This is a genomic window from Amycolatopsis sp. CA-161197 (assembly GCF_050942255.1).
Lineage (GTDB): Bacteria > Actinomycetota > Actinomycetes > Mycobacteriales > Pseudonocardiaceae > Amycolatopsis.
The window spans coordinates 3985212-4096773 of sequence record NZ_CP192059.1 but is presented as its reverse complement, the minus strand read 5'-3'; the positions used below and the strand labels follow the sequence as shown (position 1 = coordinate 4096773).

The 111562-nt window shown below is 71.7% G+C and carries 109 protein-coding genes and 1 pseudogene (2 of these 110 only partly in view); 53 read left to right on the top strand and 57 right to left on the bottom strand.

Features of this window, described 5'->3' with window-relative positions:
• The 3 genes in view from ctaD to ACQPXB_RS19595 are tightly spaced (each overlapping or abutting the next) and all read right to left on the bottom strand, a layout consistent with a single transcriptional unit that may run on beyond the window.
• Nucleotides 1-513, bottom strand: the start of a protein-coding gene (gene ctaD, locus ACQPXB_RS19605) for an aa3-type cytochrome oxidase subunit I (RefSeq protein WP_432854201.1). 1203 nt of this gene lie to the left of the window's left edge; the window shows 513 of its 1716 coding nt (coding positions 1-513); the start codon lies at nt 511-513; its stop codon lies off the left edge, out of view.
• Nucleotides 510-1175 carry a hydrogen peroxide-dependent heme synthase gene (gene hemQ, locus ACQPXB_RS19600; protein ID WP_432854198.1) on the bottom strand — a complete coding sequence of 222 codons (666 nt, stop codon included), beginning with the start codon at nt 1173-1175 and terminating at the stop codon, nt 510-512. Before hemQ ends, ctaD begins: the two co-directional genes overlap by 4 nt.
• The gene (locus tag ACQPXB_RS19595; RefSeq protein WP_386955306.1) at nt 1172-1312 is read right to left on the bottom strand and encodes a hypothetical protein; all 141 of its coding nucleotides are present in this window, start codon (nt 1310-1312) and stop codon (nt 1172-1174) included. The genes hemQ and ACQPXB_RS19595 overlap by 4 nt, the downstream gene beginning before the upstream one ends.
• 211 nt (nt 1313-1523) lie before the next feature.
• Between ACQPXB_RS19595 and ACQPXB_RS19590 the strand changes: the two genes are divergently transcribed.
• Nucleotides 1524-1814, top strand: coding sequence for an amphi-Trp domain-containing protein (locus ACQPXB_RS19590; RefSeq protein WP_432854195.1), 291 nt, complete (start codon nt 1524-1526; stop codon nt 1812-1814).
• A gap of 192 nt (nt 1815-2006) precedes the next feature.
• A complete protein-coding gene (locus ACQPXB_RS19585; protein WP_366581655.1) occupies nt 2007-2261 on the top strand; it encodes a hypothetical protein in 255 nt (84 codons plus the stop codon).
• Nucleotides 2262-2297: 36 nt separating this feature from the next.
• On the opposite strand, the gene ACQPXB_RS19580 is transcribed toward ACQPXB_RS19585, so the two are convergent.
• A complete protein-coding gene (locus tag ACQPXB_RS19580) occupies nt 2298-3236 on the bottom strand; it encodes an amidohydrolase family protein (protein WP_432854192.1) in 939 nt (312 codons plus the stop codon).
• A 62-nt stretch (nt 3237-3298) separates the two neighbouring features.
• On the opposite strand from ACQPXB_RS19580, the gene ACQPXB_RS19575 reads away from it, so the two are divergent.
• The gene (locus ACQPXB_RS19575) at nt 3299-3781 is read left to right on the top strand and encodes a MarR family winged helix-turn-helix transcriptional regulator (RefSeq protein ID WP_432854189.1); all 483 of its coding nucleotides are present in this window, start codon (nt 3299-3301) and stop codon (nt 3779-3781) included.
• Nucleotides 3782-3821: 40 nt separating this feature from the next.
• Nucleotides 3822-4525: pseudogene (locus ACQPXB_RS19570) on the top strand (methyltransferase domain-containing protein).
• A gap of 1 nt (nt 4526) precedes the next feature.
• Here the strand turns inward: ACQPXB_RS19570 and wzt are convergent.
• Nucleotides 4527-5270 carry a galactan export ABC transporter ATP-binding subunit Wzt/RfbE gene (gene wzt, locus ACQPXB_RS19565; protein WP_432854186.1) on the bottom strand — a complete coding sequence of 248 codons (744 nt, stop codon included), beginning with the start codon at nt 5268-5270 and terminating at the stop codon, nt 4527-4529.
• Between the two features lie 95 nt (nt 5271-5365).
• On the opposite strand from wzt, the gene ACQPXB_RS19560 reads away from it, so the two are divergent.
• From ACQPXB_RS19560 to ACQPXB_RS19545, 4 genes are all read left to right on the top strand, one after another.
• Nucleotides 5366-6016 (top strand): TetR/AcrR family transcriptional regulator, encoded by a 651-nt coding sequence (locus ACQPXB_RS19560; RefSeq protein ID WP_432854183.1) that lies wholly within the window; start codon nt 5366-5368, stop codon nt 6014-6016.
• Complete coding sequence (locus ACQPXB_RS19555; protein ID WP_432854180.1) at nt 6009-7016, top strand: nucleotide kinase domain-containing protein; 1008 nt, start codon at nt 6009-6011, stop codon at nt 7014-7016. The genes ACQPXB_RS19560 and ACQPXB_RS19555 overlap by 8 nt, the downstream gene beginning before the upstream one ends.
• Nucleotides 7017-7026: 10 nt before the next feature.
• Nucleotides 7027-7554: a GNAT family N-acetyltransferase gene (locus ACQPXB_RS19550; RefSeq protein ID WP_432854177.1), complete on the top strand. Its 528-nt coding sequence runs from the start codon at nt 7027-7029 to the stop codon at nt 7552-7554.
• Nucleotides 7555-7694: 140 nt separating this feature from the next.
• A complete protein-coding gene (locus tag ACQPXB_RS19545) occupies nt 7695-8528 on the top strand; it encodes an alpha/beta fold hydrolase (protein ID WP_432854174.1) in 834 nt (277 codons plus the stop codon).
• A 2-nt stretch (nt 8529-8530) separates the two neighbouring features.
• On the opposite strand, the gene ACQPXB_RS19540 is transcribed toward ACQPXB_RS19545, so the two are convergent.
• From ACQPXB_RS19540 to ACQPXB_RS19530, 3 genes are all read right to left on the bottom strand, one after another.
• On the bottom strand, nt 8531-8968 hold the full coding sequence (locus tag ACQPXB_RS19540; protein ID WP_432854171.1) for a DUF417 family protein: 438 nt from the start codon (nt 8966-8968) through the stop codon (nt 8531-8533).
• 16 nt (nt 8969-8984) lie between these two features.
• A complete protein-coding gene (locus ACQPXB_RS19535; RefSeq protein ID WP_432854168.1) occupies nt 8985-11159 on the bottom strand; it encodes an alpha/beta fold hydrolase in 2175 nt (724 codons plus the stop codon).
• Nucleotides 11160-11631: 472 nt separating this feature from the next.
• A complete protein-coding gene (locus ACQPXB_RS19530; RefSeq protein WP_432854165.1) occupies nt 11632-12639 on the bottom strand; it encodes a GlxA family transcriptional regulator in 1008 nt (335 codons plus the stop codon).
• A gap of 175 nt (nt 12640-12814) precedes the next feature.
• On the opposite strand from ACQPXB_RS19530, the gene ACQPXB_RS19525 reads away from it, so the two are divergent.
• The 5 genes from ACQPXB_RS19525 (at nt 12815) to ACQPXB_RS19505 (ending at nt 16945) form a co-directional block, all read left to right on the top strand.
• Nucleotides 12815-13549, top strand: coding sequence for an alpha/beta fold hydrolase (locus ACQPXB_RS19525; protein ID WP_432854162.1), 735 nt, complete (start codon nt 12815-12817; stop codon nt 13547-13549).
• 117 nt (nt 13550-13666) lie between these two features.
• Nucleotides 13667-14305 carry an HD domain-containing protein gene (locus ACQPXB_RS19520; protein WP_432854159.1) on the top strand — a complete coding sequence of 213 codons (639 nt, stop codon included), beginning with the start codon at nt 13667-13669 and terminating at the stop codon, nt 14303-14305.
• Between the two features lie 13 nt (nt 14306-14318).
• On the top strand, nt 14319-15533 hold the full coding sequence (locus ACQPXB_RS19515; protein WP_366578640.1) for an MFS transporter: 1215 nt from the start codon (nt 14319-14321) through the stop codon (nt 15531-15533).
• Between the two features lie 24 nt (nt 15534-15557).
• The gene (locus ACQPXB_RS19510) at nt 15558-16469 is read left to right on the top strand and encodes an NADP-dependent oxidoreductase (RefSeq protein WP_432854156.1); all 912 of its coding nucleotides are present in this window, start codon (nt 15558-15560) and stop codon (nt 16467-16469) included.
• Nucleotides 16466-16945 (top strand): cupin domain-containing protein, encoded by a 480-nt coding sequence (locus ACQPXB_RS19505; protein WP_432854153.1) that lies wholly within the window; start codon nt 16466-16468, stop codon nt 16943-16945. The genes ACQPXB_RS19510 and ACQPXB_RS19505 overlap by 4 nt, the downstream gene beginning before the upstream one ends.
• Before the next feature lie 51 nt (nt 16946-16996).
• On the opposite strand, the gene ACQPXB_RS19500 is transcribed toward ACQPXB_RS19505, so the two are convergent.
• A complete protein-coding gene (locus ACQPXB_RS19500) occupies nt 16997-17689 on the bottom strand; it encodes a TetR/AcrR family transcriptional regulator (protein WP_432854150.1) in 693 nt (230 codons plus the stop codon).
• Between the two features lie 121 nt (nt 17690-17810).
• On the opposite strand from ACQPXB_RS19500, the gene ACQPXB_RS19495 reads away from it, so the two are divergent.
• A complete protein-coding gene (locus ACQPXB_RS19495; RefSeq protein ID WP_432854147.1) occupies nt 17811-19178 on the top strand; it encodes an MFS transporter in 1368 nt (455 codons plus the stop codon).
• Nucleotides 19179-19181: 3 nt separating this feature from the next.
• Here ACQPXB_RS19495 and ACQPXB_RS19490 read toward each other — a convergent pair whose 3' ends face one another.
• Nucleotides 19182-20195: a helix-turn-helix domain-containing protein gene (locus ACQPXB_RS19490; RefSeq protein ID WP_432854144.1), complete on the bottom strand. Its 1014-nt coding sequence runs from the start codon at nt 20193-20195 to the stop codon at nt 19182-19184.
• A 181-nt stretch (nt 20196-20376) separates the two neighbouring features.
• On the opposite strand from ACQPXB_RS19490, the gene ACQPXB_RS19485 reads away from it, so the two are divergent.
• From ACQPXB_RS19485 to ACQPXB_RS19430, 12 genes are all read left to right on the top strand, one after another.
• Nucleotides 20377-21534 carry an LLM class flavin-dependent oxidoreductase gene (locus ACQPXB_RS19485; RefSeq protein WP_432854141.1) on the top strand — a complete coding sequence of 386 codons (1158 nt, stop codon included), beginning with the start codon at nt 20377-20379 and terminating at the stop codon, nt 21532-21534.
• A 162-nt stretch (nt 21535-21696) separates the two neighbouring features.
• Nucleotides 21697-22665 carry a GNAT family N-acetyltransferase gene (locus tag ACQPXB_RS19480; RefSeq protein ID WP_432854138.1) on the top strand — a complete coding sequence of 323 codons (969 nt, stop codon included), beginning with the start codon at nt 21697-21699 and terminating at the stop codon, nt 22663-22665.
• Nucleotides 22666-22756: 91 nt separating this feature from the next.
• Entirely contained in the window at nt 22757-23302 is a 546-nt protein-coding gene (locus tag ACQPXB_RS19475) for a hypothetical protein (RefSeq protein WP_432854135.1), read from the top strand.
• 235 nt (nt 23303-23537) lie between these two features.
• Nucleotides 23538-23966: an MmcQ/YjbR family DNA-binding protein gene (locus ACQPXB_RS19470; RefSeq protein ID WP_432854132.1), complete on the top strand. Its 429-nt coding sequence runs from the start codon at nt 23538-23540 to the stop codon at nt 23964-23966.
• 123 nt (nt 23967-24089) lie between these two features.
• The gene (locus tag ACQPXB_RS19465) at nt 24090-25109 is read left to right on the top strand and encodes a LacI family DNA-binding transcriptional regulator (RefSeq protein WP_386955335.1); all 1020 of its coding nucleotides are present in this window, start codon (nt 24090-24092) and stop codon (nt 25107-25109) included.
• Nucleotides 25110-25169: 60 nt separating this feature from the next.
• The gene (gene araB, locus ACQPXB_RS19460; RefSeq protein WP_432856699.1) at nt 25170-26843 is read left to right on the top strand and encodes a ribulokinase; all 1674 of its coding nucleotides are present in this window, start codon (nt 25170-25172) and stop codon (nt 26841-26843) included.
• Nucleotide 26844: 1 nt separating this feature from the next.
• Nucleotides 26845-27522, top strand: coding sequence for an L-ribulose-5-phosphate 4-epimerase (locus ACQPXB_RS19455; RefSeq protein WP_366578621.1), 678 nt, complete (start codon nt 26845-26847; stop codon nt 27520-27522).
• Nucleotides 27523-27552: 30 nt separating this feature from the next.
• Nucleotides 27553-29058: an L-arabinose isomerase gene (araA, locus tag ACQPXB_RS19450; protein WP_432854128.1), complete on the top strand. Its 1506-nt coding sequence runs from the start codon at nt 27553-27555 to the stop codon at nt 29056-29058.
• 14 nt (nt 29059-29072) lie between these two features.
• Nucleotides 29073-30173, top strand: a complete 1101-nt coding sequence (gene chvE, locus ACQPXB_RS19445) for a multiple monosaccharide ABC transporter substrate-binding protein (RefSeq protein WP_366578618.1) — start codon at nt 29073-29075, stop codon at nt 30171-30173.
• A complete protein-coding gene (gene mmsA / locus ACQPXB_RS19440) occupies nt 30170-31690 on the top strand; it encodes a multiple monosaccharide ABC transporter ATP-binding protein (RefSeq protein ID WP_366578616.1) in 1521 nt (506 codons plus the stop codon). The genes chvE and mmsA overlap by 4 nt, the downstream gene beginning before the upstream one ends.
• Nucleotides 31687-32910: a multiple monosaccharide ABC transporter permease gene (gene mmsB, locus ACQPXB_RS19435; protein WP_366578614.1), complete on the top strand. Its 1224-nt coding sequence runs from the start codon at nt 31687-31689 to the stop codon at nt 32908-32910. The genes mmsA and mmsB overlap by 4 nt, the downstream gene beginning before the upstream one ends.
• A 168-nt stretch (nt 32911-33078) precedes the next feature.
• The gene (locus tag ACQPXB_RS19430; RefSeq protein ID WP_432854124.1) at nt 33079-33552 is read left to right on the top strand and encodes a hypothetical protein; all 474 of its coding nucleotides are present in this window, start codon (nt 33079-33081) and stop codon (nt 33550-33552) included.
• Between the two features lie 6 nt (nt 33553-33558).
• On the opposite strand, the gene ACQPXB_RS19425 is transcribed toward ACQPXB_RS19430, so the two are convergent.
• The 3 genes from ACQPXB_RS19425 to ACQPXB_RS19415 all read right to left on the bottom strand — a co-directional run bounded on the left by ACQPXB_RS19425 (nt 33559) and on the right by ACQPXB_RS19415 (nt 36140).
• Nucleotides 33559-35247, bottom strand: coding sequence for a phospholipid carrier-dependent glycosyltransferase (locus tag ACQPXB_RS19425; RefSeq protein WP_432854121.1), 1689 nt, complete (start codon nt 35245-35247; stop codon nt 33559-33561).
• Between the two features lie 95 nt (nt 35248-35342).
• Nucleotides 35343-35873: a hypothetical protein gene (locus ACQPXB_RS19420; RefSeq protein ID WP_432854118.1), complete on the bottom strand. Its 531-nt coding sequence runs from the start codon at nt 35871-35873 to the stop codon at nt 35343-35345.
• 105 nt (nt 35874-35978) lie between these two features.
• Entirely contained in the window at nt 35979-36140 is a 162-nt protein-coding gene (locus ACQPXB_RS19415) for a hypothetical protein (RefSeq protein ID WP_366578608.1), read from the bottom strand.
• Nucleotides 36141-36410: 270 nt separating this feature from the next.
• Between ACQPXB_RS19415 and ACQPXB_RS19410 the strand changes: the two genes are divergently transcribed.
• Complete coding sequence (locus ACQPXB_RS19410) at nt 36411-37634, top strand: GNAT family N-acetyltransferase (protein WP_432854114.1); 1224 nt, start codon at nt 36411-36413, stop codon at nt 37632-37634.
• Nucleotides 37635-37806: 172 nt separating this feature from the next.
• Here the strand turns inward: ACQPXB_RS19410 and ACQPXB_RS19405 are convergent, their stop codons facing one another.
• Together ACQPXB_RS19405 and ACQPXB_RS19400 are read right to left on the bottom strand one after the other, a co-directional pair.
• Nucleotides 37807-38130, bottom strand: coding sequence for a hypothetical protein (locus ACQPXB_RS19405; protein WP_432854111.1), 324 nt, complete (start codon nt 38128-38130; stop codon nt 37807-37809).
• Nucleotides 38131-38217: 87 nt separating this feature from the next.
• Complete coding sequence (locus tag ACQPXB_RS19400) at nt 38218-39129, bottom strand: universal stress protein (RefSeq protein ID WP_432854108.1); 912 nt, start codon at nt 39127-39129, stop codon at nt 38218-38220.
• A gap of 325 nt (nt 39130-39454) precedes the next feature.
• Here ACQPXB_RS19400 and ACQPXB_RS19395 point away from each other — a divergent pair, with 325 nt between their 5' ends.
• Together ACQPXB_RS19395 and ACQPXB_RS19390 are read left to right on the top strand one after the other, a co-directional pair.
• On the top strand, nt 39455-40558 hold the full coding sequence (locus tag ACQPXB_RS19395) for a Rieske 2Fe-2S domain-containing protein (RefSeq protein WP_432854105.1): 1104 nt from the start codon (nt 39455-39457) through the stop codon (nt 40556-40558).
• Nucleotides 40555-41520, top strand: a complete 966-nt coding sequence (locus ACQPXB_RS19390) for a PDR/VanB family oxidoreductase (RefSeq protein WP_432854102.1) — start codon at nt 40555-40557, stop codon at nt 41518-41520. The genes ACQPXB_RS19395 and ACQPXB_RS19390 overlap by 4 nt, the downstream gene beginning before the upstream one ends.
• A gap of 5 nt (nt 41521-41525) precedes the next feature.
• Here ACQPXB_RS19390 and ACQPXB_RS19385 read toward each other — a convergent pair whose 3' ends face one another.
• A complete protein-coding gene (locus tag ACQPXB_RS19385; protein ID WP_432854099.1) occupies nt 41526-42626 on the bottom strand; it encodes an NADH:flavin oxidoreductase in 1101 nt (366 codons plus the stop codon).
• Nucleotides 42627-42720: 94 nt separating this feature from the next.
• On the opposite strand from ACQPXB_RS19385, the gene ACQPXB_RS19380 reads away from it, so the two are divergent.
• The gene (locus tag ACQPXB_RS19380) at nt 42721-43080 is read left to right on the top strand and encodes a MerR family transcriptional regulator (RefSeq protein WP_432854096.1); all 360 of its coding nucleotides are present in this window, start codon (nt 42721-42723) and stop codon (nt 43078-43080) included.
• 10 nt (nt 43081-43090) lie between these two features.
• On the opposite strand, the gene ACQPXB_RS19375 is transcribed toward ACQPXB_RS19380, so the two are convergent.
• The 3 genes from ACQPXB_RS19375 to ACQPXB_RS19365 form a co-directional block, all read right to left on the bottom strand.
• Complete coding sequence (locus tag ACQPXB_RS19375; protein WP_432854093.1) at nt 43091-44056, bottom strand: hypothetical protein; 966 nt, start codon at nt 44054-44056, stop codon at nt 43091-43093.
• A gap of 85 nt (nt 44057-44141) precedes the next feature.
• Nucleotides 44142-44582 carry a hypothetical protein gene (locus tag ACQPXB_RS19370; RefSeq protein ID WP_432854090.1) on the bottom strand — a complete coding sequence of 147 codons (441 nt, stop codon included), beginning with the start codon at nt 44580-44582 and terminating at the stop codon, nt 44142-44144.
• Between the two features lie 71 nt (nt 44583-44653).
• Nucleotides 44654-44974 (bottom strand): hypothetical protein, encoded by a 321-nt coding sequence (locus ACQPXB_RS19365; RefSeq protein WP_366578591.1) that lies wholly within the window; start codon nt 44972-44974, stop codon nt 44654-44656.
• Between the two features lie 252 nt (nt 44975-45226).
• Between ACQPXB_RS19365 and ACQPXB_RS19360 the strand changes: the two genes are divergently transcribed.
• Entirely contained in the window at nt 45227-46525 is a 1299-nt protein-coding gene (locus tag ACQPXB_RS19360; protein WP_432854087.1) for a hypothetical protein, read from the top strand.
• A 74-nt stretch (nt 46526-46599) separates the two neighbouring features.
• Here the strand turns inward: ACQPXB_RS19360 and ACQPXB_RS19355 are convergent, their stop codons facing one another.
• The 3 genes from ACQPXB_RS19355 to ACQPXB_RS19345 form a co-directional block, all read right to left on the bottom strand.
• Nucleotides 46600-48825: a GH92 family glycosyl hydrolase gene (locus tag ACQPXB_RS19355; protein WP_432854084.1), complete on the bottom strand. Its 2226-nt coding sequence runs from the start codon at nt 48823-48825 to the stop codon at nt 46600-46602.
• 213 nt (nt 48826-49038) lie between these two features.
• Complete coding sequence (locus ACQPXB_RS19350) at nt 49039-49938, bottom strand: LLM class flavin-dependent oxidoreductase (RefSeq protein ID WP_432854081.1); 900 nt, start codon at nt 49936-49938, stop codon at nt 49039-49041.
• 179 nt (nt 49939-50117) lie between these two features.
• Nucleotides 50118-51641 (bottom strand): aldehyde dehydrogenase family protein, encoded by a 1524-nt coding sequence (locus tag ACQPXB_RS19345; protein ID WP_432854078.1) that lies wholly within the window; start codon nt 51639-51641, stop codon nt 50118-50120.
• Nucleotides 51642-51804: 163 nt separating this feature from the next.
• Here ACQPXB_RS19345 and ACQPXB_RS19340 point away from each other — a divergent pair, with 163 nt between their 5' ends.
• On the top strand, nt 51805-53169 hold the full coding sequence (locus tag ACQPXB_RS19340) for an amidohydrolase family protein (RefSeq protein ID WP_432854075.1): 1365 nt from the start codon (nt 51805-51807) through the stop codon (nt 53167-53169).
• A 211-nt stretch (nt 53170-53380) separates the two neighbouring features.
• On the opposite strand, the gene ACQPXB_RS19335 is transcribed toward ACQPXB_RS19340, so the two are convergent.
• The 4 genes from ACQPXB_RS19335 to ACQPXB_RS19320 are packed head-to-tail and all read right to left on the bottom strand — an operon-like array spanning nt 53381 to nt 58043.
• Nucleotides 53381-54388 carry a LacI family DNA-binding transcriptional regulator gene (locus tag ACQPXB_RS19335; protein ID WP_432854072.1) on the bottom strand — a complete coding sequence of 336 codons (1008 nt, stop codon included), beginning with the start codon at nt 54386-54388 and terminating at the stop codon, nt 53381-53383.
• A 25-nt stretch (nt 54389-54413) separates the two neighbouring features.
• On the bottom strand, nt 54414-55847 hold the full coding sequence (locus ACQPXB_RS19330) for an NAD-dependent succinate-semialdehyde dehydrogenase (RefSeq protein WP_432854069.1): 1434 nt from the start codon (nt 55845-55847) through the stop codon (nt 54414-54416).
• A gap of 11 nt (nt 55848-55858) precedes the next feature.
• Entirely contained in the window at nt 55859-57103 is a 1245-nt protein-coding gene (locus tag ACQPXB_RS19325; RefSeq protein ID WP_366578577.1) for a M24 family metallopeptidase, read from the bottom strand.
• Nucleotides 57096-58043 carry an NAD(P)-dependent oxidoreductase gene (locus ACQPXB_RS19320; protein WP_432854064.1) on the bottom strand — a complete coding sequence of 316 codons (948 nt, stop codon included), beginning with the start codon at nt 58041-58043 and terminating at the stop codon, nt 57096-57098. Before ACQPXB_RS19320 ends, ACQPXB_RS19325 begins: the two co-directional genes overlap by 8 nt.
• A 159-nt stretch (nt 58044-58202) precedes the next feature.
• On the opposite strand from ACQPXB_RS19320, the gene ACQPXB_RS19315 reads away from it, so the two are divergent.
• Both ACQPXB_RS19315 and ACQPXB_RS19310 read left to right on the top strand, forming a co-directional pair.
• The gene (locus ACQPXB_RS19315; RefSeq protein ID WP_432854061.1) at nt 58203-59114 is read left to right on the top strand and encodes an ABC transporter substrate-binding protein; all 912 of its coding nucleotides are present in this window, start codon (nt 58203-58205) and stop codon (nt 59112-59114) included.
• A gap of 181 nt (nt 59115-59295) precedes the next feature.
• The gene (locus ACQPXB_RS19310) at nt 59296-60552 is read left to right on the top strand and encodes an MFS transporter (protein ID WP_432854058.1); all 1257 of its coding nucleotides are present in this window, start codon (nt 59296-59298) and stop codon (nt 60550-60552) included.
• Nucleotides 60553-60608: 56 nt separating this feature from the next.
• On the opposite strand, the gene ACQPXB_RS19305 is transcribed toward ACQPXB_RS19310, so the two are convergent.
• From ACQPXB_RS19305 to ACQPXB_RS19270, 8 genes are read right to left on the bottom strand one after another with little or no spacing between them, the layout of a single operon-like run.
• Nucleotides 60609-61220 (bottom strand): hypothetical protein, encoded by a 612-nt coding sequence (locus ACQPXB_RS19305; RefSeq protein WP_366578569.1) that lies wholly within the window; start codon nt 61218-61220, stop codon nt 60609-60611.
• Between the two features lie 28 nt (nt 61221-61248).
• Entirely contained in the window at nt 61249-62157 is a 909-nt protein-coding gene (locus ACQPXB_RS19300; RefSeq protein ID WP_386955380.1) for an LLM class flavin-dependent oxidoreductase, read from the bottom strand.
• Entirely contained in the window at nt 62154-63053 is a 900-nt protein-coding gene (locus tag ACQPXB_RS19295; protein WP_432854053.1) for an alpha/beta hydrolase fold domain-containing protein, read from the bottom strand. Before ACQPXB_RS19295 ends, ACQPXB_RS19300 begins: the two co-directional genes overlap by 4 nt.
• On the bottom strand, nt 63050-64177 hold the full coding sequence (locus tag ACQPXB_RS19290) for an NAD(P)-dependent alcohol dehydrogenase (RefSeq protein WP_432854050.1): 1128 nt from the start codon (nt 64175-64177) through the stop codon (nt 63050-63052). The genes ACQPXB_RS19295 and ACQPXB_RS19290 overlap by 4 nt, the downstream gene beginning before the upstream one ends.
• Nucleotides 64177-64725 carry a YceI family protein gene (locus ACQPXB_RS19285; protein WP_366578562.1) on the bottom strand — a complete coding sequence of 183 codons (549 nt, stop codon included), beginning with the start codon at nt 64723-64725 and terminating at the stop codon, nt 64177-64179. The genes ACQPXB_RS19290 and ACQPXB_RS19285 overlap by 1 nt, the downstream gene beginning before the upstream one ends.
• A 37-nt stretch (nt 64726-64762) precedes the next feature.
• Nucleotides 64763-65695 (bottom strand): hypothetical protein, encoded by a 933-nt coding sequence (locus ACQPXB_RS19280; RefSeq protein WP_432854047.1) that lies wholly within the window; start codon nt 65693-65695, stop codon nt 64763-64765.
• A gap of 25 nt (nt 65696-65720) precedes the next feature.
• The gene (locus tag ACQPXB_RS19275; RefSeq protein WP_386955386.1) at nt 65721-66347 is read right to left on the bottom strand and encodes an isochorismatase family protein; all 627 of its coding nucleotides are present in this window, start codon (nt 66345-66347) and stop codon (nt 65721-65723) included.
• A gap of 54 nt (nt 66348-66401) precedes the next feature.
• Nucleotides 66402-67433 (bottom strand): hypothetical protein, encoded by a 1032-nt coding sequence (locus ACQPXB_RS19270; RefSeq protein WP_432854044.1) that lies wholly within the window; start codon nt 67431-67433, stop codon nt 66402-66404.
• A 284-nt stretch (nt 67434-67717) separates the two neighbouring features.
• Here ACQPXB_RS19270 and ACQPXB_RS19265 point away from each other — a divergent pair, with 284 nt between their 5' ends.
• On the top strand, nt 67718-67972 hold the full coding sequence (locus ACQPXB_RS19265) for a hypothetical protein (protein WP_432854041.1): 255 nt from the start codon (nt 67718-67720) through the stop codon (nt 67970-67972).
• Nucleotides 67973-68169: 197 nt separating this feature from the next.
• Here the strand turns inward: ACQPXB_RS19265 and ACQPXB_RS19260 are convergent, their stop codons facing one another.
• From ACQPXB_RS19260 to ACQPXB_RS19245, 4 genes are read right to left on the bottom strand one after another with little or no spacing between them, the layout of a single operon-like run.
• Nucleotides 68170-69684 carry a hypothetical protein gene (locus ACQPXB_RS19260; RefSeq protein ID WP_432854038.1) on the bottom strand — a complete coding sequence of 505 codons (1515 nt, stop codon included), beginning with the start codon at nt 69682-69684 and terminating at the stop codon, nt 68170-68172.
• 19 nt (nt 69685-69703) lie between these two features.
• Nucleotides 69704-70159, bottom strand: coding sequence for a hypothetical protein (locus tag ACQPXB_RS19255; protein WP_432854035.1), 456 nt, complete (start codon nt 70157-70159; stop codon nt 69704-69706).
• Nucleotides 70160-70198: 39 nt separating this feature from the next.
• A complete protein-coding gene (locus ACQPXB_RS19250) occupies nt 70199-72961 on the bottom strand; it encodes a helix-turn-helix transcriptional regulator (RefSeq protein WP_432854032.1) in 2763 nt (920 codons plus the stop codon).
• On the bottom strand, nt 72952-73170 hold the full coding sequence (locus tag ACQPXB_RS19245; RefSeq protein ID WP_432854029.1) for a hypothetical protein: 219 nt from the start codon (nt 73168-73170) through the stop codon (nt 72952-72954). Before ACQPXB_RS19245 ends, ACQPXB_RS19250 begins: the two co-directional genes overlap by 10 nt.
• A 471-nt stretch (nt 73171-73641) precedes the next feature.
• Here ACQPXB_RS19245 and ACQPXB_RS19240 point away from each other — a divergent pair, with 471 nt between their 5' ends.
• Nucleotides 73642-74544, top strand: coding sequence for a cupin domain-containing protein (locus ACQPXB_RS19240; RefSeq protein WP_386955398.1), 903 nt, complete (start codon nt 73642-73644; stop codon nt 74542-74544).
• Nucleotides 74545-74686: 142 nt separating this feature from the next.
• Nucleotides 74687-75865: an alpha/beta hydrolase family protein gene (locus tag ACQPXB_RS19235; protein WP_432854026.1), complete on the top strand. Its 1179-nt coding sequence runs from the start codon at nt 74687-74689 to the stop codon at nt 75863-75865.
• A gap of 45 nt (nt 75866-75910) precedes the next feature.
• Here ACQPXB_RS19235 and ACQPXB_RS19230 read toward each other — a convergent pair whose 3' ends face one another.
• From ACQPXB_RS19230 to ACQPXB_RS19200, 7 genes are read right to left on the bottom strand one after another with little or no spacing between them, the layout of a single operon-like run.
• Nucleotides 75911-76420, bottom strand: a complete 510-nt coding sequence (locus tag ACQPXB_RS19230; protein WP_386955401.1) for an ester cyclase — start codon at nt 76418-76420, stop codon at nt 75911-75913.
• Between the two features lie 22 nt (nt 76421-76442).
• Nucleotides 76443-76997: a YceI family protein gene (locus ACQPXB_RS19225; RefSeq protein WP_432854022.1), complete on the bottom strand. Its 555-nt coding sequence runs from the start codon at nt 76995-76997 to the stop codon at nt 76443-76445.
• Entirely contained in the window at nt 76994-78079 is a 1086-nt protein-coding gene (locus ACQPXB_RS19220; protein ID WP_432854020.1) for an LLM class flavin-dependent oxidoreductase, read from the bottom strand. The genes ACQPXB_RS19225 and ACQPXB_RS19220 overlap by 4 nt, the downstream gene beginning before the upstream one ends.
• A 38-nt stretch (nt 78080-78117) precedes the next feature.
• On the bottom strand, nt 78118-78948 hold the full coding sequence (locus ACQPXB_RS19215) for an ABC transporter ATP-binding protein (protein ID WP_386955404.1): 831 nt from the start codon (nt 78946-78948) through the stop codon (nt 78118-78120).
• A 28-nt stretch (nt 78949-78976) separates the two neighbouring features.
• Complete coding sequence (locus tag ACQPXB_RS19210) at nt 78977-79825, bottom strand: ABC transporter permease (RefSeq protein ID WP_432854016.1); 849 nt, start codon at nt 79823-79825, stop codon at nt 78977-78979.
• Nucleotides 79822-80640: an ABC transporter permease gene (locus tag ACQPXB_RS19205; RefSeq protein ID WP_386955408.1), complete on the bottom strand. Its 819-nt coding sequence runs from the start codon at nt 80638-80640 to the stop codon at nt 79822-79824. Before ACQPXB_RS19205 ends, ACQPXB_RS19210 begins: the two co-directional genes overlap by 4 nt.
• A gap of 22 nt (nt 80641-80662) precedes the next feature.
• Nucleotides 80663-81691, bottom strand: a complete 1029-nt coding sequence (locus ACQPXB_RS19200; RefSeq protein WP_432854011.1) for an ABC transporter substrate-binding protein — start codon at nt 81689-81691, stop codon at nt 80663-80665.
• A gap of 133 nt (nt 81692-81824) precedes the next feature.
• On the opposite strand from ACQPXB_RS19200, the gene ACQPXB_RS19195 reads away from it, so the two are divergent.
• Nucleotides 81825-82394 carry a flavin reductase family protein gene (locus tag ACQPXB_RS19195; RefSeq protein ID WP_432854008.1) on the top strand — a complete coding sequence of 190 codons (570 nt, stop codon included), beginning with the start codon at nt 81825-81827 and terminating at the stop codon, nt 82392-82394.
• 2 nt (nt 82395-82396) lie between these two features.
• Here ACQPXB_RS19195 and ACQPXB_RS19190 read toward each other — a convergent pair whose 3' ends face one another.
• Nucleotides 82397-83119 carry a Crp/Fnr family transcriptional regulator gene (locus ACQPXB_RS19190; RefSeq protein ID WP_432854005.1) on the bottom strand — a complete coding sequence of 241 codons (723 nt, stop codon included), beginning with the start codon at nt 83117-83119 and terminating at the stop codon, nt 82397-82399.
• A 94-nt stretch (nt 83120-83213) separates the two neighbouring features.
• Nucleotides 83214-84608: an FAD-dependent oxidoreductase gene (locus tag ACQPXB_RS19185; RefSeq protein ID WP_432854002.1), complete on the bottom strand. Its 1395-nt coding sequence runs from the start codon at nt 84606-84608 to the stop codon at nt 83214-83216.
• A gap of 182 nt (nt 84609-84790) precedes the next feature.
• On the opposite strand from ACQPXB_RS19185, the gene ACQPXB_RS19180 reads away from it, so the two are divergent.
• From ACQPXB_RS19180 to ACQPXB_RS19155, 6 genes are all read left to right on the top strand, one after another.
• A complete protein-coding gene (locus ACQPXB_RS19180) occupies nt 84791-85255 on the top strand; it encodes a MarR family winged helix-turn-helix transcriptional regulator (protein WP_366578521.1) in 465 nt (154 codons plus the stop codon).
• A gap of 620 nt (nt 85256-85875) precedes the next feature.
• Nucleotides 85876-87729, top strand: coding sequence for a ricin-type beta-trefoil lectin domain protein (locus ACQPXB_RS19175; protein ID WP_432853999.1), 1854 nt, complete (start codon nt 85876-85878; stop codon nt 87727-87729).
• 180 nt (nt 87730-87909) lie between these two features.
• Complete coding sequence (locus ACQPXB_RS19170; protein ID WP_432853996.1) at nt 87910-88437, top strand: SigE family RNA polymerase sigma factor; 528 nt, start codon at nt 87910-87912, stop codon at nt 88435-88437.
• Complete coding sequence (locus tag ACQPXB_RS19165) at nt 88434-88874, top strand: hypothetical protein (RefSeq protein ID WP_432853993.1); 441 nt, start codon at nt 88434-88436, stop codon at nt 88872-88874. Before ACQPXB_RS19170 ends, ACQPXB_RS19165 begins: the two co-directional genes overlap by 4 nt.
• Nucleotides 88875-89243: 369 nt before the next feature.
• Nucleotides 89244-90419 (top strand): hypothetical protein, encoded by a 1176-nt coding sequence (locus ACQPXB_RS19160; protein ID WP_432853990.1) that lies wholly within the window; start codon nt 89244-89246, stop codon nt 90417-90419.
• A gap of 191 nt (nt 90420-90610) precedes the next feature.
• On the top strand, nt 90611-91855 hold the full coding sequence (locus ACQPXB_RS19155) for a cytochrome P450 (protein ID WP_432853987.1): 1245 nt from the start codon (nt 90611-90613) through the stop codon (nt 91853-91855).
• A 3-nt stretch (nt 91856-91858) separates the two neighbouring features.
• On the opposite strand, the gene ACQPXB_RS19150 is transcribed toward ACQPXB_RS19155, so the two are convergent.
• The 3 genes from ACQPXB_RS19150 to ACQPXB_RS19140 all read right to left on the bottom strand — a co-directional run bounded on the left by ACQPXB_RS19150 (nt 91859) and on the right by ACQPXB_RS19140 (nt 95971).
• Complete coding sequence (locus tag ACQPXB_RS19150; RefSeq protein WP_432853984.1) at nt 91859-93514, bottom strand: MDR family MFS transporter; 1656 nt, start codon at nt 93512-93514, stop codon at nt 91859-91861.
• 18 nt (nt 93515-93532) lie between these two features.
• Nucleotides 93533-94540, bottom strand: coding sequence for an NADPH:quinone reductase (locus tag ACQPXB_RS19145; protein ID WP_432853981.1), 1008 nt, complete (start codon nt 94538-94540; stop codon nt 93533-93535).
• Between the two features lie 417 nt (nt 94541-94957).
• Nucleotides 94958-95971: a sigma-70 family RNA polymerase sigma factor gene (locus tag ACQPXB_RS19140; RefSeq protein WP_432853978.1), complete on the bottom strand. Its 1014-nt coding sequence runs from the start codon at nt 95969-95971 to the stop codon at nt 94958-94960.
• A gap of 133 nt (nt 95972-96104) precedes the next feature.
• On the opposite strand from ACQPXB_RS19140, the gene ACQPXB_RS19135 reads away from it, so the two are divergent.
• Nucleotides 96105-96671 carry a dihydrofolate reductase family protein gene (locus tag ACQPXB_RS19135; protein ID WP_432853975.1) on the top strand — a complete coding sequence of 189 codons (567 nt, stop codon included), beginning with the start codon at nt 96105-96107 and terminating at the stop codon, nt 96669-96671.
• A gap of 64 nt (nt 96672-96735) precedes the next feature.
• A complete protein-coding gene (locus ACQPXB_RS19130) occupies nt 96736-97098 on the top strand; it encodes a VOC family protein (RefSeq protein ID WP_432853972.1) in 363 nt (120 codons plus the stop codon).
• 54 nt (nt 97099-97152) lie between these two features.
• Here ACQPXB_RS19130 and cynS read toward each other — a convergent pair whose 3' ends face one another.
• Nucleotides 97153-97599, bottom strand: a complete 447-nt coding sequence (cynS, locus tag ACQPXB_RS19125; RefSeq protein WP_366578502.1) for a cyanase — start codon at nt 97597-97599, stop codon at nt 97153-97155.
• Between the two features lie 91 nt (nt 97600-97690).
• Nucleotides 97691-98608 (bottom strand): LysR substrate-binding domain-containing protein, encoded by a 918-nt coding sequence (locus ACQPXB_RS19120; RefSeq protein WP_432853968.1) that lies wholly within the window; start codon nt 98606-98608, stop codon nt 97691-97693.
• Nucleotides 98609-98687: 79 nt separating this feature from the next.
• Between ACQPXB_RS19120 and ACQPXB_RS19115 the strand changes: the two genes are divergently transcribed.
• Nucleotides 98688-99530 (top strand): SDR family oxidoreductase, encoded by an 843-nt coding sequence (locus tag ACQPXB_RS19115; protein ID WP_366578498.1) that lies wholly within the window; start codon nt 98688-98690, stop codon nt 99528-99530.
• A 60-nt stretch (nt 99531-99590) separates the two neighbouring features.
• Here ACQPXB_RS19115 and ACQPXB_RS19110 read toward each other — a convergent pair whose 3' ends face one another.
• The 5 genes from ACQPXB_RS19110 to ACQPXB_RS19090 form a co-directional block, all read right to left on the bottom strand.
• The gene (locus ACQPXB_RS19110) at nt 99591-100952 is read right to left on the bottom strand and encodes an MFS transporter (protein WP_432853965.1); all 1362 of its coding nucleotides are present in this window, start codon (nt 100950-100952) and stop codon (nt 99591-99593) included.
• A 51-nt stretch (nt 100953-101003) separates the two neighbouring features.
• Nucleotides 101004-102494, bottom strand: coding sequence for a carboxylesterase/lipase family protein (locus ACQPXB_RS19105; protein ID WP_432853962.1), 1491 nt, complete (start codon nt 102492-102494; stop codon nt 101004-101006).
• A 91-nt stretch (nt 102495-102585) separates the two neighbouring features.
• On the bottom strand, nt 102586-103035 hold the full coding sequence (locus ACQPXB_RS19100; RefSeq protein WP_432853959.1) for an SRPBCC family protein: 450 nt from the start codon (nt 103033-103035) through the stop codon (nt 102586-102588).
• Complete coding sequence (locus tag ACQPXB_RS19095) at nt 103032-103382, bottom strand: ArsR/SmtB family transcription factor (RefSeq protein WP_366578493.1); 351 nt, start codon at nt 103380-103382, stop codon at nt 103032-103034. The genes ACQPXB_RS19100 and ACQPXB_RS19095 overlap by 4 nt, the downstream gene beginning before the upstream one ends.
• Complete coding sequence (locus ACQPXB_RS19090) at nt 103379-103831, bottom strand: SRPBCC domain-containing protein (protein WP_432853955.1); 453 nt, start codon at nt 103829-103831, stop codon at nt 103379-103381. Before ACQPXB_RS19090 ends, ACQPXB_RS19095 begins: the two co-directional genes overlap by 4 nt.
• A gap of 100 nt (nt 103832-103931) precedes the next feature.
• Between ACQPXB_RS19090 and ACQPXB_RS19085 the strand changes: the two genes are divergently transcribed.
• From ACQPXB_RS19085 to ACQPXB_RS19060, 6 genes are all read left to right on the top strand, one after another.
• Nucleotides 103932-105149 (top strand): PP2C family protein-serine/threonine phosphatase, encoded by a 1218-nt coding sequence (locus tag ACQPXB_RS19085; RefSeq protein ID WP_366578489.1) that lies wholly within the window; start codon nt 103932-103934, stop codon nt 105147-105149.
• Nucleotides 105150-105251: 102 nt separating this feature from the next.
• Nucleotides 105252-105536, top strand: coding sequence for a hypothetical protein (locus tag ACQPXB_RS19080; RefSeq protein WP_366578487.1), 285 nt, complete (start codon nt 105252-105254; stop codon nt 105534-105536).
• A gap of 142 nt (nt 105537-105678) precedes the next feature.
• On the top strand, nt 105679-106392 hold the full coding sequence (locus ACQPXB_RS19075) for a flavodoxin family protein (protein ID WP_366578485.1): 714 nt from the start codon (nt 105679-105681) through the stop codon (nt 106390-106392).
• Nucleotides 106393-106402: 10 nt separating this feature from the next.
• Entirely contained in the window at nt 106403-108145 is a 1743-nt protein-coding gene (locus ACQPXB_RS19070) for a thiamine pyrophosphate-dependent enzyme (RefSeq protein ID WP_432853950.1), read from the top strand.
• 348 nt (nt 108146-108493) lie between these two features.
• The gene (locus ACQPXB_RS19065; RefSeq protein WP_432856696.1) at nt 108494-110284 is read left to right on the top strand and encodes a hypothetical protein; all 1791 of its coding nucleotides are present in this window, start codon (nt 108494-108496) and stop codon (nt 110282-110284) included.
• Nucleotides 110285-110343: 59 nt separating this feature from the next.
• Nucleotides 110344-111562, top strand: partial view of a hypothetical protein gene (locus ACQPXB_RS19060; RefSeq protein WP_432853947.1) — the 5' portion only. Its footprint extends 512 nt past the window's final position; 1219 of the gene's 1731 nt are visible here — the first part of the coding sequence; its start codon is at nt 110344-110346; the stop codon falls past the right edge of the window.

Sequence of the window (111562 nt, the reverse complement as noted above, 5' to 3'; positions counted from 1 at the left end):
ATCGGCACCGACGCCCGGCGAGTGGATCGCGTCCGACAGCGGCGTGTACGCGAACCAGCCGAAGTCGGCCGCGCCGCCGGGGGTCAGGAATCCGGAAAGGACGATCAGGCTCCCGAAAAGGAAAAGCCAGTAGGAGAACGCATTCAGCCGGGGGAACGCGACATCGGGGGAACCGATCTGCAGCGGCAGCACGAAGTTCGCGAATCCGAACACGACCGGGGTCGCGTACAGCAGCAACATCACCGTGCCGTGCATGGTGAACAGCTGGTTGTACTGCTCCTGCGACAGGAACTGCAGCCCCGGCCGCGCGAGCTCGGAGCGCATCAGCATCGCCATCGCGCCGCCGATGAGGAAAAACGCCATCGACGTGACGAGGTACATGATGCCGAGCTGCTTGTGGTCCGTCGTGCGCAGCAGCCGGACGACCAGCGAACCGCGGGGCGCGTCCCGGCGCGGATGAGCGCGGACCGCCACGGGAACCGGGGTCACGCGCGCGGGTGAATCAGTGCTCAAGACAGGCTCCTGACCAGATCGTGGACCGACACGCGCTGCCCGGTGAAGAACGGCGTGTCGAGCCGGACGTGCATGCGCGCCTCGGTCGCGCGGAACTCGCGCATCAGATCGACGATCCGGTCGAGGCGATCCGCCTCCAGCGCGAGGATCCACTCGTAGTCGCCGAGACCGAAGGCGGCGAGGGTGTTCGACAGGACGTCGGGGTAGTCGTGCGCCGCGGCGCCGTGGTCGGCGAGCATCCGGCGCCGTTCCGCCGCGGGCAGCAGGTACCACTCGTACGAGCGCACGAACGGGTACACACAAGCGAACCGCGCCGGCGCCTTCCACTCCAAGTAGGCCGGCAGGTGGCCGGGGTTGAACTCCGCGTCGCGGTGCAGCCCGGCCGAGCTCCACACCGGCCGGGACGCGGCGCCCCACGTGGTCCGGCGCAGCGCGAGATAGGCCTCCTGGAGGGCCTCGGGTGACGCGGCGTGCCACCAGATCATCCAGTCGGCGTCCGCGCGCATCCCGGTGAGCAGGTAAACCCCGCGGACGGTGGCGCCGCCGGCGAGCGCCTGCTCCACCTCCTGCGCGACCGCTGCCTGGTCGCGCCCCGATGCCGCCGGGCCGGCCGCGAAGACCGACCACATCGTGTAGGCCTGCTGGGCTTCGCGGCCGGTCATCGCGGCAGGACGGTGAACGCGACCGTCAACACGAAGACCAGCGCCCCCATCACCACCAGCGCCAAGGCGAACGGCCGCGGGCCGACGCCGGGCGGCCCGGCCACCTCGCGGCTCGGCTCCGGAATGCACTCGTCCATCACCACTCCTTTACGCACGCCTGACCGCCCGGATGGATAGTACGCTGATAATTAGTGCACTAATCAACGGAGCGAGACGTACCTCACGACGCTTTTTCGCCACTGAGCGTGAGGGGACGACCGCGGTGCGCCTTCATGCGTGGCAGGTGATGCGCGAGCGACGGGCGGCTGGTGCTGTTCGCGGCAACGGCAGCGAGCGAAGGAGCCAGCCATGTCCGACGTCGAGGTCAAGCGCGAGGAGAAGCTTTCGCGCGAGGACGCCGCCGAGCGGCTCGCCGCGCTCGCCGCCGCGCTGGCGGCCGGGGGCAAGGTGGAGCTCGCGCTCGGCGCCAGCACCGTGAAGGTGAATGTGCCCGACGAGGTGGAAATCGAGGTGGAGATCGAGATCGACGGCCGTGAGGTGGAGCTGGAAGTGGAGCTGAAGTGGTCGACCGGGAAACCGGCCCGCGCGGTGGCCACGCGGCGCACCGGCCGGCGATCCGCCGCCGCGGCCGCGAAATGACGCCGCCCGCGAAATGACTCCGGCGCCTGCGCGACACCGGTGCCGGTGGCGGGCAGCCGTACCCGCCCGATACCGGCCAGCCGGTACGGACGTTACCGGCTGGCCGGTATCGACGTATTCCCGGCAGCACCGGGCCCGCAACGGCCGCTGGCGGCAATGTGCACGGGCGGCGCCGCTGCGACGCTGGGTTTCATGAAATTCACTGAGCGGTCCGCCGGGCGCTCCGAACCCGAGGACCTCACCACGGTGACCGGGCACACCGGCACGTCGTACCTCTGCCCGGACCTGTCCGCGGTCGACCAGCACATCACCTTGCTCTACCAGGAAATCGAGCGCACTCCGCCGGCGAGCCGGCGCGAGGTCGAGCAGGCCGTGTGGGCCGACATCGACCTCCTGCTCGACCGTCGCAAGTGGCTCGAGGTGACCACCCTCACCGCCGCGGGCTGACCTGACCGGCGGACCCGCCTCCGTCGTCCCGCCGGATCAGCAGGCCAGGCGCGGGAAGAGAACCTCCGCGTTGCCGCGGTCGATCGCGTCGCCCTCGCCCTCCGCGAAGCGCGGGTACTGCTCCAGGTACCGGTTGTAGTACGCGCCGGCCTGTTCCGGCGCGAACGGCCAGTCGCTGCCGTAGAGGACGTGCCCCGGTTCGGCGAACTCCAGCAGCGCGGGCAGCGCGCTCGGGCTGGCCGAGAGGGCCGTGTCGAAGTAGAAGCGCTTGAGCTCGCGGATCACGTCGTCGGCGTCGCGTGTGGTGTCCACGACGGTCGACGTCAGCCCGGAGAACCGGTAGGCCGCGTACGGCAGGAACCCGCCGCCGTGAGAGAGGATCACGCGGACGTCCGGGAAGCGCCCGAGCGTGCCCGTGAGCACCAGGTCGAGCGCGGCTCGCGTGGTGTCGAAGACGTAGTCCGCCAACGGCGCCGGTGTGCCGGCCAGCAGCGGCATCGGCGGCTGTGCCGGGTGGACGAAGACGACGGCGCGCCGCCGGTCCAGTTCTTCCCACAGTGGCGCGAAACCGGGGTCGCCGAGGTAGCAACCCTCCACATTGGACATCAGGATGACGCCGTCGGCGCGCAGCGTGTCCAGGGCGTGGACGGCCTCCGCGACGGCCCCGTCGACGTCGGGCAGCGGGACGCCGGCGAAGTGACCGAAGCAGTCCGGCCGGTCCTTGACGAGCTCGGCGCAGTACTCGTTCACCGCGCGCGACAGCGTGCGCGCCTCGGCGTCGTCACCGAAGTGCGTGCCGGGCGCCGTGACGGACAGCACGCCTGTGGCGATGCCCTGGCGGTCCATCATCGCGACGGCGTCGCCGGCGCTCCAGCCGGGGATCGCCCAGCCGCCGGAGTCGAGACCGCGTTCGGCGAGCGCCTCGGCCCAGAGCGGCGGGACGACGTGCTGGTGGACGTCGATGCGGGCGGTCATGGCTGTCACCTCTGTTAGCTCTGTTAGCTTGCTAAGTATATTTATTTAGTAAGCTAACAACCATGACGCCGAAGGACAAGCGTGTGATCGACGACGTGGAGGCCCTGGCCCAGGCCGCCGACCGGCTGTTCTACGCCATGCGCCGCTCCCGCACGGCCATCGGCGACCGCGCCGCCGGCGGCCTGTCGATGGCCCAGCTCGCCCTGCTCGACCCCCTGGCCGACGCCGCCAACACCGCCGGGCTGCCCGTCAGCCGCCTCGCGGCGGGCGCCGAGGTCAGCGTCCCCACCGCGACCCGCATGCTCCAGCAGCTCGAGGCGAAGGGCCTGATCACCCGCCACCGAGCCCCGGACGACGAGCGGAAGGTCCTCATCCGCCTCACCGCCGACGGCGCGAACCGCCTCCTGGCCCTGCGCACCGAGCTGCGCGCCCGGCAGTTCGAGGCGCTGTCGCGGTATTCGCCACGGGAGCGGCGCGAACTGACCGCTCAGCTGCAGGGACTGGCCGACGTCATCGGCGGGAGCCTGGCCGGCCCGCCGCGTTAGGTCGGTTGGGTGACGATCACGAGCTGGGTTGGATGGGCGCATGCCTGCGCACGTCACCAACGACTACGACGGTTTCGCCGAGGCTTACACGGCCGAGAACGAGACCAACCTCATCAACGCCTACTACGCGCGGCCCGCGATCCTGGACCTGGCCGGGGACGTGGCCGGCCGGCGGATCCTCGACGCGGGCTGCGGGGCCGGCCCCGTCTCCGCCGCGCTGCGCGAACGCGGCGCCGAGGTGAGGGGCTTCGACGCCAGCGCCAAGATGGTCGAACTCGCGCGGCAGCGGCTCGGCGCCTCAGCGGACCTGCGGTCGGCGACCTGAGCCGGCCCCTGCCGTATCCCGACGCGGAGTTCGACGACGCCGTCGTGTCGCTGGTGCTGCACTACCTCAAGGACTGGTCCGCTCCCCTGGCCGAGCTGCGGCGCGTCCTGAAACCCGGCGGCCGCCTGATCCTGGCCGTCAACCACCCGATCATCTTCAAGCTGCTCCACCCCGAGTCGAGCTACTTCGGGCTCACCGAGTGGTCGGAGGAGTACGACTTCGCCGGGAAGAAGGCCACGCTCACGTACTGGCACCGGCCCCTGCATGCCATGACCGACGCCTTCACCGCCGCCGGCTTCCGCACGGCCGTGATCAGCGAGCCGTACCCGGCGCCCGGCGCGCGCGAGCGGTTCCCCGAGGAATTCGGGGACCGGCACGCGTTCCTCTGTTTCCTGTTCTTCGTCCTCGAGGCCTGTTGACTCACGCGCCGCGTGTCTTGTATTCGGCGAGAACTTCGTCGAGCGAGCCGTGCGCGCGGATGCGGCCCTCGTCCAGCCAGAGGGCGGTGGTGCACAGCTCGCGCAGCAGGTCGTCGGCGTGGGACGCGAACACCAGCGCGCCGGACCGGCGGGCGAGGTCGACGAGGCGGCCGCGGGCTTTTTCCAGGAACGCCGCGTCGATGGCACCGAGGCCCTCGTCGAGGATGAGGATCTCGGGGTCGATGGTGGTCACCACGCCGAGCGCGAGCCGGACACGCATGCCGGCGGAGTAGGTGCGCAGCGGCAGGTGGAGGTAGTCGCCGAGCTCGGTGAACTCCGCGATGTCGTCGAGCCGGCGCTCCATCTGCCGGCGGCTCATGCCGAGGAAGAGGCCGCGGATCAGGATGTTCTCGCGGCCGGAGACCTCGGGATCCAGGCCCACCCCGAGGTCGAACACCGGCGCGATCCGCCCGACGACACGTGTGCTGCCGCGGGTCGGCTCGTAGATGCCCGAGAGCAATCGCAGGAGCGTCGACTTGCCGGCGCCGTTGTGCCCCACCAGGCCGACGCGGTCACCGTCGCCCAGGGACAGCGTGATGTCCCGCAGCGCCTCGATGACCGGGACGTTCGCAGCGGTGGCGATCTTGCCGCCGACCTTGCCGAGCACCTGCTTCTTCAGCGAGCGCGTCTTGGCGTCGAAGATCGGGAAGTCGACGGAGGCACCCGTCACCTCGATGCTCACCATGCCGCCGCACCTCCTCGTCTCGAATGCGAATGGAAGTTATCATTCTCATCCGGGCGCCGGCCGGGTGCCCCGAGGTGCGGGGTAACGTGCGGCCGGTGAGTCAGCGATCCGTCGAGCCGGGGTTCCGCCCGCCCCAGCAGGCGCGCAGCCGGGAGTCCCTGCAGAAGGTGCTGGCCGCGGCCGAGCAGGTGCTCGCCGACGGGGGCATCGAGGAGTTCACCGTCGGTGCGGTTGCCGATCGGGCGGGGCTGTCGGTCGGCGCGATCTACCGCCGGTTCGCGGGCAAGGACCAGCTGCTGTACGCGGTGAAGGACGACCTGCTCGGCCGGCTGGAAACCACCGTCGTCGAGGCGCTTCGCTCGCCGGCGCCCGGGCTTCGCGGGGCCGTCGCCGCGTTCACCGAGGCGCTGGCGCAGACGTTCACCCGCCACGGCCGGGTCTTCCCCGAGTTGCTCGACGCCCAGCGTGCCGAGGGCCGCGACCGCGGGCTCCAGGCGATGGCCGCGATCCAGGGGACGTTCGTCGACGCCGCCGAAGCCTGTCTCGGCGAGGTCCGCCGCCCGGACGGCGCGCTCGCCCTCCGGATGGCGGCGCGGACGATCATCGGGTCGTGCGTGCACCGCGCCGCGTCCGGCCGGTTCTGGCCGGACGACCTGACGTGGCGCGCGTGGGCGGCCGAAACGGCCGAGATGGCGCTGGCGTACCTGACGTCGCCGGGAAATCCGGAGCCCGGCCGCGGTGAGTGAGTCCATTCCGGACATCACCGTCGCGGGCCGGAGGCTGCGGCCGAGCCCGGTTTTCGACACGTACTGGCGTTTCGCCGCCGCGCGCCAGGAGGCGTACTTCGCGCGGCTGCGCGACAACGGGACTGCGCCGAGTGATCCGATCCTCGCCCGCCACCGGTTCACGAACTGCTACCGCGCGGCGGACCGGGTGAGCCAGTTCGCCATCCACGACGTGGGTTACGGCGGCCCGCAAAAGCCGCGCGACGTGGTCTTCCGGATGCTGCTGTTCAAGTTCTTCAACAAGATCGACACCTGGCGCCTGCTGGAGGCCGAGCTCGGCACCGTCACGTGGGCGTCGTGGCAGCCGGCGGCGGCCCGCGCGGTCCTCGACGCGGCCCGGCACGCGCTGTACTCCCCTGCCTACATCATCCCGCCACCCCGGCTGGGCGGCACCCGCAAGCACCACGACCACCTGCTGCTCGCCGAGACGATGATCCACGACGGCCTCGCCGAGAAGCTCCAGGACGCCCACGGCCTGGCGAACGTGTTCGCGCTGCTGCGCGCCTACCCGGGGCTCGGCGACTTCCTGGCGTTCCAGTTCTCGATCGACCTCAACTACACGGCCGTGCTGGACTTCTCGGAAAACGACTTCGTCGTCGCCGGCCCGGGCGCGCGCGACGGCATCCGCAAGTGCTTCGGCCCCGCCGCCCACGGCATCGAGGACGCGGTGATCGCGTACATGTCCGACACGCAAGAAGCCCACTTCGCTCGGCTCGGCCTGCGCTTCGCGTCCCTGGGCGGCCGCCGCCTGCACCGCGTCGACTGCCAGAACCTGTTCTGCGAAGTCGACAAATACGCCCGCGTCGCGCACCCGGCCGTCCCCGGCATCTCCGGACGGACCCGCATCAAGCAGCAGTACCACCGCAACGGCGACCCGATGCCGGCTCCGTGGTTCCCGCCGAAGTGGGGCATCACCGAAGCCGTCCGAGCGCAAGCCGCAGCTGTCGTGGTCCCGCGATAGGTTGCGCTTCATGACCTCCTGGCCCCCCGCCCCGATCAGGACGGCGCGGCTCGTGCTCCGCCAGTCCGAGGCGCGCGACCGCGCGGCCGTGATCGAACTGCTCGCCTCACCCGAGGTCGGGACCTACCTCGGCGGCCCGCAATCGCGCGACGAGCTCGAACGCACCGCGCCCGAGGTGCCCGGGCGGCGCTTCGGTTTCTTCGTGGTCGAACTCGACGGGGAGACGATCGGCATGATCACGCTCGACCGGCGCGACGCGGCGCGTCCGGGCCGGTTCCGGCCCGGCGCCGAGACGACCGAGATCGGCTACCTGTTCCTGCCGCGCGCGTGGGGATTCGGGTACGCCGAAGAGGCGTGCACGGCGGTGCTCGGCTGGTTCGCAGGAGCCGGCGAACCGGTGGTGCTCTGCACCCGGACCGCCAACGAGCGCTCGATGCGGCTCGCGGCGAAGCTGGGGTTCACCGAGGTCGAGAAGTTCGAAGAGTTCGGCGCCGAGCAGTGGTTCGGCGTCTGGCATCCGACCGCCGAGGTCGATTGAGTCCCCCTTGTCAAGGGACAGTCCTTACCCGAAAGCCTCCAGCTGGGCCCTGGGCCGCGGCGTAACGTGATCATGGCCGGACGCCGTTTGGGCCACAGTGGACAGACGGTATCTACCGCCGACAAGGGGAGTTCTCAACCATGAACCGCACAGAACCGCACCATCCCGAGAATCCGGGCGCCACGGGATCCCCGGCGAGACTGACCCGGCGGTCCTTCGCGGGCATCGCTGCGCTGGGCGCCGCCGGGGTCGCGCTCGCCGTGCCGGGTTCGGCGGGCGCGGTCACGCGGCCCGTGGCGCGGCGGTCCGTCGTGCTCGTCCACGGCGCGTACGCCGACGGGTCGTGCTGGGCGGAGGTGATCCCGCGGCTGCAAGCCGCCGGGATCACGGTCACGTCGGTGCAGAATCCGTTGACCTCGCTCGACGACGACGTGGCCGCGACGCGGCGTGAGCTCGACCTGCAGAGCGGCCGGACCGTCCTCGTGGGCCACTCCTACGGCGGTTCGGTGATCAGCCAGGCCGGTGACCACCCCGCCGTCGACTCGCTCGTCTACCTGTCCGCGCAGGCGCCGAGGGCCGGCGAGGACTACCCCGCGCTCACCGCGCGGTTCCCGGCCGCGCCGGCCAGTGCGGGCCTGGTGTACCAGAACGGTTTCGGCCACCTGACCGAAGACGCGTTCCTCAACGACTTCGCCAACGGCGTCCCCACCGCCCAGGCGCGGGTCCTCTACGCCGTCCAGGGCCGCGTCGCGCAGGATCTCTTCGCGACCAAAACCACCGTCGCCGCCTGGGAAACCAAGCCGAGCAGCTACGTGATCACCACGGCCGACCGCACGACGTCACCCGAGCTCCAGCGCTTCGTGGCCGCCCGGATGAAGGCGCGCACGACGGTGGTCGACTCGGGCCACCTGTCGTTCATCACGCATCCCGACGTCGTCACCCGAGTCATCCTCGAGGCCGTGCACCGGGCCTGAACCTACGAATGGTCGGCGGCGCTCAGCGAGTCCGCGGCGGTCAGAAGGGAGGCGCCGAGCAGCACCCCGTCCTTCAGGAGGGCCTCGCCGAGCACGGACAGCTGCGACATCCGGTGCCCCTCGCGCCACGCTTCCGGTGTGGTGACGAGGAAACTGAGCGTGCCGACCATCATCGCCGCGGCCCCGAGACTGCCGGCGGCGAACGCACGGGGCACGAGCGGCTTCGCCGCGATCAGGGAACCCAGCACGATCTGCGTGGTCCCGATGACCCGGCCGAGGTTGCGGGCGCCCCACTTCTTCCGCGGCCACGCGGTGAGCGGGCTCGCGGTGACGAGGGGCTCCGCGTTCTCGATCTCGTAGTCCTGGAACTTCAGCACCCCGACCCACACGAAGCACGTCGTCAGCCCGTACCGCATCACCGGCAGCGCGGCGGCGGCCAAGGCGCCGGCACACTCGTCACCGCACGGCCTGGACCGCGCTCGCGATGAGCCGCAGCACGTCGTCGGGGTGGGAGACCATCGCGACGTGGTTCGTCGCGACCTCGACGGTCGTGGCCTTCATGCGCGCGGCGAACTGCCGCTGAGCGTCGGGCGGGATCGCCTGGTCGCCCTCGGCCACCAGGAACCACGCCGGGTGCGACTTCCACGCCGGGGCACCCATCACCTCTTCGAGGGCCGAGAATGCGAGCGGCTGCTGCACGGCGAACATGACCCGTGCCTTCACCGGGTCGACGTCGGCGGCGAAGTGGTTCACGAAGTCGTCCTCGGGCAGCCACGCGAAGCCCTGCTTGTCGACGTCGAGGTGCGCCAGCGCCGGGCTCACGGGGCCCTTTTCCAGCAGCTTGCCGATCGTCTCGCCCTCGTCGAGGCCGAACCCGGCCACGTAGACCAGGCCGACGACGTTCGGCGCGTCGGTCCCCAGCGCGGTGATGATCTGACCGCCGTACGAGTGTCCGGCGACGATCGTCGGGCCGTCCTGGCGGGCCAGCACCTGGCGCAGCCGCGCGACGTCGCCGGCCAGCGACGCCTCCGCGAACTGCGGCGCGGTGACCCGGAAGCCGTCGGCCTGCAGGCGCTCGATCACCGCGCTCCAGCTGGAACCGTCGGCCCACGCGCCGTGGACGAGAACGATGTTCGGACGTTGAGCCATGCCGGTTCCTCCCGGGGCAGCCGTTTCAGGGCCCTTGGAGACTGGCGCGGCGGGCGCCATCGCCTCATCACCCCCGGCTAGTGAACCCTCGCGCGGGCCGAGCCACGCGGCCACCACGTGGGCCACGACCACCGCCACGATCACCAGCGGCATCACGGCCAGCCCGTCGGACGAAAGCAGCAGCGTGGCGAGCAGGACGGATGTCAGCGGCAGGCGCAGCATGACCACGCACATCGCGCCGATCCCCATCGCCACCCCGGCGACGAGCGGCAGCCCCGGCAGGTGCGACAGCGCGATGCCGCCCGCGGCGCCGAGGAACATCGCCGGGAAGATCGGGCCGCCGCGGAATGCCGACAGCGTCACGCCGTACGCGAGTCCCTTGCAGGCCAGCAGGAGCAGCAGCATCGGAACCGAGTACGCCGCGCTGGTCTCCAGCAGCGTCGGCAGCGCCGTCTCGCCGGAGAACAGGACGTCCGACAGGCTGCCGCCCGCGGCGGTGTAGGCGATCGCGAGCCCCGCGACCACGAGGCCCGCCACGGGGGTCAGCAGCAGGACGTGGTTCTCCACGCGCGAGTGCAGCAGCAGCGACAGCCGGCGAATGCCCGTGCCCAGCACCGCCGCGGCCGCGCCGATGCCGAGCGCCCAGCCGAACTGCGCGAGGTCGGGGTGGGTGAACGGCGGCAGCTCGGGCAACGCCAGCGACGCCGCGCCCAGGCCGGTCAGCGAGTCGAGGCCGATGAAGAGCAACGTGCCGATCCCGGCGGCCAGCAGACCGGGCAGCAGCACCAGCCCCATGGTCGCACCGGCCAGCCCGGACGCCTCCATCAGCAGGAACGCGCCCAGGATTGGCGACCCGAGCAGCGCGCTGATCGCCGCGAAGCTCCCCGTCGCCGCCACCACGGCACCGACCTGCTTCGGCGCATGCGGGCGGGCGAGCCGCACCGCGCACACCCCGAGCCCGGCACCGAGGGCGATCAGCGGCGCTTCGGGCCCGAGCACCGCCCCCAGCCCGAGCGTCGCCAACGCGGCCAGCAGCACGCCCGGCAGCTGTATCGGCGTCGGCTGCTGGCCGGGCGTGAACCCGTAGACGGGCGGATGGCCGCCCCCACCGGGCAGGTACCGCACCGCGACCGCGACCAGCACCCCGCACAGCACCAACGGCGGCACCGGCCACCACCACGGCGGCCCCCCGAACCCGAGCGCGCGCGGCAGATCGGTGTACACCCAGCTCTGGAGGGCGCCGACCAGCTGGAGGAAGAAGTACGCCGCCGCGGAGATGGGCACCCCGATGATCGCGGCGAGCACCAGCAGACGCAGGTAGGCGGGTGAGCGAAGCCGCGCCGCAGCGCCCGGCTGAGCGGGTTGGCTCGGCTGACCGGGTTGGGTCGGCGGCCCCGGCTGCACCTGCCCGCGCGGCTGATCCGCCCGGCCCGTCCCGTCCGAGGTACCGCCGGCCGACGCAGGCGTAGCCGTGTCCGCCATGCTCCGCCCTCCTCCGCCGTCGGCCCCGCCACGCCGGCACGCCACTCGCACCGACGTAGGCGGACGACGCAACGGTGCTCGCCGCGGGTCCGCGAAACATCGCCCGTCCCAGGTGAGCCGGATCGGCCTCGCCGCGGCGAACCCCGGTCACGCCGCAGACAGTGCGAGCCGCGTGGCAGTCGCGACCAGCCTGACGAACGACAGAAACCTCGCCGGACACGGCGGACCTGCACTGCGACCCGCAACTCAGCAAGCCGAGCCGGCAACGCCAGACGTCCTGCCGCGGGCGGCCAAACCTCACCCACGCAGGTCAGGCTTGAGGTGTTCACTCAGCGACACGCACGCCGAGCGCCCGAGCGGCGAACGCCGGGCGTTCGCCACAAGCCGGCCCGCGTCGCCGCGAGCCTGGGTCGGCCCGGCGAACGACGGCCGCGACGTCGAGCTGCCAACCGACCCTGACGGCCGCGAAGAACTACCCCGCGTTGGCCCGCCGAGCCGTGCTGAACCGGCGTTGGTAAGCCGCCGGGCTGATGGACAGCTTCCGCGCGAACACGCGCCGCAGAGCTTCGTAGCTGGGGAAGCCGGCCAGGGTCGCGGCCTGGGTGGCGTTGTGGCCTTGGTCGAGCAGGGCCCGGGCCAGGTCGAAGCGGATGTTCTCCACGTAGCGGGCCGGGGTGGTGTCCAGTTCGTCGTGGAAGAGGCGGGTGAGCTGGCGGGTGCTGACGTTCAGGTGCTTGGCGAGGTCGCCCAGCGAGTGCCGGGCGCCGGGGTTGGCCGTGACCAGGTCGGTGATGGTGCGCAGGGCCGGGGAGCGCGGCGGCGGGCCCTGCAGCGGCGCCGAGAACTGCGACTGCCCGCCCGAGCGCTGCAGGTACACGACCAGCGACCGGGCGACGTCGCGGGTCAGGTCGGGGCCGTGGTCCTCCTCGACGAGGGCCAGGGCCAGGTCGATGCCGGCGGTGACGCCGGCGGAGGTGTAGGTGGTGCCGTCGCGGACGTAGATGGCGTCGGGCTCCACGCGGCACGTCGGGCAGCGGGAGGCGAGCTCGTGGGTGACCTTCCAGTGCGTGGTCGCGCGCTTGCCGTCGAGCAGGCCTGCGGCGGCGAGGACGAACGCGCCCGTGCAGATCGAGGCGACGCGGCGGGCGCCGTCGACCGGAACGCGGGCGGCTTCGGCCAGGTCGCACGGCACGGGTGTGCTCGGGAAGAGGTCCGAGCCGGCCACGAGGTAGGTGTCCGGCGCGGGCTCGGAGCGCACGGAGCCCTCGACCGCGACCTTGAACCCGAGGTTCGACACCACGTCCTCGCCCGTCGGCGACACGAGCACGATCCGGTAGTGGGCACCGAACCGGTTGGCCTCCTTGAACACCTCCGCCGGGCCCGCGACGTCCAGCAGCGTCACCCCGTCGAAGACCAGGATCGCCACGACGCGCTCAGGCGAACCCGGCCGGGCGGTCGTGGAGGCGGGAGACGGGCGCACAGGGCATTGGTAGCACACCGTCACCACAAAAGTGAGCCGAACGAGTTTCGTTACACTACTTGACCGTAACGGAACTGCTCGCTACGTTCCCTACGTCACAGGCCCGACCGAGAAGCAGGTCCGGCACGGGCCGCGAGCCCTCTGGCAACGAAGCCACAGGAAGGTGAATCGAACCATGGTGGAGACGTACGTTCTGGTTCCGGGCGCGTGGCACGGCGCGTGGGCGTGGCGGCCGGTCGCCCAGCGGCTGCGCGCCGCGGGGCACAACGTGGTCGCCCTGACGCTGCCGGGCCTCGCGGACGGCGACGATCCCCGGCGTTTCACGCTCGAGGACACAGTGGACTTCGTCGTGACTTTCCTCGAAGCGCACGACCTGACCGACGTCACGCTGGTCGCCCACAGCTGGGGCGGTTACCCCGTTTTCGGTGCGGCCCACCGGGTTCCGCACCGGGTGCGCCGCCTCGTTTTCCACAGCGCGTTCGTGCCGGAGCAGGGCGTGGCCCTCGTGGACGACGTCCCGCCGGGGCACGCGGCGCTCTTCCGGCAGCTCGCGCAGGAGTCGGGCAACCATTCCGTGGTCCTGCCCTACCCCGTGTTTCAGAGCGCCTTCGCCCAGGACACACCCGAACCGACGCAGAAGCTGATCTACGAACTGCTCGTCCCCCAGCCGATGAGCTACTTCGAACAGCCCCTGCACGCCCCCGCGCTGTCGACGCTCGGCCTGCCGATCAGCTACCTGGCCGGCGAATGCGACCTGGCGATGCCCCCGGGCGATTACGCGTGGTGCCCGCGGTTCCCCGCCCGGCTCGGCGTCGAGCCGATCACCGTTCCGGGTGACCACGAGGCGTTTCTGACCCGGCCCGACGCCTTCGTCTCGGCACTCCTGCATTCACACACCGTCGACGGCTGAACCGCGCGTCCCGATCTGAGTGGTTCCTGGCCGGACAAAGGCGGCACCGCGGGCGCCTCGATCGGCACCATGGAGAAGGACAGAATCCGTCGAGAAAAGAACGGAAGCGCAGCAGTCATGTCAGAGATCATCGCGGGTGTGGAGATCCCGGAGACGGAAGCGGTCGCCGAGGCGTCGCGCCTCATCCAGGAAACGACCAACCCGCTCATCTACCACCACTCCCGCCGGGTTTACTTCTTCAGCCAGTTCCACGCGCAGCGGCTCGGCGTGAAACCCGATCCGGAACTGCTCTACCTGGCCGCGATGTTCCACGACACCGGGCTCATCACGCCGTTCTCCGACGTGGAGCAGCGCTTCGAGGTCGACGGCGCCGACCACGGGCGCAAGTTCCTGCTGGACCGGGGTTTCTCGCACGAGGCCGCGGACACCGTGTGGACGGCCATCGCCCTGCACACCACGCCGGGAATCCCCGGGCGCATGGGCCCGGAAATCGCCACGACCCACCTCGGTGTGCTCACCGACGTGCTCGGTTTCGGCTTCGACGGTCTGGACCTCGCCCAGGTCGAGGAAATCCTCGCCTTCCACCCGCGCGGCGATTTCAAGAACGATTTCCTGCGCACCTTCGTCGACGCGCTGAAGCACCGCCCGGAAACCACCAACGGAACGGTGAACTCCGACATCCTGGAGCACTTCATCCCCGATTTCCGCCGCACGACCACGGTCGAGCGCATCACCGGCTCGCCCTGGTCAAGCTGACCCGGACGTCGAGATGGACGACCGACACAGCCTGAGCCGGGGGGCTTCCTTCGCTCTGCTCGTCTTCGCCAACGTGCTCCTCATGGCGTCGACGAGCGCGCCCTCGCCGATCTACCCGGTGTACCTGCAGCGGTGGGGCTTTTCGGTGACGATCCTGACGGTCGTGTTCGCCGTGTACGTCGCCGGCCTGGTCGGCGCGCTGTTGACGGTCGGTTCACTGAGTGACCACGTCGGGCGCCGGCCGGTGCTGGTCGCGTCGCTCCTCGTGGCCGCGGCCGGCACGGCGATCTTCTGGGCGGCCGGCGGGGTCGGCGCGCTCGTGACCGCCCGGATCGTGCAGGGCCTCGCCACCGGGATGGCGACGGGCGCGCTGGCCGCCGGGCTGGTCGAGCTCTCCCCCGCCGATCGCCCGCACCGCGGCCCGATGATGACCGCGGTGGGGACGAGTTTCGGGCTCGCCGCCGGCGGTGGGCTGACGGGCCTGCTCGTGCAGGCCGGCCCGCACCCCGACGCGGTGGTCTTCCCGGTGCTCACCGTGGCGTTCATGGTCGTCGCCGCGCTGGTGTTCGCCATCCCCGAGACCGCCGGCCGGCGCCCCGGAGTGCTGGCGTCGCTGCGCCCGCGCGTCCGCGTGCCGCGCGAGACGCGCCCGGCGTTCCTCGGCGCGGTGCCCGCCATCGTCGCGGGGTGGGCGTTGACCGGGTTGTTCCTGGCGCTCGCCCCTTCGCTGGTGACCGACGTCCTGCACGTGCGGTTCGGCGCCGCGGGCGGCCTCGCCATCGCGGTGCTGTTCCTTGCCAACAGCGCGGGCGGGTTGTGGGCGGCGCGGCACTCGGCCCGGATCGCGACGCTGATGGGCGCGGTCGGACTGGTCGTGGGCTCGGCGGTGCTGGCCGGCGCGCTGGGCTTCGGCTCCGCGGCCGGCTTCCTCGTCGGGTCGGTGATCGCCGGGCTGGGCGTCGGCCTGACGTTCACCGGAACCCTGCGCGGGATCAGCGCGGCCACCACCACGAAGACACGCTCGGAAGTGTTTTCCGCCGCGTATGTCGTGAGCTACGCGGCGCTGAGCCTCCCGTCGCTCGCGGCCGGGCTGTTGGAGCCGTACTGGGGGCTGGAGACGACGGGCTACGCGTACCTCGCGTTCGTCGGGGTGCTGTCCGTGAGCGCCGCCGTGCAGTCCTCTTCGTCCCGGCGGGTCGCCCAACTCGTCGCATCCCAACACCACTGAGTGATTGTCCGGAAAGGACCCGACATGCAAGCCATCACCGCACAGGACCAGAACGCGGGCATCGCCGGCCTCAAGCTCGCCGAGGTGCCCCACCCGCACGCCGCCGAGAACGACGTCATCGTGCGCGTCCACGCCGCCGGCTTCACCCCGGGCGAGCTCGACTGGCCCGGCACCTGGACCGACCGCGCCGGGCGCGACCGCACGCCGAGCGTGCCCGGGCACGAGCTGTCCGGCGTCGTCGCCGAGCTCGGGTACGGCACCACCGGCCTGAGCGTCGGGCAGCGCGTGTTCGGCCTCACCGACTGGCTGCGCGACGGCGCCCTGGCCGAGTACACCGCCGTCGAGGCCCGCAACCTCGCGCCGCTCGCCGCGGACATCGACCACACCGTGGCCGCGGCGCTGCCGATCTCGGGGCTCACGGCGTGGCAGGCGCTGTTCGACCACGCTTCGCTGTCCGCCGGCCAGACCGTGCTGATCCACGGCGCCGCCGGCGGTGTCGGGTCCATCGCCGTGCAGCTCGCCCACGAGGCGGGCGCCCAGGTGATCGGCACCGGCCGCCCCGCCGACCGCGACTTCGTGCTCGGCCTCGGCGCGCACTCCTTTGTGGACACCGCCTCCTTCGAGTCGGCCGGCCCGGCCGACGTCATCCTCGACGTCATCGGCGGCGAGGTCCTCGAGCGCTCGACGAAGCTGCTGCGCCCCGGCGGCACCGTCGTCACCATCGCCGCCCCGCCCGAGGTCCAGCCGGCCGACGGGCGCGCCGTCTTCTTCGTGGTGGAACCGGACCGCCTGCGCCTGGCGGACCTCGCCCAGCGCGTCCGCGACGGACGGCTCAAGCCGATCGTCAGCACCGTACGCCCGCTCGCCGAGACGGCGGACGCCTTCGCCCGCCGCCAGCGGACTCCGGGCAAGACGATCATCCAGGTGGCGAAGTGATCCGCCCGCGGGTCGCCGGCGGCCTCCTGCTCACCGCGGTGGCGGTCGCCGGCTGCTCGTCCGCCACGCAGTCCCCGCCGGCCGCTCCTGTTTCGGCTCCGGCTTCTGTTTCGGCTCCGGTCTCGGCTTCCGGTCATCCGGCCGAGACCCTCACCCCGCTCCTCGCCCAGGCCCTCCCGAACATCCCGGGGAAGACGTTCACCTCGTCGATCGTCACCTTCCCCCCGTCCGCCAGCGCGGCCCCGCACCGCCACGGCGACGCCTTCGTCTACGCCTACGTACTCGAAGGCACCATCCGCAGCCAGCTCGAAGGCCAGCCCGCCCGCACCTACCACCAGGGCGACAACTGGACCGAACAGCCCGGCGCGCACCACGTGTCCACGGACAACGTCAGCGCGACCGAACCGGCGAAACTGCTGGTGGTGTTCGTGGCGACGACCGGAGAACAGCTGAAAGTCGACGACCCGCACGGCTGACCGCTGTGAACCCGGTCCGGCTCGACAACCTCACCGCTTCGCGACCAGTGATCAAGAAGTGGTGAGGTTGTCCAGCATCAGCGACAGCGTGAACTCGAACCGCTCGTGACCCGAGCCCGACGTCAGCTCGGCCGCGTGCCGGCGGGTGTGCGGGAACCGCTCGGCCGGCAGCGCGCCCAGCCGCTCGACCAGATCCTCCCGGCTGAGCACCCAGGCGTCGTCCGGGTTCTTCTGGCGTTGGTGGACCAGTGAGCGTTCCCAGGCGTACGCGGTGACGTACAGCGTGAGTGAGTCCAGGGCCCACGCGGCGGTCTGTGCGGGGACGCCGCCGGCGAGCAGGAGGCCCAGGATGCCCTCGCTGACGCGCAGGGTCTCCGGATGGGTGGGGACGAGGGCGAGCGCCGCGCGGGACACGCCGGGGTACTGGAGGTAGCGGTCGCGCAGCTGGGCGTAGACGTCGTGGATCTGCTGCCGCCACCGCGCGGGGTCCGGCTCGGGCAGCGAGATCTCCGAGCAGAGCCGGCCGATGAGCAGGTCGTCGAGGTCGGTTTTCGTGGTGATGTGGGCGTAGAGCGACGACGGCCCGGTGCCCAGCACGGCCGTGACGCGGCGGATGGTCAGCGCGTCGTAGCCCTCGGTGGCGACGACCTGCAGGGCCGCGTCCGTGATCCGCTCGGCGGTGATGGGCGGTTTGCGGGAAGCGGCAGACGCGGAGCGCTGAGCACGGCGGGAAGCGGCGGGCATGAGCACCACCCTACCTTGACACGAACTTAGTTCGTCATTTAGAACTTTGTTCGTGACTACCGAACTTAGTTCGTCAGCCGGGTCGGCAACGGCCTCGCTACCCCTCCGCCGAGCCTGGCTGGTGCTGGTCGTCGTGGTCGTCGCGGAGCTGATGGATCTCGTCGACACGAGCGTCGCCAACCTGGCCGGGCCGTCGATCCGCGCCGATCTCGGCGGCGGGCCGATGACGCTGCAGTGGGTGCTCTCGGCCTACACCGCGGCGTTCGCGCTCGGCCTGATCACCTCGGGCCGCCTCGGTGACCTGCTCGGCCGCCGCCGGCTGTTCCTGCTGGGCATGGCCGGCTTCACCGTCGCGTCGCTGGCCTGTGGATTCGCGCCCGGTGCCGGGTTCCTCATCGCCGCCCGGGTGGTCCAGGGTCTGTTCGGCTCGGTGATGATCCCGCAGGGCCTGGCGCTGGTGAAGATCGTCTTCCCGCCCGAGCACCTGCGCAAGGCGCTCATGCCGTTCGGCCCGATCATGGGCCTGGCCACCGTCGCCGGCCCTGTGCTGGCCGGCTGGCTGCTGCACCTGGACCTGTTCGGCGGTGAGTGGCGCTCGATCTTCCCGGTCAACGTCCCGTTCGGCGTTCTCGCCGACGCGCTCGCCTGGTGGGTCCTCCCCCGCCACAGCGGCGAAGACCGCACCGCGCGCCTGGACGTGCGTGGCGTCGGCCTGCTCACCGCCGGTTCGGCGCTGCTGATCGTGCCGCTCATCCAGGGCCGTGACCTCGGCTGGCCCGCGTGGACCTACGTGATGATCGCCGCCGGCCTGGTGGCCTTCGGGCTGTTCGTGGTGTCCGAACGCCGCAGCGCGCACCCGGTCATCGCGCCGTCGTTGTTCCGCAGGCGCAGCTTCGTGGTGGGCCTGGTGATCGTCGGCGGGTTCTACGCCGCGCTGAGCGCGTTCGTCCTGGTGCTCAACCTGCTGCTGCAGTCCGGCTTGGGCTGGTCACCGTTGCGGACCGGTTTCGCGCTGATCCCGTGGGCCGTCGGCACCGCGGTCGCCACACTGCTGTCGGGCGCCGTGCTCGCCGCGAAGCTCGGGCGAGCGAACCTCCACGCGGGACTGGCCATCGCGATCGTCGGCCTGCTCGGTCTCCGGTGGTCGATCGCCCACTGGGGCGCGGGCATCACCGGGTGGCAGCTGGCCCCGGCACTGCTCGTGACCGGACTCGGTTCCGGGCTGCTGTTCGTGCCGCTGTTCGACTTCGTCCTCGGCGACGCGACCACCGAAGAGGTCGGCACCGGCGCCGGAGTGCTCAACGCGGCCCAGCAGTTCGCCGGCGCCCTCGGCGTCGCCGCGCTCGGCACCGTGTTCTTCGCCCGCGTCGGGCCGCCGTCGGCCGCGTCGTACCTGTCTGCCGCCGAGCTGGTGTTCGGCCTCTGCGCCGGTGTCTACGTGCTGGTGCTGCTGCTGGTCCGGTTCCTGCCGAAGCACGCGCAGCAGTGAAGCTCAGTCGCCCAGGCCGTAGCGGCGGATGCGCTTGTACAAGGTGCCGCGCGCCATCCCGAGCCGGTGCGCCGCCGCGGTCTTGTTGCCGCGGCAGGCGACGAGGACCTCACGGATGATCTCGGCTTCCGCGTTCTGGAGCGGATTTTCGTGCTCCGACACCGAAACCGCGCTGAAAATCAGGACACAGCCGTCCTCGAAGCGGCCCGGGGTGACGGGGCGGACGGTGGCGACGCGGCCGTCGCCCAGCGGCAGGTGCGTGGCCGAGGGGCCGGCTTCGCGGAGCATCGCCCACAGCGTCGCACGGTCGGGCAGGGTCACGGCGGGACCGCCGTCGCTGATCATGATCTCGCCGTCGAGCGTGATCACGGTGGTGCCGGGCAGGGAGCGGAACGTCATGTGCGCGTCGACGAGCCGGCGCTGCCGGGGCGTGGCCGCGTCCCGCAACGCCGAACGCAGGCGCTCGGCGAACGCGACGACGGCGGCCATCACGAAGCGGTTGGTGTGCTCGGCGCGGCAGCACACGTTGACCGAACCGAGCAGCAGCCGCGTGGTCGGGTCGACGATCGGCGCGGTCGCGCACGTGTAGGGGTGCCAGGCCTGCTTGTAGTGCTCGGCCCCGACCACCATCGACGCGGACCGCACCGCCATCGACAGCCCGACCCCGCAGGTGCCGACGCCGTCCTCGACGTAGCGGTGCCCGGGCTCGACCTCCACCTGCTGCAGGTCGCGCCGCAACGCGGGATCGGACTCCCAGCGCCAGGTCAGCGTGCCGCGCGGGTCGACCAGCGCGACCGACGCGGCGTCGCCCACGAGCAGATCGGCCGTGCCGGGGATGACGCGGCTGCCGACCGCGACGAGCAGGGTTTCGGGGTCGAACTCGGCGGGCGCGAGGTCGAGCCGCTCGGGATCGACGCCCGACTGCCGCGACCGGACCCACGACTCCTCGATCTCCGGGCGCGCCGCCCCGCGGCGATCGGCCTCGAGGAACTGCTGCCAGACGTCCGAGGCGGGCACGGGCGGCTCCTCTCCTGGCTTCGTCGCCGGGAAACCCGAGTGTGCAGCACCGGTGGAGCGCGCTGCCAGCCCCCGAACGGGCGGGGTGTTCATCTTTTGAACGGTTCCGCCGCGAGCCCGGTGTGGCGCGCCGCGCCGGCGTTACCGTCGATCACCCGGCCGGCGAAGTCAAGGAGGACTCATGCGTTTCGGCGTCTTCATGGCCCCGTTCCACGCCTCACCGATCAAGAGCCCGGTGGCGGCTTTGGCTCGCGACATCGAGACGATCAAGCTGCTCGACCGGCTGGGCTACGACGAGGCGTGGATCGGCGAGCACCACTCCTGCGGCGTCGAGCTCATCGCGAGCCCGGAGATCTTCATCGCCCACGTCGCGGCGCAGACGAAGACGATCAAGCTCGGCACTGGCGTGCTCTCGCTGCCCTACCACAACCCGTTGTGGGTGGCCGACCGCGCGATCCTGCTCGACCACCTCACGCGCGGCCGGTTCATGCTCGGCCTCGGCCCGGGCTCGCTGCCGACCGACGCGTCCATGATCGGGCTCGACCCCCTCAGCCAGCGCGGCGCGCTGGAGGAGGACACCGACGCGCTGATGCAGCTGCTCAACGGCGCCGAACCCGTCACGGTCAAGACCGAGCGCTACCAGCTGCGCGACGCGCTGTGCCAGCTGCGGCCCTTCACCCAGGGCGGGCTGGAGGTCGGCGTCGCCGCGATCGCGTCGCCGTCGGGGCCGCGCATCGCCGGCAAGCACGGCCTCAGCCTCCTGTCGATCGGCGCGACCCTGACCGGCGACCTCGACCTGCTGGCCCAGCACTGGGACGTCGCCGAGGAACGCGCCACGCAGTTCGGCACCACGATGAACCGCGACGGCTGGCGGCTCGTCGGGCCGATGCACCTGGCCGAGACGAAGGAACAGGCCTACGCCGAGGTCGAGCACGGCCTCGACGACTGGTGCAACTACCTGCAGCACGTCGCCGCCGTCCCCCACTTCGAACCCGGCGGCGCGACCTTCACCGAGCGCGTCGACTGGATCAACGCCAGCGGCATCGGCGTGATCGGCACCCCGGACGACGCGATCCGCCAGATCGGCACCCTCGAAGCGCAGTCGAAGGGCGGCTTCGGCTCGTACCTGATGATGGCGCACGAGTGGGCGACGCCGGCCGCCACGGCGCGGCACTACGAGCTGTTCGCCGAAGCCGTCGCCCCGCACTTCCAGCAGCGCCTCGACCGCCTCGCCGCGACCGAGGCGCAGGCGAAGAAGCTGCGAGCCGAGCTGCACAGCCGGCAGGGCCAGGCCCTGGAGGAGGCGAAGGCCCGGCACGAGGCGGAGAAGTCGGCTTGATCTCGGGCGCGGGCCCGGCGGCACCGGTTCTGGCTTGGGTGCCGCCGCGGGCCTTTCCCTTGCGTCAGGCCGGCATCGCGCGTGCAGGACGTGCGGCCGGCCGCGATCGTTTTGCCGAAAACGAAGCGACAGCCCACCCACGGGGTGAATAGCTTCGGGCGCATGGACACCACGTCTCTCACCTGGCGGCCGCTCACCCGCGACGACGCCCAGGCGGCGGCCGATCTGCTCAACGCGATGGAGACCGTCGACCGGATCGGCGAGAACTACACCGCGCAGGACACCCTCCAGGAGCTGGTCGACCCGTACGCGGATCTGGCGCGCGCGAGCCTCGCGGCCTTCGACCGCGACGTGATGGTCGGGTACATGAAGATCCGCTACAAGCGGCACGCGGCAGAGGTCCACCGCGTGTTCCTCGACGGCGGCGTGCACCCGGACCACCGGCGCCGCGGAATCGGCGCCGCGCTCGTCGAAGCCGGGGTGGCGGCGGCGAAAACGCTGCACGCGCTGCACCACCCGGCGCTGCCGCTCGCGATCGACGTCCACAAGTCCGGCCACATCGACGGCCTGGCCGAAGTCCTGGCCCCGCGGGGCTTCGCACCCGTCCGGTACTTCCAGCGCATGGAGCGCCCGCTCGGTACCGCGCTCCCCGAACCGGCGATCCCCGGCGGGCTGCGGATCGAACCGTGGTCCGAGGACAGCGACGAGGACTTCCGCGTGACCCGCAACAAGGCGTACGCGGACCACTGGAACCCGGCTCCGTCGCCCGCGGACAACTGGCGGAACAAGATCGCCAACCACACCCTGCGGCCCGAGGCCAGTTTCCTGCTCCGCGACCCGGCGAACGGCACCGCGGCGGGCATGCTCGTGGCCAACCACTGGGAAGCCGACGCGGCGGTCACCGGCGTCCGCGGCGTGCATTTCTTGGCCATCGGGACGATCCCCGCGTACCGCAACCGGGGCGTCGCCACCGCGCTGCTCGGACACGCGCTGCGGGCGGCCGCCGAGCACGGCTTCGATCGGGCCGACGCGGACGTGGACTCGGCGAGCCCCGAGGGCGTGTCCGGGATCTTCGCGAGAGCGGGGTTCACGGCCAAGCGGCCCTACGTCCGCTGGGCGCTCGAGATCTGACGCGCGGGGCAAGCTCACCTCCCGCAGATGAGGCCGTCCGCGACCCGCCCCCAGATGCTCGCCTTGAGGGACGCAGAACGGAGGCAGACTCATGACGATCGGACCCATCCAGCTCGTCGTACTGGGATTTCCGGACCCGGACTTCCACGGCGCGGTCATCGCGGAGCTCGAACGGCTGAGGGAGAGCGGCACCGTCAACGTGGTCGACGCGCTGGCCGTGCACAAGGATTCCGACGGCGGGATCGAGGTCGCCCACCTGAGCAACATCAGTGACGAAGAAGCCGTCGAGCTCGGCAGCAAGGTCGGCGCGCTGATCGGGCTCGGGATCGACGGCGAGGAAGGCATGGAGGCCGGCGCCCTCGCGGGTGCCGAGGAGGCCGCAGAAGGCATCGACGTGTTCTCCGACGAAGACGCCTGGGACGTGTTGTCGGAGATCCCGGACGGCTCGGCCGCCGCCCTCGTGCTGCTGGAACACCGCTGGGCCATCCCCTTGCGCGACGCCATCGCCGAGGCGGGCGGGTTCCGCATCTCCGACGGCTTCATCAGCCCGCTCGACCTCGTCGCCATCGGCCTGGTCAGCGCGGAGGAAGCGAAGCAGCTGCATTCCTTCGAAACAGCCACCCCCAGCCGCACCTGAGACAGGAGGCAGACCATGTTCGGATCCCGCAGGATCGCCCGCCGCACCTCGCGGCGCACCGCCCGGCGCGTTTCGCGGCGCCGGCGCTGAACCCAGCGGGCCGCGTCGACCCGGAGTGCCCGCACGGGCTCGACCCCGGCCGAGCTCGACGGCCGTCACGGCGGTGTCCGAAGTGGACACCGCCCGGAGTGCCGCGATCGTCGCGTCGGCGCGACCCGGCCCCTACACTCGACCGATGCCGGACAACGACCGTCCCGCGTGCGTCGAGGACGTGCACGAGCTCGCGCTCGCGATGCCGCACGTCAAGATCTGGCCGGGCTCGGAAGGCAAGCCCGTGTACCAGGTCGGCGGCAAGTCGTTCGTCTTCTTCCGCAACCCGCGCTCGGACGCCTTCGACCCGGACACGGGTGAGCGCTACCCCGAGGTGATCGTCTTCTGGGTCCCGTCGGACGCCGACAAAGAAGCGCTCGTGCAGGACGAGGCCACGCCGTTTTTCACCACCCCGCACTTCCGCGGCCACCTTTCGGTGCTGGCGCGGGCGTGCCGCCTCGGCGAACTCAGCCGGGGCGAGCTGGCGGAGGTGGTGCAGGAGGCGTGGCTCTCGCGCGCCTCCGCGCGCCGCGCGGCCGCATGGCTCGCCGAACACCCACCCCCGGCCGGGTGATCACCGGAGGCCGGGGAGACCCAGTCGTGACCCAGCCGAGTCTTGACCGGGTGACTGTTATCGCTAACACTATGCGCCGGAAAGAGTGACGCGGACCACCCGGACGAGGAAGGCGGTGACGAAGTGTCAGCAGGAGCGGCCGGCGACCGGCAGGCGAGCCTCACGGACGTGGCCGGCCTCGCGGGTGTCTCCCACATGACCGTCTCCCGGGTCATCAACGGCACGGGCCCGGTCCGCCCCGAGACCCGGGCGCGGGTCATGGCCGCGGTGGAGGAGCTGGGTTACCGGCCCAACTCCGCGGCCCGCGCGCTCGTCACGGGCCGGTCCGGCACGCTCGGCGTCGTCGCGCTCGAGTCCAATCTGTACGGACCCGCGAGCACCCTGCACGGCATCGAGAACGCCGCCCGGGAAGCCGGTTACGCCATCACGATCTCGAGCGTGAGCCGCCCGGGCCGGTCGTCCATCGCGGACGCGGTGGAGATCCTGCGCCGCCAGGCGGTGGAGGGGATCGTCGTGATCGCCCCGCACGTCACGGCGGGGCAAGCGCTGGCGGGGGTGCCCTCGGCGGTCCCGGTCGTCGCCGTCGGCGGCGGCGAAGGCGCGCCGGTTCCGGTGATCTCCGTGGACCAGTACGACGGGGCCCGCCGCGCCACCGAGCACCTGCTCGCGCTCGGGCACCGCACGGTGTGGCACATCGCCGGGCCGGAGGACTGGCTGGAGGCGCTCGAACGCGAACGCGGCTGGCGCGAGACGCTGGAGCGCCACGGCGCCGAGGTGCCACCCGTCGTCCGCGGCGACTGGAGCCCGGCTTCGGGCTACGCCGCAGGGCGGGCGCTGGCCAAGAAAGTGCCCGGCGGGCTGGACGCGGTGTTCGCCGCCAACGACCAGATGGCGCTGGGGCTGCTGCGCGCGTTCACCGAGGCCGGCATCGGCGTGCCGGCGGACGTGCACGTGGCCGGCTTCGACGACGTCCCCGAGGCGGCGTACTTCACGCCGCCACTGACCACGGTGCGCCAGGACTTCATCGAAGTCGGCCGGCGCACGTTCGGGCTGCTGACCGAGCGGATGGGCGGCGGCGACCAGCACGTGCGCCACCTGGTCGAGCCCGAGCTGATCGTCCGGGAGAGCACCGGACCACGCTGAGCGCGGTCCCCACCGAAGGAGAACCCCGTGTCCCCGCACTCTCCGAATGTTAGCGCTAACATCCACGAGCCTCTCGTGGTCGGCGTCGACTTCGGCACGCTCTCGGGCCGCGCCGTCGTGGTGCGGGTCTCCGACGGCGCCGAGCTGGGCACCGCCGTGCACGAGTACCCGCACGGCGTCGTCGACCGGACGCTGCCCGCGACCGGCGAGCCGTTGCCGCCGGACTGGGCGTTGCAGGTCCCCTCGGACTACGTCGAGGTGCTGCGCACCGCCGTTCCCGCCGCCCTGCGCGACGCCGGCGCCGACCCCGCCGACGTCGTGGGCCTCGGCACCGACTTCACCGCGTGCACGGTGGTTCCGACCACTGTGGACGGAACGCCGCTGTGCGAGCTGCCGGAGTTCGAGCGCGAGCCACACGCGTACGTGAAGCTGTGGCGCCACCACGCCGCCCAGCCGCAGGCCGACCGGATCACCGAGCTCGCACGGGCCCGCGACGAGAAGTGGCTGCCCCGCTACGGCGGACGGATCTCGTCGGAATGGGAGTTCGCCAAGGCGCTGCAGGTGTGCGAGGAGGCGCCGGCCGTCTACGCGGCGACGGCGCACTGGGTCGAGCTGGCCGACTGGATCGTCTGGCGGCTGACCGGCCACTACGTCCGCAACGCCTGCACCGCCGGGTACAAGGGCATCCTGCAGGACGGCGAGTACCCGAGTGCCGATTTCCTGCGCGAGCTGAACCCCGGCTTCGCGGACTTCGTAACTGACAAGCTCGACCGGCCGCTCGGGCGCCTCGGCGACCGTGCCGGCTCGCTCACGGCCGAAGCGGCCGCGTGGACCGGGCTGCCGGAAGGCATCGCCGTCGCGGTCGGCAACGTCGACGCGCACGTGACCGCGCCCGCCGCGCAGGCCGTCGAACCCGGCCGGATGGTCGCGATCATGGGCACCTCGACGTGTCACGTGCTCAACGCCGAGGAGCTGCGCGAGGTCCCCGGCATGTGCGGGGTCGTCGACGGCGGGATCGTGCCCGGGCTGTGGGGGTACGAGGCCGGGCAGAGCGGGGTCGGCGACATCTTCGCCTGGTTCGCCGAGCACGGCGTGCCGCCCGGCTACCACGAGGACGCGCGACGAGCGGGCGTCTCGCTCCACGAGCACCTCACGACCTTGGCCGCCGGCCAGGAAATCGGCGCCCACGGGCTGGTCGCGCTCGACTGGCACAGCGGCAACCGCTCCGTGCTGGTGGACCACGAGCTGTCCGGCGTCGTCGTCGGCCAGACGCTGGCCACCCGCGCCGAGGACACCTACCGGGCGCTGCTGGAGGCCACCGCGTTCGGCACCCGCACCATCGTCGAAGCCTTCCGGGACTCGGGGGTGCCGGTCACCGAGCTGGTCGTGGCGGGCGGACTCGTCCGCAACGCCTTCCTGATGCAGCTCTACGCCGACGTGGTGAACCTGCCCCTGTCGGTGATCGGGTCCGCGCAGGGACCGGCGCTCGGCTCGGCCCTCCACGCCGCGGTGGCGGCCGGCGCCCACCCGGACATCGCCGCGGCTGCCCGCGCGATGGGCTCGGTCCACCGGGACGTGTACCGGCCGGTGCCGGCCCACGTCCGCGCCTACGACGAGCTCTACGCCGACTACCGCGAGCTGCACGACCACTTCGGCCGCGGCGGCAGCGACGTGCTGCACCGCCTCGCGGCCCGTCGCCACGCCGCCGCCCCCGGCCGGAAAGGACAGTCCTGACATGTCGCTGACCGACGAACTGCTCGGCACCGTCGCCGAACTGCGCCAGACGGTGGCCGATCTGCACGGCGAGCTGACCCGCAACGAGCTGGTCGCGTGGACCGCGGGCAACGTCTCGGCGCGGGTGCCCGGGCGCGAGCTGATGGTGATCAAGCCGTCCGGGGTGTCCTACGACGAGCTGTCCGCCGACACCATGGTCGTCACCGACCTGCACGGGCGGCTGCGCGACGGCGATCTCGCGCCCTCGTCCGACACGGCCGCCCACGCCTACGTGTACCGGCACCTGCCCGAGGTCGGCGGGGTCGTGCACACGCACTCCACGTATGCCACGGCGTGGGCCGCGCGCGGCGAGCCGATCCCGTGCGTGCTCACGATGATCGCCGACGAGTTCGGCGGGGAGATCCCGGTCGGGCCGTTCGCGCTGATCGGCGACGACTCCATCGGCCGCGGCATCGTCGAGACGCTGCGGGCCAGCCGCTCCCCCGCCGTGCTCATGCGCAACCACGGCCCGTTCACCGTCGGGCGCACCGCCCGCGACGCGGTGAAGGCGGCGGTGCTGGTGGAGGACGTGGCCCGGACCGTCCACAAGGCCTTCGAGCTCGGCGCGCCCGCGCCGCTGCCGCCCGAGGACGTCGACCGCCTCTACGCGCGCTACCAGAACGTCTACGGCCAGCGCTGAGCCCGGCCGGCGCACCCGACGAGGAGAGAAATGGCTTCGCAGAACAAACCCCAGGTCTGGTTCCTCACCGGGAGCCAGGCGCTCTACGGCGAGGACACGCTGGCGCAGGTCGCCGGGCAGTCGCTGGAGATCCAGCGGCTGCTGGCCTCGACCGGACGGCTTTCGGCCGAGCTGGTCGGGAAACCGGTGCTGACCGAGGCCGCCGCGATCCGCCGGCTGCTGCTCGAAGCCAACGCCGACACTTCCTGCGTCGGGGTGATCGCGTGGATGCACACCTTCTCGCCGGCGAAGATGTGGATCGGCGGGCTCGACGCGTTGCGCAAACCGTTGCTGCACCTGCACACCCAGCTCAACGAAGCCCTGCCGTGGCAGTCCATCGACATGGACTTCATGAACCTCAACCAGGCCGCGCACGGCGACCGGGAGTTCGGCCACGTGCTGACCCGCCTTTCCGTGCCGCGCAAGACCGTTGCCGGGCACGCGGGCGACCCGGTGGTCGTGGCGCGGATCGACGCGTGGGCGCGGGCCGCGATCGGCGCGGACCACCTGCGGGAGCTGCGGCTGGCGCGCTTCGGGGACAACATGCGCGACGTCGCCGTGACCGAAGGCGACAAGGTCGAGGCCGAGCTGCGCTTCGGCGTCTCGGTCAACACCTACGGCGTGAACGACCTCGTGGAGCTCGTCGACCGCGCGTCCGAAAAGGACACCGGCGAGCTGGTCGCCGAGTACGCGTCGGCCTACGACCTGGCGCCGGAGCTCGCCGAATCCGGCGCCCGCCACGAGTCCCTGCGGTACGCGGCGAAAGTCGAGCTGGGGCTGCGGCGGTTCCTCGCCGAGGGCGGTTTCGGCGCGTTCACCACGAACTTCGAGGACCTCGGCGGCCTGCGGCAGCTGCCGGGGCTGGCCGTGCAGCGGCTGATGGCCGACGGCTACGGCTTCGGCGGCGAAGGCGACTGGAAGACCTCGGCCCTGCTCGCCGCGGTGAAGGCGATGGGGGCCGGCACCGGCCTCGGCACGTCGTTCATGGAGGACTACACCTACCACTTCGGGCCGGGCGAGCCGAAGATCCTCGGCGCGCACATGCTCGAGGTCTGCCCGAGCATCGCCGCCGCCCGCCCGTCGTGCGAGATCCACCCGCTCGGCATCGGCGGCCGCGAGGACCCGGTGCGGCTCGTGTTCGACGCCGCCCCCGGCCCCGGTGTGGTGCTCGGCCTGGCCGACCTCGGCGACCGGTTCCGCCTGGTGGCCAACGAGATCGAGGTCGTCCCGCCCGACGAGCCGCTGCCCAGCCTGCCGGTCGCGCGCGCGGTCTGGCGGCCGGCGCCGTCGCTCGCCACGTCGGCCGAGTCGTGGATCACCGCGGGCGCGCCGCACCACACCGTGCTGACCCAGGCGGTGCCGGTCGAGACGCTGCGCGACTTCGCCGACCTGCTCGGCGTCGAGCTCCTCACCATCGACGCCGGCACCACCACCTCCGGGTTCGCCGACCGGATCCGCTGGAACCAGGCCTACCACCGGCTCGCCCAGGGCTTCTGAAAGGAGCACGAACAATGAAGTTCATCCGAGGAATCCGAGGGGTCACCGTCGCGGCGCTGGCTTTGACGCTGGCCGCCTGCGGTTCGAGCGTGAAGACGGCCGACCAGCAGCCGGCCGCCGGCTCGTCGGCGGGGGCGCTGATCGGCGTCACCATGCCGACGAAGTCGTCGGAACGCTGGATCCACGACGGCGACAACATCAAGGCAGCGCTGGAGAAGCTCGGCTACAAGGTCGACCTGCAGTACGCCGAGAACGACATCCCCACGCAGGTCAACCAGATCGAGAACCAGATCACCAAGGGCGCCAAGCTGCTGGTGATCGCCTCCATCGACGGCACCGCGATCACCACCCAGCTGCAGGAGGCGGCCGACCACAAGATCCCGGTGATCGCCTACGACCGCCTGCTGCTCAACAGCCCCAACGTGGACTACTACGCGACCTTCGACAACTACAAGGTCGGCGTGGAGCAGGCCACCTCGCTGGTGAAGGGCCTCGGCACCGGTCCCGGCCCGTTCAACATCGAGCTGTTCGGCGGCTCGCCCGACGACAACAACTCGACGTACTTCTTCAACGGCGCCATGTCCGTGCTCAAGCCGCTCATGGACAGTGGCAAGCTCGTGGTGAAGAGCGGCCAGACGACGTTCGCGCCGACCGCGATCCTGCGCTGGGACCCGGCCACCGCGCAGCGGCGCATGGAGGACCTGCTCACCAAGACCTACGGCGGCGGCGCGAAGGTCGACGGCGTGCTCTCGCCGTACGACGGCCTGTCCATCGGCATCCTCTCGGCGCTCAAGAGCAACGGCTACGGCACCGCCGGCCAGCCCTACCCGGTGGTCACCGGCCAGGACGCCGAGGTCGCGTCGGTCAAGTCGATCATCGCCGGCGAGCAGTACTCGACGGTGTTCAAGGACACCCGCAAGCTCGCCGACGTCACGGTGAAGATGGCCGACACCGTGCTCAAGGGCGGCAAGGCGGAGGTCAACAACACCACCGACTACAACAACGGCAAGAAGGTCGTGCCCTCGTACTTGCTGCAGCCCGTGGTCGTGGACAAGACCAACTACCAGAAGGAGCTGCTGGACTCCGGCTACTACACCGCGGGTCAGCTGAAATGACGGAACTGCTCGGCATGCGCGGGATCACGAAGACCTTCCCCGGGGTCACCGCGCTCGCCGACGTCACCCTTTCCGTGCGCCGCGGGGAGATCCACGCGATCTGCGGGGAGAACGGCGCCGGGAAGTCGACCCTGATGAAGGTGCTCTCCGGGGTGCACCCGCACGGCAGCTACGACGGCGAGATCCGGTTCGACGGCGAGGCGTGCGAGTTCGGCTCCGTGCGGGACAGCGAACGCCGCGGCATCGTGATCATCCACCAGGAGCTGGCGTTGTGCGGGCAGCTCTCGATCGCGGAGAACATCTTCCTCGGCAACGAGCGGGCGCGGCGCGGGTTCATCGACTGGAACCGCACCAACCACGAGGCCGGCGAGCTGCTGCGGCGCGTCGGCCTCGCGGAGAACCCGGTCACGCCGGTGCGCGACCTCGGCGTGGGCAAGCAGCAGCTCGTGGAGATCGCGAAGGCGCTGTCGAAGCAGGTGAAGCTGCTCATCCTCGACGAGCCGACCGCCGCGCTGAACGACGACGACTCCGCGCACCTGCTCGACCTGCTGCGCGGGCTGCGCGCCGACGGCGTGACGTCGGTGATCATCTCCCACAAGCTCGGCGAGGTGATCGCGATCGCCGACACCGTCACGATCCTGCGCGACGGCCGGACGATCGAGACCCTCGACGCGGCCGGGCTCACCGAGGAGCGGCTGATCACCGGCATGGTCGGGCGGGACCTGGAGCACCGCTTCCCGCCGCGCGAGCCGGACATCGGCGACGAGGTGCTGCGGATCGAGGACTGGACCGTGCACAGCCCGACCCAGCCGGGCCGGGTCGTGGTCGACGGCGCCAACCTCACGCTGCGGCGCGGGGAGGTGGTCGGCCTGGCCGGGCTGATGGGCGCGGGCCGGACCGAGCTGGCGATGAGCGTGTTCGGCCATTCCTACGGCACGGGCATCTCGGGCCGGCTGATCAAGGACGGCGTGCCGATCGACGTCCGCTCGGTCCGCGACGCGGTGCGCCACGGCATCGCCTACGCCACCGAGGACCGCAAGCGCTACGGGCTCAACCTGATCGAGGACGTGCAGCGCAACGTCTCGGCCGCGGGCCTGGGCAAGCTGGCGCGCCGCGGCTGGGTCGACGAGCACGCCGAGCACGACACCGCCGCACGGTTCCGCCGGGACCTGCGGATCAAGGCGCCGACCGTGCGCAGCGTGACGGGGAAGCTCTCGGGCGGCAACCAGCAGAAAGTCGTGCTGGCCAAGTGGATCTTCACCGACCCGGACGTCCTGATCCTCGACGAGCCGACCCGCGGCATCGACGTCGGCGCGAAGTTCGAGATCTACTCGATCATCAACTCCCTTGCCGCGCAAGGGAAGGCCGTGCTGGTCATCAGTTCCGAGCTGCCGGAGCTGATCGGCCTGTGCGACCGGATCTACGCGCTGTCCGCGGGCCGGGTGACCGGCGAGGTCGCCCGCGAGGACGCCACCCAGGAGCTGCTGATGCAGTACATGACGAAGGAACGCCCATGACCACAACGGACACGGCCCGGCCCGCCGCGCCCCCGGCCGCCACCCCGGGCAGGCGGATCTCGATCAACCCGCGCCAGAGCGGGATCTACGTCGCCTTCGCCCTCATCGTGGTGCTGTTCGAGGTGCTCACCGGCGGCGCGCTGCTCGAGCCGCAGAACATCTCGAACATCATCGTGCAGAACTCCTACGTGCTGATCCTCGCGATCGGCATGATCCTGGTGATCATCTCCGGCCACATCGATCTCTCGGCCGGGTCGGTGGTCGCGATGACCGGCGCCGTCTCGGCGGTGCTCATGGTCAACCTGCACGTGCCGTGGCCGCTCGCGGTGCTGATCACCCTGGTGACGGGCGCGGTGATCGGCGCGTGGCAGGGGTACTGGGTCGCCTACTTCGGCATCCCGGCCTTCATCGTGACGCTGGCGGGCATGCTGGCGTTCCGCGCGCTGACGCTGACCGTGCTGGGCAACCAGGGCATCGGCCCCTTCCCCGACGCGATCCGCACGCTGTCCAACGGCTTCACCGACGGCTACCTCGGCAACATCGGCCTCGGCCCGCTCGGCGGCGCCGACCTGGTCAGCCTCATCGTCGGCGTGCTCACCGTCGCCGCGATCGCGATCACCCAGCAGCGCAAGCGCTCCGCGCGGCTCGGGTACGGGCAGGAGGTGGACCCGTACCCGGTGTTCGTCGCGAAGGTGGCCGGCGCCGCGATCCTGGTGCTCGCCGTGGTGGTACAGCTCGCGCGGTTCAAGAACCTGCCGTGGGTGCTGATCCTGCTGGCCGTGCTGGTGGTCGGCTACTCGCTCGTCGCCGGGCGTTCGGTGTTCGGCCGCCACATCTACGCGGTCGGCGGCAACCTCCAGGCCGCGACGCTGTCGGGCGTCAAGGTCAAGTCGGTGGCGTTCTGGATCTTCGTGAACATGGGCGTGCTGGCCGCGCTCGCGGGGATCATCTTCGCCGGCCGACTGAACCAGGCCGGTCCCACGGCCGGCGTGAACTTCGAGCTCGACGCGATCGCCGCCGCGTTCATCGGCGGCGCCGCCGTGCAGGGCGGCGTGGGCAAGGTCGTCGGCGCGATCACCGGCGGGCTCATCATGGCCGTGATCAACAACGGCATGTCGCTGATCGGCGCCCCGAGCGAGCGCGTGATGCTGGTCAAGGGCGTGGTCCTGCTCGCGGCCGTCGCGTACGACATCTGGACGAAACGCCGGGGTACCGCTTAGGGGCCGACGTGCGTCCACTGTGGAGTGCTGGACGCGGCGGGAGCTGGACGGGTGCGCGGGTGCGGCAGCCAGGCGGGGTGTCCGCCTGGCTGCCGGATCACGATTCGAACCTTGACACCCCACGGCCGCGATGTTGGATCCCGTGTCGTGCCTCGAAGAAAGCTCGTCATGGCGACGGCGGCTGCGCTCGTGCTCGGTGGTGCGGCGGTCGCCGTGACAGCCGGGCTGGTGACCGGCGGAGACCCGGCGCCGATGACTCCGGCAGCGCCCGCCGCGGGTTCGGCTCCAGTCGCGTCGAAACCCGTTTCCCCGCCGCCCCAGCCCCTTTCGCCCGCGGTGACCGCGTCCGGTGAGCCGGCGCACGCCGACCCCGTGGATGTCCACAATGCACACGGGTCCGGGGCAATTCAGTCGCCGAAGCACACCAGCGGCAATTCCGGCAGCTCCCGGAGCGACGCCGACGTCTACAAACAACCGATCAACGCTCGTCCTTCGGGCCAGGTGCCCGGTCTCGGCCCCGTACTCGGGACGAAAACGGGCAACACCGGTCCCGCGGACGAACCGGTCACCACGCCCTCGGCACTCCCCAACCCGGCCGCGACGCCGCCCACGTTCACACCGTCGGTGCAGCCCGGGCCGTGACCGGGTCTACGGCCGGCGGAAGATGGTGATCGAGTGGCCGACCTCGTCGATCGGGGTGCTGGTGGCCAGCAGGGCCTTCAGGTGGGCGTCGGCCTTGGCGATGGAGGAGTCGGAGACCGCGAGGAGGCCGTGGACCTGATCGGGCGGCACGCGGAGGGGGTCGGCGGCGGCGATGCCGTAGAACGCCGGGACGCCGCTGCCCTTGTAGATCAGCCAGACGGGCTCGCCGGGGTAGGTCGTGTGGAGGCGGTCGGCGAGGCGGCCGAGGTCCTGGCCCCAGTCGACGTTCGAGTCGTGCAGACGCAGGTGGGTCTGGGCCGGGCCGCCGAAGGCCTCGTTGGAGTAGGGCAGGTAGTACGGGAAGGTCAGCAGTGAGCTGACGGCCGTGAAGACGACCAGCGCCGCCGCCATGAGGTGGGCCCAGCGGCGGCGCAGGAGGACGACGCCGGCGGCCGCGACGGCGAGGAACATCGGGAGGAACACCGTGTACCGGACACCGAAGTCGCGGCTGCCGGTCATCGCGGCGGCCAGCAGCACGGCGGACGGGACGAGCAGGTACGGCGCGGCGGGGCGCAGCCGGGGAATCGCGAGCAGCACCACGATCCCGGCCAGCCAGAGCGCCAGCGTGCCGAGCGGGGTCTTCACCAGGATCGCAGCCGGGAGGTAGTACCAGAGGGCGCCGAAGTAGAGGCGGCCGAAGAGGAAGCCGCTCCACACCTGGTCTTCGAAGCCGAACTGGAGGTGCATGCCGTCGCGGTACGGCGCGGGCACCGGCAGCCAGTCGGCGAGGGCGCGCAGGCCGTGCAGCGTCGGCAGGCCCGGCGGTGCCTGCCAGCGCAACCGCGGATCGACGGCGAGGTAGGCAGCCCAGACGACGGCGACGGCGATCACCCCCGTGCCGACGACCGTCGCGACGAGCTCGGCCGCTGTCCGTTTCGGGCCAAAACCGGAGCCGCGACGGAACTGCCACACCGACAGCGCCGCCAGGAACAGCACCACCGGAACCGCGGGCAGGGCGCTCATCTTCGTGGCGATCGCCGCGCCCAGCGCGAGTCCCGCCAGCGGGAGGTACCGCAGGGGCCGGTGCCGGGCCCGCCACACCAGCCAGGCCGACGTCAGCAGGAACCCGGCCATCGGCACGTCGAGCGTGGCCAGGGAGCCGTACGCGATGACGTCGGGTGAGAAGGTGTACAACGCGAGCGCCATGAGCCCGCCGACCGGGCCGGCCAGGTCGCGCGCGAACGCGAAGACGACCAGCCCGAACAGCAGCGTCAGCACGATCATCGGCAGGCGGGCCAGGAGCATCAGGTGGCCGGGGTCCTGGCCCGACTCGTACAGCACGCGCCGGCCGAGCTGCGTTTCGTCACCGGCGAACGCGGGGTCGAGGTGCACGTCGGCGAAGGCCAGGCCGGACGCGATGATCAGCTTGCCCAGCGGCGGGTGCTCCGGGTTGTACCGCAGGCTGTGCTGGTCGAGGTAGACGACGGCCGCGCCGACGTACACCGGCTCGTCGATCGTCGGGGTCTGCTCGACGGCCGTGGTGACCATCGCGAACGCCATCTGCCCGAGCAGCGCGAACCCGACGAGCGCGAAGGCCCACCGCCGCAGCCACCCGAACCGGCCCGCCGGGGCCGGACCCGGGTCCGCCGGGGTCGCCTCGCCCGCGCTCGACAGCTGGCTCGTAGGCGGCGACAACCCGGGGTTCCTTCCACGCGAGAGAACACGTCCGAGCCCATGCTACGCAGCGTCCGGCGAGCGGACCTCCTGCTCAGCCCTCGACGGAGCCGGGCCTAGTCCTCCTCCGCCGCGGTCCGGCCGGGTGACAACGCGATCGCCGTGACGGCACCCTCGAGCCAGCCCACACCGACGCCGATGCCGACGACCGCCCAGACCGAGAGCCGGGGGTGGCCCGCGAGCAGCAGCGGCACCGTGGCCAAGGCGACGGCCTCGCCGGTGAGGGACGCGATCAGGGAGACGTTGGTGCCCGCGCCCAGGCGGTCCGCGGTGGCGCCGGCCAGGCGCAGCACGACGTAGCCGGACAGCAGGATCGCGACGTCCTGCCACGCGTTCGCCCGGGAGCCCGCGACCGCGACACCGGCCAGGCCGCCCAGGAGACCCAACAACACCGTCGCGCCCGCGAGCGCCGCGGGCCGCACCGACGGCAGGCCGGACACCGCCTGCGCGACGATCCCCCCGGCGAGCGCGGCCACCCCGGCGGCGATCAGCAGGAACAGCCACCACGGCACCAGCGGATCGCTGAGGATCCCCGCCGTCACCCCCACCATCACGCCGACGACCTCGACCTTGGGACGGTCCGCCATGCCCGCTCCCCCGTTCCCGCTCGACCTCCGGACGGGTCGGAGGTTAAGGGGCCGGCGGCGGGACCGGTCCCGCCGCCGGAACCGTCCCGTGTGGACCGGCGCCGGTCAGCGGCTGCCGACGGTCCTGCGCTTGACGAACCCGATCACCGCCGTCGCCACGAACAGCACCGCGCCGACGACCACCAGCCAGAACAAGCCCTTGATCACGACCCCCAAGACCACGCACACGAGCCAGACCACCAGCAGAATCCCCAGCAACGCGATCATCGAAGCTCCTCCTGTCGATCACCACCTCCCCGGCGGGAGGCACGTCGGACTACCCGCGGCTCGCGGGGTACAAACGCCGGTGCCCCGAGCGAGATCCGCGGCCCTCGCCGAGCTCGGCGGAGATCGAGACGTCGGCATCGACGGGCGTACGGTCCGGCTGCTCATCCGGGCTCCGGTGCCCCCGGACGGTGCCGGTAATTCGGTTGACCCGGCCTTCCGACGCCGATGCACTGTGGCGCGACAGCCACGACTCCCGGGGAGACCGCCACGGTGGACACGCACGCAGTGGAGATCCGCACCACGACCGAGCAGGACTTCGACGTCTTCGTCGACACCGTCCACACCGCGTTCGCGCGGTTCCCGGAAACGCCCGCCGACGGTGGCGGCGGGTTGTGGTGGTCGGCGCTCGAGATGGACCGCGGGGTGCTGGCCCTGGCGGACGGGCGGCCGGTCGGGACCGCGGCGGCCTACTCGTTCGAGCTCACGCTGCCGGGTGAGGTCGTGGTGCCGGCGGCGGGGATCACGTCCGTCGGGGTGCTGCCTTCGCATCGGCGCCGGGGCGTGCTGAGCGCGATGATGCGCCACCAGCTGGCCGAGCTGCGGGCGCGCGGGGAGTTCCTGTCCGTGCTGCTCGCGTCGGAGGCCACGATCTACGGCCGCTTCGGCTACGGGCCGGCGACCTACACCGGGCAGCTGACGGTGGCACGCCACCAGGCCGCGCTCGCCGCGCCGCGCGCCCAGGCGCCGGCCGACACCGGCTCGGTCGAGGTGCTGAAGCGCGACGAGTGCGGCGACCTGCTGGAAGACGTCTACGACCGCTACCGCCGCGCGCAGCCCGGTGCGTTGTCCCGGCCGCACCGGTGGTGGGCGTTGCGCGCGGGCCAGCCGCCGATCACCGCGGCGCCGCGGTACATCGCCGTGCACCGGGACGCCGACGGGACCCCGGACGGCTACGCCAGCTATTCGCTCGGCGAGCCCGGCACGCTGGCCGTCGACGAAACCATCGCCACCGACGACGCCGTCTTCACCGCCCTGGCCCGCTTCGTGCTCGGCCACGACCTGGTGAAGAGCGTGGTGTTCAAGCACGTCCCGCCTTGGCACCCGCTGCGCTGGCAGCTCGCGGACTTCCGCGCCGGCGAGGCCCGCGACGACGACTGGCTGTGGGTGCGGCTGCTGGACGTCCCGCGCGCCCTGACCGCCCGCGGCTGGTTCACCGACGGCGAGCTCGTCCTCGACGTCACCGACCCCTTCCTCGCCGAACGCGCCCGCCACCTCCTCACCGTCCGCGACGGCAAAGCCGAGTGCGTCCCCACGGACCGCACCCCCGACCTGTCCCTCGACATCCGCGACCTCGGCTCCCTCTACCTCGGCGGCACCACCCCCAGCACCCTCGTCCGCGCCGGCCACATCCACGCGCACCACCCCGAAGCCGCGGCCGTCGCCGACGCGCTTTTCCGGGGCGACCGAGAGCCGCACTGCCTGCACTGGTTCTGACGCCGCTCAGCGGTCCGGGCGGTTCGGAGGCGACGCTAGTTCCCAGGTTCGCGATCCGGGTCCTCACCGAGCACCCGGGCCGCGTCCTCGCACAGCCGCCGCCCGGCGATTTGGTCGGCCCTGTGCGGCAGCCCGAGCCGCTCGGTGACGAGACCGGCAATCCCCCGCCACGTCACCTCGTCGAGGCCACGCCGGCGCCGGATCTGCTCGGCAAGCGCGAGAGCGTGACGTTCTCGGTGACGCCCTGGTACAGCGCTGATTGCTGGGTCAGCGCGACCGCTGTCGGCCGGCCGATGCGGATGGCACTGGGCAGCCGCGGGGCGCGCTTGAGGAAGGTGATCGCGCCGCCGCTGTGCTCGGGCGTGAAACCCAGTGGTGCCAGCATTTCGCGCGGTTCGGCGTGCGGGTCGAACGCGGCGTCGGTCGCGCGGTTGGGCACCGCGTGGAGCATGGCGTCGCGAATCGCCCGCGGATCGGCCGTCTCCACAGTGGACACTCCAGGGCCGGGACCGCGACGGCGGTGCGACGGACAGCGAAGCGCGTCGATCGTAGCGACGACGCCGGGCCGGCTCCGGAGAATCCGTCAGTCCTGCGAATCCGCCGGACGGTTCCCGCGCACCACCAGCACCGGGCACAGCGCGTAGGAGATCAGGCTCTGGCTGGTGGACCCGAGCGCCAGGCCGGCGAGCCCGCCGCGGCCGCGGCTGCCGACGACCAGCAGCTGCGCCTGGTCGGCGAAGTCGAGCAGCCCGTCGGCCGGCTTCTCCTTCACGGCCAGGCGCTCGACCTGCACGTCGGGGTACTTCGCCTGCCACCCGGCGAGGCGCTGGGCGAGCAGTTCCCGCTCGTGGGCCTCGATGGCGTCGGCGTCGGCGGACGAGCCGGACTCCTCGAACACCGACGCCAGGAAGCCTTCCTTCCAGCAGTGCACGGCGAGGAGCGGAGTCCGGCGCCACGACGCTTCCTCGAAGGCGACGCCGATCGCTTCCTCCCCGACCGGCGTGGCGTCCACGCCGACCACGACCGGGCCGTCGACCGGCGGCGCCTCCTCGGCGACGTGGGGCCGCACGAACGCGACCGGGCACTCGGCGTGCGAAGCGAGCGAGACCGACACCGAGCCCAGCACGAACCGGCCGAGCCGGTGCAGCCCCGTCGAGCCGAGGATCAGCATCCCGGCCGACGCGGACTCGGCACGCAGCGCCGACGCCGGCTGTTCCGGCCGCAGCACGGCCTCGACGACCAGCTCCGGCGCCACCTCGGCGACGGCGGCCTGCGCCCGGCTGAGCACGCGCTCACCGCGTTCGCCGACGACGCGCTGCGCGTCCTCATACGTCGGCGCGCGGTGCGGGTACGTCACCGGAATCTCGTCCACGGCGTGCACCAGCCGCAGCCCGAGGCGGCGCTCGCGGGCCATCCGCGCGGCCCAGCGCGCCGCCATCAGCGACGAGTCGCTCTCGTCGACCCCGACGACCAGATCGGTGGACGCGCTTGCCATGGGTTCCCCGCCTTCGTCGGTCTGCCGGCACCCCGGACTGTAACCGCAGCGGACCCCCACGCGAGACGGCCAACAGACCCCCGTCCGGGTGACTTTCGTCCGGCTGCACCCCGCGCTGCGGCCGGCCGCCGAGTCGATCTGCATACGGACGACTACGCGGATCAGCCGACGACCGCCCCAGCACTCGCCTCCAGCAGAATGCTTGACACCGGCCGTCGGCAGATGCGATTTTCATCAGTATGCTGACGATTCTCGTGGCGGCAGCGAGACGCATTGGCAGCACTCGATCTTCCGCAGCACCCGATGCCCAGCGAAGGGACTTTCGATGACGAAGCCCGCCCGCCTCGACGATCCGGACCGCCCGTCCTTCCCCCTCGACGCCTGGTACGCGGCCGGCTGGGACCACGAGATCGGCCGGACGCTGCGGCCCCTCCGCGTCGCCGACCAGCCGGTGGTCCTGTTCCGCCGGCTCGACGGCACCCCGGTCGCGCTGGCCGACGCGTGCTGGCACCGGCTGGTGCCGCTGTCCACCGGCCGCCTCGAAGGCGACGAGGTCGCGTGCGGCTACCACGGCATCCGTTACGACGGCGACGGCCGCGCGACGTTCATGCCGGCCCAGCAGACGATCAACCCGAGCGCTTGCGTGCGCTCCTACCCGACCGTCGAACGCCACCGGTTCGTCTGGATCTGGCCTGGGGACCCGGCGAAGGCCGATCCGGCGTTGATCCCGGACCTGCACTGGAACCTCGACCCGGAGTGGGCCGGCGACGGCGGCGTGATCCACCTGGCCGCCGACTACCGGCTGGTCGTCGACAACCTCATGGACCTCACCCACGAGGCCTTAGTGCACACGAGTTCCCTGCACCAGGAGGAAATCAACCACGAGCGGCTCGACGTGGCCCACGAAGGCCGGACCGTGACGGCCACCAAGTGGATGCTGGGCGTCTCGGCGCCGAACTTCTGGGCCGCGCAGCTGAACCGCGTCTTCCCCGGCTGGACGGGGCTCGTCGACCGCTGGCAGATCATCCGGTTCGAGGCGCCGTGCACCATCACGATCGACGTCGGCGTCGCCAAGGCCGGCACCGGCGCCCCCGAAGGCGACCGCAGCCAGGGCGTCGCGAACCGGATCATCAACACCGTCACGCCGGAAACCCGCACCCGCAGCAACTACTTCTGGGCCAATGCCCGCGACTACCACCTGTGCGACCAGCAGGTGACGACGCTGCTGCGCGAGGGCGTCGCGCGGGTGTTCAGCGAGGACGAAGCGATGATCGAGGCGCAGCAGCAGGCCCTCACGGAGAACCCCGGGCACGACTTCGCCAACCTCAACATCGACGCGGGCGGCATGTGGGCGCGCCACGCGATCGACGCGCTGATCGACGCCGAGACCACCGGCCGGCCGGCGCCTTCCGTTGCGGGAAGCCGATGACCGCGCCGCGCCGGCTGACCGCCACGGTCGTCGCGGCCACCGAGGCCGCCGAGGGCGTCCGTTCGCTCCGGCTCCAACTGGGCAAGCGCGTACACGCCGCGCCGGGCAGCCACGTCGACGTCGTGGTCCATCTCAACGGCCGCGACGAAACGCGGTCGTACTCCGTCGTCGCCCACGACCCCGAGGCCGGCACGATCGACCTCGGTATCCGGCTCGGCGCCACCAGCTCCGGCGGCTCCCGCTACCTGCACGGGCTGACCGCCGGAGACCGCCTGCGCGTCACCGAGCCCGTGCAGACCTTTCCGCTCACCCGCGGCCGCCCCGGCTACACGCTGGTCGCCGGCGGCATCGGCATCACCGCGTTGCTGCCGATGTTTCGCACCCTCGTCGCGCAGGACGCCGACGTCCGCCTCGTCTACGCGGGCCGCGGCCGCGCGACGATGGCGTTCCTCGACCAGCTCGACCATCCGCGGGTGGACGTGGTGGCCAAGGACGAGGGCCGGGTGATCAACCCGGACCGGCTCGTCGCCGACCTTCCCGAAGGACACGAGCTGTACGTGTGCGGGCCGATCGGGCTGCTGGAGGCGCTTCGGTCGGCCTGGCACACCGCGGGCCGGCCGGCGAGCCACTTCCGGTTCGAGACGTTCGGCAGCAGCGGCCGGCACCCGGCCGAGGAGTTCGTGGTCGAGATCCCGAGATTGTCCTTGCGCACCACCGTTCCGGCGAACCGGTCCCTGCTCGACGCGCTGGAAGCCGCGGGCGCCGAGCTCATGTCCGACTGCCGCCGCGGCGAATGCGGGCTGTGCGAGGTGAAAGTGCTGGGCTGCACCGGAATCGTGGACCACCGCGACGTTTTCCTGAGCCCGGAGCAGCACGCGCAGGACGACCACCTGTGCACCTGTGTGAGCCGCGCGGCTTCGGTGCACGGCGAGCCGGCCACGTTGGTGCTGGACGTGCCGTAAGCCGTTCAGTGCAGGGCGCCGAGCGCGGCCGGTGTGAAGGGGACGATCTCGCCTTCGCGGCCGGCGAGGATCTTGGCGGTCCACGACGGGTCGGCGAGCAGGGAGCGGCCGACGGCGATCATGTCGAACTCGTCGGCTTCCAGGCGGTCGAGCAGGCCTTCGATGCCGGTCTTGCGGGCCTGGGCGGGGTTCGCGGTGAATTCGGTGTCGAGGCCCACCGAGCCGACGGAGAGCGCGGGCTTGCCGGTGAGCTTTTTGGCCCAGCCGGCCAGGTTCAGGTCGGACCCGGAGAACGCGGGTTCCCAGTAGCGGCGCGTGGAGGCGTGGAAGGCGTCGGCGCCCTCGTCGGCGAGCGCGCCGAGGATCACGCCGAGCTGTTCGGGGTCGTCGGCGATGCGGGCGTCGTAGTCGGTCATCTTCCACTGCGAAAACCGCACCACGACGGGGAATCCGGGCGAGACCGCGCGGCGTACCGCGGCGACGACCTCGGCCGCGAAGCGCGTGCGGGAGCGCAGGTCGCGGCCGTAGGCGTCGGTGCGGTGGTTGGTGCCGGGCCAGAGGAACTGGTCGATGAGGTAGCCGTGGGCGCCGTGCAGTTCGACCCCGTCGAAGCCCAGGCGTTCGGCGGTGGCGGCGGCTTCGGCGAACGCGGTGACGACCTGGTCGATGTCGCGCTGGGACATCGTGCGGCCTTCGCCTGCGTCGTGCATCGGCACGCCGGAGGGTCCGATGGCGGGCGTACCGGGGTGGGGTGGCTCGCCGGGTTTGCGGGCCATTCCGACGTGCTGGAGCTGCGGGAAGATCAGCCCGCCGTGCCCGTGGACGGCTTCGACGACGCGGGCCCAGCCGGCCAGGGCGTCGTCGCCGTACATCCGGGACACCCGGTCGTGCTGGCCGGAGACGGGGTGGTCGACGTAGGCGCCCTCCGTGATCACCAGGCCCGCGCCGCCGGCCGCGCGGCGGGCGTAGTAAGCGGCGACGTCTTCGCCGGGCACGCCGCCGGGCGAGAAGGCGCGGGTCATCGGCGCCATGGCGACGCGGTTGGGCAGGGTCAGCCCGCCGAGGGTCAGCGGACGGGAAAGTGCTTGTGCCGCACGGGTTTTCATGAGGAATCAGCTCCCTGGTCGTGATCTCCTGCTACGCTAGAACCTGCCGTGGACGTGAGGTTCCACGGTTTGTGGGACGGGTCACGGAGGTCCGATGCGCATCGGGGAGCTCGCCGGGAAGGCGGGTGTGAGTGTCCGGGCGTTGCGGTACTACGAGGAGCAGGAGCTGCTCGTGCCGTCACGCAGCTCGGGCGGGCAGCGGCACTACCCGGACGCCGCCGTGGACCAGGTCTGGCTGATTCAGCAGTTCTACGCGGCGGGGCTGTCGAGCAAGTCGATCCTCGCGCTCATGCCGTCCGTGCGCGAGGGCCGGGCGACCCCCGAGGCGCTCTCCCTGCTCACCGCGGAGCGCGACCGCCTCGACCGGCAGTCGCGCGAACTGGCGAACGCGCGTGACAAGCTCGACGACATCATCGCGACCGCCGGGTCGCACTCGTGCGTGCGGCCGCGGTGACGCGTCCGCGTCAGTCCCGGCAGCCGTCGAGGGTCGGCACCGGGTACTTCGGGTCGTAGTAACCAGGCGCGTCGCGCCCGCCCGTGGGCGCCGGGCCGACGGGCGGGTTGGCGTAGCCGGGCGCCAGGAAACCCGTCTTCGCGGCGGCGCAGCCGACGGAGGAGAACCCGCTGTGCTCGCCGTCGATCCAGAGGCCCTGACTGGTCTTGCTGAAGCCGGTGCCGCTGCGGACCACGTAGTTCTCGTCCACGCGCACGAAGCTGACGATCTCCGCCGGGCCGGTCAGATCTGCGGGGTGCGGATCGTCGAACGCGTAGGCGACCACGTACTTCGCGTCCACGGCCAGCTCCCCCGGCTTCGCCCCGGGGTGCGCGGTCAGGGTGCCGAAGATCCGCGGGCCCGCGTCGAGCAGGCGGTAGCCGTCGGCGATCTCGGTCACGTAGGGCAGCAGGCCCTTGCCGTGCTCCGCCACGTTCGACGCGATCCACGGCCGCGCGTCCGGCGCCAGCTGCGCGAGGAACGCCCGGGGGTCGTGCCCCGTCACCACGGCGGGTTCGAGCCGTGCGGCGAAGATCGCGCGCTTGACCTGCGCGTAGGCCTCCGCGACGGCTCCGGGTTCGGCCGCCGCCGTGGCGATCCCGTCGAATCCCTTGCTCCAGTTCTGGGCGGGCGTCCGGTCGTACGGCCGCGCCAGATCGACGGGCGCGACCACCGGCACCGCCGTGGGGTTGGGCGCGGCCGACTCGGCTTTCGGCTGACTTCCCACCAGCACGATCGCCGCCGCCGTCACCCCGAGCACGAGGAGCACGAGGGTCGCGCCCCACCACCGCCCCCGCGTCCGCCGCAGCGGCGCGCGCCGCGTGCGCCCCCGCCGGCGATCCTTCCGCGCCCCCGCCCGCGCGCCGGCCTCCGCCCGTCTGCGCCACTCCGGATCCACCAGGTCCGGGTGCGAGTCGAGCAGGTCTTCCTCTTCCACTTGCGTGCCCCCCGGGAAAACGTCGTCGCCTCCTCATCGACGACGGCGGGACATCGTTACGCCGGGCGGGTGCTCGCCGCTCGGTTCACCCGAGCGGCTCGCTCGGATCCCCCAGCACCACGAGGATCCGGGCCGGCTCTTCGCCATCGTCCCCGTACACCGACACCCGGTTCAGCACTCGCTCCACCGGCAGCTCCAGCCGAAGCTGCCCGTTCGGCTCGGAGATCTCCAGCGACCGCCGGGAGAGCTCCAGTTCGCCGCGGTGCAGGAGCCCGAGCCCGTCGACCTCGAACGGCTCCTCGACACAGATGACCCAGACCGGTCCGCTCGCCGCTTGACGCACGCCCACGTACAGGAAGTCGCGCCCGGCGTGGACGATCTCCGTCGCGGCGTTCCAGCCGTCGTGATCGTCCTGGCCGTCCGGCGCGGCGATCACCAGCAGCCCGAACGCGAACCGCGCGACGGCACTGCCGTGGAACCGCTCGCCGGCCGCCTCGGCCGTGGTCACGTCGATCATCTGCACCACGCCTGAAGCGGCTCGTCGCGAAAAGGCTGATTCTTTCGCGCCTTCTTTCGCACCGTCGAGGCGCCGGGCGGTCAGTGGTCGTCGCGGGTGGGTGGGGCGGGGGTGGCCAACGTGGTGGCGCGGGTGAGGGCGTAGGCGGCGAAGAGGGCGGGCAGGCCGAGGACGGCGAGCAGGAGCCAGGTGCTGGTGGAGTTCGCGATGACGGCCCACTGGACCGTGACGAGCAGGCCCGCGTTGAGCAGGACGCGGCCGGTCAGCGAGACCAGGCGGGTGCGGGCCCGGGAGGCCTCGGCGGCGGCCCTGGCGCGGCGGGCGCCGGACGACCAGGCCCACGAGAGTGCGAGCAGAAGCGTGACGGCGACGAGGACGTGGGTGGGCGTGAGGGCGGTCATGGGTCACCCCGATCGGGATTCGCGTGTTGGTGCGAAAAAGGGTCGTCTTGGGTTGACGGCCGGGAGGGCCGGCCGGCGCGTCGGAGGTTCTCCGGGCGCCGGGCCCGTCCGGCTTGCCTCGTCAGGATGCAGGGCGGCACACCGGGGTCGCAAAATTTCCGACCAACTCCGATCAGCTCCGGTCACTGTGGGCTCCGGCGGGCCGGGGTGTCGGGCATCATGGCACAAGCCCGGAGTGGGGAGGGGACGTCCGTGACGACTGCGCCGTTCGGGGAGCCGCCCGCGCCGGGGAAGCCCGGGTCGCTGCCCGAGTTCGCGGTGCGGTTGCGGGCTTTGCGGGAGTGGTCCGGCGTGCGGCTGCGCGCGTTGCCGGCGCTGGTCGAAAGGGAGAGAACAGCGCGCGGGGTGCCGCCCGAAGCCGTCAGATGCGCGTACGGGACCGCGCGGGAGATCTTCCGGGAGGAGCCCAAGCGGTACAACGAGGAGTTGCTCTTCGACGTCATCCGGGCGTTGCTCAGGAAGACACAGCCGCCGGCGGATGCGCTCGAACGGCACGTACTGCGGTGGCGGGAGAGTTACCACCACGCCCGGCGGCGAAGGCCCGCGAAGGCGGTGTTCCCCGGGTTCTCGATCGGGCCGCTCAGCACGAGTGTTCAGCTGCTGGAAGGCAACGGGGAACGGGAGATCGCCGAAAGTGACGTGCACGTTCTCGTCACGCCGCGGGCGGTTTCTCTTCCTCCGGTAGTGGCAAATCTCAGGGAAAAGCTGCGCGAGGAGCAAAAGTACCGCCGCAAAAGGGGCCTGGAGCACCACGCATTGCTGTCGCGCTACGCGGTTCACGACTTCGTGGTCAACCGCCGCGGCCCCGAGGAACTACCCGAGGTCACGATCCACTTCGTCCACTCCGACTACCTCACTTTCCTGGCCAGCCAACAACTCGACGAACTCCTCCCCGGCGGCGACACCCTCCGCAGCCTCTACCTCGACGGCCGCGACCCCCAGGACACCCCCGACTTCATGCGCTCCAGCTTCGGCCTCAACATCGCCGTCGTCACCGCCGACAGGTGGCTTGTCGTCGCGCGGCGCAGCGGGCGGGTGGGGGTGGGGAAAGGCGAGTGGAACTCCTCGGCCAACGAGGGGCTGCAGCGGGAACTCGACGGGAAACACGGGCCACCCAACCTGTTCCGCGCCGCCGAACGCGGGCTGAAGGAGGAGCTGCGGCTCAGGCCCGATCACTACGACCTCAAGCTCCTCGCGTTCGCCGTCGTCACGGTGAACTCCCAGTGGTGCTGCCTGTTCCTGGCGAACCTCCGCACGATGACCCGCCGGCAGTTCGAGAACAACCTCGGCCGCGGCGTCCAGGACGCCTGGGAGCACCGCGGGTTCGACTACGTGGAGTTCGAGCCACAAGCGACGATCGAGTACCTGCTGCGCCCCGACCGCCGCGACTCGTGGGCGCCCGCGGCGCCGGTGCTGTTCTACGTGTCACTCGTGCACGTCCACGGCGAGGAGGCCACCGACCGCGTCGTGGAAACGCTGGAAGCGCGGTAAAATACGGGCGAGGACCTCAGCGGCCCTCGCCCGCCCAACCGGCGATCACTTGACCGTGGACCGCACGGCAACCATCACGCCGGCGTGAGCGACGGCGGCAACGCGCCCAAGCCCCAGGCCTGGTCAGGCGTCGCGCTCATGTGGAGCACCAGTTCGCCGCCGCGCACGACCTCGTCGTGCGTGATCCAGGCGCGGTGCAACGGTTTTCCGTTCAGCGTCGCCGACGTGATGTAGACGTTGGCCGGCGAGTTGCCGATCGCGCGCACGGTGAACGTCCGGCCGTGGCCCGTCGTGAAACGCGTGCGGTCGAAGACGGGGCTGCCGAGGATGTACACGCCGCTCGCGGGGGAAACGGGGTAGAAGCCCGCCGCGGCGAGGACGTACCAGGCCGACATCTGGCCGGCGTCGTCGTTGCCCGCGAGGCCCGTGGGACCCGTGCGGTAGGCGTTTTCGCAGACGTACCGGGACCACTTCTGGGTCAGCCACGGCGCACCCGCGTAGGTGAACATGAACGGCATCTGCTGCACGGGCTCGTTGCTGTGGTTGTAGAACTCGTTCCACTTCATCATCACGTCCGGCGGCGTCTGCTCGAAGATGCCGTTGAGCCGGTCGACGAACGCCGCGCGCCCGCCCGCGAGCTTCACCAGGCCGCCGACGTCGTGCGGCACGAACCAGCCCTGCTGCTCCGGGTTGCTCTCGATGCAGCCGTCGCCGTCGCCCATCCAGCTGCCGTCGGCGTTGCGGCCGCGGAACCAGCCGGCGTCGGCGTTGAAGAGGTTCCGGTAGTTCTGCGAAGTCGCGTAGAGGCGCTTCGCGTCCTCCTTCTTGCCCAACGCTTCGGCGAACCGCGCGAGAGCGTAGTCGGTGTACGCGTTTTCGAGCGTCGACGAGAGGCTGTAGGTGACGCAGTAACCGAGCGAGGTCCAGTTCGCGAAATCGGTGCGGTTGGAGCGTTCCGCCGGGCCCATCGCGACCTCGCGGCAGAAGCGGTAGGCCTTTTCGGCGTCGAACCCACGCAGGCCCTTGAGGTACGCCTCGGCGATGACGTTGATCGCGGCGTCGCCGATCATCGTGTCAGTGTCCTTGCCCAGCAGCTCCCAGCGGGCGAGCCCGCGCACGAGGCCGGCGTCGGTGAGCGAGACCAGCGAAGTGATCGTCTCCTGCACCACGTCCGGGTCGATGATCGTGAGTAGCGGGAACTGCGCGCGGAACACGTCCCAGCCGCTGAACAGCGTGCGGTGCGTGACGCCGTCGCGCACCGGCGCGGCGTCGCCCACGCGGTGGCGGCCGTCGACGTCGCCGAACAGCCGCGGGTCGATCATCGAGTGGTACAGCGCGGTTTCGAAGATCTTGCGCTGCTCGGCCGTGCCGCCCTCGACGGCGACCTTGCCCAGCGCGTCCGCCCACGTGCGGCGGGCCCCGGCGGCCACGGCGTCGAAGCTCCAGCTCGGCAGATCGTGGCGCAGGTTGCGGCGGGAGCCGTCGAGGTCGACGAACGACACGCCCGCGCGCACCGGCACCTGCTGACCGGCGCGGACGGGGAACTCGGCGAAGAAGCCGAGCTGGGTGCCGTCGCGCTGTGCGAGGTCGGTGCGGACGTCGGTGCCGTCCCACGTGCCGAACACGGCGATCGGCTGGTGGAACTCCATTGTGAAGTACACGGTATAGACCGGGCTCTGCGCGCCGCAGCCCCAGCCGCCGCCCGTGTGGTCGCAGCGGATCCAGCCTTCGACGGTGGTGGCGTCGACCTGGCGCACGTGCTGCGCGATCGAGTGCGAGCCGTCCGGCCCGATGCGGCGGGTGAGGTCGACCTTGACGCGGCCGGTGCCCGCGTCGTGGAAGGTGAAACGCAGCAGCCCCGCCCGCTCGGTGGCGGTGAGCTCGGCGCGCACGCGGTAGCGGTCGAGCTCCACGGCGTAGTAGCCGGCGCGGGCGGTCTCGGTTTCCTTGCGGTACGGGCTCTTCGCCTCGTCGCGCCCGGTCACGAGCGGGCCGGTCTGCGGGAGCACCTGGAGGTTGCCGAGGTCGCCGTAGCAGCCGACGCCCGACATGTGCAGGAAGCTGAAGCCCTCGATCGTGGTCATCTCGGCCGAGTAGCCGCTGCCGTTGTCACCGCCGGAGACCGTGTCCGGGCTCAGCTGGACCAGGCCGAACGGCGCGACCGCGCCGGGGAACGTCTTGCCGCACGCCGTGTCGGCCGCGGTGGTGACAGATCCGATGATCGGATCGACGGAGTCCACCGGTTGCGGCCGGGCGGTGGCTGCCACCGCGGTGCGGGGCAGGGCCGCGGCGGCGGCCACCCCACCTGTGCCGACCAGAAACCCACGCCTGGACAGAGAACCCGCGTCGGTCATGCTTCATCGCCTTCCGGACGCTCGTGCAGTTGTCGCCACCACACTGAGCGAACGAGCGGGCCGGGTCAAGCAGACATCGGATGTGTGGCCTTTTCTGTCCACTCGTTGTCCGGCCCGGGAATTCCATTGTGGACGTCGCAGTGGACGTCTCGTCGGACGTCACCGCGCGAGCAGCCGCCGGGCTTCCGGCACCACGTCACGCGCGAATGCGGCTACCTGAGCAGCGGAATTGTCCTCGGGCATGAAGACGAACCCGGTGTACGGCAGCTCGCCGCCGAGTTTCGCCAGCAGCTCCGCCCATTCCGCCGCGGTGCCCCGCACGGGGTCGGCACCCTGCGCCAGCCGCGGCCGGCCGGGTGTTTCGGTGACCGTGCCGACGATTTGGGCGATCCGGCGCACGGCCTGTGGCTTGCGGCCCGCGGCCACGGCGGCGTCGTCGATGAGGCGGTTGGCCTCGGCCCACTTCTCGTACGGCAGGTAGGAGGCAATCGGAGCCGCCCATCCGTCGGCGATCCGGCCGGTCAGCGCGAGGGACTTCGGTCCCTGTGCGCCGACCCAGATCTCGACGGGGTGCACCGGCGCCGGACCCGGGTGCACGCCCGAGACGGAGTAGAACTCGCCCTGGACCCGCACCGGCGGACCGCCGTCCGCCCACAGCGCCCGGAGGATGGTGACCGCTTCCTCCAGCGCGACGTTCGACTCGCGCGCGCTGCGACGCGGCACCCCGAGCTGCGTGATCGCGTCCCAGTAGCCACCCGCGCCGAGGGCCAGCTCGAACCGGCCGCCGGACACGATGTCCAGCGCGGCCGCGGTCTTCGCCAGCAGTGCCGGTGGCCTCAGCGGCAGGCTCGCGACGTCCGGGAACACGCTGATCTTGTCCGTGTGCGCCAGCAGATCTCCGGCCAGCACGAACGTGTCCGGCCGGTCCGGCGCGAACGGCGCGTCCTGGATGCCGAGGAGGTCGAGGCCGCCGTCGTCCGCGGCCGTGGCGAAGGCGCGGCCGGCCGCCAGGTCGGCGGTGGGCGTCAGCGCAACGCCGAACAGCAGGTCGTCGCGCAAAGCGCTCCCATCAAGTCAATAGACATTACCGTCAATGATCATGCCGAGATCCGGCCCGCGACGCCATTCGGTGGTGGCTCGTTTTCCGCCGCGATCGGATCAGGGAGGTCCGGCGCGGGTGGCGGCACCGAACCTCCCTGTCGATCACGTCCCGCGGTTACGCTCGGAACCGATCGGCGTCAGTCGACCGGCGGCCACACGGGAATCGGCCCGCGGCCCGACGGGAACCGCACGTTCTTGGCCCGCACGAACTCGTGCAGGGTCTCGGCGGCGTTCTCCCGGCCGAACCCGCTTCCCTTCACGCCGCCGAACGGCGAGCCGAGGAAGGAGCGGCGGACGTAGTTGTTCACGAAGACCATGCCGGCCTGCAGGTCGCGCGCCAGGTTCGAGGCGCGGAAGTGATCGCGCGTGATGAGCGCGGCCGTGAGCCCGTACGCGGTGCCGTTGGCGATGCGCACGGCTTCTTCGTCGGTGTCGTAGACCAGAATCGACGCGACCGGGCCGAAGATCTCCTCCTGCGCCACCGTGTGGTCGGGCTGCACGCCGGTGAGCACGGTCGGCGGGACCCAGAAGCCACCGGCCAGGCGGGCGTCGTCCGGCAGCTCGGCCTGGAAGACGATCTTCGCGCCTTCGGCCACGGCGGTGTCGACGTAGCCGAGCACCTTCTGCTGCTGGCGTGCGTCGACCATGGCGCCGATGTCGGTGGCCGCGTCGAGCCCGTCGCCGACCTGCAGCTTCTCGGTGGCGGCCACGAAGCGCTCCACGAACTCGTCGTGCAGCGACCGGTGCACGAGGATCCGCGCGGTCGACGTGCAGGCCTCGCCCTGGTTGTAGAACATGCCCTCGATCGCGACGTTGACGGCGACGTCCAGGTCGGCGTCGTCGAGCACGATCAGCGCGTTCTTGCCGCCGAGCTCCATCGTGGCGAAGGTGAGGTTCTCCGCGGCGGTGCGCAGCACGGCCTGGCCGGTCCTGGTGGCGCCGGTGAACGTGATCCGCTCGACGGTGGGGTGCCCGGCGAGCGCGGGGCCGGCCGACAGGCCGGACACGGCGTTCACGACACCCGGCGGCAGGACCTGGTTCACCAGCTCCACGAGCCGCAGCACGGCCAGCGGCGCCTGCTCCCCCGGTTTGATGACCACGGTGTTGCCCGCGGCCAGCGCCGGCGCGGTCTTCTTCGTGAAGTGCATCGGCGGCCAGTTGAACGGCAGGATCGCGGCCACGACGCCGTAGGGCTCGTAGTGCACGCGAGCCTCGATCGGGCCCTGGTCGAGCACCTCGCCGTGGAGCGTCTCGGCGAGACCGCTGAAGTAGTCGAATCCGGCGGAGCTGAACGCCACGTCGAACCGCCGCGCGTCACGCAGCGGTTTGCCGACCTCACGCGCCTCGAGCTCGGCCAGCTCCTCGGCGTGCTCCCGGATCACGGCCGCGACCTTGCGCAGCAGCCCGCTGCGCTCGCGCGGCGTGAGGCGGCCCCACTCCCCTTCGTACGCCCGGCGCGCGTCGCGGACGGCCTGGTCGACGACGTCGTCGCTCGCTTCCACCACGTCGGCGAGGTGGCCCCCGGTGGCCGGCTCGAGAACGGCGAAGGCCGGCGCGTCTTCGGGTGTCACCCAGCTGCCGCCGATGAACGAGCCCCAGCGGGCGCGCGGCAGCGGGCCACGGCCGTCGGCCGGAAGGACGGGTTCCAGGGCGTCGGACATCGTGAGATCCCTTCGGTGGACTGTGAACGTTTGCGGTGGATGACCGCCGAAGCTGCCATTGACCACAGACTACTCAGCTCTTACGATAATGCAATCGTTTGCGGCCATCAGGGCCGGTCTTGCAGGTCTTGCAAAGAGGCACAGTTCGGCAGGAGGCAGTCGGATGAGGACTTTGCTCAGCGGAGGCGCGCTCGTCGCGCCGGGTCGCCCGGAACTTCTCGGCGGAGGAGAGCTCCTGATCGACGGGACGACCATCGCCGAGCTCGGACCGGTGGGGTCGGTGAGCCGGGAGGGCGTGGACCGTGTCGTGGACACGACGGGTTCGATCGTGCTGCCGGGGTTGGTCAACGCCCACCAGCACGACTGGTACCTCTACGGCAAGGGGCTCGGCTGCGACGTGCTGCTGGAGCAGTGGATCACCGGCTGCCTCGTGCCGCTCAAGGACAACCTCGACGTGGACGACCTGCGGGTGGCCAGTGAGCTCGCCGCGCTCGACATGCTGCGCGGCGGGACCACCAGCTCCGTCAACCACCTGGTGAACGAGACGACGATCGCCGACGAGGAGGCGATCCTGGGCCCGGTGGCCGACACCGGCGTCCGCCAGTTCTTCGCGAAGGTCATCCGCCCGCACGACGCACGCGACGACTACGCGGGCGCGCGCGAGTCGTTCGAGAAGTGGGACGGCGCCGCCGAGGGCCGGATCCGCGTCGGCTTCGTGCTCGAGGCGACGGCGCACTGGGTCGCGCTCGGCACGAGCTCCGAGGAGATGGTGCTGGGCGGCCACGAGCTCGCCGTGGAGAAGGACACGTTCGTCACCTCGCACATCGCGGGCGGAACCATGTCGCGCGACGAGGGTTACCTCAAGTGGGTGCTGGAAACCGGCCGCACCGACGTGCAGTTCCTGCACCGCCTCGGCGTCCTCGACGACCGCTGGATCCTCGCGCACACCATCCACCCGCGCGGCAACGACCTCGACCTCATCGCGGCCTCGCGCAGCACCGTCGCGCACACCCCGAGCTCCGAAGCCGCCCGCGGCGCCGGCATCACGCCGGTGAAACACATGCTGGACAACGAGATCCGCGTCGCCCTCGGCACCGACGGCCCCATGGTCGACCTCACCAACGACATGGTCGAGCAGATGAAGTGGACGCGCCTGCTGCAGAACCAGCTCCACGAACACCCCGGCTCGATCGACCTCGGCAAGCTCGTGACGATGGCCACCGAAGACAGCGCGTACGCCGTCCGCGCCGACAAGTACCTCGGTTCCCTGCGACCGGGCTACGCGGCGGACATCGCGGTCTTCGACCTCGACACCCTGCACGCGGGCCCGGTGCACCACCCCCTGACGACCTTCGTCCACGCGGCCCGGGGCACGGACGCGAAGCACGTCTTCGTGAACGGCGAGCAGCTGCTGGACAACGGCCGCTTCACCCGGGTGGACGAGCTGCACGTGACGGACCTGATGCGCCGCGCGGGCGACCGCGCCCGCGCCCTGGGACGGCGAGCGGGCTTGCTGCCGGAGGACTGAGCCTCCGCGACGCGGAAAACCCTGGTCCGGCAACGGTTTCTCGTTGCCGGACCAGGGATTTCTCACAACTCAGCCCGCTCCACCGCTTGCCCCTCGGGCGCACCCGTGCGCCCGAGGGGCGCCGACGCGTTCCGCCGGCCGGCGGTGACCGGCGCCGCCGCGGTGATCGCCGCGCTGCCGGGCTTTCTTTGCGCTGCAGCGGAAACGGGCGTTAGAGCTTCGCCGCGGCCGTCGAGTCGCGCAGGATCAGGTCGACCGGCAGGACGACGCGCTTAGCGGGTGCCGTCGGGGAAGCGATGCGTTCGAGCAGGAGGCGGGCGGCTTCGCGGCCGATGTCGTAGTGCGGGATGCGCACGGTGGTCAGCGAGGGGCGCTGGCGATCGACGAAGGGCATGTCGTTGAAGCCCGTCACGGAGATGTCGCCGGGGACGGTGCGGCCGAGCTCGGCCAGGGCGGAGTAGCAGCCGAGGGCGATGAGGTCGTTGCCGGCGAGCACCGCGGTCAGCGTGGGGTGCGCGGCGAGCAGGCGCAGGGTCGCGGCGTGGCCCGCGGTTTCGGTGAACGCGTCGGCGAACTCGACCGCGCCGGTGGCCGCTTCGAGGCCCAGGGACGTGGTGGCGTCGAGGTAGCCGCGGTAACGCTCCCAGCCCGTCGAGAGGTCGCGTGGGCCGGCGACGTGGCCGATGCGCGTGTGGCCGAGGGCGGTGAGGTGGCGCACGAGCAGGTGGATGCCCGCGGCGTTGTCGGCGGTGACCGACGGGATGCCGCCGGTGTCGGTGCGGCGGTTGACGAGCACGGTGGGCACCGAGGACGCCAGCTCGTCGGAACGGCGGCTGGTGGCCAGGATGAAGCCGTCGATCTGGCGCCCGCGCATGGCGGTGACCAGCTCGTTCTCGCGGTCCGGGTCGCCGTCGGTGTTGCCGACCAGCGCCATGTACCCGGCGTCCCGCAGACCGTCCTCGATACCGCGGACGATCGGCGGGAACACCGGGTTGCGCAGGTCCGGGATGATGACCCCGGCGACCGAAGACGTGCGCGTGCGCAGGCTGCGCGCGGCGGAGTTGGGCGCGTAGCCCAGGGCCCGGGCGGCCTCGGCGACCCGGCTCGCCGTCCGCGCGTTGACCATCCCGCGCGTGGCGGGGTTGAGCGCCCGGCTCGCGGTCGCGGCGTGCACCCCCGCCCGCTCGGCGACGTCCTTGATCGTCGGCGGCCTGTTCATCGTGCCAGCATAGAGTGACCGGACGTCACCAAGAGACGGCGACGTACTTGGACTCCGTGTACTCCAGCAGCCCCTCGTGCCCGCCCTCGCGGCCGAGCCCGCTCTGCTTCACACCGCCGAACGGGGCGGCCGGCTCGGAGACCAGACCACGGTTGAGCCCGACCATGCCCGACTCCAGCGCCTCCGAAAGCCGCAGGCCGCGCGCGAGGTCGCCGGTGTACACGTAGGACACCAGGCCGTGCTCGGTGTCGTTGGCCAGCCGGACGACCTCGTCCTCGGTCTCGAACGTGACGATCGGCGCCACCGGGCCGAAGATCTCCTCCGCGAGCACGGGCGCGCCCGCCGGGACGTCGGCCAGGACGGTCGCCGGGTAGTAGAACCCGGTGCCCTCCGGGCGTTTCCCGCCGACCAGCACGCGAGCGCCGGCGTCGACGGTCCCGTCGACCAGCTCGGTCACCTTGTCCACGGCGGCCTCGTTGACGAGCGGGCCGAGCTCGATCCCGGCGTCGGTGCCGGGGCCGACCCGCAGCGCGCCCATCCGCTCGGCCAGCCGCCGGCCGAACTCGGCCGCCACGCCGCGCTGCACGAAGAACCGGTTGGCCGCCGTGCAGGCCTGGCCGCCGTTGCGCATCTTGGCGACCATCGCGCCGTCCACCGCCGCGTCGAGGTCGGCGTCGTCGAAGACCAGGAACGGCGCGTTGCCGCCCAGCTCCATCGACGTGCTGACCACGGTGTCCGCCGCCACGTGCAGCAGCGCGCGACCGACCTCCGTCGAGCCCGTGAACGACAGCTTCCGCACGCGCGGGTCGTGGACCATCGCACCCACGACCTTGCCGGACCGCGTGGACGGGACCACGTTCACCGTGCCCGCGGGCGCGCCGGCCTCTTCGAGGATCGCGGCGATCGCGAGCGCGGTGAGCGGCGTCTCCGACGCCGGCTTGAGGATCACCGTGCAGCCGGCGCCGAGCGCGGGCGCGATCTTGCGCGTGGCCATCGCGGCGGGGAAGTTCCACGGCGTCACCAACACGCTCACGCCGATCGGCTGCCGCAGCACGAGAATGCGGTTGGCGCCGCCCGGCGCGGTCTGCACGGTGCCCGCCACCCGCACGGTTTCCTCGGCGTACCAGCGGAAGAACTCGGCGGCGTAGTTCACCTCGCCGCGCGCGTCGGGCAGCGCCTTGCCGTTCTCGCGCACGATCAGCTCGGCGAGTTCCTCGGCCCGCTCGTGCATGAGCGTGAACGCGCGGTGCAGCACGTCGGCACGGGCCCGGGGCGCGGTCGCGCCCCACGTGGGCAGGGCGGCCGCGGCGGCGTCGACGGCGGCCAGGCCGTCCTCGACGCTGCCGTTGGCGACGGTGGTGATCGGCTCGGCCGTGGCCGGGTCGACCACGGTGATGCGGGACCCGTCGGACGAGGGCCGCCACTCACCGCCGATGAACAACTCTTCGGGGACCTTCACGGTGTGACTCCTCAGTACGGGTTGGCGACGAACAGGTCCTGCGCCGGGAACTTCGTCAGCACCTCGACGCCGGTCTCGGTGACCACGACTTCCTCTTCGATGCGCGCGGCGGAGAAGCCGTCGGTGGCCGGGCAGTACGTCTCGAGCGCGAACACCATGCCCGGGCGGATCTCGACGGGGTTGCCGAGGCTGTTGAGCCGCGAGATGATCGGCCGCTCGTGCAGGCCCAGCCCGAGCCCGTGGCCGAACTGCAGGCCGAACGCCGCCATCTCGTTCGCGAAGCCGAAGTCCGTGGCGGCCGGCCAGACCCGGGCGACGTCGTCGGTCCCGATCCCCGGCTTCACCGCTTCGATCGCCGCGTCCATCCACTCGCGCGCCTGCCGGTACGCACCGCGCTGCACATCGGTGGCACTGCCGACGCTGAACGTGCGGTAGTAACACGTGCGATAGCCGTTGTAGGACTGGATGATGTCGAAGAACGCCTGGTCCCCGGGCCGGATGAGCCGGTCGGAGAAGTTGTGCGGGTGCGGGTTGCACCGCTCCCCCGACACGGCGTTGATCGCCTCGACCTGGTCGGAACCCATTTCGTACAGCCGTTTGTTGGCCAGCGCGACGATCTCGTTCTCGCGCACGCCGGGCTTGAGCGCCTCGACGATGTCCTGGTACACGCCGTCGACCATCGCCGCGGCCTGCGAGAGCAACGTGATCTCGTCGGACGACTTGATCTCCCGCGCGTCGAGCATCGCCTGCTGCGCGTCGACCACCGTCAGCCCTTGGCGCTGCATCTCGAACAGGAACGGCGGCTCCACGATGTCCACGCCCACCGGCGAATCCGCGACGCCGGCCTGCGTGAGCAGATCCTTGATCTGCGTCACGGCGTCGCGCATCAAGCCTGCTTCGGGTGAGATCGCGCCCCGCAGGCCGAGCATGCCGGCTCGGCAGTTCTCCGGCTCGAGCCACGGCGAGTACAGCTGGTGGTGCTTCGCGGCGGAACCGAAGTCCCACAGCATCGGCTCGCCGTCGCGCGTGAGCAGCGCGTAGCGGGTCATCTTGTCGCCGAGCGCGCCGCCGATCCACGTCTGCGTGGTGTAGCGGATGTTGTAGAAGTCGAACAGCAGGAACGCGCCGCACTCACCCGCGTCGAGCGAAGCCCGCGCCCGCGCGAGGCGGTAGTCGCGCAGCCGCGCGAAATCCACGCGCTCCTCGAAGTCGACGGCGTTGTGACCCGGCGCCGGGATCGGCCGTCCGTCAAACATCGGTGGGCTCCAGACCGTCCGAAACCTCGGCGTTCTCGGACACCAGCGTGATGCCCGACCGGCGGGCCTGCTCCTCGATCAGCACGGCGAAGTCCTGCTCCACCAGGCCGGCGCCGATCGCGTCGGCCACGATCTGCGCGGTCGCCGAGGCCACCGGCATCGGCGCGTCCAGCTCGCGTGCGGCCGCCAGGCCGAGGTCGAAGTCCTTGCGCAGCAACGGCATCGTGAACGTCGGCGTGAAGTCCAGGTTCACCAGGGCCGGCGTCTTGTAGCGGGAGAAGACCGAACCCATCACGGAGTCGTTGAGGAAGGTCATGAACGCCTCGCGCGTCACGCCGCCCTTCTCCGCCAGCACCGTGATCTCGGCGAGCGACTGGATCACCACGCCGAGGAAGACGTTGTGGCAGATCTTCACCAGGCGCGCCACCTCGTCCTCGCCGACGTAGGTCACGCCGCGGCCGAGGGTGTCGAGCATCGGGCGCACCTCGTCGAACACCGCGCGCGGACCCGAGACGGCGAGCGTCAGCTTGCCCGAGCTCACGACCTTCGGGTTGCCGCTCACGGGCGCCGCCAGCAGTTCGGTGCCGCGCTTGGCCGCCTCCACACGCACGGTGGCCGAGGCCTCGGCCGAGACCGTGGACGAGTCGATCACGACCTTCGGCGCCTTCGCCGGGTCCGTGAACAGGCCGCCCTCGCCCGACGTCACGTGCTGCAGGTCGGCCGAGGCCGAGACCATGGTGAACACCACGTCCCGCCCGGCGAGGTCCACCGGCCGCTGGGCGACGGTCGCGCCTGCGGCGACGAGCTCTTCGGCCTTGGCGCGGGTGCGGTTGTAGACGGCGACGTCGTAGCCGGCCGCGAGCAGCCGGCGCACGAGCGCCGCACCCATGCGGCCGGCACCGATCCAGCCGATCGTGGGTCGGTCGGTGAGGGTCACCATGGTCAGTACCTCCGAGTGTCACCGTTGTTGTTGCAATCGTTTGCAATCATCATGCGGTGCCAGCTAGGATCCGTCAAGTACCGAGCCGAAAGCCGAGTTGCGAACGTCCGCAGCCGGTTCACCCGAAACGGCTGTGAGATCAGGAAAGGCGGCACCGGCGTGCGTTCGATCAAGCTGGGCACGTTCAGCCCCTCGGTCCTCCTGTCGGTCGCCGCCGCGACCGGCGCACTCGTCGAGGCCCGGCTCGAGGTCACGGAGGTGCCGGCGAAAACGTCGGCCCACCAGTTCGAGGACCTCTTCGAGGGCCGCCTCGACGCCGCGTTCACCAACCCGGACAACGTGCTGGCCTACCGCTGCGTCCCCGGCAACCCGCTGGGCCGGACCGGCGACGTGCGGATCCTCGGCGCGGTCGACCGCGGCCTGGGACTGGGCCTGTTCACCGCGCCCGGCGTCGCCGGACCCGCACGCGGCGGGCGGCTCGGCGTCGACGTGCCCGGGTCAGGCTTCGCCTTCATCGCGTTCGAGCTCCTCGCCCGCGCCGGCCTGGTCCGCGACACCGACTACGAGGTCGTCAGCCTCGGCTCCACCCCGAAACGCGCGCGGGCCCTGGTCGAGGGCACCGTGGACACCACGGTGCTCAACGCCGGCAACGACCTCGTCGCCGAAGCCCAGGGCGCCCGGAGGGTCGCGTCGGTCACCGAGATCGGCCCGTACGCCGGGACCGTTCTGTGCGCCACCGCCGACGGGATCGCCACACACGCCGACGCGCTGGCCGCCCTGCTCACGGTCACCTCCGCCGTGGCCCGGCAGCTGGCCACGGGCCGGCACCGGGAGATCGCATTGACCGCGGTGACCGAGCGCCTCGGGCTGATGGGCCCGAGCGCCGAGCGTCACCTGGCGATCCTCACCGATCCCGCGATCGGCCTGGTCCCCGACGCCCGCCTGAAGCACGCGGAGCTCGACACCGTCGTGTACCTGCGCAACCGGCACTCCCGCGCCGCGACGCCGGTCACCGCGGAGGAAGCGCTGCGCAGCGGCTTGGTCGACTCGTCACTCCTCCCCGAAGCCTGACGCTTGCTGCGATCGTTTGTCATCGCGTTGCAATCCTGAAAACCCATCCCTCGCGCCGCTCTAGCTGCACACTTTCCGCATCAGGCCACTGATCAGCATTGACCTCGGGCCGCCCGCCGCCTACATTACTGCAATCGATCGCAGCTGTGACGCTCGTCTCCGGCGCCCGGGAAGGCTCCCCATGAACAGCTCTCAGAGAACCACCGCGCCCCAGGTCCCGACGGCACGCCGGGTTCCGCTCGTCGTGTCGATCACCGGCTGGACGCTGCTCGTCCTCTCCTACCTGATCAACGCCATGGACCGGCAGGTGTTCTACCCGCTGCTCCCGGATATCAGCGCCGAGCACGGTTTCAGCCTTTCGCAGGGCGGGCTCCTCGCGACCGGCTTCACCCTCGGCATCGCCCTGGCGGGCCTGCCGGCCGGGTACCTCGTCGAGAAGCTGCCTCGCAAGACGGTGCTCGTGATCAGCGTCTTCTTCTACTCCGCCGGCACGCTCGCCACGCCGCTCGCATCCGGTTTCGCCGACATGGCCGTCTACCGGCTGATCTCCGGCGCCGGCGAGGGCATGCAGGCGACCGCGCTGTACGCGGTGGTCGGCTCGTTCTTCGTGCTGCGCCGGTCCTTCGCCTTCGGCGTGCTGGGGGCGGTGTTCGGCACCGGGGTGTTCCTCGGCCCGCTGGTCGGCACCGCGATCGCGCAGGACTTCGGCGGCTGGCACACGCCGTTCCTGTTCTACGGCATCGCGGGCCTGGTCCTGACCGTCCTCATCGGACTGCTCGTCCGGCGCGGCGTGACCGACCTCGACGCCGGTGTCGTGCGCGGCGCCGAGATCCCGACCGACCACGTGCCGAGCTCGCCCTTCAACCGCAACACCGCGATGCTGTGCCTGGCGTGCATCGCCGGTGGGCTCGTGTTCTACGGCTACCTCGGCCTGTACCCGACGTACCTGCGCCAGCAGCTGCACTACACCGCGTCGGAGGCCGCGCTCGCCACGAGCGTGGTCGGCGCCGGCGCCGCGACGTCGATCCTCACCGGCTGGCTCGCCGACCGGTTCAACCCGCGCACGATCCTGCTCATCACCTACGCGGGCGTGGCCGTGAGCGCATGGCTGGTCTTCAACGGTTCCGCGAGCCACGCCTGGCAGTACACGTGGTCCTTCGTCCTGGCCGTGTTCGTGGCGGGCTCGCTGTTCACCACGCTCAACGCCACCATGCAGCGCGCGGTGCGCCCGCACTACGTCGGCCGCGCCGCCGGGATGTTCGTCTCGTTCTACTACGTGGCGGCCGCGTTCTCCGGGCTCATCTTCGCCTCGCTCGTCGGCTCGCTGGGCTGGCACGGCGCCGCGTTGTGGCAGCTGACCATCCTGCCGCTGGCGACGCTGATCCCGTTGTGGTTCATCGACTCCCGCAAGCTCTTCGACCCGCGCCGCGACCGCTGAACGCACGGACGCCGGTCACGCGACCCCGAGGCGCGTGACCGGTGTCCGAACAGGACTCAGCGGCGGACGAGCTTGCGCCCCAGCTGCTTCTCGAGGTGCACCTCGATGAACACGCGCAGGTACGGGTCGTTCTCGTACATGGTGAAGGCCGCAGCCAGCTCCGGCTGCTCCTGCTCGGTCAGGAAGACGATGCGCCACATGTTGAGCGGGTCCTCCTCCGTGCCGCCGACGGAGTGCTCGACGTGGAAGATCGGCTGCCCCGTGCCGGCGGTGAACACCCGGCCGTCGGGCGCCTCGAAGCGCTCCGCGCCGACGAAAAACGCCCGCTGGTTCTCGTGGTCGAGGCGGACGTGCTCGATGATCAGGTCGTAGTTGTCGGGGTCGGCCCAGCGTCGCTGCTCCGACACGCGGGTGAAGTCCTCGAACTGCCCGTTGACCACACTCGGGAACTTCTCGGCGCTGCCGGCCTTGACGACGGTCGGGATGTACACGTCCGGCGCCGCCGCCTTGCGCTTTTCCATGTCCCACAGATCGGTGCGGGTGTACTGGAACGGCGGGGTCACCTCGTAGCGCTCGCGCAGCACGTCGTTGACCCGCACCGGCGTCAGCTTCGCCGTGGTGCTGCCCGGCGCGTCCCACGCCTGGGCGATGATCGCTTCGTGGTCCATCGGTTGTCCTTTCAGGAGAGAGAGTTTCTCAAGCGGGTGGTGCGTCCAGCAGGAGCCGCACCTCGGGTGCCACTTCCCGGGCGAAGGCGGTGACCTGGTCGATCGCCTGCTCCTCCGGCCAGAACACGAACGTCGTGAACGGCTGTTCCTCGCCGAGACGGGCCAGCAGCTGCGCCCACTGCCGCGCCGTGCCCCGCACCGGGTCGGCGCCCTCGTCGAGGCTCGGCCGCCCGGCGTTCGCGGTGATCGTGCCGACCACCTGCGCGATCCGGCGGACCGCCGAGGGGTCCCGGCCCGCGGCTTCGGCCGCTTCGTCGATTATGCGGTTGGCCCCGGCCCACTTCTCGTACGGCAGGTAGGAGGCGATCGGCGCCGCCCACCCGTCGGCGATCCGGCCCGTCAGCGCGAGCGCCTTCGGTCCCTGCGAACCGGTCCAGATCTCGATCGGGTGCGCCGGCGCCGGTCCCGGGTGGGCGCCGGCGACGGAGTAGTACTCGCCGTCGAACCGGATCGGCTTGCCGCCGCCGGCCCACAGCGCGCGCAGCACCGTGATCGCTTCCTCCAGCGCGACGTTGGCCTCGGCGGGAGTCCGCCGAGGCACCCCGAGCCGGGTGATCGCGTCCCAGTAGCCACCCGCGCCGAGCGCCAGCTCGAACCGGCCGCCGGACACCAGGTCCAGCGCCGCCGCCGTCTTCGCGAGCAACGCCGGCGGGCGCAGCGGCAGGTTCGCCACATCCGGGAACACGCTGATCCTGCTCGTGTGCGCCAGCAGGTCGCCGGCGAGCACGAACGTGTCGAGGTAACTCGGCACGTACGGGTGGTCCTGGATCCCGATCAGGTCCAGGCCACCCGCCTCCGCCGCCCGGGCGAACTGGCGGTTGCCCACCACGTCGTCGATCGGCGTCAGCGAGACACCGAACTGCAGGTCCTTGCTCATGCCACGTGCTCCCGGACGAACGCGCCGATGCGGTCGACCGACGCCGCCGCCTCGGGGAGGAACGAAACGAAGTGCTGCCAGATGTGCGGGGCGCCCTCGGTCTCGACCAGCGCCGAGGCCACGCCCGCCGCCAGCGCGCGCTCGTGGAAGCGGCGCGAGTCGTCGATCATGACCTCTTCGGTGCCGACCTCGAGGTGGATCGGCGGCAGCCCGGTGAGGTCGCCGAACAGCGGCGACGCGAACGGGTCCCGCGGGTCGTGGTCGCCCAGGTAACCTGCCGCGAAGCCGCGCAGGGCTTCCCGGCTGACGAACGGGTCGCGCTCGGCGCGCTCGGCGAACGACGGCGCGGAAACCGTCAGATCCGTCCACGGCGACACCGGCACCGCCGCCGCGGGCAACGGCAACGCGAGGTCCTTGAGCTTCAACAGCAACGCCAGCGACAGCCCGCCGCCGGCGGAGTCGCCGCCGACCGCGATCCGGTTCGCGGGCACCGCGTCGAGCAGCGCCCGGTAGGCCGCCACCGCCGCGTCGAGTGCCGCGGGGAAGGGGTGCTCGGGCGCCAGCGGGTAGTCCGGCAGGTAGACCGTGCTCCGCGAGGCGGAGGCCAGCCGGGCACCCACTTCCCGGTGGTTGTACGCCGAACCTTCGGTGTAGCCACCGCCGTGGAAGTACAGCAGCGCCCGGCCGGCCACGGAGGCCGGCGTGGTCACCGCGAGCCCCGGGAAGCCCGGGGCCGCGGTGACGAGCGCGTCGCCGGGGACGGGGAACTGCTCGCTCCACCGCCGGTAGGCGTCCCGGTGCCGCACGTGGTCCGGCCGGTCGTCGACGGGCAGGTGCTCGCCCATCGTCGCCAGCAGGTGGTGCGCCTTGGCGAGCTCGGCGCTCAGCGAGATCATCCGTTCTCCTGCGGCAGCAGCACGGGTTTGGTCGCGGTGCCGTCCTTCATGGCCTGCGCCGCGCGTTCGACCTCGCCCAGCGGGAACGTGGTCACGAGCCGCTCGACGGGCAGCTGCCCGGTGGCGGTGAGCGTGGCCAGCACCGGCAGGAAGGTGGGCGGGTTGCTCTGCCCTTCGACCACGCCGATCACGCGCTTGCTGTTGTTGACCACGTCGGCCACGTCGATCGGCGCGGTGACCCCGAACGGCGGCACGCCCACCGCCGCGGCCGTGCCGCCACCGCGCAGGCTCGTGATGGCCTGCACGAGCACCGCCGTCACGCCGCTGCTCTCGACGACGTGGCCGGCACCGCCACCGGTGAGGTCCCGGATCGCCTCGACCGGGTCGGCGGTGCGGGAGTTGACCACGGCGGTCGCGCCGAGCTCGCGGGCCAGCTCGAGCCGCGAGTCCAGCACGTCGACCACGATCAGCTGCCCGATCGGCAGCAGTGCGGCCGCCATCACCGCCGAGAGCCCGACGACGCCCGCCCCGAACACGGCCACCGTGGACGCGGCGCCCGGCTGCAGCACGTTGAGCACCGCGCCCGCGCCGGTCTGGATGCCGCAGCCCAGCGGTGCGAGCACCGCCGAAGGCACGTCGGCCGCAACCGGAGGCACCAGGACGGTGTTGCGCACCCGGGCCAGCGCGTGGGTGGCGAACGAGGACTGGCCGAAGAAGTTGCCGTGCACGACCTCGTCGCCGTCGTGCAGGCTCGGGCTGCCGTCGGGCCGGGCGCCGTTGGTGAAGTTGCGCGGGAGGAACTCCACGCATTGCGACGGCAGGCCGGAGACACAGCCTTCGCAGTGGCCGCAGGAGTCGAAGGTCAGCATGACCCGGTCGCCCGGCTTCACCGAGGTCACGCCCGAGCCGACCTGTTCGACGATCCCGGCTCCCTCGTGGCCGGCCACCCCTGGTAGCGGGAAGGGGAACTCCCCCGCCCGCACGGCGAGGTCGGCGTGGCACATGCCCACCGCCTCGATCCGCACCAGCACCTCGTCCGGCGCCGGGTCGGCCAGCTCCAGCGAACGCCGCGTGAACCGCTCCCCCGCCGAGGCGACGGTCATCGCGGAGGTGGTCGTGGGCATCAGGACTCCTCGCCGGCCGGGGCGGTCGCCTGGATCTGCAGCGTCAGCTCGGTGGCGTCGCCCATGAGCAGCGGGCCGCCGGGCTGGGACACGTTGCCGGCGACACCGAACGCGGACCGCGAAACCCGCGTGGTGGCGCGGAAACCGACCCGGAAGTTACCGTAGTGGTCCACGCCGTCGCCGGTGAAGTACAGGTCGAGCGCGACCGGCAGCGTCGTGCCGCGGATCGTGAGGTCGCCGCGCAGGGTGTACCGGTCGCCGTCGGCCTCCAGGCCGGTGGACGCGAAGGTGGCCTCCGGGTGGTTGGCGACGTCGAAGTAGTCCGCGGCGCGCAGGTGCTCGTCGCGCGCCTCGGTGCCGGTGTGCAGCGACGCGGTGTCGATGGCCGCGGTCACCGACGACTTGGCGAGGTCTTCGGCGACCTCGACGGTCCCGGAGAAGGCGCCGAACGTGCCGCGCACGCGGGCGGCGACGAAGCGGGTGGAGAACTCGATCGAGGAGTGCACCGGGTCGATCTCGTAGCGGCCGGCCTTGATCTCGATGCTCATCGTGGTGATTCCTTTTCTGGGTGCGGGAACGGGGAAATCAGTGGAAGACACCGTCGTGGACCTCGGCGACGTAGCCGCCGGGGAACTGCAGCAGGACACTGGTGCGGTCCTTGCTCCGGTACGGTCCGGAAAGGACGGTCGCGCCACTGGCCGTGGCCTTCGCGACCGTGGCGTTGACGTCGGAGACGGTGTAACCGGTGGTGTCGCGGCCATAGGGGTAGTTCCAATCGCCGTTGTTCGCCAGCACCACGGTGTTGCCGAACGGGGTCTTGATCCGGACGCGGTGGTAGGTGGTGCCCGGGGCGCCGATCTCGCCGCCGTCGGCGTTGCGGACGTCGGAGATCACGGTGCCGCCGGTGAACCGCAGGTAGGAGGCGAGGAACGCGTTGACCGTGTCCTCGGACAGGTACACGCGGAACTCCGGCTGCGTGGTCAGCGGGGTGAAGCCCGACATGTCGAACTGCTTCCAGATCTGGGAACTGAAGCCGCCCGGGAACCGGACCACGGCCTCCCGCCCGACCGGGCCCGTCCACGCGGAGACGGGCACGGTCGCGCCCGCGCGGTGGGCCACCTTCACCGCTTCGTCAGGGTCCTTCACGCCGAAGCCGGTCTGCTCCGAGCCGAACGGGAACGGCACGGGCGTCTGGTAGTCGTAGGCCGCGAGCAGCCCGACCGGCGAGTGGATGATCGAGGCCAGCGCCTTGCTCGGCGTCGGGGTGATCCCGAAGACGTTCTGGCCGTTGTCGGTGCCGCCGAAGGTCGCTTCCCAGCTCTTGATGAAGGCGGGCAGCTGACCGTGCTGCACGTACACGTGCGACGCGTCGTACTCCACGCCGAACGCCTGGGCCGGCGCACCGAACTGGGCCTGGGTGCCTTCGGCACTGCCGCTCGACACCGCCACCACGGCCCCGGCGACGGCCGCGGCGACCACGCCGAGGATCCCGGCACGCCTCACGATCTTGCTCGTCATGACGTTTCTCCTCCCCTGCTGGTGGTCAGTTCTTGGCGTAACCGGCGGCGATCTGCCCGACCAGCACGGCGAACGGCATCTCCAGCGCCGCGTACACGTAGCCGGCCTGCGGGTCGCTGTTGTCCGCGAGGACCTCGACCATGGCGGTGGCGTAGTCGATGGGGATCACGCCCGCCTGCTGCATCCGCAACAGGCCCGCTTCGCGCTTCGTCCGCGAGAAGGTGCCCGACGCGTCGATGGCCGCGTAGGCGGCGAAACCCTCGGCGGTGACGCTGATGGCCGGGAACGCGAGGCACACCTCGGTGGAGACGCCGGCGAAGATCACCTTCTTGCGGCCGGTCGCGCGGATCGCGCCCTGCACGCGCTCGTCGTCCCACGCGTTCACGGTCGAGCGGTCCAGCAGCGGCAGGTCGTCGGGCAGGACCGCGGCCAGCTCGGGGATCAGCGGGCCCCACATGCCGTCCGCCTCGGTGGTGGTGACCACGATCGGCAGGCCGAGCACCTGCGCCGCCTTCGCCAGGCCCACGACGTTGTGCTTCAGCTCCTCCACCGCGATGTCGCGCACGCCGCTGTACAGCCCGACCTGGTGGTCGACCAGCACGACCACCGCGTTGTCCCGGGTCAGCCGCTCGGTGAACTTGCTCTCAACCATGGGGAACTCCTCCTCGGTTACTTCGTCAATATACATGTTGGTCAATTTTTTTGACTAGTTGGCCGCGATTGTGGTGCGGTGACCCGAGATACCGAGCTTCCGGGCGACGGGTCGCAGCGAGAACGCCGCCAGCACGCCGATGAACACGGTGAACGCGCCGGCCAGGACTCCGGTGTAGATCCGCCAGCCCGCCGGCTCCAGGAGCTGGAGCCACTTCTCCGTCAACGACACGCTCGCGGCCAGCGGGAACGTGAACGACCAGAAGCCCAGCGAGAAGGGCAGCTTCCGGTAGCGCGGCAGGAGCATCGCCTGCACCAGCAGCACGAGCACGCCGACCCCCGCGATCGCCTGGCCGATCGGGTCCACCGCGAACCCGTGCAAGGTGAACCACGCCAGCCCCGCAACCGCCGGTGGCGCGAGCAGGATCGCGGTGGTCGGCCGCAGCGCCTCGGGAAGCGGGCTGTGGAAGCTCAGGCGCTGCACGATGATCGGGGTCATCACCACCGAGAAGAACGCGCCGACGGCGAACAGGCCCCACGCCGGCCCGCGGTAGCCCAGTACGTGGGCGACGTCGGCGCCGATGAGGCCCGGCGCGACCGTCGGCAGCAGGTACCCGGCGTGCACGGCCTCCAGCCCGAGGCGCCCTTCGAACCACGACGCGAGGATCCAGGCGGCGAAGACCGTCGACGTCGCCAGCGCGAGGAGGTACAGGACCCGTCCGGCCACCGGGGACCACGTGAACAGGTCGGACGCCAGCAGCATCGCGACGACCGGGGCCAGCGAGGCGATCGGCCCCTGCGCGGGGTGGCGCAGGTGGTCGAGCAGCTGCTGTTCGCTCTTCAGGCCCCGCACCGCGTGGGCGATCATCAGCCAGACCCAGGCGATCGCCGCGACGGCCCAGAACGCCTGCGGTACCGCACGGGGCAACCCGAGTGCCGGCGCCGCCCTCGTCCACACCCCGGCGAGCCCGACCAGGCCGAAGCTGATCGCGAACGTCGTGAACGGGTACCGCGCCGGCGCGGCTGCGGCCGGCGGACCGCCGGCGGGCTCGGCCGACGGCGTGGCGGGGACGGCGGTGCTCGTCAACGGGTGCTCCAGGAAGAGTGGGATTCCGGGCTGCCCCCTCGGCGGCCCGGACCGTGCCGGAACCGCTGTCGTGGCCCGGCGTTCGCGCTGAACGCCATCGTGCTCGGATCGGCCGCGTTCAGTGCCCGTCAGATGACGGGTCCGGAGACGGTCCCCGCCGCCGCCGACCGACTGGGCCCGATGGGATGACCCCCGGTCGGGCGACAGACGCCTCCGGCGCACCGCGACCAGCGACCGCACCGTCGTGTGGCGGTTCACCGCGCGGGCTCCGGCGAAGGAGGGTGTTGCCGAACCGCCCCGAGACCCCGCCGGAGAAGACGACCGTGACCGCTGCGCCGACGGACCGCCTCGACCGGCCGATCGAGGTGACGATCGACCCGATCCGCCTCATCGCGCGCGTCGGCGCCGGCGTGTGCCGGCGCGACGTGTTCGGGGCCGCCGCGGAGTACGGCCTCAGCCCGGTCCTGCGCCGGCGCCACGGGTACGCGGCGGACCGGGTGCGCCTGGTCGAGATCGTGAGCCTCGACGGGGTGCGGTGAACGTCGAGCGCAAGCCGGAGCTGTTCCGGGCCCTGTGCCGCGGCAAGGCGAGCGTGGTCGTCACGGCGATGGTGGTCGACCTGGTCGGGCCTGGTTCCCCGGCCGCCATGGAACTGCGCGCGCTCGGCGGCGCTTATGACCGTGCAGCGCGTGCCGGGCGCCGTTCGCGGGCGGGGCGGGGCGTTGTGGCTGACCACCTACCGGTGACGGAGCCGGCCGGTACCGCCGAGCGATCCGGTCGCACCGCCGAGCATGGCGCCGGCTCGGAGTCCCCGGAGGTACTGCGGCGGTTTCCGGGGCACCACACGGAAAACGGGCCCTTCGGCGGGCGCGCTGCGGTAGGCCGTGAGCTCGCCGCGGGCCGGCACCGCGCAGTCGGCGACCTGGCCCTCGGTGGTCCCGACCAGCAAGCGTCCGGTCCCGGCCAGGGCCAGCGCCGAGCCCGTCGCCGGCAGCCCGGCCACGACGAGCGGGTGGGTCCCGAGCACCTCGCCGGTCATGGCGTCGAGCGCCACGAGCAGGCCGGAGCTCAGGTAGACGATCGCGGCGTCGGCTTCGATCGCCAGGACCTGGGCCCCGACCACGAACTGCCACCCGGCCTCGCCGTCCGGCAGTCGGCGCCGCGTCACGAGGGTGGCGGCGTGCCGGGCATCGGCCGCAGGGCCGTCGACGTCGAGCTCGGGCCCGGTGCGCAACCAGGAGGTCGCGAAGATCAAGGCGACGCCGTCGAGCTCGACGGCCGCCCCGATTTCCGTCAGGTCCGCGGCTTCTTCCGACGGAGCCACGGGAAACAGGGGCAGCGCGGTCGGTTCGGCGCTGTCGGGATCCACCACTGCGACCCAGCGTGCCCCATCGTCGCCGGACACTCCGTTGACGTACGACGACGAGGCCCTCCGGACCGGCAACGCGGTGAAACCCCGCGGCGGCTCCCGGCGATCAGGAGCGGCGGAATCGCGCAGAGAACGAGACTCCGGACGCTCGACCGGCCGCTCACCGTCCATAGAGGACAAGACGGTCACCGGCCCGCCTTCCGAAGACGCCGCGATCGCCCCGTCGGCAAGGGACTCCACGCGCCACACCGCACCGACCTCGCGCCACCCTGGGCTCAGGCCTTCGAGGTGCTCGCGCGCAAGGGTTTCGTCGCGGGGATCGTCGCTTTCGCGGCAGGGCCCGTCGAGCTCCTGCCAGGAGATCTCGCCGTCGCGGACCGACAGCCAGTCGTCGCGTTCGAGCATCGCGTCGTAGCCGACGGTGTGGGACTCGCGGCCGAGCTCGTCCTCGTGCACGGGAGCGACGGCGAGATCCAGCACCCGGCCCTCGCGCCACCGGCGCCAGCGCACGGACCGGATCTCCCGGCTGTCGGCGAGCGCCGACACCGCGCGGCCGGAGCCGAAGTGCCACAACAGCAGCTGTCCGTAGTAGAAAAAGCCGCCGTCGTACCGCCCGGTCCCCACGGCCAGCAGCGGCAGCAGCGGGTGGAAGTCCACCGCGTGCACCGGAAACCGGCTGCGCAGCAGCAGGCGGCAGGTCAGGTCCCGCCGGTCGTAGAGGCCGACCACGTGCGGCGACAGCCGGGTGCGCCCGTCCCATTCCCGCCACCCCTGCCGGCCGGCGACGGCGACGAGGCCGTGGTGCTCGCTTTCCTCGACCGTCACGGGGCGGCCGGTCTCGGCGAACGGGCCGGTGGCGAACACCCGGCGGACCGTCACCACCGCGTGGCCCCGTCGAGCATCAAACGGACGACGGCAGGGCGTCGAGCCACGAACGCGTGAGCCCGACCCGGTCGGAAGTGCGCAGCAGCGCCGAAGGACCGCGCGAGGCCTCGTGGAAGACCGCGCGGGTGCCGCCGCTCGGCGCGTCGAGCAGGAGCCACGACTGGTAGAAGCTCAGCCGGTCGCTCACCGCGGCCCAGCCGAACCGGCTCGGCACGACCAGCTCGCCCACGATCCCGTCGAGGGTGTGCGGCGCCGCCACGACGACGAACCGGCCACCGACGATCAGCTCTTCGGAGACGTCGACCCGGTCCACGCCACGTTGCCACGTCGGCCACTCTGCCACCGTGACGAGCCGGGTGAACACCGCGTCGGCCGGTGCCGCCACGTGACGTTCGTGGCTGACGAAGCTGTCGCAACGGTCCGGCCCCCAGCCGGGCGGCCAGTGGACGTCCGGGTGTGCTCCTGCGCTCATACCCCCGAGAGTGGACTTCGCCGGTAGACACAGCACCCGTCACATGACTGGCTTGCCCGACCGGTCCCGGTCGTCGTACGCGGTGAGGGCGTCGCGCAGCGCCGCGCGGGAGGTGATGCCCAGCTTGGGGAAGATCTTGTAGAGGTGATCGCCCACGGTCCGGTGGGAGATGAACAGCTTCTGCCCGATCTGCTTGTTGGTCAGGCCGGCGCCGGCCAGCTCCGCGATCTCGCGCTCCTGCGGCGTGAGCGGCGACTTGGTGTCCGGCGCCGACTGCCGCGTGACGCCGGTCGCGCGCAATTCGTTGGCCGCGCGGTCCCGCCACGGGACGGCACCGAGCGCGGCCAGCGTGTCGTGCGCGATGGTCAGCTGCTCGCGGGCAGCGCTCGTGCTCCGAAGCCGGCGCAACCGTTCCCCGTACGCGAGGCGCACGCGGGCCAGGTCGAACGGCCAGCGGTCGAGTGCGGGACCGGACAGCGCCGCCTCGAACCGTTCCCGGGCGGTGTCGTCGTCCGCCGTCATCGCGGTCGCCGCCGCCGTGACCAGCCGCAGGCGGGGTGACAGCTTGCCCAGCCGGGCCTCGCGCAGTGCGGCCGCGTGCGCGTTCGCCTCGGCGCGGCGCCCGGTGATCAGCGCCGCTTCGACGAGGTCCGGCGCCACCCAGAGCGCGCTCGGGCGGTACCGCGCGAGCTCTCCCGCCGGGCTGACCTGCGTCGCGTGGTGGTAGGCGTCGTCGTACTCGCCGGCGCCGACGTCGGACAGCGCACGAGCCTGCCACGCAAAGTACGTGATGCCGGCGGCCTGGTGCGCGATCGCCCACCGCGTCATGTCGTCGGTCAGCTGCCGCGCGGCCTCGACCTCGCCGCGGCCGGCGGCGACGAGGGCCTGCACCCAGTGGAAGTACCAGGGGAAGAAACGCAGGCCGTGCTCGGTGCAGAGGGCGAGACCCTCGTCGGCGAACTGCCACGCCTCGTCCCAGCGGCCCGACTGGAAGCCGTCGATCCCCAGGTGCATCAGCGCGCCCAGGTGGCGGCGGGCCGGTCCCTTGCCGGCGTGGCGCGACTGCGCGAGGTGCCGTTCGGCCTCCCGCAGCCGGGGCAGCCGGTCGGCGAACACGGCGGCGGTGCCGATGCGGATGAGCCGGGTCGGGTGCTCGTCACCGCCGACGGTGTCGATCACGGCGTCGAGCTCGGCGACGTCGTCGTCGGTCGCGCGCGCCGGGTCGGAGAACACGGTCGCGTTCACGCGCAGCACCGGCGGCGGCTCCGGCTTCAGCCGCCCGACCAGGCGGTGGAAGGTCTCCCACGCCTGCCGCGTGCCGACGTACCAGCTGATCAGGAGCAGGTTGAGCAGTGCCTCCACGAGCACGGCGTCACCGGCGTCGAACCCGTGGTCGCCGGCCTCGACGGCCCCGGCCAGCAGCCGGTGGGCCGTGGCGACGTCGCCGTCGGAGTTGATCAGCAGGTGCGCCGCCGCGGCGGCGCCGGGCAGCGAATGTGTCGGCAGGGAGCCGGACCGGCGGGCGTCGCCCAGCAGGCGGCTGGCCGTGGCCAGCTCACCACCGGCGTCGGCTCCGACGTACGCGGCCTCGGCGAGCCGGCGGCCGCGGTCGGCCGGGTCGGGGCTGAGCTCGGCGGCGCGGGTCAGCGCGGCCACCGCGCCCAGTGCGTCGCCCTGGCGCAGCAGGGCCTGCGCCGTCTCGTCCAGCTGGGCCGCGATGTCGGCGTCGACGCCGACGGACGACTCGGCCAGGTGCCGCACGCGGCGTTCGGGCGTCGCGACGACTCCGGCCAGCGCGCGATGGGCCCAGCGCCGTTCGCGTTCCGCCGACGCCTCGACCACTGCGGCGCCGATCAGCGGGTGCCGGAAGCCGAGACGGGTGCCGCTCAGCTGCACCAGCCGGGCGGCTTCGGCCGGGGCCAGGTCGTCGAGGTCGCACGTCTCGCCGCCCGCGGTGCGCAACCGGGCCACCTCGACGCTGCCGCCGAGCGCCCCGAGCAGCATCATCAGCCGGCAGCGTTCCGGCAGGCCCCGCACCCGGGAGGTGAACAGCACCTGCAGCCGGTCCGACAGCGGCAGGACCTCGGGCAACGTGGTGAAGTCCGTCCGCTGGTCCCCGTCGAGCGCGGCCGGCAGCTCCAGCAGCGCGAGCGGGTTGCCCGCGGCTTCGGCGAGCAGCCGGCTCCGCACGGCGGGCGCCAGCTCGGGGAAGTGCCGGTCCACGAGCGTGCGGGCCGCCCGCGCGGGCAGCGGGGGCAGCACGGCCTCGGCCAGCCCGCTGTCCTGGAAGAACCCGCGCTCGGCCGAACGGCAGGCGGCGAGGAAGACGATCGGGCTGCCGACCAGGCGGCGGGCGACGAAGCCGAGCACCTCGGCGCTGGCCCGGTCCACCCAGTGCAGGTCGTCGATCACGATCAGCAGAGGCGTTTCGGCCGCGACGGACCGCAGCCACAGCAGCGCCGCGTTCGACACCACGAGCCGGTCGGGTGCCGCGCCGACCTCGAAGCCGAGCGCGCACCGCAGCGCCGTGCGGTGGGTGTCGGTGAGGGCGGCCATCTCCTCGCCGAGCGGGAAGAGCAGCTGGTTGAGCGCGGAGTAGCCGACCTCGGCCTCGAACTGCGCGCCCGCCGCCCGCAGGACCCGCGTGCCGCGGCCGGCCTCCCCGGCGGCGAACTCGTCGAGCACGGCGCTCTTGCCGACCCCGGCCTCCCCCACCACCAGCAGGGCACCACCGCGCACGCCGGCACCTTCGAAGAAGGAGCGGATCGAGGCGATCTCGTCGTCACGGCCGATCAGCGGCACGGCTCGGCCCTCCCGGGCTCCCGCAGCCGGTGCCACAGCCGCGCGCCGGTGCCGCCGGCCGGGCCGGAGCGGCCGGCGCCGCCCGGAGCCGCGGCACGCCTGCCGAAGCGGACAAGTTCGCGGGCCGCGCGGCGGTCCGAGCCGCCGTGCGCGTGTCCGATGCCGTGGGTCCGCACTCGTTCCTTCTTCAGGGCCGCCGTAATCGCCACCCGGGTCGATGAAATATTCACGACAAGCCGGATCGGCAGTGAAGCAGCAGAGACAACGATCGATCCGGACAGTTCGTACTCGTCGTCGCGATCGGCGTCCGGAACCGCGCAACGACAAAAGTCATCTTAATGAACTACCTGATCTCAGGCGACACCGGGTTCGCCGAAGATCCAGTGACACCAACGAAATTCGACCTCGGTCAAACCACCCGCGGCCGCCTTCCGGTGTCCTCGGCTACCAGTCCATCCCACTCCGAAGGCGGCCGAGCGCCGGCAGAGATTCACCGATGAATAAGCTGCCGGTAACCACGGTTACGGAGAGGACCGCCGCGACACCTTCGGCGGAAGACGTGTTCGACATGAACGCCTTTCGGTTGATACTCATTCTCCGCTGACACATGATGGACTGGATCGCGAGAGGGGACTACGGATGATCGGCTCATTTTCTGTCGGGATCGGTTCATGGACGGGGTGAGCAGACTCATCCGGCTGGCGCACCTCGAGGGCCGTCTCGACGTGCGGTGCCTGATGGCCGGACAGTTCACTTTGGACCACGAGGCCGCGCCGCCGGGTGAGGTGCAGTTCCACCTTGTCCTGCAAGGACGCTGCACGGTGACCACCGGCACGTCCACAGTCGACCTGGGCCCGGGCGACTACCTCCTGCTCCCCCACGGCGACGCCCACACGGTGACCGCGGCCTCGGGCCGCCGGCGCCGGTTCGAGGAGGAGCCGGGAGCGACGTTCACCACGCGCAAGTCCCTCGGCGCCGAGCATGAGCTCGACCTGTTCTGCGGCCACTACCGCTTCGACTCGGCCGCGGGCGCGCTGCTGTTCCGCCTGCTGCCCTCGCTGGTGCACGTCACGATGGACCGCCCGGCGCTCGCGCTGGCCGACGTCCTGCGCGGCGAAGCGGATTCCGACGGACCCGGCACCGGCGCCATCGTGTGCTCGCTGTGCGACGCGCTGCTCGCCATGTCGCTGCGCAGCCGCCCCGACCAGCGGCTCGACACACCCGCCCTGTGGACCGCCATGGGCGACGACGTGCTGGGCCGGGTGATCGCGCTGGTCGTGGAACGCCCGGGCGAGTCGTGGACCATCGACCGCATGGCGACGGAGGCGCGGATGTCGCGTGCCACGTTCCTGCGCCGCTTCACCGCCCGCACCGGCATCACGGTCGCGACGCTGCTCACCTCGATCCGGATGATGGTGGCCGCCGACCTGCTGACGCGCTCGGACCTCTCGGTGGCGCGCGTGGCGAGCGAGGTCGGCTACCGCTCGGAATCGGCGTTCGCGCAGGCGTTCCGTGCCACAGTGGGCACTCCGCCTGCCCGTTTCCGCAAGCACGCGGTGACGAGCCAGTGCACGCGGCAGTAGCCTGTCGTCGCATCTATTGACGGTAAAGATTCATGACCAGTCGGGAAATCCCGGTGCGGACGCACCGCCGGCGGCGCCGCGGCGGTGCGCGTCCCGGACAGCGCGGGCGGCACCGGAGAACGACCAGAACCAGGAGCAGACGATGTCCGTCGTCGAGATGACCACCTTCACGGTGGCCGAGGAGAACACCCGGGCGATGCTGGCCGCGCGCCCGGCGATGGTGGAGGCGTTCCGGGCCGACCGGCGCGGGTTCCTCTCCGCGCGGCTGGTGCGGGTGGCCGAGAACACGTGGCTGGACTTCGTCGAGTGGTCCGACGACGCCGCGTGGGACGAGTCGAAGGCCAAGGGCGCGAACCTGCCCGCGATCGGCGCGTTCTTCGCCACGATCGACGCGCTGGTGAGCGCCGAACGCGGCGTGCGCTACGACGACGCCCAGGAGACGCTCGCCGTCGAGCGCCGCGTGCGCACCGTGGCCTACGGGCCCGAGCCCTCGCAGGTCGGCGAGCTGTACCTGCCCGAGGGCACCGGACCGTTCCCGGTCGTGGTCGTCGTCCACGGCGGCTACTGGACCGCCATGTGGGACCGCCGCCAGATCACCGACGTCGTCGACGACTTCCTCGGCCGCGGGTACGCGGTGTGGAACATCGAGTACCGCCGCATCGGCGAGCCGGGCGGCGGCTGGCCCGGCACGTTCCTCGACATCGCGGCGGCCGTGGACGCGGTCGACGGGATGGATCCCGCGCTCGACCCGGGCCGGGTCGTCATCGTCGGGCACTCGGCCGGCGGGCACCTCACCACCTGGGCCGCCCACCGCGGCGCTCTGCCCGCCGAAGCTCCGGGCGCGAACCCGAAGGTGACCCCGCTCGGCATCGTCTCGCTCGCCGGCGCGCTCGACCTGAAGACGGGCGACGCCACCGGGTTCGGCACGGTGCTGGCCGACCCCGACGCCGAGCCGCCGAAGGACGCGCCCGAGGCCGCCCGTCCGGAAGTGTGGCCGATCGTCGCCGCGCAGGTCGCGGAGGGCATCGTGCCGCTCCTGGTCGGCGCGCACTACGCGGAGAACCCCGAGCGCTACGGCTGGACCTCCCCGCTCGAGCTGGCCAACCCCGGGGTTCCGGTGCTCGCCGTGCACGGCACCGCGGACGAGGCCGTGCCCGCCGACTGGAGCCGCCGTTACGCGGAGAAGACCAACGCCGGCGGCGGCAGCGCCCGCTACGTCGAGGTCGAGGGCGCGACCCACTTCGACGTGGTGCAGCCGGCCCACCCCGTGTGGCCGACGGTCACCGCGTGGATCGACGAGACGTTCACCAAGAACCCGTGACGAGCCGGGTGTCGTGCCGCCGGTCGGTGGCACGACACCCGCCGCTCATTCCGCCGTGCGCCAGCGGCCGCGGGTCAGCTCCGCGTAGTCGGTGAACTCCGGGAGCGCGCCCAGCTGCCGCAGCAACGCGAAGTCGTCGGCGAAGTACCAGTGCTCGGCGACGAGCCCGTCCTCGAACCGCCAGATCGCCATCTCGGTGATGTCGATGCGGTTGCCCGTCGCGGGAAAGCCGTAGAGCTCACCGGTGTGGGTGGCGGTCAGCGACCACACCGCCCACACGCGATCCCCCTTGGCCACGATGTCCTCGATGACGTCGTAGCGATCCGGCAGGGAGTCCTTGCGGTAGCCGCCCATGCCCAGGCCGGACAGCTCCGCCAGGGAGGCCATGCCGACGCGGTTCACGGTCGAGCCGGGCTTGAGGAACTGTGCGCGTTCTTCCAGCGGGACCGAGCGGAACTTCAGGACCAGGTCGATGTTGCGGCGTTCCTCCTCCGTGTACTCGGCATCCTGGTAATCGCCGCCGACGAGGTTCGTCACGAGGCTGCGGGTGTGCATGCGGTCGTCCTTTCGAGGTCGGTCAGGCCCGGACAAGTTCGGCTTCGATCACGATGTCCACGAGGTTCGACACCACCGCGCCGCCGCCGGCGAGCAGGCCGTCGAACTTCAGCCCGAACTCGCGCCGGTCGAGCGACGTCCAGGCGGAGAACCCGGCGCGCGTGGCGCCGCGGTGGTCGACGACACCGCCGGTGCGCACGGCGAGCTCGATCGGCCGCGTGACCCCGCGGATCGTCAAGCGGCCCGGCAACGTCCAGTCGCCCGCGGAGAACCCGTCGCACGACGCGGTGAACTCCAGCTCGGGAAACCGTTCGGTGTCCAGGAAATCCGCCGAACGGATCAGCTCGTCCCGTTTCGGATGGCCCGAAGACGCGCTGGCGGTCGCGACGCGGACATGCACCGACGCGCCCGACGGGGTCACCTCGACCTCGCCGTCGAGCACGTCGAACCGGCCCGTCACCCGCGCGATCGTCATGTGCACCACGGAAAACGCGACGAGGCTGTGCGCCGCGTCCACCGTCCAGGTCCCGGCCAGTGTCTCCAGCGGCCGGTGAGTGGTTTCGTCCACAGTGGTCACGACGCCACCCCCACCGGCACGGCCGGCGAGGTGTTCGCGAACCGCGGCATCACGTGGTCGATGAACCGCTGCAACGAGCGATTGCCGAGGGCCGGATCCATCTGCCCGTACAGGAAAACCAGCGCCAGGTGGCCGATGCCGCGCTCACCGTGGGCCGCGATCTCGCGGGCGACGGTGTCGGCGCTGCCGACGATCATCGCCTTGCGCACGAACGCGTCCCGGTCACTCGCCGCGACGCCGACGACGCTGTTCTGGAACTTCGCCGCACCGGCCGCGCCCTGGAAGGCCTTGGCGGTCGACGCGTCGAGGTAGTCCAGCGCCGGCGTGACCTCGCGCAGCGCGGACTCGTCAGTTTCGCCGACGTAGATCATCTTCTGCACGAGCGACCAGTCGCGCGCGTCCTGAATGGTCTGTTCGTCGTGGCCTGAGCGGTCGAGCGCGTCGTGGTAAAGCGCCCACTTGCGCGCGGTCTCGTCGAGCTCGTCCCGCGCGGTCTGCAGTGCCCAGCCGCGGCCGGCCGCGTCGAGGATGCCCTGGTCGGACAGCGCGGCGCGCGCGAACCGGATCGACGGGCGGAAGCTGCCGGGCATGATGCGCCGGGTGAGCAGCCCGTTCGAGTGCGTGGTGGTGAAGCCGATCTCCACGCCGTCGTCGTCCCGCTTGTCCAGCGCCCGGAACGCGACGTCGAGCACCTCGTCCATCAGCGCCGCGCGGTTCGCGGTGTCGCGGCCGAGGCCCTGGTACTCGCGCGGCGAACCGCCCGTGCCGACACCGATGGTGCAGCGCCCGCGCGTGAGCAGGTCGAGCGTCGTGCACGCTTCGGCGAAGTTGAGTGGGTTCCACAGCGCCGGGACCGCGACCGAGATGATCGTGTGCAGGTTCTCCAGCTGCGGCGCGAGGTAGGCCCCGAAGGTGAACGGGTTGCCGTAGGTGTTGTAGCCGGTGAAGTGGTGCTCGGTGAGGCAGACGCCCGCGAAACCGCTGCGGTCCGCGATGCGCGCCTGCTCGGTCACGGCTTCGACGACCTCGAGGTCGTGCGCGCCGTCGGGCGACTGGGCGTTGAGGTAGATCGAGAACTTCATGTCTCCCCTTGGGTTCTGTGAGGTGTGCGGGGTTGTCTTCAGACGTCGCCGCGGATGTGCGCGGCGACGTCGGCGCGCAGGTGCACGAAGCGCGGGTCCGAGCGGGTGGTGATCTGGTCGCGCGGCGCGGGCAGGTCCACCGTCACCTGCTCGGCGACCGTGGCCGGCGGCCGGCTCAGCACGATCACCCGGTCGGACAGGTACACGCTCTCGTCGATGTCGTGCGTGACCACGAGGATCGTCATGCCGAACCGGTCGCGCACCGACAGCGTGAGGTCCTCGAGGTCGGCGCGGGTCTGGGCGTCGACGCTCGCGAACGGCTCGTCCATCAGCAGGATCCGTGGGCGGCAAGCCAGCGCGCGGGCGATGGCCACGCGCTGCTGCATGCCGCCCGAGAGCTGCCACGGGTACTTGCGCCGCGCGTCGCCCAGCCCGACCGCCGCCAGCGACTCGGCGGTGCGTTCCCGGCGTTCGGCCGCGGGCACGCCGGTGGCGCGCAACGGGAACTCGACGTTGCGGCCCACGCGCATCCACGGGAACAGCGAGCGGCTGTAGTCCTGGAAGACCATCGAGAGCCCGGCCGGCACGCCGTCCACGGGCTTGCCGAGCACGCACACCTCGCCCCGGCCGGGCCGCAGCAGCCCGGCGAGGCAGCGCAGCAGCGTCGACTTCCCCGTGCCGGACGGGCCGACGATCGTCAGCAGTTCGCCGTCGGCCGCGGTGAACGACACGTCGTGCAGCACCGGCTGCGGTTGCCCGGGATAGCTGTGGCCGAGGTCCGTGACCCGCAACGCGGGCTCGGCCGGCGCGTCCGGACCGCCCGCGAGCGGGCGGGCCGCGGCGTGGACCGGGTTCTGCATGGAGGTCATCACCAACTCCTGTCGAGTACTTCGGGGATCAGTCGTGCCGGGCCCGGCTGTGGCGGTGCCAGCGCAGCGCGCGGTGTTCGAGCGTGGTGAACACGGTGTTGAAGACGTAGCCGAGCACGCCGAGCGCGACCATCGCCGCCCACATGCCGGCGAACTCGAAGTGGCGCTGGGAGTCGACGAGGAAGAAGCCGAGCCCGCTGGTGGCGACGACCCACTCCGACAGCACCATCAGCACCAGCGCCAAGGAGAGCCCCACGCGCATGCCCGCCACGATCGCCGGGGTCGCGTAGCAGAGGTCGACCTGCACGAGCCGGCGCACCGGTCCCAGGCGCAGCGTGCGGGCCGTGTCCCGCGCGACGGGGTCGATGGCGCCGGTCGCCTGCATCGCGTTGAGCAGTACGGGCCACGTGCAGCCGAACGCGATCACCAGCACGCGCATCACGTCGTTGGCGCCGAACACGATGAGGAACACCGGGAGGATCGCCGGCGTCGGCAGCGCCCGGAGGAACTGCGCCGCCGGGTCCACCATGCGCCGCACGGTGGGGAACGCGCCCGCCGACACCCCGATCACCGCGCCGAGCAGCGAGCCGCCGAGCCAGCCGATCAGCATCCGCACGAGGCTCGGAGCCACGTCCGTCCACAGTGGAGCCGAGGTCCAGAGGTGGCTCGCCGGGCCGGCGAACCACAGCGTCCGCATGCGATCGAGGATCTGCAGCGGCGTCGGGAAGTACGGGTTGGCCGCGGCCTCGGTGGCGCGCTGCCAGACCCAGCACAGCACGGCCAGCAGGCCGAACCGCAGCACGAACCGGCCCGCGACCACCGAGACGGTCCGCAGTGGGCGCACCGAAACCGGCGCCGGTGAAAGCACGGCACTCATCGCGGTTCTCCTTCGCTCCACGGCAGGAACCGTCGTTCCAGGGCCCGGGCGGCCCCGTTCACGACCAGCCCCAGCAGCCCCGCCGCGCACACGGCGGCGAACGCGTAGTCGGTGTGGCTGCCGCCCTGGGTCGCGGCGAGCAGGTAGGCCCCCACGCCGCTGTCGGTGCCGATGAGCAGCTCGGCGGCCACGGCGATCACGAGCGCGAGCCCGATCGACACCCGGACGCCGGCCGCGATCACCGGCGCGGCCGAGGGCAGCACGATCTCGGCGAGCCGGCGCGGCAGCCGCGCGCCGTAGAGGCGGGCCGTCTGCAACGCGACGCCGTCGACGTCGCGGACGCCGTGGATCGTGTTGAGCAGCACCGGCCACACCGTGGCGCTCACAATCGTGATCACCACCGACGCGCGGCCCGTGCCGGTCACCAGGACCAGCAGCGGCACGATCGCCACCGCGGGCACCGGCCGCAGCAGGTCCACGACGATCCGTGTCGCGGTGTGCGCGGCCGGGACGAGCCCGAGGACCAGGCCCACGACCAGGCCGGCCGGCACGGCGATCACCAGCGCGAGCAACGCCGAACCCGCGGTGGCGCCGAGGTCGGCCAGGAACGGCGCGTTGGTGAGCAGCTCCCCCAGCCGCGTGAGGATCACGCTCGCGGGCGGCAGGTACTGCGTGCTCACCAGGCCCGAACGGGCGACCACCTCCTCGGCCGCGGCGAGCAGGACCAGGCCGGAGAGCCCGAGCACGAAGGTGGACAGTGCGGGGCGGTGCCCCCGGCGCGGGCCGGCGCGCCGGGGCAGGACGTCGAGCGACATGGGACTGGTGTCCTTTCCGGCGTCAGCGGTCCGCGGCCATCACGCCGGCGGGCAGCGCCGTGCTGGTGAGCATCCCGGCCTGCTGCATGAGCTCCGCCAGCTTCTGCAGCGGCGCCGTGTCGGTCACGTTCGTGGCGAACCCGGGCAGCTTCATGCCGGCGGCCAGCGACGCGTCGACGCGCGTGAACGTCGGCACGGCCTTGCGCAACGCGTCGGGATCGGCGTTGAGCGCGGTGTTCTCGGCCGCCAGGGCCTTGCGGAAGGCCGCGATCACATCCGGGTGCTGCTCGGCGTAGCTCGTGGTGGTCACGTAGACGCCGACGAGCGTGTCGGTGAGCGGGCCGGTGAACTGGTCGGAGACGCTTCGCGTGCGCACCGTCTTGCGGATCGTCGAGAGGAACGGCTCCGGCGCGCAGACGGCGTCGACGATCCCGCGCTGCAACGCGCTGCCCTCGTCCGGCAGCGCGACCGGCACGAGTTTCACCGACTTCGGGTCCAGCCCCGCCGCCCGCAGCTGCGCGGGAATGGTGAGGGCGCAGCTCGAAGTCGTGCCGGGGATGGCGACGCTGTGGCCGGGCAGGTCCCGCAACGACCGGATCGGCGAGTCGGCCTTGGCGAGCACGTCGAGCTGGCCCGGCCGGCCGAGGTCGCTGAGCCCCACGACCGCGACGGCGAGCTTCTTCTGCACGGCGAGCAGGTAGTCGGCCGCGTTGTCCCAGACGATCGGGTACGCGTTGCCGAGCAGGCCCACCAGCGGCGAGTCGGAGCTCGTGTGGTTGTGCGCCTGCAGGGTGACGCCGGCCTTGGCGAACCCGCCGTTGCGGGCGCCGAGGTAGACCGCCGACGACGAGGTGGTCGCCGGAGCGTCCACCACGACCGCCGCGCCGCCCGGCGCCGGACCGGGGCCCGAACCCGAGCCGGGTGCGGCCGTGGTGTCCGTGGTGGAGCACGCCGAGGTGACCGCCAGGGTCGCGACGCCGGCGAGCGCCGCCGCGATCCGTTTCCCGGCCCGTGTCCGCGCCTTGCCAGAGTTGCCGGTGTTGTCCGCCATGCCGATTCCGCCTTCCGCAGTACCGCGCTGCTGTGAAAGGCATGGAAGACCGCGGGTGTGACGTGGACAACGCCCTTGTGCAAGTTTCCACATCCGGTTGCCGCGGGTGGTCCCGCGGCGGCGACATGGAACCATGACTTCTTCGACTCCGCCCTCGCCGGGCGCGGCGCTGGGTTCGGCCCGGTCGATGTCCGCCCCCGTCCACCTCGCCGGCTACGGCGTGGACGCCGACCGGTTCCGCGGTCTGGCCGCCTCGCTCCCGACGTCGGTCAGCGTCATCACCACGACCGCCGAAGACGGCTCACCGATCGGCATGACGTCGGGCACGGTGTGCAGCCTGTCGTGCGAACCGCCGCTGCTGCTGGTGTGCCTCGGCAAGGCTTCGCGGACGCTGCAGGCGATCCGCGACCGCGGGCGTTTCGGCGTGAACGTGCTCGACAGCAACGGTTCCGAGCTTTCCGCGCACTTCGCGAGCCGGGCGGAGGACAAGTTCGCCACCACTGGCTGGCACCGCGGCCGGCACGGCTCGCCCGTGCTGGAGGACTCCGTGGTGGCGTTCCTGGAGTGCGAGCTCTACCAGGTGGTCGACGGCGGGGACCACGCCATCGTCGTCGGGCTCATCATGGACGGGGAACACACGGACGCGTCGCCGTTGGTGTATTTCCGCCGCAGCTACTCGGGTTTCGGGGAATCCGGCGCGTGAGGTCAGCGGCCGGCCTTGCGCCGCAACCGTTCCTCGTCGTGCACCACGAGCTCACGCGACTCCAGCGTCACCACACCCAGGCGCGCCATGTCCTTCAGCGCCTTGTTCACGCTCTCGCGCGAGGCGCCGACGTAGTGCGCCCACTGCTCCTGCGTGAGGTCGTGCCGCACGCGGATGCCGTCGGGGCCGCGCACCCCGATGCGGTCGGCCAGCTCGACGATCCCGGCCGCGACGCGCCCGCTGATGTCGGGGTTGAGCAGCGAGCCCACGGTCTCGTTGATCCGCCGCACCTGCGCCGAAAGGAACCGCACCACGGCCGCCCCGATCCGTGGGTCGCTCAGCACCCACTCGCGCAGCCGGGCCGCCGGCAGGGCGATCACGTCGGCGTCGCTGATCGCCACGGCGTCGGATACCCGCGCGTTGCCCTCGAACACGCTGGTGATGCCGAACGGGTCACCGGGCAGGAACAACGTCATCAGCCGTTCGCGGCCCGTGGGGGTCGTCCGTCCCATCGCGACCTTCCCGGCCACGACGAGGTAACCGAAGGGCGCCGGCTCCCCGGTCTGGAAGATGACCTCACCACGCGGGTAGTGGCGCGCCGTCCCGCTTTCGAGCAGGCAGGCCACCAGGTCGGCCGGCATCCCCGCGAAGAACGGGCTCACGACCGCGCCACCCGCCGCGGAGCGGAAGCGCTCCGCGGGCGGAAGGGCGCCGGCCGGGTTCATCCGAGCAGTGTAAGCACCGGCACCGGCGATTCACGCGTTCCGCGTCCCCGCGAACAGCAGTCGAGCTCGCCAGGGACCACCGACGACGTGCGGCTCAGTGCGTCCGGACCGGCGGCGTGCCGAGGACCTCGTTGAACGCCTCCGACGACGAGGGGTGCGTGTAGACGGCGTCGCGCAGCTCGCTCGCGGTCACGTCGTGGCGCATGGCGAGCGTGACGAGGTTGATCAGCTCCTGCGAGTCGACGCTCAGCAGCGTCGCACCCACGATCAGGTCGGTTTCGCGGTCGACGACGAACTTCATCAACCCGCGCGTTTCGCCGACGATCTTGGACCGCGGCATGGCGGCGATGTCGGCGATGGCCTGCTCCACGACCTTCACCGGCAGCCCGCGCGCCACGGCCTCGCGCTCGGTGAGGCCCACGCGCGAGAGCGCCGGGCTCATGAACACCGTGTACGGGATGAACTTCCGGTCCGTTGTGGACCGCTTGCCGGTGCCGAGGAGCTGGTCGGCCACGATGCGGTAGTCGTCGAGCGAGATGTAGGTGAACTGCGGGCCGCCGTTGATGTCGCCGATCGCGAAGATGTGCGGCTGGCTGGTGCGCAGGTGCTCGTCGACCTCGACGGCACCGGTGCCGGTGATGCGCACGCCGGCGCGGCCCAGCCCCAGTCCCTCGGTGGCGGGCGTGCGGCCGGTCGCGGCCAGCACCTCGTCGGCCGCGAGCGTGTGCGTCTCGCCGTCGATCTCGTAGGTGATCTCCACGCCGTTGTCGATGTCGCGGACGCCGGTCACGTGGGCGCCGGAGACGAACTCGACACCGGCTCCGCGCAGGATGCCGGTGGCCGCCGCGGCGATGTCCTCGTCCTCGCGGGGCATGATCCGCGGCGCGGCGTCGAGCACGGTGACGGCGCTGCCGAACTGGGCGTAGGTCGAGGCGAACTCCACGCCGACGTAGCCGCCGCCGAGGATGGCCAGGCGCTTCGGCAGGTGGTCGAGGTCGATCAGGTCGGTGCTGGTCAGCAGGCGGGTGCTCTCGCGCAGGCCGGGGATGGCCGGGACCGACGGCACGGCCCCGGTGTTGATCACGATCGTGTCCGCCGTGATGCGCAGCACGTCGTCCCCGGCCGCGACCCGCACGGTCTTGGGGTCGAGGAACGTCGCCTTGCCGGTGATCACGGTGACGGTGTCGATCGTGTCGAGCATGGCGAAGTTCTTGCCGCGCATCGCCGCGGTGAGCGCGCGCGTGGCCTCGACCGCCTTGCGGTGGCGCTCGGGCGGGGTGCCGGTGCCGGGGTGCTCGGCGTGGTGGACGAGCGACTTGGTGGGCACGCAGCCGATGTTGATGCAGGTGCCGCCGTACATCTGGGCGGACTGCTCGATCATCGCGACGCGCTTGCCGAGCTTCCCCAGAGCCGCGGCCAGCGTCTTGCCGCCCTTGCCGAACCCGATGACCACCAGGTCGAAGTGCATGTCGTCCATACGGTCCAGCATTCGCCTCCGCAAGAGGCCCGACTACGCATGAAAAGATCAATTTTCGCCGAGATCGGATCAACCCGGACCGGCTCCGGGCGACCGTCCAGCGGCGCGCCGCCCGGAGCCGGTCCAGGTCGAACGTTTATGATCGGCCATCCCGCGGCGGCGTTCGGCGGCCGCGCGGCCGAAGGAGGCGGTGAGTGGTTACCCGGGCGGAGCGGAACGCGACGAATCCGGACCTCGGGGTGCTGTCAGCGAGGCTCCTGTTCGCCGTTCAACGCGAACTCTTCGCGAAGCTCGTCGCCCAGGGTTTCGACGATCTGCACCCCCGGCACGGGGTGGTACTGGCCTACCTCGATCCGGGTGGTCTGCGCGCGACCGAGCTCGCGCGGCTCTCCGGCCAGGCCAAACAGGCCATCGGCCTGCTGGTGGACGAGCTGGAGGCGCTGGGCTACGTATACCGCCGGCCCGACCCCGGCGACCGCCGGGCCAAGCTCGTCTGCCCGACCGAACGCGGCCTCGACCAGATGCGCACGGCCGACCGCATCATGGCGGGCATGCAGGACCGCCATGCCCGCCGCGTGGGCCGCGAGTCCTACGCCGAGTTCAAGCGCGTGTTCATGGACGTCGCGGAGCACCAGCGGCGCACCGTCGCCGCGGACTGACCCGGTCGCGCCGTTTCGGGCATGGCTCTCCTTTCCGGGGCCCAGTCCCGTGCCGGGGGGTGTCCGGTGCGGAGGCGGCGGTAGCCGATCGGCTCGATCACCCGCACTTCCCGCCGCCCACGCCGTCGGTCCCTCGGGCTTCGGGCCGGGCCGGTCAGCGAGAGTCACGGCTCGCGGGCCGTGCTCTCCGGCTGCCCCGGGCCGTCTCGATCGGCGCACGCGGGTCTTCGTGCGGGCGTGGGGCCACGGTCGCTCCTGTTCGTTCGCCACGTTTGCGACAGGCTCGGGCGCACACGGGACGGTCGTCAATAGTCGTGACTGTACAACAAATTCATCAGTATTCGCACTGGCCTCCACCGGCGTGTACAGATGATCCGACCGCGACAGAAACTGACCCGATCAGGCGTGGTTTCCCCGACCGGTTCCAGGCACAATCGCGCGGCCGTGGCGGTGGATCTGGCGGCGCCACAGCATCGCGCGAGGAACCGTCGGACGGCACCTTGACACCGTTCGTAATGGAAATTTACCATTGGCGAGCTGAAAACTGCCGGACAGCCGCCACTGTGGCAGGAGACGAGCCGCTCCCCGCGAGCGTGCTCCTGATCCCACCGAGGAGCGGAATGTCAGGCACAGCAACCCATCCGAGATCGGCTCGCACGCGCTGGCGGATCACGGCCGCGGCCGTCGTCGCCACCGCGAGCGCCGGAGCCTGTCTCGCCGCGCCCGCGCCGGCCGCGCACGCGGCCACCACCGCGAGCGTGTGGCTCACCACTGCCGACCGCTCGAACCTGTTGAAGCAGCAGGGAAACGTGTCGTTCGGCTCCGGCGGCAGCGGGCCGGTGATCACGGTGAACCCCACCACCACCTACCAGTCGATGGTGGGTTTCGGCGCGTCGTTCACCGACTCGGCCGCGTGGAACATCAGCAACTCGCCGCGGCGGGACGAGATCATGAACGCGCTGTTCACCACCTCCGGCGGGATCGGGCTGAGCTTCCTGCGCCAGCCCATCGGCGCGTCGGACTTCTCGCGCAGCTTCTACACCTACGACGACGGCGCGGCGGACCCGAGTCTCTCGCGGTTTTCCGTGGCACACGACAACTCCTACATCCTCCCGCTGGTCAAGCAGGCCAAGAGCCTGAACCCGAAGCTGTCGGTCATGGCCACGCCGTGGAGCGGGCCGGCGTGGATGAAGGACAACAACAACCTCATCGGCGGCTCGCTGCGCAGCGACCAGAACGGGGTTTTCGCCGACTACCTGGTGAAGTTCGCGCAGGCCTACGGGGCCGCGGGGGTGCCGATCGACTACCTGAGCGTGCAGAACAAGCCGCGGTTCTCCGCGCCCGGCTACCCCAGCATGTACATGGAGCCCGTGCAGCAGGCGAACATCATCAACACCCTCGCGCCGAAGCTGCGCGCGGCGGGCCTGCCGGCGAAGATCCTGGGCTACGACCACAATTGGGACGTCACGGACTTCGCCGAGCAGGTGAACAACCAGGCCGGCAGCAACGTGGCCGGCTCGGCGTGGCACTGCTACGGCGGTGACCCGTCGGCCCAGTCGAGGGTGTTCAACGACCAGCACAAGGACATCTTCTTCACCGAGTGTTCCGGCCACGACTCCGACAACGTCGCGAACACCTTCGCCGACACGTTGCGGTGGCAGGGCATGAACCTCACGATCGGCGCCACCCGCAACTACGCGCGCACCGTCGCGCTGTGGAACATGGCACTGGACAACAACCACGGCCCGGTCATCGGCAGCTGCGGCAACTGCAACGGCGTCGCGACCGTCAGCGGCGGCAACGTCACCTACAACGCCGAGTACTACGTGCTGGGGCACCTGAGCAAGTTCGTACAGCCCGGCGCCGTGCGGATCGACTCGACCGCCTACGGCGAGGGCGGTGTCGAGAACGTCGCGTTCCGCAACCCGGACGGCACGATCGTGCTCGTCGCGCTCAACACCGGTGGCACGCAGAACTTCCAGGTCTCCTTCGGCGGCCAGTCGTTCGGCTACCAGCTGCCCGGCGGCTCGATGGCCACGTTCACCTGGCCCGGCAGCGGCGGCGGCACGACCACTCCCCCGCCGACCGGCCGCACCGGCCCGATCTCCGGCCTCGGCGGCAAGTGCCTCGACGTCACGGGCGGCTCGACCGTCAACGGCACCCAGCCCCAGCTGTGGGACTGCACGTCGGGACCGAACCAGCAGTGGACGCTTTCGAGTGACGGCACCGTCCGCGGCCTGGGCAAGTGCCTCGACGTCACCGGCAACGGCACGGCCGACGGCACCGCGGTCCAGCTCTGGGACTGCTTCGGCGCGCCCAACCAGAAGTGGTCGACCGGCGCGAACGGCTCGCTGGTCAACGCGGGCAGCGGCAAGTGCCTGGACGTGAAGGACGGCTCGACGGCCAACGGCACCAAGCTGCAGATCTGGACCTGCTCCGGCGGCCCCAACCAGCGCTGGTCGGTCCCGGCGTAACGGTCCACACCGGACGCTTTCCCGTCTGCTGCGCCCGTGACCGGGCTTGTCCGGTCACGGGCGTTCTGCCGTGTTCACCGGGGTGACGTGCGTCACCTCGGTCCCGTGCAACCGTGGGGCGGGTCCATGGCCTTTGTGGAGTGAGGGCCGCTGAACGGCGGTCCGAGCGAGGAGCAGCGAGTGGGTCACCGGGACTGGGAGGCGGATTACACCGCTTTCGCGCACAGTCGTGCCTCGGCGCTGCGGACCACCGCGTATGTCCTGAGCGGCGAATGGCACCGCGCCGACGACCTGGTGCAGACCACTCTGGTCAAGCTCTACGTGATCTGGCCGCGCCTGGTGCGCCAGGGCGGCCTCGACGCCTACGCGCGCACCGTGCGCGTGCGCACGTTCGTGCGGGAGAACCGGCGCAAGTGGCGCCAGCTGGAACTGACCTCGCCCGCCCCGCCGGACACCACCGCCCTGCCCGAAACCGACCACGCCGGCCGGCTCGCCGTACGCGCCGCGCTGGCGCAGGTGCCGCCGCGCCAGCGGGCCGTGCTCGTGCTGCGCTTCTGGAACGACCTCACCGTCGGCGAGACGGCCACCGCCCTCGGGTGCAGCGAGGGCACCGTCAAGAGCCAGACCGCCCGCGGCCTCGCCGCGCTCAAACGCGCACTCGGCCCCCTGGGCTTCCGCGACCCGTTGCCCGAGGAGAGCGAGCGATGAACGAAGACCAGGCACGCGCCCTCATCCACCTGGCCGGCCCCGACGGTTCGGGCGGCTCCGGTGGTTCGGGCGGTTCCGACGGCTCCGGCGGTTCCGACGGCTCGGCGGGTCCCGACCTCGACGCCATCCTCTCCTCAGCACTGCGCCGCGGCCGCCGCCACCGCGCCATCCGCCGCAGCCTGGCCATCTCCGGCAGCGCACTGGCCACCGCGACCCTCGTGCTCGTCCCCCTGCTCCTGCGCGCCCAGCCCCCCGAGCACCTCGGCCCCGCCGCGCCACCACCCCCCGCCACCTCCACCACGACCCCCACCACCACGGACACCACCCACACCCCACCCCCACCGGCCACGACCCCCATCACGGCCACCTCCCACGCACCCGCCAGCCCAGGCATCCCGACGACCAGCCACCGCCTGCCTCCCACCAGCACGCCGTGACCGCCGAACCAACCTCACAGCACCCGTCCAGCGCCCCGGGGCGCCCGCGCGCCCGCCAGCCCCGGCAATTCGCCGACCAGCACCCAGTCCCGCCGAACCAAACCGAACCGCACCGGCCCAGCGCCCCGGAGCAACCGCGCGCCACCCGCGCCCCAAACCCCTGCGCGCCCGCCGACCCCAGCAGCTCGCCGACCAGCACCCCGCCCCCGCCGAACCAACCGAACAGCGCGGCCCCGGCGCCCCGGCGCAGCCGCTCGCCAACGGCGCCCCAAACCCCTGCGCGCCCGCCGACCCCAGCAGCTCGCCGACCAGCACCCCGTCCCCACCACACCGCGCCGACCGCGCGCTGCCCCTGAACGGAAGCCCGCCATGACCACGTTGTTGTCCACGCCCACCGCGGCCCCGGCGCCTACCGGAGCGTCCGCGCGGATCGGTTACCTGTGGGCCGCCGCCCTGTATCTGGGGGTGCGGGTGGCCGGGGTGGTGGTGCTGGCGTTGTTCGCGTCGAGTACCGGGCAGCCGTTGCTCGACCGGCTCACCGCGTGGGACGGGCAGTGGTACCTGGCGATCGCGGACGGCGGCTACGGCGGGATCACCCACGGGCTTGTCGACGCGGCCGGGAACTTCGCGCCGCACACTCCGCTGGCGTTCTTCCCGTTGTACCCGTTCCTCATGCACGCCCTCGCGACCGGCACCGGCCTCGACAGCACCACGGCCGGGCTGCTGATCAGCGCCCTCGCGGGAATCGTGGCCGCGCTGGGTGTCTATCGCCTGGGCAAGAGGGCCGGGAATGAGCGCACCGGGCTGCTGCTCGTCGCGTTGTGGGCGGGCGCGCCGCTGTCGATCACGCTGTCGATGGTCTACACCGAGGCCCTGTTCACGGCGTTCGTGGCGTGGGCGCTCGTCGGGCTCGTCGAGAAGCGGTGGGCGCCGGCCTCGCTGTGCTGTGTCGCCGCCGGGTTGACGCGGCCGACGGCCGTGGTGCTGGTGGCGGTGGTCGTCTTCGCCGGGGTGGTGGCTTTCGCGCGGGCGCCGCGGCCCGCGCCGCTCGTGGCCGCGGCCGCCGCGCCGGTGGGGCTGGTCGGTTACTGGCTGTGGGTGGCGAACCAGACGGGCAGCCTGTTCGGCTGGTTCGACCTCGAGTGGCACGGCTGGAACACGCGCTTCGACGCCGGCGCGGAGACGTTCGGCTTCGTCGGCCAGCAGCTCGTGCAAGGCCGGTCGGTGATGGAGGTCGGGAACGTCTTCGTGGTGTTCCTCGCGATCATCGCGGCCGTCCTGCTCCTGCTCAGGCTGCGCGAGCGCCCGAGCTGGTGGCCGCTGATCCTCTTCGGCGCGGGCATGGTGGTGCTCGTGGCCGGCACCGCGGGCATCCCGTTCGCGAAAGCGCGGTTCCTGCTCCCCGGTTTCGTCCTGCTGCTGCCCCTCGCCCAAGGACTGTCCGCACGACGGCGGAGCACCGCCGTCGCGGCGACCGCCGGTGTCGTCCTCGTCGGCTGCTGGTTCAGCGCCTACGCCCTCACCGGTTGGCACTACGCGATCTGAGCCGGAGAAACGGCGTCGGCCGCTATGTGCTACGGGGCATGGCAAGCGGCGATTTAGGCATTGGCTGGGCATGGCTCGCGCGGCCTAACCTCGTTTCACCTCGCACGACTCCAGCCGCCCGCGGCGCCGAGCGACCCGGACGGCGAACCCACGCCCTCGGGGACCGCCCACCATGGAGGGAACCCGATCCCATGACGAGCACGTCCGGCTGTCCCGTCGCCCACGACTTCGACCCGCTCGCCGAACGCTACCTGAGCAGCCCCTACCCCGAGCTCAACCTCCTGCGCGACCAGGCGCCGGTGCACTACGTCCCGTCGCTGGACCACTGGCTCGTCACGCGCTACGCCGACATCGCGGCGATCCTGGGCGACCCTGCGACGTTCTCCGCGGCCAACGCGCAGGCCCCGCTGTCCGGCCTCACCGAGGAAGCGAGCGCGATCCTCCACAACGGACTGCGCACCACCCCGGTGCTCTCGAACTTCGACCCCCCGGGCCATTCCCGCGTCCGGCGCCTGCTGGCGCCGCTGTTCTCGCCGCGCCGGATCGCGCAGCTGGAGCCGCGGATCGAGCAGTTCACGACCGAGCTCGTCGACGTGTTCGCCGGCCGGGGCCGCGTGGACATCGTCGAGGCGCTCACGTTTCCCTTGCCCGCGTTGACTCTCTTCCGCCTCCTCGGCTTCCCGGACGAAGACGTCGACCGGCTGAAGGCGTGGTGCGGCGAGAAGCTGGAGATCAACTGGGGCCGGCCCGACGCCGAGTACCAGCTGCGGGCCACGACCAACATCACCCGGTTCTGGGACTACTGCGAGCGCTACGTCGAGACGCGCAAGCACGACCTCGGCGACGACCTCACCAGCGATCTGCTGCGCCAGCGCGAAACCAACCCCGACGCGCTCGACGACCGCGAGGTCGCGAGCATCGTGTTCGCCCTGAGCTTCGCCGGGCACGAGACCACGACCAACCTGATCGGCAACGCGCTGCGCCACCTGCTCTCCCGCCCCCAGCTGTGGCAGGAGATCCGCCGGGACCCCGAAACCATCGCCGGGGCCGTGCAGGAGACCCTGCGCTACGACTCGTCGGTGATCGCCTGGCGGCGCATCACCACCCGCGAGGTGACGATCGGCGACACCGTCGTGCCGGAGGGCGCGCGCCTGATGCTGGGTCTCGGCGCGGCCAACCACGACCCGGCCGTGTTCGGCGATCCGGAGGAGTTCGAGATCCACCGGCCGAACGCGAAGGTCCAGATCTCCTTCGGCCGGGGCATCCACTACTGCCTGGGCCACGCCCTCGCCCGCGTCGAGACGGGAATCGTGCTGCGGCAGCTCTCCCAGCGGTTCCCGGACCTGCGGCTCGTGCCAGGGCAGGACGTGCGATACCCGCGCAACATCTCGTTCCGCGGCCCGGTGAGCATGCTCGTCGAGTGGACCGCCGCCTGACCGTCACACGGCGGGCTCGGCGGCGGCCCCTTCCGCCTCCGAGGTCCGCCGTTCCATCGCGGACTTGTCCGACAGGGGCTTTTCCTCGAGCAGCCACACCACACCGAACGCCACCGCGGCCACGATCCCGCCGATGAGGAACACCAGGCGCATGGACCCGGCGAAGCCCTCCAGAATCGGGTGGGCCAGCACTGGGTCAAGGGTCTTGAGGAACGACGTGTCGTTCACGTCGACGCCACCGCTCATCTGCTGCGCGAACTCCGGGTGCCGGGCCAGCGCCGCGACGTAGGCCGGCGAAGCCGCGGCCGCCCGCAGCGCCGAGGCGATGCTTCCGCCGACGGTGCTGAACAGGATCGACAGGAACACCGCGGCACCCACCGTGCCGCCGATCTGGCGGAAGAAGGTCGACGCCGAGGTCGCCACGCCGATGTCGCCGGGCAGCACGTCGTTGGTCGCGGCCAGGGTGAGCGTCTGCATCGAGGCCCCGAGCCCCAGCCCGATCACGAACGCGATGCCCATGACGACGGTGACCGGGGTGTCCACGCCGATCGTCGCGAGCCCGAACATCGACGCGGTCAGCAGCCCGAGCCCCACGACCGCGAACACCTTGTAGCGCCCCGTTTTCGTGGTGACCAGCCCGCACACGGTGCTGGAGATCATCATGCCCGCCGTGAGCGTGAGCATCTGCAGGCCGGCCGCCGTCGGCGTTGCGCCCTTCACGATCTGCAGGTACAGCGGCAACGACAACATCGCGCCGAACATCCCGATGCCCACGATCACCGTGACGATCGTGGCCACGCGGAACTCCGAACAGCCGAAGAGCCGCAACGGCAGCAGGGCCGCGTCCCCCATCCGGCGTTCCTGCAGCACGAACAGCGTCACCCCGATCGCGCCGACCACGAACATCGCGATCGACGCGGGTGAACCCCAGCCCCAGTCCCGGCCCTGCTCGGCCACGAGCAGCAGGGGCACGATGCCGAGGACGAGCGCGCCGGCGCCGAGGAAGTCGATGCGCTGGTGGACCTTCGTCGTCGGGAGGTTCAGCACCTTGTTGACCACGAACAGCGCGATCAGCCCGATGGGGACGTTGACCAGGAACACCCAGCGCCAGCCTGTGATCCCCGCGACCGTGCCGGCCCCGGCGAAGAACCCGCCGACCACCGGACCGGCCACGCTGGAGATGCCGAAGACCGCCGTGAAGTAGCCCTGGTACTTGCTGCGCTCGCGCGGCGAGGTGATGTCCGTGATGATCGCCAGGCCCAGCGACATCAGTCCACCGGCACCGAGGCCCTGCACCGCGCGGAACGCGGCCAGCTCGTACATCGACGTCGCCGTCCCGCTCGCGAGCGAGCCCGCCAGGAAGACGGAGATCGACGTGAGGTACATGGGTTTGCGCCCGAACAGGTCCGACAGCTTGCCGTAGAGCGGCGTCGAGAGCGTCGCCGTGATCAGGTACGCCGTCGTCGCCCACGCCTGCAGGCTCTGCCCGTGCAGCTCGTCCGCGATCGTCTTCATCGCCGACGACACGATCGTCTGGTCGAGCGCCGCGAGCAGCATGCCGAGCATCAGCCCGGACAGCACGGTGAGGATCTGGCGCTGGGAAAGGTGCCCGCCGGTCGCGGCACCGGCCGCGGCGGCCGGGTGGACTGGGTGATCCATGGGATCTCCGTTCGGGTCTCAGATGTCGAGCAGGATCCGTCCGGCCGCGCCCGCCTGCTCGGTGGCGTCCTGGGCGTCGGCGACCTGGTCGAGTGGGAACCGCCCGGCGATCGGGTAGCGCAGGTCGCCCGCGGCGACGGCCGCGGTCAGGTCGGCCGCGGCGGATTCGTTGGCGGACTCCGGGAAGTCGTCGTTGCTCAGGAACTGCACGGTGATGTTCTTGAACGCGGCGGGCCAGTAGGGCAACGGCGCGTCGGCGTTGCTCGTCGCGTAGGTCGCGATCGAGCCGTGGTACTTGAGGACCTCGACGTCCAGCGCCGCGTTGCCGGCGAGGTCCGTTTCGGCGATGCGGTCGACGCCCTCGGGGGCGAGGGCCCGGATCCGCTCGGCGGCAGCGCCCTCACGCACGTTGACAACGTGGTGGGCGCCGGCCTGAAGCGCGGCGTCGACCTGATCGGCGTGCCGCACGGTCGCGAGCACGGTGGCGCCGCCGCGGCGCGCCACGGCCACTGCCGCGCGGCCCACTCCGCCCAGCGGCGCGGTGACGAGCACGGTCAGGCCCGCCACCGGGCCGCCCGCGAACACGGCGCGGTGGCCGGTGATGCCCGGGATGCCGAGCAGGGCGCCCTGGTCGAGGTCGACCGCGTCCGGCAACTCGACGGCGTGCCGGGCGGGCACGACGGTGTACTCGGCCGCGGTGCCGAACGGGCGGTAGGACTGGGCGAGGTAGACCCACACACGCTCGCCGATGCGGGCCGGGTCGACGCCCGCGCCGACCGCGTCGACGACCCCGGCGCCGTCGCCGTGCGGGATCACCCGCGGGTAGGCCATCGTCGAGCCCCAGTAGCCGCGGCGCTTCCCGACGTCGCCGACGTGGATGCCGGAGACGACCACCCGGACCCGGACCTCGTCCGGTCCCGGCTCGGGAACGGGTACCTCGCCGACCCGCAGGACTTCCCGGGCCGGGCCTTGTTTTTCGTAGTACGCCGCGCGCATCACCGCGCCCGGTCTGTCCGTCGAGCTCATCGTGCCTCCGCAGTCGTGGTGGGGACCATCGTCGGCGGAGCGGGCCCGGGCCAGCGCCCGTCAGATGACTGGGTCACCGACGGTCGCCGGTCCGGGCCGCGCCATCAGGCGGTGCGCGGCGGCATCAGAAGCGGATGAACTCGAGCAGGTCGGCGTTGATCGTCGCGGCCTCGGTGGTCGGCATGCCGTGCGGGAAGCCCGGGTAGATCTTGAGCGTGCCGTCCTTCAGCAGCTTGACCGACAGCAGGGCGGCGTCCTCGTACTGAGCGCCTCGGACGCCTGGGCGGTTGAACCCGTAGAACGGACCCGAGCCGGGTGGCGAGGTCGTGCGCGCCGGTCGAGTGTCCGATGTGGATCGCGTCGGGCAGGTCCAGGTGCGCGGTGACCTCGGCCAGGTCGTCGGCGTAGTGGTCGAGGTCAGGACCGCGCCGGGAGCGAGCGCGGGAGCCCGAACGCCGGGAACACGCTGTTCTCGAACCGGCTCATCGCGCAGATCCGGTCACCCGTCAGGGTGAGGACGTAGAGGCCGGTGCCGTGGCGGGCGCCGCCTGGGGTGCGCAGGTAGGCGCCGAACGCGGGCTGGCCGTTGGCGCGCGTCGGCACGAGGTCGAAGCGGCGGCCGGCGCCGAACAGGCTCGCGCAGAAGCCCGCCACGACGTCGCGGCCCTCGTACTCGAAGGGCAGCGGCGGCATCGACATGAAGGCGTCGTCGGTCAGCAGCGTCACCAGTGCGCCGATGTCGGCGGCTTCGTACGCGCTGACGAACCTCGCCACGAGCGCGTCCTCCGCGGGCGAACCGGCGGCGGGAGCGGGTTCGGTGACGGCCGGCCGCCGGCGCGGCAGACCGGCGCGCGCCCGCTTGAGGGCGCTCTTGACCGATTCCACGGTGGTGTCCAGCATGCCGGCGACGTCGGCTGCGGGGAACCCGAGGACGTCGCGCAGGACCAGGACGGCCAGCTGCCGCGGCGGCAGCGTCTGCAGGGCGGTCACGAACGCCAGCGAGATCGACTCGGTCTGCTCGTAGCGGGCCTCCGGGCCCAGCGGCACGGCGATCGCGCCTTCGAGGAGGGCGTCGGGGTAGGGCTCGAGCCACGCGACCTCGCCGAGCCGCGTGGGTTCCGGCGGCTCGACGCCGGGGATGTCCCACTCCTTGGCCGGGCGCCGTTTCGCCGCGCGCAGGACGCTGAGGCACCGGTTGGTGGCGATCCGGTAGAGCCACGTGCGGATCGAGGCGCGGCCGTCGAACCCGCCCAGGCCCCGCCAGGCGGACAGCAGCGTGTCCTGCAGCGCGTCCTCGGCGTCCTGGAGCGACCCGAGCATCCGGTAGCAGTGCACCTGCAGCTCGCGCCGGTGCGGTTCGGTCAGCGCCCGGAAGGCCTCACCGTCGCCGCCCCGCGCCCGGCTGATCAGGTCGGTCCTCGCCCGTTCCATCGGCTACCTCTCTCCGGTCGGCATTCCCCATCCTGTCTCGACGCCGGGCGGGGTGCGAAGGGGGCGGTGCGCCCCCTTTCCGGATTCCGCGGCGTCGGTATCCCCGACAGCCGACGACAAGAGGAGAACGGCCATGGGAAAGATCGTCATCAGCGAGAACGTCTCGCTCGACGGAGTCGTCCAGGACCCGACCGGCGAGGACGGCCTCGGCCGCGGCAGCTGGTTCACGTGCGTCGGGGACGGCGGCCGGGAGGCGTGGGCGAAGGTCGAGTTCGAAGAGGCGCTGAGTGCCGCGGCCCTGCTGATGGGGCGGCGCACCCACGAGTGGTTCGTCGCGCGGGGCTGGGGGTCGCGCGACGGCGCCTGGGCGGACCGGTTGCGTGCGCTGCCGAAGTACGTCGTTTCCTCGTCCGCCCTCGACGGTCCGGAGTGGACCCGCTCGACGGTCGTGCCGGCCGAGGAAATCCCGAAACTGAGGCAGGAGGTGGACGGCGACCTCGTCGTCTACGGCAGTGGCCGGCTGGCGCGCACGCTGGCCGAGCACGACCTCGTCGACGAACTGCGCCTGATGACCTACCCGGTCGTGGTCGGCGCGGGCGAACGGCTCTTCGGCGAGACGAGCGCGGCGAAACCGATGCGGCTGGTGGACACGAGGACGGTCGGGGAAAGCCTCGTTCTCCTCACCTACCGCCCGGTGTGACGGTTTTTGTCGGTGGCGGCGGACAGAATGGCCGACGCCACCCGAGCCGGCCGAGAGGATCGTCATGGCTTCGACCCACCACCGCCTGGACTACACGGAGTTCGCCGTGACCGACCTCGACCGCGCGACGGCGTTCTACCGCGACGCGTTCGGCTGGGGCTTCAACGCCTACGGCCCCGGGTACGCCGGCATCCGCGCCGATCCGGCCGAGGCGTACCCGGAGGTCGGCGGCTTCCGCGTCGACGACGAGGTCGCCCAGGGCGGGCCGCTGTGCATCCTGTACTCGGACGACCTGGGTGCGAGCGAAACGTCCGTCCTCACCGCGGGAGGCACGATCGTCGAGCCGGCCTACGACTTCCCCGGCGGGCGGCGGTTCCACTTCCGGGACCCGGAAGGCAACGTGCTGGCCGTGTGGTCGGCTTCGTAGCTCCTCGGCGCCGGATCGCCTCGCCCGCACCGGGGCGAGGCGATCCGGTGGTGCTCAGCCCCACTGGTACTTCAGGAACTTCCCGTCGAGCGTCACGACCACGCGCTCGCCGCCCGGGTCTTCGCGGCGGCCGACGTCGATCTTGAAGTTGATGGCGCTCATGATGCCGTCGCCGAACTGCTCGTGGATCAGTTCCTTGATGGTGGGCCCGTACACCTGCAGGACCTCGTAGAAGCGGTAGATCGTCGGGTCGGTCGGCACGGCCTCCTCGAGCGCGCCGCGCGTCGGCTGGAGCTGCAGCGCCTGCGCGACGTCGTCGCCCAGCTCCAGGATCGCGACGGCCTTCGCCGCCTTCTCCGCGGGGACCGGGTGCTGCCCGAGCAGCGCCGACGTCGTCCACGCCAAGGGAGCGTCCAGGGAATCGGCGATTTTCGCCCACGTGAGCCCGAGCCGGACCTTGGCCTCCAGCACCGCGTCGGCCGCCTGCTTCTTGGTAGTCATGCGTTCGAGCGTAAGGGCCCGATCACGCGCGATCCATCCATTCCCCGTCCGGGCTCACTGTCTTTTCCTATGAGTCCATAGGACCGGTGTATCACGACGCTTCCCGGCCGGCCCGGAGATCCTCGCCGGCCAGGCGCAGGGCGGCGACCACACCCCCGGCTTCCGCGCCGCGCACCGGCGGGAACACCGCGACGGTCCGGCGGCCCGGCCAGCTCGGGTCTTCGACGCCGACCGTGACCACCCCGGCCGGGACGGACAGGGCGGCGACCTCGGGCATCAGGCACACGCCCAGCCCGGCGGCGACCAGGCCGAGCCGCGCCGGCCACCCGCGCACGGCGTGGCCGATCACCGGCTCGGTGAGCGTTGGCCAGGCGCGGAACTGCGGGTCGCCACCGCCGCCCGGGCCGGCGATCCAGGTTTCGCCCGCCAGCTCGGCCACGGGCACGGCGTCGGCACCGGCCAGCCGATGCCCCGACGAGACCGCGACGCACAGGCCACCGGCGGACACGACCTCCTGATCGAGCCCGGCCAGGTCGTAGTCCGGCAGCCCGGCGCCGACGCCGATCACGGCCACGTCCAGCCGCCGGGCGCGCAGGAACCGCAGCAGCGTGGGGGTCGCCGCCTCGGTCAGCGCCACCTCCAGGCCCGGGTGCTCGGTGCGCAGCCGCGCGACGGCGCGGGGCACCAGCACGGCCGTCGCCGACGGGTACGCGCCGAGCCGGACGCGGCCCGCGAGCCGGTCGTCCAGGCCCGCCAGGTCCTGCTCCAGCGCTTGCAGCCCGGCCAGGATCCGGCCCGCGTGCGCGACCACGACGGCGCCGGCCGCGCTGACCCGCACCCCGCGGCCCTCGCGGACGAACAGCGCCTGCCCGGCCGCCGCCTCCATCGCGGCCACCTGGCGCGAGATCGCCGGCTGCGAGTACCCCAGCAGCCGCGCGGCCGCGGTGAACGATCCGCTCGACGCGATCTCCCGGACGACCCGCAACCCCGCCACGGTCAGCTCACTCATGCGAATACCGTATCGCTGCGATCCGGAACTCTCATCCTTCGCATGGATTTTTCGCCCCGCACAACGGGTTCTTCTCAGTATGGACACCACACCGAACAGCAAGACCTGGTTCGTGACCGGAGCGTCGCGCGGGATGGGCCGTGAGCTCGTGGAGCAGGCGCTGGCGCGCGGCGACCGCGTCGCGGCCACCCTGCGCCGGCCCGGCCGGCTCGACGACCTGGCCGCCCGCTACGGCGACCGCCTGTGGGTGCGCGCGCTGGACGTCACGGACACCACGCGGTTGCGCGCCGTCGTCGACGAGGCGTTCGCCGCGCTCGGGCGCATCGACGTGGTCGTGTCGAACGCGGGCTACGGCGTGTTCGCCACCGCCGAGGACCTCACCGACGCGCAGATCGACCGCATGATCGCCACCAACCTCACCGGCTCGATCCAGCTCGCCCGCGCGGTCGTGCCCCACCTGCGCGCCCAGGGCGGCGGGCGGCTGCTGCAGCTGTCGAGCATGGGCGGGCACCTCGCGTTCCCCGCGTTCTCGCTCTACCACACCACGAAATGGGGCATCGAAGGCTTCTTCGAGGCGCTGGCCGAGGAGGTCGCGCCGTTCGGCATCGACACCACGCTGATCGAGCCGGGCATGGTCCGCACGGGCTTCTTCGACGCGGCCGACCGCGTGCCGGTCAGCGCCCCGTACCGCGGCGGGCCGGCCGACCAGGAGCCGATCCCCGTGTCGGAGATGACGGACAGTCCGGAGAAGACGATCGCCGCCGTCGTGCGCGCGGCGGTTTCGGCGAACCCGCCGCGCCGCCTCGTGCTGGGCTCGGACGCCTGGCAGCTCATGACCACCGCGCTGCGGCAGCGCCTGGCCGACGTCACCTCCCAGCGCACCAACGCCGCCACGGCCGACGCCGTGCCCGCGCACCACTGAGCCGGTTCGGGCGAGTCCGCTCTCCTGGTGAGCGGACTCCCCACCGGATGTCGACCGTGCTCACGGAAGCCGCTCTCCGGTCGCCGCCTCGGCCTCGGCCAGGGTCTTCGGCAGCCGCGCGGCCGCGAAGGTGCCGGCGGCCGCCGTGAGCGTGATCAGGCCGAACACCACACCGAACGCCAGGGTGGGCCGGGAGTCCAGGCCGGCGAGGATCGCCCCCGTCGCCGCGACGCCCGCGACCGCGCCCACCTGGCGCACCGTGTTGAACAGCCCCGAAGCCGCGCCCGCCATCGACGGAGCGACCGACGCCATCGCGGTGACCGACAGTGGCGCCCAGGCCAGGGCGTTGGCCGCGCCCAGCACCGCGGCGCCCGCCGCGACCCACCACGGGTTCAGGTGCAGCACGACCACCACGCCCACGATCAGCAGGCTCACCGTCAGCAGGACCATCCCCGCCACCGCCGGGCGCCGCGGTCCGATCCGGTCGACCCAACGACCGGTCCGCGGGGACAGCACCATCGCCACGACGGCGTCCGGCGCCAGGACCGCCGCGCCTTCGACGGGACCGAATCCGCGCACGTCCTGCACGTAGAGCATGGTCGGCAGTGCCATGGCGAGCACCGTCGCGCCGAGCGCCGCCATCGCCAGGCTGGCCGAGGAGTAGCCGGGTGAGCGGTAGAGCTCCAGTGGCGCAAGGGCCTCCCGGCCTTCGCCGCCTTCCCGGCGGAAGAAGAACACGAGCAGCACGGCGGACAGGACCACTGCGAGCAGCGACCGCGAGTTCCACGACAGCAGCGCCCACACGAGAAGGCTCAGCCCCGCCGTGCTCGCCACCGCGCCCGGGACGTCGAACCGCGTGGCGCGCCCCGGGCTGCCGGGAATCAGGCGCAGGCCGAGCAGCAGCGCGAGCGCGCAGAGCGGCACGTTGACCCAGAAGATCCAGCGCCAGTCCAGCGTCGCGGTCAGCAGCCCACCCGCGACCGGCCCGAGCAGGGTGCCCGCGGCGGCGACCGAACCCCACACACCGAGAGCGCGGCCGCGTTCGTCTTCGGCGAAGAGCCGCCGGATCAGCGTGAGCGGCTGCGGCGCCATCGCGGCCGCGGTCAGGCCTTGCAGGACCCGGAAACCGATCAGCCAGCCGACCGAAGGCGACAGCGAGCACAACGCCGACGCGGCCCCGAAGCCCGCGAGCCCGGCGAGGTACACCCGCTTGGGGTCGAAGCGGTCACCGAGCCGCCCGAACACCAGCAGCGGCACCGAAAACGCGAGCAGGTAGCCGGCCGTCACCCAGAACAACCCCGCGACGTCGGGCTTCAGCTCGGTCTGGATCGCCGGGCTCGCCACCGCCACGATGGTCGTGTCGAGCAGGATCACGAAGAACCCCGCGAGCAACGCCGTGAGCCCGCCCCATTTGCCGGTCATGCCACCGTCTCCCCCTCGGGGCGCGAGAATCGCAGGCGAGCCGATCACCGGTCAAGTCAACGGCAACGGCGCGAACGCGTGCTCGGCCCACAGCACGCGGGACGCTTCCTCCGGGTACGCCGTGATCGTGAGCTCGGTGCCGAAGACCGCGACCGCGCGCCGCCGGGTGTCGTAGGCCGGCCAGCCCGGGTCGCCGGTGTGGGCGAAGGCGGCCCAGGCGGTGACGAAGTGCCGGGCGACCACGTCGGTGTCGGCGGGCGGTTCGGCGCCGAGCAGCAGTGCGGACAGGCTCCCCCGGCGGTTGCCCAGCACCAGCGGCACGTCGAGGCTGTGGCAGGCGCCGAGCACGCCGTCCAGGCCGGGCGCCGCCCAGACCAGCTCGTACGCGTGGGCGCGGCCACCGCCGGCCGCCTGCGCCTCGGCCAGGCGGTGGCTCGGCATGCGGAACAACCAGTCGGAGGTGACGAGCTCGTACCGGCGCTCGGCGCTCGCGTCGGGGTAGGCGCGGCGGTAGCGGTCCGGGTCCGGCGCGAGAGCCCGCAGTGCGGCCTCGGCCTCCTCGCCGGTGACGGTGCCGAGGCGGCCTTCCAGCACGAGGGACAGGCGGCTCTCGTCCCAGGTGTGGCCGGTGATCAGCTCGACCTCGCGGCCCGTGCCGGCGGCCAGCGCCTCGAACGGCGTCCGGGGCAGCACCTCGCCGTCGACGACCGGCGAGAACGGGACCGCGGTGTGCGCGGCGGCGCCCCAGCGTCCGGCGTACGGCCGCATGTCGCCGCTCACCGAGTCGGCGGCGACGACGAGTTCGGCCGCCGCCACCTCGCGCAGGTCTGCGACGGTCGGCTCGTGTCCCGTACGGGCGGCGATCTCGGTCATGACGTCGGCGGCCGGCGCCGGGGTGAAGAACGTCCCCGATCCACTTTGGACGATGGCCCGGCGGAACAACCCGGCGGCACCGGGCATCGCGAGCAACGCCGCGACGGAGGCGCCGCCCGCCGACTGGCCGAACACCGTGACGCGCGCCGGGTCGCCGCCGAACGCGGCGATGTTCGCCCGCACCCACTCCAGCGCGGCGACCTGGTCGAGCAGGCCCCGGTTGTCCGGCGCGCCCCGCAGGTGCCCGAACCCCTCGACGCCGACGCGGTAGTTGAACGTCACCAGGACAACACCCGCTTCGCGAGCGAGCCGCGCGCCGTCGTACGCCGGATCGGCCGCGTGCCCGAACTGGAAGGCGCCGCCGTGGATCCACACCATCACCGGCACCGCGGCGCCTGCTTCGGGCCGCGGCGACCAGACGTTGAGCGTCAGCCAGTCGTCGCCGTCCCCCGCGTTCGACGGCGGGCCGAGCAGCAGCGACTGCGGTGGCGGCGGCCCGAACACGAGCGCCTCGCGTACACCCTCCCACGCCGGCACCGGTTGCGGCGCGGCGAACCGCAGCTCCCCCACCGGTGGCCGCGCGAACGGGATGCCGCGGAACACGGCCAGCCCGTCCTCCGCGCGACCCCGCACCCGTCCGGCTTCCGTGCGGATCTCCGGGACGTTCATCACGGCTTCCTTCCCCGCGGCCGGTCCGGCGGGCCGCGAGGCCGTCGAGCCTAAGGGGACCGAGGGCGTGGAACCTCTCGTTTTCCGTGGCTCACCGGCGCCGGGCCAGGTCCGCGGGGCTGCCGCTCGGCATGCCGACGCCGGATTCCGCGTAGGCACGCAGGCTTTCGGTGAAGTGGTTCCACCCGCGGGTGCACATGGCGATGCACTCGAGCTCCGCCGTCAGGCCGTGGTGGCGGAAGCGGAGTTCCGTGGCGTCGCCGGCCGGGACAAGGGTGAAGGTCGGCCGCGTGCCGACCCAGTCCGGCAGGAAGTCGCACGACGTGACGGTCCAGCGCACCAGGCTCGGCCGGGTGGCTTCGTCGACCCGCATCACGCACGGGTCCGGGTGGGAGAAGAAAAACCGGAGCTCGCCGCCGGTGTCGCCGGTTCCCGTGACGCGGGTCCACCACGCGCCGAGACCCGTCACAGTGGTGAGCGCGTCGAACACGGTGTCGGGAGCGGCGTCGATCGAGACGGTCTTGCAGTAATCCGAGGTCATGACGGGGGTTCCTTCCCTTCGGCCGAACGCAGAGCCTCGATCGACTCGGCGATCGTCTTGATCCGGCGCAGCCGGGCGTCCCACGCCGCGCCGACGGAGGTCAGCTGCGCGACGGCACGGGCGAACTGCGCTTCGTTGACGACGTACCTGACCTCACGCCCGTCCTTGCGGGCCACGACCAGCTCCGCGCGCTCCAGCACACCGAGGTGCTTGGCGACCGCCTGACGCGTCACCGGCAGGTGCTCGCTCAGGCCCGTCGCCGTGCCGAACCCGTCGGCCAGCAACAGGTCGAGCAGGTGCCGCCGCGTGGGGTCGCCGAGGGCGGCCCACAGCTCGTCGTCGATCACGAGCGCACCAGGCCGGCCGCATACGCCGCGAGGTTGGGCAGGTGCTCGTCCCAGCCGGCGCTGTGGTCGCGGTGGTACGCCTCGAGCCGCGCCGCCTCCCACCCGATCTCGCGGAACCCCGCTTCGGTGAGCTTCAGCAGCGTGCCGCCGTCTTCGGGCACCAGCTCGAACGTGACGAGGAACGAGTTCTCCGGCGTCGCCGCCTGTCCCTCGGGCTGCACCCAGCGGAACACGAAACGCCGCGGCGGCCGCGCCTCGAGGACGGACACCGGCACGACGACCGGCCCGCTCCCGTCGCGGCGCGTCCGGCTCAGGGTTCCCGTGGTCCCCTCGAACACCGCGTCGAACCCCCACCACGCCGCGATGTGCTCGGGCCGCGTGATCACCTCGTAGACGACTTCGGGCGTCGCCGCGATCCGGATCTCGCGCTCGATGGTGCCGTACTCCATGACCGTCCTCTCCATTCGCAACCGATGGTTGCAGGTTAGGGGACATCCCTTCGACGCGCAACCAACTGTTGCAGGTTCCGTGTCCCAGTAGCCTGGTCCGATGCCCGTCAAACCCGGCGCCCGCGACCGGCTGCACCGGCTGGAGGCGATCACCGACGCCGCCCTCGGCCGGCTGGAGCTGGAGCCGCTGCTGCGCACGCTGCTGGAGCGCGTCCGCGAGCTGTTCGACGTCGACACCGCGACGGTGCTGCGCCACGACGAGGCCGCCGGGCAGCTCACCGCCATCGCGTCGGCGGGCATCGAGGAAGAGGTCTTCCAGGGCGTGCGGGTGCCGGTCGGCGCGGGGTTCGCCGGGCGGGTCGCGGCGCAGCGGGCGCCGGTGCTGATCGACCACGTCGACGAGTCGACCGTGATCAACGCGCTGCTGTGGGAACGCGGCCTCAAAGTGCTGCTGGGCGTGCCGATGCTGGCCCGCGACGAGCTCGTGGGCGTGCTGCACATCGGGTCCACAGTGGAGCGTGCGTTCGACGCGGACGACATCGAGCTCCTGCAGGTCGCCGCGGCCCGGCTCGCGCTGACGATGGTGGCCGAGGGCGCGGGCGAGGACCGGGCGGCGGCGGCCGCCCTGCAGCGGAGCCTCCTGCCGGCGCGCATCGCCTCGGTGCCGGGCCTGGACTTCGCCTCCCGCTACGTGCCCGGCGCGGACTTCGCGGTCGGCGGCGACTGGTACGACGTGTTCCCCCTGCCCGGCGACCGCCTCGGCATCGTGATGGGCGACGTCGCCGGCCACGGCCTCGGCGCCGCCGTGGTGATGGGCCGGCTGCGCAGCGCCCTGCGGGCCTACGCGCTCGACGCCGCGAGCCCGGCGGAGGCACTGGCCAAGCTGAGCCGCAAGATGAACCACTTCGAGAAGGGCATCATGGCGACCGTCGCGTACGCCGTGGTGCCGCCGGACCGCGAAACCCTCGTCCTGTCCCTCGCCGGGCACCCGCCGCCCGTCCTGGCCACGCCCGGCTCGCCCGCGCGCCTGCTGGACGTGCCGCCGGACCTGCCCGTGGGCCTGGGCCTGCCGCCCGCGGACCGGCGCGACACCGTGGTCGCGCTGCCGCCGGAGTGCACGCTCGGCTTCTACACCGACGGCCTCGTCGAACGCCGCAACGCCGACCTCGACGACGGCCTGCGTGCCCTGACCACGGCCATGACCACGGGCGACCCGGAAGCCGTGTGCGCCCGCGTGATGGCCGCGCTCGTCGGCTCGAACCCGGCCCAGGACGACGTCGCGCTGCTGGTGGCGACCAAGCGGCCGGTGCGCCCGTAACTCAGCGCGGCAACGCACCGGGGAGTTCCCCGATGCGAAGCCCCCGGCGCTGGGCCCACGCTGGGCCACGAGGTGTCGACCGACCCGGGAGGTGCGGCGAAGATGGTGTCCTGGAGCCGTGTCAGCGAGGCGGACGTGGTGCGCGCGGCGCGGGAGTACGACCGGCTCGGGGCGGAGGCGTTCTTCGCGGAGCACGGATTCGGCCCGTCGCGCACCTACGAACTGGTGTGGGAGGGCAAGCGGTACCCGCACAAGGCGCTGCTCGGTACGGCGTACGAATTCGCCACCGGCGAGCGCCTCGCCCCCGGCGACTTCGAAGGCGGCAAGGCGGGCGCGGTGGCGGTGCTGGGCAAGCTCGGGTTCACGATCGAGCAGCGCCGGCCGTAGGCGCCGGCCCGCCAGCTCGGCAACGGCTGCCGTAAGCCGGTACGGCCCTTCCGGGAGAACCGCCGTAACGTTCCGATAATGGTGACTCCGCGTGCTGCTCCCTAGGGTGTGAGGGCGACCGCCCACCGACCCTGGAGTGCCCGTGAGCCCCCGATTCGACGGCCTGCGCGCCGTGTTCTTCAACAGCACGCTGAAGCGCTCGCCGGAGCCGAGCAACACCGAAGGTCTCATCCGCCTGAGCGCTGAGCTCATGCGGCGCGAAGGCGTCGACGTCGAGGTGATCCGGACGATCGACCACGACATCGCCGTCGGCGTGTACCCCGACATGACCGAACGCGGCTGGGAAAGCGACGAATGGCCCGCCCTGTACGAAACGGTGCTGGCCGCCGACATCCTCGTCCTGTGTGGACCGATCTGGCTCGGGGACAACTCGTCCGAAATGAAGAAGGTCATCGAACGGCTCTATGCGTGTTCGCACCTGCTCAACGACGCCGGCCAGTACGCTTACTACGGACGAGTCGGTGGCTGCCTGATCACCGGCAACGAGGACGGGGTGAAGCACTGCGCCATGAACGTGCTCTACAGCCTCCAGCACCTCGGTTACACGATCCCGCCGCAGGCCGACGCCGGGTGGCTCGGGCCGATCGGCCCCGGTCCGTCCTACCTGGACCCGGGGTCGGGCGGGCCGGAGAACGACTTCACGAACCGCAACACCACGTTCATGACGTGGAACCTCATGCACCTGGCCAAAATGCTGAAGGACGCGGGCGGAATCCCCGCGTACGGCAACCAGCGGGCGGCCTGGGACGAGGGCGAGCGGTTCGACTTCACCCATCCCAACCCCGAGTACCGCTGAGAGGACATCGATGACCACTGTCGGGAAGATGCTCGTGCAAAGCCTGGCCGACCACGGCGTGTCCGCGATGTGGGGTGTGGTCGGCGACGCGCTGAACCCGATCACCGACGCGCTGCGCCAGGAGCCCCGCATCCGCTGGATCGGGGTCCGCCACGAGGAGGCGGGCGCGTTCGCCGCGGGCGCGCAGTCGCAGCTCACCGGGCGGATCGGCGTGTGCATGGGCACCGTCGGGCCCGGCTCGCTGCACCTGCTCAACGGCCTCTACGACGCGAAGAAGTCCCACACCCCCGTGCTCGCGATCTGCGGCCAGGTGCCCAGCGCCGAGATGGGCAGCGACTACCACCAGGAAGTCGACAACGACGCCGTGTTCCGCGACGTGTCGGTGTTCTCCCGCACGATCACCGACCCGGCACAGTTCCCGTACCTGCTGGAGCTCGCGGTGAACGCGGCGTACGCGCGCAACGGGGTCGCTGTGCTCACCCTCCCGGGCGACGTCGCGAGCCGCGAGCTGCCGCACGGCACGCTGGAGCCGCGGTTCGTGAGCCAGCACCCGCCGGTGACCCCGGACGCCGGCGCGCTCGCCGAGGTGGCGGCCGTGCTCAACGGCGCGGACACCGTGACCATGCTCGTCGGCTCCGGGGCCCGCCCGGCCCGCGACGAGGTGCTGGCGACGGCGGAAACCCTTGCCGCGCCGATGGTCCTGACGCTGAAGGGCAAGGAGACCCTCGAACGGGACAACGACTACCAGGTGGGGCAAACCGGCCTGATCGGCAACCCCGCGGCGCAGCACGCGCTGACCCACGGCGACGTGCTGCTGATGGTGGGCACCGACTTCCCGTACCGCGACTGGTACCCGAAGGGCAAGACGGTGGTGCAGATCGACCACGAGGGCGAGCGCATCGGCCGCCGCACGCACGTCGACCACGCGCTGGTCGGCGACGCCCGCACCACGCTGGCCGCGCTGCTGCCGCTGCTGCGGGCGAAGACCTCGCGCGAGCACCTCACCGCGTCGCGCGAGCGCTACACGAGCTGGCGCGACCGCCAGCACCACCTCGCCGACCCCGGCTACGACTCGAGCATCGTCGGCCGCGTGCGCAAGCAGTTCGACAACCGGGAGCGCGCCATCCGGCCCGAGGTGCTCGCGGCGGCGATCGACCGCCACGCCACCGACGACGCCGTGTTCACCTCCGACACCGGCATGTCCACCGTGTGGCTCGCCCGCTTCGTGACCCTGCGCGGAAACCGGCAGCTGCTCGGGTCGTACAACCTGGGCTCCATGGCCAACGCCCTGCCCCACGCCCTCGGCGCCGCCCAGCTCGACCCCGCCCGCCAGACCATCGCGTTCTGCGGCGACGGCGGCCTCACCATGCTCATGGGCGAACTGCTCACGGTCGCGGCCTACGATCTGCCGGTGAAGATCTTCGTGTTCGACAACTCCCGCCTCGGCATGGTCAAGCTGGAGCAGGAACAGGGCGGCATCCCCGAGTTCGGCACCGTGCTCAAGAACCCGGACCTCGCCGCGGTCGCCCGCGCCTGCGGCATCCACGCCGTCCGCGTCGAGCACCCCGACCAGATCGACGCGACCGTCCGCGACGCGCTCGCCCACCCCGGCCCGGTGCTGCTCGACGTCGTCACCAACGCCGAGGAGATCGTGATCCCGCCGAAGCCCACCGTCAGCCAGGCCTGGGGTTTCGCCATCGCCAAGATCGAGGAGACGCTGATCTCCGCGCACGACGTCGACGAAAAGGCGTAGCCACCCCCGCTTTCCGCCAGAGGCCCGACCGGTGACGGTCGGGCCTCTTTCGTTTTGTGCCAGTCACACGGTCGGGTGACGCAGACCGGCTCAGCTGTGAAGACACCCGCGTCGGGGATTCACCCGATACGGCGGCGTCTCAGGGATTGATCACCGGATTGACGGTTGGTCTGAATGGCGCAACTATTTCGCGCATGTCCGAACCCGGGACGCTCGTCACCGAGTAGCCGCCGGGATTCGCAGAAACCAGTACGGGACCACGGGTGTCTTTGTCGTGCCCGGAAAACGATCAGAAGGAGAACGCGCATGCGATCCAGTCCGCGTTGGCGGAAGGTGGTGACGGGGTCGATGGCCACCGCGCTCGCGATAGCGGGGGTGACCTACACCGGGGCGAGCACGAGCGCGTACGCCGAGGTCCAGGTGTCCACCGACACCAAGACCGCCGCCGACGGCAAGCAGTACTGGGTGCAGAACCACCTGGTGTCGAAGGATCTCACCGCGAAATCCGGCACGCCGAAGAAATGGCTGCTCGTGTGGGCCGGTGACGAGAACATCGCCGACACCGCCGTGAAGGACGTCAAGAACCTGCCGGGCACGCTCGGCGGCGGGCTCAACAAGGTGAAGAACGCCTTGCCCGGCCCCGATTTCCTGGCCGTGATCGACGCGACGCAGGGCTCGCCGTCGTACGGCAAGGTCGTGAACACCGCGACGGTGGGCCCGCTCGTGGAGAACGAGCCGCACCACATGCAGTACGTGTGGCACAAGGGCGACACGATCTACGCGGGCGCGCTGTTCGCCGCGGCGACCTACGCGTTCGACGTGAGTGCGCTGCCGCAGCTGAAACTCAAGGGCGTGAGCCTGCCGACGCAGACGCTCGGCGGTTCCGTGCCCGACGCGTACTGGGTGCTCAAGGACGGCACGGCGTACGGGACGTACATGGGCGGGCCGGTCGTGCCCGGGCCGTACACCTACGCCGACGGCAGCACGCAGATCGGCAACGGGTTCGCCGGCAGCCCCGGCGAGGTCGTGCACTTCGACCAGAACGCGCAGGTCCTGTCGCAGAACCCGGCCGCGACCCCGCAGGGCGACAACCCCAAGCTGTGCGACAACCTCCCGCAGCTCGGGAAACCGACGTGCGCCAACCCGCACGGCGTGCAGGCCCGCGAGGACATGAACACGCTGGTGACCAGTGACTACGCCGAGCCGCGCAACATCATCCTCGACCCGGTGAAGCAGCCGTCGCCGTACCTGCGGCGCCCGACCGTGCGCACGTGGGACATCTCCGACCGCAACCACCCGAAGCTGAAGGCGGTCTCCTACCTGCCGGACGGCCCTCGTGCCGACCCGGCCGACCCGCTGCACTCGGAAAGCCGCGCGGTCATGGAGACCACGGTGACGAACCGGCCGGGCCACAAGGGCGCGTTCGCGCAGACCATGCAGGGCGGCGCGGTGTTCTACACGCCGGACATCACGGCGAAGGATCCGCACTGGATCGAGGTGTTCGACGACGGGGCCGCCAACAAGGCCATCTACCCGGGCAACGACGCCAACGGCGCCAGCTCCAACGGCGGCTGGATCCAGACCAGCCCGGACGACAAGTACCTCTACCGCGCGATCGTCGGGCGGCAGAAGGGCACGCTCGGCGCGGACGACCCCGGCACCACCGGCGGCGTCTACGTGCTCGACATCTCCAAGCTGGTCAACGCCGGCGACCGGATCGAGGACATCCAGGGCCGCGTGGACACGAAGGCCAAGGCGCAGCAGGGCGGCGGCGGTGACCTGCCGACGGTCGTCGGCGCGGCGCCGATCAACCCCGGCACGCCGGGGGCCGGCCCGCACTGGGGCGCCTACGACAACCTCGCGCTGGGCAGCGACGGATTCTACCACGAGACGACGCAGCCGCAGCACCTCGCGGTGTCGAACTACTTCGTCGCCCGGTCCGGTTTGGACGGTGACCACAAGGTCAACCTGCTGAACCTAGGCCCGGACGGGAAGATCTCCGTGGACCAGAACTTCCGCGACGAGTTCACCGGTCAGGTCGGGATCAACTTCAACCGCAAGTCCTGGCCGCACGGTGACTTCGGCAACGCCAAGCCGCACTCGGAGCTGTTCGTGGCCGCGGACGCCGACGTCAAGTGACCCCTCCGGTGCCGGTCCGCTTCGGTGGCCCGGCACCGGACCTCCCCGGAAGGTCCACGATGGATCACCACGACCTCACGACCGCCACCGGTTCGTCCGGAGTGGACGCGCTGGCGCTCGTGCTGCGGCTCGCGTTGCTGCTCACCACCGCCTTCCTCGCCGGCGGTGGCCTGCTGGCCCCGCTGGCCGGCCCGCTCGGCCGGCGGACGCGGACTGTCCTGTTCGGACTCGGCGGCGCGTCGGCGTTGCTGGCCGCAGGCTCGTTCTTCGCCGTGCCGATCAACCCGGTCGCGCTGGCGGTGCACGTCCTGCTCGCGCTCGCCGTGCCGCTGCTGGTGAGCCGGCCGCGGTTCGGGCGGTGGGCGTCGGTCGCGCTCGTCGCGCTGGTGGTGCTCGAGACGTCGGCGGGCCGCTCGGGCCTCGGGTTCGCCGCGGACCTCGTCTACGTGGCGGGCGCCACCGTCTGGTTCGGCTTCGCCCTGCTCAGCGCTTCGCCCGGCGAGCAGTGGCGGGCCACGGCCATCCGGCCCGGGCCGCTGTCGCTCACCCTCGGCGGACTGCTGGTGCTGGCCGGCGGGGTGGAACTCGCGCTGTCCGGCCCCGGATTCGACCGGCGGCTCTACGCGACGCTGTTCGGTCTCACGGTGCTGCTCGCCGTGGTGCTGCCGCTGGCGGTGACGGTGCTGGCCGTCGTGCTGCGCCGCGACACCGGGCGCGCGTACCGCTTCGGCGCGGTCGGTGTGGCGCCGGCGTTCCTGGCGTGGGCCGCGCTCGCCGCGATCCCGGCCCCTCCCCCACTGCCCGTGCCGGGTGTGCCGCTGCTCGCCGACGGGGGCGGGTACCCGGTCCTGGTCAGCCCGCAGCGCCCGGGCCACAACCTGGTCCACTTCCCGGCCGGCGCCGGGGCCGATCTCGCGGTGACGGCCGCGGACGGCGCGGTCGTCCAGTCCGTCGCGCGGCCCGGCGCGGAGGGCACGTGGACCGACGTCGTCCTGCCGCCCGGGCGCAGCGACCTGCGCATCACTCGCGGTGACACCACCACGGCCGTCGAGGTGGACGCCGGCACCGAACCCGGCCCGGGCGTCACCGCCGACTCGCCGGAGTGCGCGTCCGCGGCGCTAGGCGGGCTCGTCGCGGGCCGCCGGGACGTGCTGACGTCGTGCCCGGCCGACGCACTGTCCCCTGAGGACAGTGGCGCGCTGGTGAAGCTGGTCGACTTCCTGGCCACCCGCAAACCCGCCGCGCTCACACTCGTCGACGACACCTCGCCCCGCGGCC

Bases quoted from the DNA above. Each gene is read 5' to 3' on its own strand.
- ACQPXB_RS19430 (WP_432854124.1), top strand. From the start codon at position 33,079: ATGGCGACGGCGGCTGCGCTCGTGCTCGGTGGTGCGGCGGTCGCCGTG.
- ACQPXB_RS19470 (WP_432854132.1), top strand. From the start codon at position 23,538: ATGCCGGACAACGACCGTCCCGCGTGCGTCGAGGACGTGCACGAGCTC.
- ACQPXB_RS19295 (WP_432854053.1), bottom strand. From the start codon at position 63,053: ATGATCTCGCTGAGCGCCGAGCTCGCCAAGGCGCACCACCTGCTGGCG.
- ACQPXB_RS19455 (WP_366578621.1), top strand. From the start codon at position 26,845: ATGTCGCTGACCGACGAACTGCTCGGCACCGTCGCCGAACTGCGCCAG.
- araA (WP_432854128.1), top strand. From the start codon at position 27,553: ATGGCTTCGCAGAACAAACCCCAGGTCTGGTTCCTCACCGGGAGCCAG.
- ACQPXB_RS19545 (WP_432854174.1), top strand. From the start codon at position 7,695: ATGAACCGCACAGAACCGCACCATCCCGAGAATCCGGGCGCCACGGGA.
- ACQPXB_RS19485 (WP_432854141.1), top strand. From the start codon at position 20,377: ATGCGTTTCGGCGTCTTCATGGCCCCGTTCCACGCCTCACCGATCAAG.
- ACQPXB_RS19415 (WP_366578608.1), bottom strand. From the start codon at position 36,140: ATGATCGCGTTGCTGGGGATTCTGCTGGTGGTCTGGCTCGTGTGCGTG.
- chvE (WP_366578618.1), top strand. From the start codon at position 29,073: ATGAAGTTCATCCGAGGAATCCGAGGGGTCACCGTCGCGGCGCTGGCT.
- ACQPXB_RS19065 (WP_432856696.1), top strand. From the start codon at position 108,494: ATGGCCACCGCGCTCGCGATAGCGGGGGTGACCTACACCGGGGCGAGC.
- ACQPXB_RS19290 (WP_432854050.1), bottom strand. From the start codon at position 64,177: ATGCCCACGACCACCTCCGCGATGACCGTCGCCTCGGCGGGGGAGCGG.
- ACQPXB_RS19420 (WP_432854118.1), bottom strand. From the start codon at position 35,873: ATGGCGGACCGTCCCAAGGTCGAGGTCGTCGGCGTGATGGTGGGGGTG.
- ACQPXB_RS19275 (WP_386955386.1), bottom strand. From the start codon at position 66,347: ATGGTTGAGAGCAAGTTCACCGAGCGGCTGACCCGGGACAACGCGGTG.
- ACQPXB_RS19085 (WP_366578489.1), top strand. From the start codon at position 103,932: ATGCCCGTCAAACCCGGCGCCCGCGACCGGCTGCACCGGCTGGAGGCG.
- ACQPXB_RS19550 (WP_432854177.1), top strand. From the start codon at position 7,027: ATGACCTCCTGGCCCCCCGCCCCGATCAGGACGGCGCGGCTCGTGCTC.
- ACQPXB_RS19475 (WP_432854135.1), top strand. From the start codon at position 22,757: ATGACGATCGGACCCATCCAGCTCGTCGTACTGGGATTTCCGGACCCG.
- ACQPXB_RS19255 (WP_432854035.1), bottom strand. From the start codon at position 70,159: ATGAGCGCAGGAGCACACCCGGACGTCCACTGGCCGCCCGGCTGGGGG.
- ACQPXB_RS19090 (WP_432853955.1), bottom strand. From the start codon at position 103,831: ATGGAGTACGGCACCATCGAGCGCGAGATCCGGATCGCGGCGACGCCC.
- ACQPXB_RS19525 (WP_432854162.1), top strand. From the start codon at position 12,815: ATGGTGGAGACGTACGTTCTGGTTCCGGGCGCGTGGCACGGCGCGTGG.
- ACQPXB_RS19310 (WP_432854058.1), top strand. From the start codon at position 59,296: ATGAACAGCTCTCAGAGAACCACCGCGCCCCAGGTCCCGACGGCACGC.
- ACQPXB_RS19080 (WP_366578487.1), top strand. From the start codon at position 105,252: ATGGTGTCCTGGAGCCGTGTCAGCGAGGCGGACGTGGTGCGCGCGGCG.
- ACQPXB_RS19575 (WP_432854189.1), top strand. From the start codon at position 3,299: ATGACGCCGAAGGACAAGCGTGTGATCGACGACGTGGAGGCCCTGGCC.
- ACQPXB_RS19185 (WP_432854002.1), bottom strand. From the start codon at position 84,608: ATGCTGGACCGTATGGACGACATGCACTTCGACCTGGTGGTCATCGGG.
- ACQPXB_RS19165 (WP_432853993.1), top strand. From the start codon at position 88,434: ATGAACGAAGACCAGGCACGCGCCCTCATCCACCTGGCCGGCCCCGAC.
- cynS (WP_366578502.1), bottom strand. From the start codon at position 97,599: ATGACTACCAAGAAGCAGGCGGCCGACGCGGTGCTGGAGGCCAAGGTC.
- ACQPXB_RS19140 (WP_432853978.1), bottom strand. From the start codon at position 95,971: ATGGAACGGGCGAGGACCGACCTGATCAGCCGGGCGCGGGGCGGCGAC.
- hemQ (WP_432854198.1), bottom strand. From the start codon at position 1,175: ATGACCGGCCGCGAAGCCCAGCAGGCCTACACGATGTGGTCGGTCTTC.
- ACQPXB_RS19160 (WP_432853990.1), top strand. From the start codon at position 89,244: ATGACCACGTTGTTGTCCACGCCCACCGCGGCCCCGGCGCCTACCGGA.
- ACQPXB_RS19235 (WP_432854026.1), top strand. From the start codon at position 74,687: ATGTCCGTCGTCGAGATGACCACCTTCACGGTGGCCGAGGAGAACACC.
- ACQPXB_RS19595 (WP_386955306.1), bottom strand. From the start codon at position 1,312: ATGGACGAGTGCATTCCGGAGCCGAGCCGCGAGGTGGCCGGGCCGCCC.
- ACQPXB_RS19300 (WP_386955380.1), bottom strand. From the start codon at position 62,157: ATGAGCAAGGACCTGCAGTTCGGTGTCTCGCTGACGCCGATCGACGAC.
- ACQPXB_RS19115 (WP_366578498.1), top strand. From the start codon at position 98,688: ATGGACACCACACCGAACAGCAAGACCTGGTTCGTGACCGGAGCGTCG.
- ACQPXB_RS19190 (WP_432854005.1), bottom strand. From the start codon at position 83,119: ATGAACCCGGCCGGCGCCCTTCCGCCCGCGGAGCGCTTCCGCTCCGCG.
- ACQPXB_RS19120 (WP_432853968.1), bottom strand. From the start codon at position 98,608: ATGAGTGAGCTGACCGTGGCGGGGTTGCGGGTCGTCCGGGAGATCGCG.
- ACQPXB_RS19155 (WP_432853987.1), top strand. From the start codon at position 90,611: ATGACGAGCACGTCCGGCTGTCCCGTCGCCCACGACTTCGACCCGCTC.
- mmsB (WP_366578614.1), top strand. From the start codon at position 31,687: ATGACCACAACGGACACGGCCCGGCCCGCCGCGCCCCCGGCCGCCACC.
- ACQPXB_RS19150 (WP_432853984.1), bottom strand. From the start codon at position 93,514: ATGGATCACCCAGTCCACCCGGCCGCCGCGGCCGGTGCCGCGACCGGC.
- ACQPXB_RS19195 (WP_432854008.1), top strand. From the start codon at position 81,825: ATGACTTCTTCGACTCCGCCCTCGCCGGGCGCGGCGCTGGGTTCGGCC.
- ACQPXB_RS19520 (WP_432854159.1), top strand. From the start codon at position 13,667: ATGTCAGAGATCATCGCGGGTGTGGAGATCCCGGAGACGGAAGCGGTC.
- ACQPXB_RS19400 (WP_432854108.1), bottom strand. From the start codon at position 39,129: ATGGCAAGCGCGTCCACCGATCTGGTCGTCGGGGTCGACGAGAGCGAC.
- ACQPXB_RS19305 (WP_366578569.1), bottom strand. From the start codon at position 61,220: ATGGACCACGAAGCGATCATCGCCCAGGCGTGGGACGCGCCGGGCAGC.
- ACQPXB_RS19280 (WP_432854047.1), bottom strand. From the start codon at position 65,695: ATGACGAGCAAGATCGTGAGGCGTGCCGGGATCCTCGGCGTGGTCGCC.
- ACQPXB_RS19230 (WP_386955401.1), bottom strand. From the start codon at position 76,420: ATGCACACCCGCAGCCTCGTGACGAACCTCGTCGGCGGCGATTACCAG.
- ACQPXB_RS19590 (WP_432854195.1), top strand. From the start codon at position 1,524: ATGTCCGACGTCGAGGTCAAGCGCGAGGAGAAGCTTTCGCGCGAGGAC.
- ACQPXB_RS19390 (WP_432854102.1), top strand. From the start codon at position 40,555: ATGACCGCGCCGCGCCGGCTGACCGCCACGGTCGTCGCGGCCACCGAG.
- ACQPXB_RS19215 (WP_386955404.1), bottom strand. From the start codon at position 78,948: ATGACCTCCATGCAGAACCCGGTCCACGCCGCGGCCCGCCCGCTCGCG.
- ACQPXB_RS19110 (WP_432853965.1), bottom strand. From the start codon at position 100,952: ATGACCGGCAAATGGGGCGGGCTCACGGCGTTGCTCGCGGGGTTCTTC.
- ACQPXB_RS19130 (WP_432853972.1), top strand. From the start codon at position 96,736: ATGGCTTCGACCCACCACCGCCTGGACTACACGGAGTTCGCCGTGACC.
- ACQPXB_RS19380 (WP_432854096.1), top strand. From the start codon at position 42,721: ATGCGCATCGGGGAGCTCGCCGGGAAGGCGGGTGTGAGTGTCCGGGCG.
- ACQPXB_RS19100 (WP_432853959.1), bottom strand. From the start codon at position 103,035: ATGACCTCGGATTACTGCAAGACCGTCTCGATCGACGCCGCTCCCGAC.
- ACQPXB_RS19585 (WP_366581655.1), top strand. From the start codon at position 2,007: ATGAAATTCACTGAGCGGTCCGCCGGGCGCTCCGAACCCGAGGACCTC.
- ACQPXB_RS19535 (WP_432854168.1), bottom strand. From the start codon at position 11,159: ATGGCGGACACGGCTACGCCTGCGTCGGCCGGCGGTACCTCGGACGGG.
- ACQPXB_RS19175 (WP_432853999.1), top strand. From the start codon at position 85,876: ATGTCAGGCACAGCAACCCATCCGAGATCGGCTCGCACGCGCTGGCGG.
- ACQPXB_RS19500 (WP_432854150.1), bottom strand. From the start codon at position 17,689: ATGCCCGCCGCTTCCCGCCGTGCTCAGCGCTCCGCGTCTGCCGCTTCC.
- ACQPXB_RS19070 (WP_432853950.1), top strand. From the start codon at position 106,403: ATGACCACTGTCGGGAAGATGCTCGTGCAAAGCCTGGCCGACCACGGC.
- ACQPXB_RS19210 (WP_432854016.1), bottom strand. From the start codon at position 79,825: ATGAGTGCCGTGCTTTCACCGGCGCCGGTTTCGGTGCGCCCACTGCGG.
- ACQPXB_RS19340 (WP_432854075.1), top strand. From the start codon at position 51,805: ATGAGGACTTTGCTCAGCGGAGGCGCGCTCGTCGCGCCGGGTCGCCCG.
- ACQPXB_RS19385 (WP_432854099.1), bottom strand. From the start codon at position 42,626: ATGAAAACCCGTGCGGCACAAGCACTTTCCCGTCCGCTGACCCTCGGC.
- ACQPXB_RS19205 (WP_386955408.1), bottom strand. From the start codon at position 80,640: ATGTCGCTCGACGTCCTGCCCCGGCGCGCCGGCCCGCGCCGGGGGCAC.
- ACQPXB_RS19105 (WP_432853962.1), bottom strand. From the start codon at position 102,494: ATGAACGTCCCGGAGATCCGCACGGAAGCCGGACGGGTGCGGGGTCGC.
- ACQPXB_RS19325 (WP_366578577.1), bottom strand. From the start codon at position 57,103: ATGTTTGACGGACGGCCGATCCCGGCGCCGGGTCACAACGCCGTCGAC.
- ACQPXB_RS19395 (WP_432854105.1), top strand. From the start codon at position 39,455: ATGACGAAGCCCGCCCGCCTCGACGATCCGGACCGCCCGTCCTTCCCC.
- ACQPXB_RS19145 (WP_432853981.1), bottom strand. From the start codon at position 94,540: ATGAGCTCGACGGACAGACCGGGCGCGGTGATGCGCGCGGCGTACTAC.
- ACQPXB_RS19365 (WP_366578591.1), bottom strand. From the start codon at position 44,974: ATGACCGCCCTCACGCCCACCCACGTCCTCGTCGCCGTCACGCTTCTG.
- ACQPXB_RS19580 (WP_432854192.1), bottom strand. From the start codon at position 3,236: ATGACCGCCCGCATCGACGTCCACCAGCACGTCGTCCCGCCGCTCTGG.
- ACQPXB_RS19510 (WP_432854156.1), top strand. From the start codon at position 15,558: ATGCAAGCCATCACCGCACAGGACCAGAACGCGGGCATCGCCGGCCTC.
- ACQPXB_RS19345 (WP_432854078.1), bottom strand. From the start codon at position 51,641: ATGTCCGACGCCCTGGAACCCGTCCTTCCGGCCGACGGCCGTGGCCCG.
- wzt (WP_432854186.1), bottom strand. From the start codon at position 5,270: ATGGTGAGCATCGAGGTGACGGGTGCCTCCGTCGACTTCCCGATCTTC.
- mmsA (WP_366578616.1), top strand. From the start codon at position 30,170: ATGACGGAACTGCTCGGCATGCGCGGGATCACGAAGACCTTCCCCGGG.
- ACQPXB_RS19220 (WP_432854020.1), bottom strand. From the start codon at position 78,079: ATGAAGTTCTCGATCTACCTCAACGCCCAGTCGCCCGACGGCGCGCAC.
- ACQPXB_RS19135 (WP_432853975.1), top strand. From the start codon at position 96,105: ATGGGAAAGATCGTCATCAGCGAGAACGTCTCGCTCGACGGAGTCGTC.
- ACQPXB_RS19320 (WP_432854064.1), bottom strand. From the start codon at position 58,043: ATGGTGACCCTCACCGACCGACCCACGATCGGCTGGATCGGTGCCGGC.
- ACQPXB_RS19285 (WP_366578562.1), bottom strand. From the start codon at position 64,725: ATGAGCATCGAGATCAAGGCCGGCCGCTACGAGATCGACCCGGTGCAC.
- ACQPXB_RS19335 (WP_432854072.1), bottom strand. From the start codon at position 54,388: ATGAACAGGCCGCCGACGATCAAGGACGTCGCCGAGCGGGCGGGGGTG.
- ACQPXB_RS19480 (WP_432854138.1), top strand. From the start codon at position 21,697: ATGGACACCACGTCTCTCACCTGGCGGCCGCTCACCCGCGACGACGCC.
- ACQPXB_RS19200 (WP_432854011.1), bottom strand. From the start codon at position 81,691: ATGGCGGACAACACCGGCAACTCTGGCAAGGCGCGGACACGGGCCGGG.
- ACQPXB_RS19515 (WP_366578640.1), top strand. From the start codon at position 14,319: ATGGACGACCGACACAGCCTGAGCCGGGGGGCTTCCTTCGCTCTGCTC.